Here is a 113,203-nt window from a genome sequence, read left to right on the forward strand (position 1 = left end):
CCGCGCCCCTCCGCCCCCCCCCCGCCCCCGCCCCCCGCCCCCCCCCCCGCCGTCGGCGCCGCGCTCCGGTGCTGCACCCCGTCCTCCACCCCCCCCCCCCCCCCCCCCCCCCGATCCGCCGGCCGGCAATGCTGCGGCCGGCTCGCGGAGGGCCGAACCGTGGGTGCCGCCCCTCGGCGGCACCCAGGTGCGAAGACTTCGGTCTAGCGCGAGCCGCCAGTCTCGCGCCGCAAGGGTCGGCGGCGACGCGCCGGCCAGTTCGCAAAGGCGGGTGATGGCCGCTTCCGCGGCGGGACGGTCAGCCGGCTCAGCGCGTGGCTCAGCCAGGAATTCCGGATGCCGAGGGCTCGCGACCAGAGTCCGGGGCCGGGGAAGCGACGGCCTGGCCGCCGCGAGGCGCTCAACGCGCGAGGGCTCGCACGCCCCTTTCGAATCGACCTGTCGTGATCATGACAGCGCAAGCCTGGACCTCCGGGGCCGTTCGCGCCTAGAGTGCGTCGTGCCCACGGTCCGTGCCGTGGTTCCGCCGTCGCACCGGGTCTTTCCTCCGAAGGATGGCGTCCATGGACGGCAGGTTCACCCGTCGGCAGCTGATCAAGGGCACTCTCGCGGTTTCCCTGGCACCGCCGATCCCGCTCGCGCACCGGTACCGCGTCGACGTTCCGACGCTGCCGTGGCCGGCGGCGAACGACATCGTCGCGAACACCACGATCCCGCAGTTCCCGGACCGGAGTTTCCCGATCACCGGGTACGGCGCCAAGAACGACGGCAAGACCGACAACACCGCGGCGATCAAGAAAGCGATCGACGCGTGCAACGCGGCCGGCGGCGGTCACGTGATCGTGCCCGCCGGTGGCAGTTTCCTCACCGGCGCCGTCTACCTCAAGAGCAACGTCGACCTGCACCTGGAAAAGGGCGCGGTGCTCAAGTTCGGCGGTGACGCTTCGAAGTTCCCGAACGTCCTGACGCGCTACGAAGGAATCGAGTGCGTCAACCACTCACCGATGATCTACGCGTACCGCGAAAAGAACATCGGCCTCACCGGCAGCGGCACGCTCGACGCGGCGGCGACGTCGTCGTGGAACAAGGGCAGCGATCGTGCGTACCTGGAAACGTTGGTGGCCAAGGGAACCCCGCCGGAGAAGCGCGTTGTCCCGGGCTCCGGCCACACCATGCGCTCGACGTTCGTCGAGCCGTACGACTGCGAAAACGTGCTGATCCAAGGCATCACGCTGAAGAACTCGATGTTCTGGCAGCTGCACCCGACGCTGTGCCGCAACGTCACGGTCGACGGCGTGAGCACCGACCCCAGCACCGCGCACTCCAACACCGACGGCTGCGACCCCGAGTCGTGTGACCACGTTGTCATCGCGAACTGCACCCTCGGCGCGCACGACGACAACATCGCGATCAAGTCCGGCCGTGACGCCGACGGGCGCCGCGTGAACGTCCCGTGCCAGAACCTCGTGGTCGTGAACTGCGTGATGAACGGCAACTGGGGCGCGATCACCTGCGGCAGCGAGCAGACCGGCGGGATCCGCAACGTCTACGCGTACCAGCTCACCGTGAAGGGTGAAACGAAGTTCGCGCTCTACGTGAAGTCGAACACGCTGCGTGGCGGGTTCACGGAGAACGTCAACCTCGACAGTGTCTCCGGCACCTTCGCGCGGAACTTCGTGTACGTGACGTCGACGTACAACAGCCAGACCGGCGGCTACGTCCCGTCGTTCGGGCCGTTCACGATCAGCAACTGCTCGAGCACGAAGATCGCGGGCAAGACCTTCGACGTCAGTGGGCTTTCGAACGCCCACGTGCACGGGTTCACCGTGGCGAACTCCACGTTTAACGGGGTGTCCGACGCCTCGAACACGCTGAAGTACGTGGACAACGCCAAGTTCACGAACGTGACGGTGAACGGCAAGCCGATCTGAACCTGCGGGATCGGCGCGGCTGCGGCAGGCTTACTACCAACGAGTAGGAAGCCTGCTGTCAGTCCTTTCCGGAGGTAGCCGTGGACATCCCCGAAGTGCCGTCGAAGGTGGATCCGGACGCGCTGACCACCGTCCTGGACGGCCGCTGGGCCGAGCTGCGCCGCGGGGTGCGCGCGGAGATGGGCGACGCGGAGTTCCGGGACCCGGTGGACCTCGGCATCGAGGACCACCGCGCCCAGGTGCTCGACCAGCTGCGGGCGCTCGCCGGGACCGACCGGCCCGCCTTGGGCTTCGACCCCGCGTACGGCGGCGGTGGCGACGTCGGCGGCTCGGTGACGTCGTTCGAGCTGCTCGGCTACGGCGACCTGTCGCTGATGGTCAAGGCCGGTGTCCAATGGGGACTGTTCGGCGGCGCCGTCCAGCTGCTCGGCACCGAGCGGCACCACGCGGCGCACTTGCGCGCGATCATGGACCTCGGCCTGCTCGGCTGCTTCGCGATGACCGAGCACGGCCACGGCTCCGACGTCCAGCACCTGCGCACCACCGCGACCTTTGTGGACGGCGGGTTCGTTGTCCACACGCCGGACGCCATGGCCACCAAGGAATACATCGGCAACGCGGCCCGCGACGGCCGGATGGCGGTGGTGTTCGCCCAGCTCGTCACCGGCGGCGAATCCCGCGGTGTGCACGCGTTCCTCGTACCGATCCGAGACGCCGATGGTGCGCCGCTGCCAGGAGTGTCCATTGAGGACTGCGGCCCGAAGGCTGGCCTGAACGGCGTCGACAACGGACGGTTGAGCTTCGACAACGTCCGGATCCCGCGTGAAGCCCTGTTGAACCGCTTCGGCGACGTCGCCGAGGACGGAACGTATTCGAGCCCGATCGAGAGCGACAGCCGCCGGTTCTTCACGATGCTGGGCACGCTGATCCGCGGCCGGGTGAGCGTCGGCGGCAGCGCCGGGAGCGCGACGAAACGCGCACTGGCCCTGGCGATCCGCTACGGCGAGCAGCGCCGCCAGTTCATGACGCCGGACGGCGACGAGGTCGTCATCCTCGACTACCTCGGGCACCAGCGGAAGCTGCTGCCGGCGCTGGCGAAGACGTACGCGCTGTCCTTCGCGCAGGGGGAGCTGGTGTCGAAGCTGCATGACATCGACTCGTCGGCGCCCGAGGAGGAGCAGCGCGAGCTGGAGTCGCGCGCGGCCGGGCTGAAGGCGCTCAACACGTGGCACGCGACGGCGACGATCCAGGCGGCGCGCGAGGCGTGCGGCGGCGCGGGGTACCTGGCGGAGAACATCCTGCCGGGCCTGAAGGCCGACACCGACGTCTTCACGACGTTCGAAGGCGACAACACGGTGCTGCTGCAGCTGGTCGCGAAGGGCCTGCTGACCAGCTACAAGCACGATTTCGAGGACCTTTCGCCGCTGGCCACGGCCCGCTTCTTCACCGACCAGGTGGTGAGCGCGATCCTCGAGCGGACGTCCGTGCGGAAGGCGCTCGAGTCGCTCACCGAGGGGTCCGACGCGGACGTCTTCTTCCGCCGCGAGTGGCAGCTGAGGCTGTTCGAAGACCGCGAGGAGCACGTCGTCGAGGGGGTGGCGAAGCGTTTGCGCAAGGCGGCTTCGGACCCGTTCGGGGTGTTCAACGCGGCCCAGGACCACGTGCTGCGCGCGGGCCGCGTCCACGTGGAGCGGCTGGTGCTGGAGGCGTTCGCGGCGGCCATCGAGCGGTGCGAAGACCCGGACGCCCGCACGCTGCTCGACCGCGTCTGCGACCTGTACGCGCTGTCGGCGATCGAAGAGGACCTGGCGTGGTTCCTGGGTCACGGCCGCCTGACGGCGTCGCGCGGAAAGGCCGTCACCGCGGCGGTGAACGGCCTGTGCGCCCAGCTGCGTCCTCACGCACGGGCGCTGGTCGACGCGTTCGCGATCCCGGAGCAGTTCCTCGCGGCGCCGATGCTGGGGTCCTGACCGGTGGGGGGGGGGGGGGGGGGGGCGGGGCCCCCCCCCGGGCGCGCGTGGGGGGGTTGGGGTGGGGGGGGGGGGCGCGCGCACGGGACCGTGGGGGCGGTGCGGGGGCCGGGCGCGGGGGGGGGGCCCGCCGCGGCGCGCGCGGGGCCGGGGGCGGGGGGGGGGGGGGGGGGGGGGGGGGGGGGGGGGGGGGGGGGGGGGGGGGCCCCCCCCCCCCCCCGGGGCCCTACTTGCGGTGCTTGCCTTCGTCGTCGGTGACCTCGAACTGCTCCTTGCGGACCTTTCCGGAGACGGTCTGCTCGTCGGTGACCGTCTCGGTCCGCAGGCGCACCCGCTCGACCGGCACGGTTTCCTTGCGCACCACGGGCTTCTCGGCGTGGAGGACGACGTCCTGCTCGGCCTCGCCGATCTCACCGCCGGCCCGGCCGTCCTTGATCGGCTCCCGTTCGATGCGCACTTCCTCGTGCCGCACCGGGACGGTGACCTGCTGCTCTTCGGTGACGACGTACTTGCGCAGCCGAACGTGCCCGGTCTCGACCTGCTCGGTGCCGACGTTCAGCCGTTCCTCGGAGCGGGTCATCGTGCGATCGTCCTTTTCGGACTTGCCCCGCCCGGCGGCCGCCTTGTCCCGGCCGGCCATGCCCTGGCCCGCGTCGGCCATTCCGGCCTTGCGCTGGCCGGCCATGCCTTTGCCGGTGCCGCCCATGGCCGGGTCGCGGCCCTGAGTGCGATCGCCGGTCCGGTCACCCATCCGCCCGTCCGGCGAGGTCCGCGGCATGGGCAGGCCGTAGTGCTGGTAGAGCTGCGCGCTTTCCTCGGGCGAGAGGTGCCCGTCGGCGTCGATGCGCGGCGCGTCGGAAACGGCGTCCTTGTCGACCCGGACGTGCACGCCGTCCTTGTCGGTGTGGGCGCCGGAGAGCGGGACGAAGCTCTCCTTGGTGCCGAACAGACCGGTCTTGACGGTGATCCATTCGGGCTGGTGCGTGGCGTCGGCGAGGTAGACGTTGCCGACCTTCCCGAGCTTGTTGCCGGCCGGGTCGACCACGGCACTGTCGATGAGCTCCTGGGGCTGCATGGTCTTGGCCATCGCGGTGCGGCTCCTTTCGCGCGTCGGATGTTCGGTTGAGCCCACCGTCGGCCGCGCTGTTGATCACGGCAACCGTCGTGGTGCTCCCGTGGGTGACCCCGGAAAGTGGTGGTTTGGCTGGTCATCCGCGGGCAAGGCGAGGTGGGTTCCACAGGTCGGGCGCGGTGGCCCCGGCGTGACGTGCGGCGTGGGGGATGGCGCGAAGGTGTACATGTGACCGGCGCCACTTCCGGTGCTGTCACAACGTCCCGGCGCGGGTCGTCAAGAGGGTGACACCGACGAAGGGAACGGTCATGGAAGCGCGGTTCAACATGTTCGAGAACGAGGTCACGAGCAAGTTCTTCAAGCGCCTGATCGCGGCGTCCCGCCCGATCGAGGAGTCATCCCTCCCGAAGGCGACGCAGGAGCTGGTGAAGATCCGCGCGAGCCAGATCAACGGCTGCGGAATGTGCCTCGACATGCACACGAAGGACGCGGCGGCGGCGGGCGAGACGGCGGTCCGCCTGGCCATGGTGGCGGCGTGGCGCGAAGCGGTGGTGTTCACGGAGGCGGAGCGCGCGGCATTGGCGCTGGCGGAGGAGGGGACGCGCCTGGCGGACAACCACACGGGAGTGACGGACGAGACGTGGGCGGCGGTCCGGAAGCACTTCGACGACGAGCAGATCGGCGCGCTGGTCTGCCTGGTGGCGGAGATCAACACGTGGAACCGCTTGAACGTGATCGCCCGCAACCCGGCGGGTGAGTACCAGCCGGGAATGTTCGGCTGAGTGGTGCGAGCTGGGGACGTCCAGGGGGAGGTTCCCAGCAGTGCCCGAGCCACCAGGCCAGGGCGCCCGACACCAGACCCCACCCTGCATCCCGATCCGAAGCCAGCACGCGGCCGGTGGTGCCGGGTCAAGACACGCTTTCCCGTCTTGACGCGGCGCCACCGGCCGTAGTCACAATCGCGCTTCGGGATGAAGGACTTGAAGAGCCGGGCAAAGCCCCAGCTACGCGTACATCGCCAGCCAGATGGCAATGTAGTGCGAAATCGCAGCAAGCACGGTACAAGCATGGAAGTACTCGTGATACCCGAAGGTATCCGGCCAGTGATTAGGCCACTTGAACCCGTAAAAAGCCGCCCCCAGCGTATAAAACAGCCCACCCACGCAAAGCAGCACCAACGCCGCGACCCCGGCGTGCGTCAACAGCTCGGGGAAGACGAAAACGGCCACCCAGCCCAAAGCGATGTAGATCGGCACCCCGAGCCACCGCGGCGCGTGCGGCCACAGCATCTTCAGCGCGACGCCGAGAACCGCCCCACCCCACACGATCGACAAGATCACGTAGCCCGTCGGCTTGGACATCGCCAGCAGCGTGAACGGGGTGTACGTGCCCGCGATGAACAGGAAGATCATCGAGTGGTCCGCGCGCTTCATCCACTTGTACGCGCGGGGGCTCCACAGGCGGCGGTGGTACAGCGCGCTCACGCCGAACAACCCCAGCACCGTCAAGCCGTAGACCGACGTCGCGAGGGCCGCCGTCGAGGACACTGTGGACGCCGCCAGGCTGATCAGCGCCGCCGCTGCCGCGAGGGCGCCGAAGAACGTCCAAAAGTGGATGTGCCCGCGCAGCCGGGGGCGGAGGTCCACTACGGGCTCGGGTGGTTCCGTCGTCACGCTCACTCATCCAGGTTACGGGACCGTAGGTTCCCGGACAGCGGTCAAGTCACGCGCCTCACACCGGGTGCGTAGGCTTCATCGACGTGAGTGTGCGCTCCTTCTTGTCCGACGTCGTGTACAGCGCCTACGGCCGGCGCCTCATCCAGCAGGCCGCCGGCCGGCATCCCCGGCACATCGCCATCATGCTCGACGGCAACCGCCGCTGGGCCCGGGAAGCGGGCTTCTCGGACGTAGCGGACGGCCATCGCGCCGGGGCGAAGAAGATCGCGGACTTCCTCAGCTGGTGCCAGGAGGCCGAGGTCGAGGTCGTCACCATGTGGCTGCTCTCGACCGACAACCTCAACCGCGACCCGGACGAGCTCACGCCGCTGCTGAAGATCATCACCGACGTCACCGACGAGCTCGCCGCACCCGGCAAGACCTGGCAGCTGCGCATCGTCGGCGCCCTCGACCTGCTACCCACCGAGGTCGCGAAGCGACTCAGCGAAGCCGCCGCGCGCACCGAAGGGCGGACCGGGATGGAGGTCAACGTCGCGGTCGGTTACGGCGGGCGCCAGGAGATCGCCGATGCAGTCCGCAAGTTGCTCCTGCAACACGCCGACGAGGGCACGACCATTCACGAGCTCGCGAAAATCCTCGACGTCGACCACATCTCCGAGCACCTTTACACCTCGGGGCAGCCGGATCCGGATCTCATCATCCGAACTTCCGGTGAACAACGGCTTTCCGGATTCCTGCTCTGGCAGTCCGCGCATTCGGAATTCTGGTTCACCGAAGCGTATTGGCCGGCATTCCGCCGCGTCGACTTCCTGCGCGCCATACGCGACTACGCCTGGCGCCACCGCCGATTCGGTTCCTGACACGCCGAAGGGCCCCGGAGCGAACTCCGGGGCCCTTCGAAGCCACACTCAGTGGTGGTGGTGCTCCAGCGAGTGCAGGATCAGCGCCGGGGTGGTGGCGATGCCGGCGTAGGCGCCGGCGACCAGGGAGGCCGCGCCGTAGCCCAGGGCGCCGCCGCCCTCGATGAACGTGGCGTAGGCGTCGCCGAACGTCGGGTCCGGGGTGCCGGTCGAGTCCTGCGTCGCAGCGAACGCGGTGCTGCCGACCATCATGAGGCCCGCAGCGGTGGCGGCGACGAAACCAGCCTTCTTCAGCACTTGGCTCACTCCTAGGTAGAACTGTTGGGGTCCGGGCGCCGGATGGACCGACGGTGTGTCCCGCAGTCAAAAAATTACTCGCTTATCGGGCTTCTCGTACGGCTTGTACGCCCATTGTGTGAGCCTGATGCAGGCGCTTTCACTCGGTACGGTTCTCTCTTGGTGGCGCAAAATGCGGCGTTGCTCCGAACGTGGTAAAAGCTCATCCGCTGATCTCGTGAATACGCCGAGTCAGCAATTTTCCCAAGATCATTCCGACGTGGGTGGACCGATCGAGACGTCGGCTACACAGAGTGACCGTCACGGGTCGTCGATTTCGGGCGACCGACAGTGAGGTGACGATCTGGCGAATCACCGGGTTGGCTTCCTGCGCGATCTCGGATTCGTAGGTACCTTCCGAGGTGAGGGCACGCGATCCGTGCGGGTCCTCGCGGGAGGCCCTGGTCGTGACGGTGATCGAGGGGGCGGCGCAGCCGCCCACGAGACGCACGAGGGGGCCGGCACCCGGCCCTCGTGGCCGCGTCGCCTGACAGCTCGTCAGGCGGAGTGGTCCAGCCAGGGAGGTGCCCGGCCCAGCGAGTGCGGGCGTGAGGTGCACACGCCCTCGAGGGAGATGCCGTCGTGACTGCGCAGCGTTTGCCCCGTAAGGCCTCTGGCCGTTCTTCGACCGGTGCCGTTCCTGGCCCGGAGAAAGCCTCGACCTCGCCCGAATCCCAGCAGCACATGTACGTGCTCGACACGTCGGTCCTCCTTTCGGACCCGTGGGCGGTTACCCGCTTCGCCGAGCATGCGGTCGTGCTTCCGCTGGTCGTCATCAGTGAACTGGAGGCGAAGCGCCACCACCCGGAGCTCGGCTGGTTCGCCCGGGAGTCCCTGCGCATGCTCGACGACCTGCGCCGGCAGCACGGCAGGCTCGACGCGCCGCTCCCCATCGGGGACCACGGCGGCACGCTGCAGGTGGAGCTGAACCATTCGGACCCGACGGTGCTCCCGGTCGGGTTCCGCACCGACTCCAACGACCACCGGATCCTCGCCTGCGCGCTCAACCTGGCGGCGGAGTTCCCGGCGGTCACCCTGGTGACGAAGGACATCCCGCTGCGGGTGAAGGCGGGTGCCGTGGGCCTGGAGGCCGACGAGTACCGCGCGCAGGAAGTCACGCCGTCCGGCTGGACGGGCATGGCGGACGTGGACGTCGAGCAGGACGTGCTGGACACGCTGTTCGGCGGCGGCACCGTCGACCCGGTCGAGTACGGCATGGACGAGCTCGCCGAGCTGCCCTGCCACACCGGGCTGCGGCTGCTCGCGGGCAGCTCGAGCGCACTCGGGCGGATCACGGCGGACAAGCGCATCCGGCTGGTGCGCGGCGACCGCGAGGCGTTCGGCCTGCACGGCCGCAGCGCCGAGCAGCGCGTCGCGCTCGACCTGCTGCTCGACTCCGACGTCGGCATCGTCTCCCTCGGCGGCCGCGCCGGCACCGGCAAGTCGGCGCTCGCGCTGTGCGCCGGCCTCGAAGCCGTGATGGAACGCCGTCAGCACCGCAAGGTCGTGGTGTTCCGGCCGGTCTACGCGGTCGGCGGCCAGGACCTCGGCTACCTGCCCGGGTCCGAGAGCGAGAAGATGCAGCCCTGGGCGCAGGCGGTGTTCGACACCCTCGGCGCGCTGGTCAGCCAGGAAGTCCTGGACGAGGTGTTCGACCGCGGCATGCTCGAGGTGCTCCCGCTGACGCACATCCGCGGCCGGTCGCTGCACGACGCGTTCGTGATCGTCGACGAGGCGCAGTCACTGGAGCGCAACGTCCTGCTCACGGTGCTTTCGCGGCTCGGCACGGCGTCGCGCGTGGTCCTCACGCACGACGTCGCCCAGCGCGACAACCTGCGCGTCGGCCGGCACGACGGCGTCTCGGCGGTGATCGAGAAGCTGAAGGGCCACCCGCTGTTCGCGCACGTCACGCTGACGCGCTCGGAGCGCTCGCCGATCGCCGCCCTGGTCACCGAGATGCTGGAGGACCACGGCTAGGAGCAGTCCATGAAGGGCACCCTCATGGCTCTTAAGTCCATGAGGGTGCCCTTCATGGCATTCACCAGCCCGAGGGGAGGGGGCGGCCCTCCGCGAAGCCGGCCGCCGACTGGACGCCCAGCAGCGCGCGCTCGTGGAACTCCTCCAAGGTTCGCGCGCCCGCGTACGTGCACGACGAGCGGACGCCCGAGCCGATCGAGTCCAGCAGGTCCTCGACGCCCGGCCGGGCCGGGTCGAGTGACATCCGCGACGACGAGATGCCCTCCTCGAACAACGCCTTGCGCGCGCGGTCGAAGACGTTGTCCGTGCGCGTCCGCGCGCCGACCGCGCGCTTCGACGCCATGCCGAACGACTCCTTGTAGGGCCGCCCCTGCTCGTCGAACCGCAGGTCGCCGGGGGATTCGTAGGTGCCGGCGAACCACGAGCCGACCATCGCCGCGGACGCGCCCGCGGCCAGTGCCAGCGCGACGTCGCGCGGGTGGCGCACCCCGCCGTCGGCCCAGACGTGCTTGCCCAGCTCGCGCGCCGCGGCCGCGCAGTCGGCGACCGCCGAGAACTGCGGGCGGCCCACGCCGGTCATCATCCGCGTCGTGCACATCGCGCCCGGCCCGACGCCGACCTTGACGACGTCCGCGCCGGCCTGGATCAGGTCGCGCGTGCCCTCGGCGGTGACGACGTTCCCGGCGACCACCGGGACCCGCGGCGACACCGACCGGACGGCCTTGAGCGCGGCGATCATCTTCTCCTGGTGCCCGTGCGCGGTGTCGACGACCAGCACGTCGACGCCCGAGCCGAGCACGGCTTCGGCCTTCGCCGCGACGTCGCCGTTGACGCCGACCGCGGCGGCGACGCGCAGCTTGCCCGCGTCGTCGACGGCCGGGGTGTAGATGTCCGCGCGCAGCGCGCCGACGGCGGTCAGCACGCCCGCGAGGCGGCCGTCGGCGTCCAGGCCCAGCGCGAGGGACGCGCCGTGGCTGTGGAGCCGCTCGAAGACCTCGCGCGGCGGGGTGGTCAGCGGCACCGCGACGGTCGGGGGCTGGGCGACGTCGGCGAGCCGCGCGAAGCGGTCGACACCCGCGCAGGCCGCTTCGTCGACGATGCCGACCGGGCGGCCCTCGCCGTCGACGACCACGACAGCGCCGTGAGCGCGCTTGTGGACCAGGTTGAGGGCGTCGGCCACGGCGTCGCCGCCGGTCAGGACCAGCGGCGTGTCCCACACGGTGTGCCGGCTCTTCACCCAGCCGACGATCTCCGCGACGGCGTGACTGTCCACATCTTGAGGGAGCACCACCAGCCCCCCGCGGCGGGCGACGGTCTCGGCCATCCGGCGGCCGGCGACCGCGGTCATGTTGGCGACGACGATCGGGATGGTCGCGCCGGTGCCGTCCGCGGTGGAGAGGTCTACGTCGAAGCGGGACTCCACGTCCGAACGGTTCGGCAGCAGGAACACGTCGTCGTAGGTCAGGTCGTGAGCGGGCCGGTGGCCGTCGAGGAAACGCACGAGTCCCCAGGCTACGTGGCTCGCCGGGAGACGGCGAACGCGGCCGGGCCCGTGGCAGGATCGGGGCATGAGCCGCCGCGACCGGGACGCCGAGGGACGCGCACGCAACGCACGGCCGCGCGACGGCCTGGGCCGCCCCCTGCCGTACGGCGCCGACGGCGTCGAGCGCCAGCCGGAAGGCATCGCGAGGACCCCGGCGCAAACGCTTGCGGAGGCCCAGCAGCTGCTCGACGACGGCAAGCCGTTCCACGCGCACGAGGTCTTCGAGGACGCGTGGAAGACGACGGACGGGCCCGACCGCGAGCTGTGGCGCGGGCTCGCCCAGCTGGCGGTGGGGCTGACGCACGCGGCACGCGGCAACACGGCGGGGGCGGCGTCGCTGCTGGAACGCGGAGCGGCGAACATCGAGCCGTTCCGGAGTGAGCCGCCGCACGGCATCGACGTCGCGGGGTTGCAGGAGTGGGCGCTCACGCTCGCCGAGGAGGCGAAGCAGCGCGTACGGGTGTTGCCGACCACGCCGCGGCTGACGTGCTGACCGCGGTCAGTGCCGCGGTCATCGCGGCCGTCGCCTCGCTGGTCGGGGTGACACTGGGCGCGCTGCTCGAGCCGTGGAAGCTCAACGCCGCGAGGCGCGCGAAGCTGCGAAACGACCGCGCCGACCGCTGCGGCCGGTTCATCGAGGCCGCGGCCCGGGCGCGGCAGCACCTCATCAGCCTCAACGTCGGTCACCGCCAGCACAAGCTCGCCGGAGCCGACGCCGCTCGCGTCGCGGGCTACGAAGACGACTACTACACGGCGCGCGCGGAGGTGCGGTCCTTGCTCGGGCTCCTGGTGATGAGCGGGCCGGACGAACTGGTCAGCGCGGCCAAGAACGTGCGGAAGAAGGACATGGACCTGCACCACGTGCGCCACGAGGTGGACGAAGGCGCCAAGTTCGACCGGCTCCGGCTGCCGCCGCTCGTGCAGACGGCCGTGGTCGCGCTGGACCGGGCGATCGAGGAGTTCGCCCTCGTCGCCCGGAAGCACACTTCCTAAGCTTCGTCCCAGCCACTCGACGCTGCCTTCTCCGCGCCCAGCGTCGTGCCTTCGCCGTGGCCCGTGTGCACCTTCGTCGCCTCCGGGAGCGTGAACAGCTTCTCGCGGATGGACTTCACGATCGTCGGGTAGTCCGAATAGGACCGTCCCGTCGCGCCCGGGCCGCCGTGGAAGAGCGTGTCGCCGGTGAACAGCACGCCCAGTTCCTCCGCGTACAGGCACACCGCGCCCGGCGCGTGCCCCGGCGTGTGGATGATCCGCAGCGCCGTGCCCGCGATCGTGATCGTCTGGCCGTCCTCCAGCTCGCCGTCCGGCGCGCGGTCCGGGTGGGTCTGGTCCCAGAGGACGCGGTCGTCCGGGTGCAGCAGGATCGGCGCGCCCGTGGCCGCGGCGAGCTCCGGGGCCGCGTTGACGTGGTCGTTGTGCGCGTGGGTGCAGACGATCGCCGCCAGCTTCCGCTCGCCGACGACGTTCTCGATCGCCTTCGCGTCGTGGGCCGCGTCGATCACGATCACTTCCGCGTCGTCGCCCACGATCCAGACGTTGTTGTCGACGTCCCAGCTGCCCCCGTCGAGCTGGAAGGTGCCGGACGTCACGAGGTTCTGCACGATCGCCGTCATGTGCCCGACCCTAACGCGGTCAGCCAGGTCTTCGCGGGCCGGCAGACGAGTTCGCCGCCGACCGCCCGGCACCACGTCTGGTAGTCGTCCGAGTAGAGCCGTTCGCCGACCCAGTGGTAGCCGGGACCGGGTTCGGTGCGCGGCGTGAAGGGGACGAAGTTGGCCGCGTCGTCGACGCTGCCGCTGCCGTCGTAGCGCGCGACCGTCGGGTACGGGTAGACGGGACGGCTGCGCGTGGCGTTCGAGGCGACGACCTTGCCGGGCTGCCGGCCGCTCTCCGCCCAGGCCATCACCGGCGTCAGGATGTCGAACGTGTTCGGCCCGTCGCCACCGCCGCAGTGCGCGACGCCGGGGAACAGGTACAGCCGCGCGAAGCCGTCGACGCGGGTCGTGGCGCGCAGGGCGTCCCAGTACGCGAGCGTCGACTGCGGCGAGATGTGCTGGTCGTTCCAGCCGTGCCAGAGCAGCAGCTTCCCGCCGCCGCGCTGGAACCGCGTCAGGTCGGGGTCCATCGCCGCGAGGTAGCTCGACGACTGGACGGTCTGCCAGAACGACGCCACGGTGAACTTCAGGTCCGCCAGCCGGAAGTCCGGGTTCTGCGCGCCGGGGAACGCGAGGTAGCGCAGGTAGGACAGGGCGAAGTTCGCGCTGGCCGACGGCCCGGTCGGCGTCGCCGGAACGAACAACGACCACTCGAGCTCCGAACCCCACTCGTGCGCGATCGCGGGTTCGAGACGGCGGCCCTGCGCGTCGACGGCGCCGTCGTGCAGCTTGCGGATGACGGCGGCTTCGGCCGGGCTGAGGCAGGTCGCCGCGTCCTGGCCGGTCGCGCAGCCGAGCGTCGCGGGGTCGAAGCGGCACAGCCGGGGGTCGTCGAGCTGGCCGTCACGGAGGCCGTCGAGCGCGTCGCAGGCGTCGAGCACGGCAGTGTGGACGAGCGGGAGCTTGCCGGCGAGCAGGATGGCGTGGCCGTCGGCGTCGAGGTTCGCGACGACGTTCCAGGCGTGGTGGAAGGTGTTCTGCACGGCCATGTCGTTGGCGGGCGCGCCGGCGGCGATGCCGTCGAAGTCGTCCGGGTAGCGCTGGGCCTCCATGAGGGCTTCGCGGCCGCCGTCGGAGCAGCCGGTGAAGTAGGAGTACGCCGGGCCGCGGCCGTAGAAGCGGCTGATGAGCGCCTTCGCGACCTGCGACGTCACGTGCACGCCGCGGTAGGCGAAGTCGATCTGGGCCTGGGGGTTGCCCAGGGCCCACGAGCCGTCGTTCTGGCCTTGGTGGCCCATGTCCGTGGTGGCGCTGGCGAGAGTGCCGTCGACGACCGGCGGGCACGTCGAGGCCTGGCCGTAGTCGATGCGGGCGCTGCCGCACAGCCCACCGCAGCCGGTCTGGACGTAGCGCTGGGTCCAGCCGCCGACCGGCAGCCGCACGACGACGGTGTTCGCGGGCGCGACCGTGCCCTTCACCTCGCAGTACGGGGTTCCGGTGGTCACGACGGTCGCGGACTGGAGGGTGACCTTCGCGTCGGTCACGTCGTCCAGGTCGAGCTTCGGGACGTCTTCGCAGGTCATCGTGGGGTGGATGGCCGGGAGATCCCGGAGTCCGTCCGGCGTCACCGGGCGCGCGTCGGCGACGGCCGGCTGTGCTGCGACGAGAAGTACGGCGGCGATGAGGCAGCGCTGGAAACCCGGCATTGACCGTCTCCTCTGCACGGAGGGAAGTAGCCGGGTGGGGACGCTACGGCGTTGTCGCCGAGATTGTCAACGATTTCTTCGACAGTCGGCGATCCAGAAGGAGCGCGCCGATCGCGAGCGCGGTGAAGAACAGGCCGATGGCGACGCAGTTGAGGGTCACGCGGCCGTAGCCGTGCGCGGCGGCGTCGACGAACGGGTACGGGTAGAAGCCGGTGATCGCGCCGCGCGGCAGCGTGAAGGCGAGCCAGGCCAGGGGGTAGAGCAGCGACCACCAGACCGTGCGCCAGGCGAGGGCGCCGCGCGGGCCGGCGACGAGCCAGCCGAGCACGAACAGGATCGGCGTGACCTTGTGCAGCATGGTGTCGGCGAACAGCGAGAGGCCGTGCAGCTCGTACAGGCCGGCGAGGGCGACCTGGTAGACGATGCCGGTCACGATGATGCCGACCAGCGCGTCGAGCCAGAGGACGGCGAACAGCTTTTTGCGCGCGGTGCCCAGTGCGACCAGCGCCGAGGTGACGGCGACGAGCAGGTTCGAGTCGATGGTGAAGAAGCAGAGCAGGTTCGCGAGCCGGCCGCCGGGATCCGTCGCGGTGGCGATCACCTGGGTGACGAGGCCGGTGAGCGCGACCAGCGTGGTGACCGCGAACCAGGCGCGGGTGAGCTTTTCGCTGCGCATGTCCGGAGGATAGTTCCACTGTGGACCACCCGATCGAGTCGAGCCGGTCACCCGGTGCGCGTCCTATTGTCGGCGGAGATGGACGTCGAACGCGCGCCGGGGCGGCGCGGGCGGATCGCGCTCGGCCCGGCGGAGGAAACCGGCCCGGTCGCGGGCTTCGCGCGCCGGTTGTGGGAGCTGAAGCGCGCGGCGGGCGACCCGTCGTACGACCGGATGCGCGACGAGTTCGGTGCGCTGGCGTCGAAGTCGGCGCTGTCGGCGGCGGCCCGGGGGAAGCACCTGCCGAGCTGGGAGACAACGTGGGAGTTCGTGCGGGTACTGGCGGTCGGGGTGCTGGGCCAGGACGAGACATCGGCGCGCGTGGAGTGGCACGGGTGCTGGGAGAAGGCGCGCGAGCCGGAACCTGAGGTGCGAGAGGGCGGGCGACGCTGGGGACGAGCTCCGGCGGCCGAGGAGGCGGGGCGGCACCGGCGGGCGCCCGCGGCGGAGGCCGAGTCGCGCGGGGTCGGGCGGGGACCCGTGCGCGATTCCTCCCTAGCCCGCGAGGCCGAACCTTCATCCCCGCACCGCCGCTGGGCGGCCTACGGGCTCGCCGGGGCCGTCGCCGTAGTGCTCGTTGTCGCGGTCGGCCTGCTCTTCGGTGGCGTCTTCTCGGCGGAACCCGCCGCCACCAGCCCCGGCGATGTGTCCGAGTTCGTCGCCGACGTCACCGTTCCCGATGGCACCGCCATCCCCGCCGGGAGCCGGTTCGTCAAAACCTGGGAGCTGCGGAACGCCGGATCGGTCGGATGGATCGGGCGGTACCTCGTCCGCTCGGGCTCGTTCGGCAGCCCCGACCCGTGCCGCACGCCCGAGCGCGTGGCGGTGCCCTACACCGCTCCCGGGGAGCACGTGCGGATCTCCGTCGACGTTCAGGCGCCGCCGTCGGCCGGGCACTGTCAGGTCTACTGGAAGATGGCCGACTCCGAAGGCCACCTGCTGCTCCCCGACGCCCGCGCGGTCTTCTTCTCCGTGCGGATCACCCCCTGAATTTGGCTTTCCGCGACCCCTGGCCATTGCGCTGACCTGCGAAGACGATCTTCCTTTGGCTTTCGCCGCGCGGCAGCCGATCAAGGCCTTCCCGTGGGCCGCCGGCTGTCCCTAACGTCGTCGGTGTCCGGATCTCCTGGGCGAATCCATTTCATCTTTTCTTGCAGGGGAAGGAAATCCATGCGTCCGTATCTGAGGGTCGCGGCCGTCACGGGAGCCGCGCTCGTCGCGGGCCTGCTGCCGGCCGGGACGGCGTCGGCCTCGACTTCGGTGGCCGGGACCGTCGCGAGTGATCCGATCATCACGTGCGAATCCGGGTACCACGGCTGGATGCGCCGGGCCGGCAAGGACGCCATCTGCCTGTGGCCGGGCGAGCGCACCTGGGACATCCGCGTCTTCGAATGCGCCGGCGACCTGACGCTCTACTTCAAGAACGGCAAGCACGCCTACTGCGGCGGCTCGATGAAGTTCGGCATCGACATCGCCGAGACGTCCACTGTGGTCAAGACGAAGGTGGGGAACCGATGATGCGCAAGCTGATCGTGCCGATGGTCGCCCTGGCGGCGACGCTGCTGGTGGCGCCGTCCGCGTCCGCCGCGACGAAGGTCTGCGCCGGCGGGCCGCTGATGGGTGGGGCGACGAAGGTCGTCGAGGTGAGCGCCGGGCAGAAGATCGACATCACCGTGCACAACCACGACTACCGCGGGATGCTCGTCCAGATCGTCGAAGACGTCTTCGACAAGGGCCTGTGGAGCGGCGCGATCGCCCCGGGCAAGGAGCACACGGTCTCGCACGGCGTGCTCGGAGACCCGCCCGTCTACCACAAGATCCGGTTCGAGGTGACGTCCAACCTCTCCAACAACTACACGTACGCGATCAAGTCCGACCGCTGCTACTGATGCCGGACGCGCCCCGGTGTGGTGCACCGGGGCGCTCGGTCGTCAGGCCGTGGTGAGAGCGTCCCGGAGGGTGGTGAACGCCTCGTACTCGGCCTTCTGCTCGACCGGCAGCTGGTAGCTGGCGGCGAGGAGCTTCGGCACGGAGGGGAGGATGCTGAGCTTGAAGCTCTGCCCCTCCGTCGTCTTGATCACGAACCGGCCCTGCAGATCACGCTTCTTGACCGACGCCCGGTTCGCGTCCGTGATCGTCAGCGGAGTGCCCGCCGTGACCGTGCCGCTCTTTTCCTCGAGCGGCACGATCACGAGGTCGGTCTGCCCCGGCCGGAAACCCACCGCGAAATTGCTGACGGTGGTGGTGCGGAAAACGATGAAGTTCTTTTGCTTGATTTCCGCGGCGTACACCTTGGTGTAACTCGTCCCGTCGGCGACGGCGGCGTCGAAAGCGGCGTGGATCGCCGCTTTCAGTTCTTCCTTGCTTGCCACTTGTACTCCTCCATGACCGCTCGGGGAGTGAGCGGGTTCTCCGAGGAGCAGCATCGTACTGACGGACGCCTTCGTGATCTGTGGGGAAAATTGCTGACACCGGCGCGAGTTTCCGCGTCGAATAAACCGAACGCCACCGATTCCGGTGAACTGGTCAGCGCAGCGCTTTCACCAGTGCGGGAACGAAGACCGAAGCGTCGACCGTGCCCCAGCCGCTGGCGATGTCGAATCCCTTCGCCGCGGTGAAGCCGGTGACACCGTCCTGGCTGTTGTCACCTTCGGTCACGTCGACGATGCCCGCCTTCGGGCCGGCCGGGCCGAGCTTCGTGTACAGCGCCGGGTTGATCTGGCCGAGCTTGCCGCCCTTGGCCTGCACCGCGAGCGCGAGCACACCGGCGAACAGCGGCGCGGACTGCGACGTCCCGTAGACGCCCTCCATGCTGATGTCCGGGAACGAGCGCATCTTGCTGCCGGTGATCTTCTTGACACCGTCCTGCCAGTTCGGCCGCGCGTAAGTCTTGGAGAGGCCGGCGCCTTCGGAGAAGCCGTTGTCGGCGACGTTCACGACGTCGTCCGCCTTGGTGCGGTTGCCGTTCGGGTCGAGGTGCAGCTGCGTGCCGCCCAGTGTCGTGACGCGCGGGTCGGACGCCGGCCAGCTCGCGACGCGGTACGGGTAGTTGCCCGGGCCGTAGAGGTAGCCGCCGGTCGGGCCGTCGTCGCCGGAGGAGGCGACCATCGTGATCCCGGCCTTGCTCGCGCGGTCCAGCGCCGGGTCGAGCGTCTTGATCGAGTCGAACGACGGGAAGTTCTCTTCGGTGGTGCCGAAGCTCATCGAGATGACGTCGGTCAGCTTGTGCTCGGTCATGTAGTCGACCGCGTGCATCATCTCGGGCAGGCCGGTGAAGCCCTGCGTCTCCGCGACCGGCGTCGCCGCGACGATGATCTTCGCGTTCGGTGCCATGGCGTGCATCATCGTGACGTCGAGGTCGGTTTCGCCGCCCCAGCCCTGGCAGGTGGCGGTGTCGACGCCGGGGTCGGTGCACGCGGGCACCGGGCCGGACGGCTGGATGACCTCGACGTTCGCCGGCGGCAGGCCGTGGTTCTTCGAGTAGGTGTCGAGCACCTGCTTGACCTGGTCGTCGCCGAAGGACACCAGCGTCGCGACGGTGCTGCCCGCGCCGGTGATGCCGGCGTTCCACAGCTTCGTCGCGTTGTACGCGGTGCTCTCCTTCGGCAGCGACGCCATCGCCGCTTCCAGCTTGGCGACGCGCTTCTCCACGGTGTTCGCGCCGACGAACGACTGCGCGGCCGCCGAGAAGTGGTGCTTCGACGGCTGGTGCCCGGCGTCCGGCGTGCTCGGTACCGGCGTCGCGCCGGCGGGTGCGGCGAACGCGGTCACGAGCAGGGTGGTGCTCGCGAGCAAGCCGGACACAGCGCGCAATCTCATGCTTTCTCCCTGGCTGAAGGAAAACTCCGTCAGCCACTCTGCTCAGATGCGGGAGAAGGCAACATCGACTTTCGTCTTTCCTTTTAGGAGGAAAGCACCCCGAAGACGCGCGATGTCGCGATCGAGACTTTCGTAGTCAGCTCCCTTCCGAGCGGTCGCCGTGCAGGAGGCCGCGGACCGTGTCGATCGTGTCCGCGTCCGCCGGCTCCTTGTCCGGGCGGTAGCGGACCACCCGCGCGAACCGCAGCGCCAGGCCGCCCGGGTAGCGCGTGCTCACCTGGGCGCTGTCCAGCTCGATCTCGACCACGACCTCCGGGCGGACGTACACCGTCCAGTCGTCGCGGTGGGTCTCGATCTCCTGGAACGTCCTCGTCTGCCACGCCAGGATCTCGTCGGTCATGCCCTTGAACGTCTTGCCCACCATGATCGGCGGGCCACCGTCCGGGTCGCGGGCGCCCAGGTGCAGGTTCGACAGCGTGCCGGTGCGCCGCCCGTGGCCCCACTCCGCCGCGAGCACCACCAGGTCGATCGTGTGCACCGGCTTGACCTTCAGCCACGCCCGCCCGCGCCGCCCCGCCGCGTACGGCGACGCCAGGTCCTTGACCATCACCCCTTCGTGCCCGGCGTCCATCGCCGCCTCCAGCACTTCGGCCGCGCGCGAAACGCCCACCTTGCCGGGGATCACGTGCGCCCCGGCGACCTTGCGCAGTGCCGCGTTGCGCTCGGACAGCGGCGCGTCCAGCAGGTCGACGCCGTCGAGGTGCAGGCAGTCGAAGAAGTACGGCCGCAGCAGCAGCGCCTTCACCTGCTCCTCGCGCGTGCTGCCGAACCGGCTCATCGTGTCCTGGAACGGCCGGGGCCGCCCGGCGTCGGTCAGCGCCAGGGTTTCGCCGTCCAGCACCACCGACTCGCACGGCAGCGACCGCACCAGCTCCACCAGCTCCTGCACGCTGGCGGTGATCTCGCGCAACGTCCGCGTCCAGACGTGCACCTCGTCACCCTGACGGTGCACCTGGATCCGCGCACCGTCCATCTTGTACTCGACGATCGCCTCGGCGTGCTCGGCGACCGCCTCCTCCAGGGACTCCGCCGGCGACGCCAGCATCGGCTTGACCGGCGTGCCCAGCGTGAGCCGGAACTCCGCGAGCGCCGCCTGCCCGCCGGTCAGCGCCGCGACGCCGGTGACGCCGAGCTTCCCGGAGAGCATGAACGCGCGCCGCACGTCCACGGCCGGCACCTCGGCCGCCGCCGCGATCGCGTCGACCATCACGCCCTCCAGCGCGCCCTGCCGCAGCTCGCCGGTGACCAGCCGGAACAGGAACTGCTGCTCGTCCTGCGTCAACCGCTCGAACAACGCGCGCAGGACCTCTTGCCGCCGGGTCGACGACCCCGCGCCCGCCGCCACCCCGGCCGCCTCGGTCAGCGCGGAATCCACTTCGAGCACCGTCGCGACCGGATCGGGAGCGGACCCGGCGCCGAGCCCGGCCAGGGTGCGCCAGCCCGCACCCAGCCGGTCCTGCGCCGTCTGCCCGGTCAGGTACGCGATCACGACGGGCAGCTCGACGAGCTCGGCGGCGCGCAGCACCGCGGCCAGGAGGGCGATCTTCGCCTTCCTGGATCGCGTCGCCGCCAGCTCGGCGGACGCCCGGACTATCTCGCTGACCAACACCCGGACATCATGACCCGGACCACCGACAATTTCCTGCTGGTCAGATGTCCGGCCTGGTGCAGAGGGGGTCGAGCAGGCCGTCCTTGGCCACGCACGGCGTGTACCCGGCGTCCTGCAGCTCGGCCCGCGCGGTCGGGCTCGCCAGGTAGTCGAGGAACCGCTTCAGCACGCTCCCGTTCGACGGCACGCCCTTGGTGTAGAGGTACTCGACGGTCCAAAAGCGGTACCCGGCATCGACGGTCGTGACGTCGGGGTAGTGGCCGTCGAGCTGCACGACCGTCACTTGCTGGTCGCGGGCGGCTGCTGTTTTGGCCGCCGGGACGTCGGCGTACCCGATCGCGCCCGGCACCGCGCCGACCTCGGTGAGCACCTCGGCGGTCGTGCCGCGCTCGCAGCGCGTGGTGGCGGCGGCCGGGTCGCGCTCCGGCTTGCGGCACGAGTCCGACGTCAGCCGGTCCTCCGCGCCGCCGAGCACCTTCTGCTCGAACGTCTTGCGCGTGCCCGACTCCTGCCCGCGCCCGACGATCCCGATCGGCACCGACGGGCCCGGCCGCAGCTGGTCCCAGTTCCGCACCCGGCCGCTGAAGATGTCCTTGACCTGCTGAGTCGTCAGCTTGTCTACGCCGGCCGCGCGGTTCACGACCAGGCTGTACACGACCACCGCGACGGCCTTCGCCTCCAGATCGGGGCCGGCTTCCCCGGACCGGCCGTCCGAGAGCACCGCCAGCTCGTCCTTGCCCGCCGCGCCGACCGGGGCGAGCGCGCGGACGCCGGTGACGCTCCCGGTCGCGCGGGTGGTGATGGCCGCGTCGTCGCACTGGCCGTGGTACTCGGCGGCGACGCTGTCGATGATGGGCACGAACGCGCTCGACCCCTCGACCGACAGCTTCCCGGTGGCGCACTGCGCGGAGTCGCCCGGCCGGGACCACGAGACGAGCAGCGTGGCCAGCAAGGCACCCGTCAGCAGCACCCCGACCGCCGTCGTGATCACCGGCCAGCCGAACCGGCGCTGCTTGCGGTCGTCCTTGATCCGGCCGGCCGCGAGCCGGGCGTGGTGGTCGATCTCCTTGCTGATCTCGCCTTCGTGGCCGTCGGACTCCCGCAAGACGACGACCAGCTTGAACTTCTCCTTGCGCTTCAAGGAAAGCCGGGCGAACCGCACGCCGTGCCACTCGGGTGCCTCCGGCGGGACTTCGGACGCGGCGAGCCCGGCCAGCCGTTTCGGCAGCAGTGCGCGCACGCGGGACAGCTTCACGCTTTCGACCGGCTGTTGCGGTGTCTCGCGCGTGAAGAACTCGAGGCCGTCGCGGACGTGCTGGCGCAGGCCGTCGTCGGTCGCGTCGGACACCCGCGCGTCCCAGACGATCCGGCTGCCGAAGGTGAACGACAGCGGGATCTCGAAGTCGCCCGGCGCGATGTCGAACCCGCCGGTGTTGTGGATCCGGATCACGACGACGCTCATCCGGTTCAGCAGCCGCGCGGTGCGTTCCAGCTGCGGATCCGCCTGCGCGCTGCCGTTCTCGCCGTCGTGCAGGTCGATCGGGGAGAGCCCGATCTTGGAGTTGTAGAGGACGCGGAACGTCAGCCGGCGCCGCCGGATGAAGTAGCGGTCGATGAACGGCGCGGCGATCGCGACCAGCGCGGCGATGCCGAGGACGAGGCTGCCGGAGTCCGAGCTCAGGATTTCGGCGAGGGACTGCATCGTCGCGCCGACGCCCACCGGACTGCTCCTCTACCCCTGACTCCCCAGGTGAAGCAGCCTAGGCAGCGCTCACCCGGCGTGGGGTTGCGACGAGCGAGTGTTCACCGGTCGTTCATCGGCGGCGATCCAGCTGGCCAGCAGGCCGAGCGCGCGTTCGGTCTCCGAGCCGGGTTCGGCGTGGTAGATCACCATGCCCTGGTCGGGGTCCTGGGGCAGGCGCAGCGTCTCGTAGCGCAGCCGCAGCTCGCCGACGACGGGGTTGCGCAGCACTTTCCAGCCCTGTGCCTTCTCCTGCACCGCGTGCTCGGCCCACAGCTTCCGGAACTGCTCGCTCGCCAGCGACAGCTCGCCGATGAGCTGGGCGAATCGCGCGTCCCCGGGGTGGCGTCCGCTCTCCGCGCGCAGGTTCGCGACGAGCTCACGGCAGACGGCGTCGTACTCCGGGTGCAGCTGCTTCGCGCGCTCGTCGGTGAAGATGAGCTTCGGCATGTTGTGCTCGTCGAGGTCGGCGAAGGCGAACGCGACCGCGCCGCCGAGCGCGTTCCACGCCAGCACGTCCATGTACCGGCCGAAGACGAACGCCGGCGCCTGGATGGCGTCGAGCAGCTGCCGCAGCTCGGGCCGGACCCGCTCCGGCGCGCGCTCGTCCCGGCGCCTCGGGGCGGCGAGGTTGCGCAGGTAGGCCTCCTCGCCGGAGTTGAGTCGCAGCGCGCGGGCCAATGCGTCGAGGACCGCGTCCGAGACGTTCTTCGCGCGGCCCTGCTCCAGCCGCGTGTAGTAGTCGACGCTGATCCCGGACAGCTGCGCCAGCTCCTCGCGGCGCAGGCCCGTGACCCGCCGCTGCGTGAGCCCGGGCGGGAGGCCCAGGTCGGCGGGGTCCAGTGCGGCGCGGCGCGCCTTCAGGAAGGCGCCCAGCTCGGCTGCGTCACTCATGCCTCCAGTATCCCCGCCTCGCGGCTGCCCGCCTGGTACTGGCAGACCCAGGTTGAGCGTGACCTGGTCCGGCCCGTTCGCCCGCCGGAAGGTGGAGGCATGAAACGACGAATTCTGGGCGGCACGGGCATCTCGGTCAGCGAATACGCGTTCGGCGCGATGATGTTGGGCAAGTGGGGCAATCCGGACCACGAAGCGGGCATCCGGATGCTGCACACGGCGCTCGGCGCCGGGGTCAATTTCTGGGATACGGCTGACATGTACAGCGACGGCGAGAACGAGCGGATCGTCGGCAAGGCGCTGAAGGGCCGCCGCGACGAGGTCGTGCTGGCCACCAAGGGCTTCTTCCAGATGGGTGCCGATCCCAACCAGGGTGGTCTTTCGCGGCGCTGGCTCACTCGTGCGCTGGACGACAGCCTGCGGCGGCTCGACACCGACTACGTCGACCTCTACCAGGTCCACCGGCCGGACCCGACGACCGACATCGAGGAAACGCTGTCGGTGCTCACGGACTTCGTCCGCGCCGGGAAGGTCCGCGCGATCGGGACGTCGGACTTCCCGGCCGAGCAGATCGTGGAAGCCCAGTGGGTGGCGGAAAAGCATGGCCTGGCGCGGTTCCGCGCCGAGCAGCCGCCGTACTCGATCTTCAACCGGGCCATCGAGGCGGCCGTGCTGCCGACCGCGCAGAAGTACGGCATGGGCGTGCTGACGTGGAGCCCCCTGGCCAGCGGCTGGCTGTCCGGCAAGTACGTGAAACCGTCCGATGTGGACCTTTCGGAGGGCCGCCGGACGTTGCAGGCGCACAAGTTCGACCCGGCGCTGCCCGCGAACGCCGTCAAGTTCGAGGCGATCGCGCAGCTGAAGAAGATCGCCGACGACCTGGGCCGGCCGCTCACGCACCTGGCGACGGCGTTCGTCCGGGCGCACCCGGGCGTGACGTCGGCGATCATCGGCCCGCGCACGCCCGCCCAGCTCGACGACCTGCTCGCGGGCGCGGACCTGGTGCTCGACGACGAGGTGCTGGACCGGATCGACGAGATCGTCCCGCCGGGCACGGACCTCAACTCGGCCGAGAAGGACTACACCCCGCCGGCGCTGGCGGACGCGCGCCTGCGCCGGCGGTAGCGGTCACTTGCCGCCGCGGGCCATGCGGAGGACGTCGAGTGCTTCGTCGAGCTGCTCTTCGGTGAGCTTGCCGTCCTTCACATAGCCGCGCTCGATGACGACCTCGCGGATCGTCTTGAGCTCCTTCAACGCCTGCTTCGCGACCGCGGCGGCCTCTTCGTAGCCGATGTACTTGTTCAGCGGCGTCACGATCGACGGCGAACCTTCGGCGTAGGTGCGGGTGCGCTCGGTGTTCACGGTGATGCCCGCGAAGACCTTGTCCGCCAGCAGCCGCGAGACGGCGGCGAGCAGCCGGGCCGACTCGAGGACGTTGCGGGCGATCACCGGCAGGTTGACGTTGAGCTGGAAGTTGCCCGCGGCACCCGCGAACGCCACCGCCGCGTCGTTGCCGATCACCTGCGCGACCACCTGCAGCGTCGCCTCCGGGATCACCGGGTTCACCTTGCCCGGCATGATCGACGAGCCCGGCTGCAGGTCCGGCAGCGCCAGCTCGGCCAGGCCGGTGCGCGGGCCGGAGCCCAGCCAGCGCAGGTCGTTCGCGATCTTGTTGAGCGACACGGCGATCGTGCGCAGGTGGCCGGACGTCTCGACGACGCTGTCCTGCGTCGCCTGCGCCTCGAAGTGGTCACGAGCCTCCGTAAGCGGCAGGCCGGTGACGGTCGCGAGCTCGGCCGCGACGCTCGAGCCGAAGCCGTCCGGCGCGTTGAGGCCCGACCCGACGGCGGTGCCGCCGATCGGCAGCTCGCCGAGGCGCGGCAGGCCCGACTTCAGCCGTTCGATGCCGAACCGGACCTGCGACGCCCACGCGCCTGCCTCCTGGCCGAGGGTGATCGGCACGGCGTCCATCAGGTGCGTGCGGCCGGACTTCACGACGTCGGTCCACTCCGCGGCGCGCACCTCGATGGCGCCGGCGAGGTACTCGAGCGCCGGGATGACGTCCTTGAGGACGGCTTCGGTCGCGGCGACGTGGATGGTCGTCGGGAAGGTGTCGTTGGACGACTGCGACGCGTTGACGTGGTCGTTCGGGTGCACGTCCCGGCCGAGGGATTTGCTCGCCAGGGTCGCGATGACCTCGTTGGCGTTCATGTTCGACGAGGTCCCGGACCCGGTCTGGAAGACGTCGATCGGGAAGTGCGCGTCGTGGGCACCCCCGGCGACCTCGTCGGCGGCCTTGGCGATGGCGTCCGCGACGTCGGCGTCGAGCACGCCGAGCTTGAGGTTCACGCGCGCGGCGGCGGCCTTGAGCAGGCCGAGCGCACGGATCTGGGCACGCTCCAGGCCCCGGCCCGAGATGGGGAAGTTCTCGACGGCCCGCTGGGTCTGCGCCCGGTAGAGCGCGCCGGCCGGCACGCGGACCTCGCCCATCGTGTCGTGTTCGATCCGGTATTCCTGGTCAGCCATGACACCGATTCTGGACCTGATCGCGGGTTATCGCGTGGTGGCGTTGCGCACCCTGCGCCGTTCGCCGGCCACCGCGGTCGAAACCACCACGGCGACCAGGCTCGCTGTCCCCAGGCACGCGAAGACCAGTGGCACCGCCGGGTCTTGCCGCCCGGCGAGCTGCGGCGCGACGAGCCGGTCCGGATCTTCGACGACGGTCACCTGACTGCCGACCGGCAGTCGCGTACCGACGCCGGGTTCGAGTGAATCCGTGCTCCCATCCGGGTTCCGCACGTCGTAGGTGTAGGCGAGGCCCGCCTTCAGCCGGTGCGCGGACTCCGCGGACACCAGCACCACGACCGGCTTCCCCCGCGAAAGCAGGATCTCGTCGCCCGTCGCTGTCCAGCCGCCGAGCAGCACGGCGAGTACCGGCAGCAGCCCGAGCAACGCGAGCAGGATGCCCGCCCGGGCCAGCCAGCGGCCGAACCCGACGAGGGCCGCGAAGGCGACGAAGACGAACGGGAGGAAACCCACCGGCTCGGCCGACGGCAGCCCGAGCCGGATGGCCAACGTGAACCAGCCGAAAAGCACCACGAGCGGGACCAACCCGCTGAAGACGGTCCGCCGCACACCCCACGGGGGCCGCCGGTCTTCCGGGCGCCTGTGTCGCACGCCGTCGAGTGAACTCCGATCCGGCTAGGATCGGCTGTGTTCTCGATCACCGCCATCCACCACTGGCTGGAGCGAGCATGACTGAAGCTTCTGGGGACTCCTACGACCTCGTGATCATCGGCGCGGGGCCGACCGGGTTGTTCGCCGCCTACTACGCCGGGTTCCGCGGCCTTTCGATGGCGATCGTCGACTCGCTGCCCGAACCCGGCGGCCAGGTCACGGCGATGTACCCCGAGAAGATGATCTACGACGTCGGCGGCTTCGCCGAGATCCGGGGTCGTGACCTCGTCGACGGCTTGGTGAAGCAGGCCGCGCCGTGGAAGCCGAAGTACCTGCTGGGGCGCAAGGCCGAGAAGCTCGAGACGCTCGAAAACGGCGTCGAGCTGACCCTCGACGGCGGCGAGACCCTGCGCGCGGGCGCCGTCCTCGTCACCGCGGGCATCGGCGAGTTCACCCCGCGTCCGCTGCCCGCCGGCGACGGCTGGCTCGGGCGCGGCATGGTCCACTTCGTCCCCTCGTTCGACGCACACGCGGGGCAGCACGTCGTGATCGTCGGTGGCGGCGACTCGGCGTTCGACTGGGTGCTCGCGCTGCACCCGATCGCGGCGAGCGTGACGCTCGTGCACCGCCGCGCCAAGTTCCGCGCGGCCGACTCCATCGTGCGGCAAGCCCGTGAGCTCGGTGTCCGGATCATCACCGATGCCGAGGTCACCCGGTTCGTCGAGCACGAAAGCGGCGCGCTCGAAGCCGTCGACGTCTCGGTCAAGGGCACCGGCGACGAGCGGCTGCCGGCCAACGCCGTCGTCGCGGCGCTCGGGTTCACCGCCGACCTCGGCCCGATCGAGAGCTGGGGCCTGGAGATCGACCACCGCGCCATCGCGGTCGACTCGACGATGGCGACCGCGCGCGAACGCGTCTACGCCGCCGGCGACGTCGCCGCGTACCCGGGGAAGGTCAAGCTGATCGCGACCGGCTTCGGCGAGGCCGCGACGGCCGTCAACAACATCGCCGTCGCGCTCGACCCGGACGCCCACCTGTTCCCGGGCCACTCGAGCAACGCCGAGTAGGTCAGGCCTTCGTCTTCTCCGCGATCCACGGCGCGTACGCGACGACGGACGTGTAGATCGACGGCGCCGACGCGCACACCGGGTCGTTGTTGCCCGGCCGGCTCGTGACGCCGACGAGCAGCCACTGGTCGCCGTCGCGCACGACCTCCGGGCCGCCGGAGTCGCCGAAGCACGCTCCGGCCTTGCCACCGGGGTTGTCCGTGCACAGCTCGGCCGTGCCGTCGAACACCGACGTGCACTTCGCGCCCTCGACGATGTGCGTGTCGAGCTGCTGCAGCGTCGTCGGGATCTGGCCGCAGTTCACCTTCGGGCAGGTCTGGCCCCAGCCGAGGATCCGGGTGGCCGTGCCCGGCGCCGCGGCCGTCGCCAAAGCGATCGGCGCGGCCTTGGCCGGCGTCGCGAGCCGCAGCAGCGCGATGTCGCCCGCCGGGCTCTGGGTGTTGAAGGCCGGGTTCACGACGATGGCGGCGACCTGGTCGACTTCGCCGCCCTGGCCCACCTCGCTCGTGCCCGCCCGCACGGAGATCCCGGCAGGGGTCTTGTCGAACGCGCAGTGCGCGGCCGTCACCACCCAGGTGGGGGCGATCAGCGCGCCGGCGCAGAACAGCTTGCCGGTCGAGGTGTGCAGCGAAACCGCGAACGGGTACGGCTGATCCGCGTTGCCGCCCCCGACGATGCCGGGTTCGGCCGACGCGGCGGCGGGGACCAGGGCGAACATCAGGACCAGCAGGGCCAGTAGTCGCCTGGGCACGGAACTCCTTCTACGGCAGCGGGGGAACGACGTCGTCGTCGGGCGCGTCCAGGTGGCCGTCGAAGTTGACCGAGGAGTACGCCCGCAGCTTGGTGAGCCGGTGGTAACCGTCGATCATTCTGACGGTCCCGGACTTGGACCGCATCACGATGGACTGCGTCGTCGCGCCGCCCTCGCGGTAGTGGACGCCGCGCAGCAGGTCGCCGTCGGTGACGCCGGTGGCGCAGAAGAAGACGTTGTCGCCGCGCACGAGGTCGTCGTTCAGCAGGACGCGGTCGAGGTCGTGGCCCGCGGCCAGCGCCTTCTCGCGCTCGGCGTCGTCCTTCGGCCACAGCCGGCCCTGCAGCTCGCCGCCGAGGCACTTCATCGCGCAGGCCGCGATGATGCCCTCCGGGGTGCCGCCGATGCCGACCAGCATGTCGACGCCGGTGGTCGGGCGGGCCGCGGCGATCGCGCCCGCGACGTCGCCGTCGGAGATGAACCGGATCCGCGCGCCGGCGTCGCGGACCTCCTTGATCAGCTGCTCGTGGCGCGGGCGGTCGAGGATGCACACGGTGACGTCGCCGACGCTGCTGTTCTTCGCCTTGGCGACGCGCCGGATGTTCTCCGCGATCGGGGCGCCGAGCTCGACCTTGCCCGCCGCCTCCGGCCCGACGGCCAGCTTCTCCATGTAGAACACCGCGGACGGGTCGAACATCGCGCCGCGCTCGGCGACCGCCAGCACGGCGAGGGCGTTCGGCATGCCCTTGGCCATCAGCGTCGTGCCGTCGACCGGGTCGACCGCGACGTCGCAGTCCGGGCCGTCACCGTTGCCGACCTCTTCGCCGTTGAACAGCATGGGCGCTTCGTCCTTCTCGCCCTCGCCGATCACCACGACCCCGCGCATCGACACCGTCGACACGAGCTGGCGCATCGCGTCGACAGCCGCGCCGTCCCCGCCGATCTTGTCGCCGCGGCCGACCCAGCGGCCGGCCGCCATCGCGGCGGCCTCGGTCACCCGGACCAGTTCCATCGCGAGGTTGCGGTCGGGCGCTTCACGACGGCTTTCGGCGGTGGACATCTGAGCCTCCCGGATCGTGGAACTGGCGGGTCAACAGTCTGTCAGATACCCGCTTCGTTTCCAGATACCGTCGGCATGGCAAACGTCACTGATCGTTGCCGGTTTCGTCCTCCACGGACGCCAGAGCAGCTTCGATGCGCTCGCGCGCGCCTTCGAGATGGCGCTCACAGACCTTCGCGAGCTTCTCGCCCTTCTCCCACAGCGCGAGCGACTGCTCGAGGGACAGACCGCCGGTTTCGAGCTCGCGGACGACCTCGACGAGGCGGTCCCTGGCCTGCTCGTAGCCGAGTTCCTCGCTGGCTGCTTCACTCACGCTGGGCGTTCTCCGACCTTCCGGCTTGGGCTGTGCGCGCACACTACCGCGCTGGCCATGGCGTGGTCGTACCCGACGAACGCCAGCGCGAACTCCTGGCCGTCACCCTCCGCGATCGCCTCTTCGAGGTTCTCCTGCGCGCCGGCGACGCGCTTGCGGTGCCCCGCGCCCTCGGCGAACCACCAGCGTGAGCCGACCTGCGTCGAGGTCGCCTCGGACAGCCGGCGCAGCTGCGGCCCCAGCTCGCGGCGGGCGGCGCCGCCGCAACCGGCGAGCAGTGCCGTCCAGCACTCGGCGGCCGCCCGGTCGGTGCGCATCGCCTGGTCCAGCAGCGGACGCGCGCCCAGGCGCCGGGCCGCGTCCATGGTGAGGGGGAGGAACGTGGCCGCCTTCAGCGTCACTCCTGTGCTCCTTCCGCCACCGCGCCGATCGCGCCATCGCCCACGCGCACGCGCAGCTGGGCACCGGCCTCGACTTCGGAGACGGAGCGGAGTACCTGGAGGTTGCCTTCGGGATCGAGGAACTGCACGACCGCGTAGCCGCGGGCGAGCGTCGCGGCCGGGCCGAGCGCGGTCAGCCGGGCCCGCGCGCTCGCGAGCTCGGCCTGGTCCTTGGCGAGCAGCGTCAGCATGGCGCGGCGCGCGCGTTCGCGGTGGACGTCGACGTCGTCCTGGCGCCGCTGGACCGGGCCGAGCGGGTCGGCCAGCGACGGACGGCTGCGCAGCTGGGTCAGCAGGCGCGCCTGCGTGTCGACCCAGCCGTGGAGGGCGCGGCGCCCGCGGTCGCGCATCTGCCGGACCCGCTCGGTCTCCTCGCGGTGGTCCGGCACGATCCGCTTGCTCGCGTCGGTCGGCGTCGAGCAGCGCAGGTCGGCGACGTAGTCGAGCAAGGGGGTGTCGGGCTCGTGCCCGATGGCGCTGACCACCGGCGTCCCGGCGGCCGACACCGCGCGGCACAGCGCCTCGTCGGAGAACGGCAGCAGGTCCTCGACGCTGCCGCCGCCGCGGGCGATGACGATGACGTCGATCTCGGGGTCGGCGTCCAGGATGCGCAGCGCGCGCATGACCTGCGGGACGGCCTGCGAGCCCTGCACGGCGGTGTTGAGGACTTTGAACCGGACGTGCGGCCACCGGGTCTGGGCGTTGACCAGGACGTCCCGCTCGGCCGCCGACGCGCGGCCGGTGATCAGCCCGACGCCCTTCGGCAGGAACGGGATCGGCCGCTTGCGCTGCGCCGAGAAGAGGCCTTCGGCGGTGAGCAGCTTCTTCAGGCGCTCGATCCGGGCCAGCAGCTCACCGATGCCGACCGCGCGGATCTGGTCGGCGCGCAGGCTGAGCGTGCCGCGCCCGAAGAAGAACGACGGCTTCGCGTGCACGACGACGCTCGCGCCTTCGCGCAGCGGCGGTTCCATCTCGCGGATCAGCCAGTTCGGGCAGGTCACCGACATCGAGACGTCCGCCGACGGGTCGCGCAGCGTCAGGAACGCGGTCTGCGTGTTCGGCCGGGAGTTGACCTGCGTGACCTGGCCTTCGACCCAGACGCTGCCGAGCCGGTGGATCCAGTCGCCGATCTTGCGCGCGACCGTGCGGACCGGCCAGGGCGCTTCGGCGGTGCTCGCTTCGGTTTCGGTCACTGGCCGTTCTCTTGACCGTCTTCCTTGGCCTGTTCGGCCTTGCGGGCGTTGGCGATCCGGCGGGAGAGCATCCCGGTGAAGGACGAGCGGTCGGCGTGCGCGCGCTCGTAGTCGAGGATCGTCTCGAGCTGGGGGATCGAGAGCTGGCGCAGGCGGGCCCGCAGCTGCGGGAGGGTGAGCTGGTCGTAGCCGGTCAGCCCGGCCGGGCCGTCGTACCCGCCGGCGCTGGTCCGAGGGGTGTCGCTCTTGGCCTTCTTGTCGATCGCGGGCGTGCCCGGCTTCGGCTTGGAGCCGTCTTCCTGGGCGTCGTTCTCGCCGTCGGCGTGGTCTTCGGCGAGCGCGCGCTCCTCTTCGGCCCAGGGGTCACCCAGTTCCGCTTCGAGTTCGGCCGCTGACGGAATGTGACCGTTGATCTCCGAGCGCGGCTCCGGCACGTCGGCCACCGGTGCGAGGTTCGGCCGCACGGGCGCGACGTCGGGGAGGTCCTCGTCGAAGGTCGCCCAGCTGGGCGCGTCCTCGACGGGGCGGAGGTTCGACAGGGCGTTGTCGCCCTTGATCGCCAGCTCGGTGACGTGCTGCTGGACGCGCATGGACGCCTGCAGCACCTGGCTGACCACGGTCACCGGAAGCCCGGCGAGCTGCCGGGGAAGCTCACGAACCCGCTCGGCGGTGGAGACGGCGAGGCCCGCGGCGACCCGGAGGGGGAGCGGGAATGGCTTCATGCGTCTAGCCTGCCGCATTTACGCCATCCTGCCCAACCGAAAGAGTGGGTTCGGGCGCGTTGCGTGACCCCGCGCACAGCACGGTAGGGGGACGAAGCTCACCCGAAAGGGACTTCGAGTTCGCCACCGGGCTGCCCGTACCCTGGGTGCCATGAGTTCAGCGAGTCCCGGAATCGAGCCCGCGGGTACCCCGACGATCACCGGCACCGCTTCCGGCAAGCGGGTGCTGCTCGCCAAACCCCGTGGTTACTGCGCCGGCGTCGACCGCGCGGTGATCGCCGTCGAGAAGGCCCTGGAGGTCTACGGCGCGCCGGTGTACGTCCGCAAGGAGATCGTGCACAACCGGCACGTGGTCGAGACGCTGCGCGAGCGCGGCGCGATCTTCGTCGACGAGACGTCCGAGGTGCCCGAGGGCGCGCTGGTGGTGTTCTCCGCCCACGGCGTCTCGCCGATGGTGCACGCGGAGGCGGCCGACCGGAACCTGCGCACGATCGACGCGACCTGCCCCCTGGTGACGAAGGTGCACAAGGAGGTCAACCGGTTCGCCAAGGACGACTACGACATCCTGCTGATCGGCCACGAGGGCCACGAAGAGGTCGAGGGCACGGCCGGCGAGGCGCCGGACAAGGTCCAGCTGGTCGACAAGGCGGAGGACGTCGACAAGGTCGAGGTGCGCGACCCGTCGAAGGTGATCTGGCTGTCCCAGACGACGCTGTCGGTCGACGAGACGATGGAGCGCGTCGACCAGCTCCGCGAGCGTTTCCCGGGCTTGGCGGACCCGCCCAGCGACGACATCTGCTATGCGACGACGAACCGCCAGGTCGCGGTCAAGGCGATGGCGGCGGAGTGCGACCTGGTCCTGGTGGTCGGGTCGACGAACTCGTCCAACTCGAAGCGCCTGGTCGAGGTGGCGCTGAAGGCGGGGGCGCGGGCGTCGTACCTGGTCGACTTCGCGCACGAGGTCGACGAGGCGTGGCTCTCCGGCGTGACGACGGTCGGTGTGACTTCGGGTGCGTCGGTCCCGGACGAGCTGGTGATGGAGCTGCTCGCTTGGCTGGCCGAGCGGGGTTACGGCGATGTCGATGAAGTGACCACCGCGAACGAGAAGATCACCTTTGCGCCGCCGAAGGAGCTGCGGAAGGTCTGAGGTTCGGGTCGGAGTCCGGTTCGGCGGCGGGTCGCGGGTGCGGCTCGCCGCCGAACTGCGTTGGGGGCTGAGTCGGCCGAGTTCGGTTTCCAATCACGCGAGTTTCGTTTCTGATCACCCGGGTTCGGTCCTCGATCACGCAGGTTACGTCCGCGGTCGCGCGAGTTCGGTCTTCGATCACGCGGTTGCGTCCGCGGTTACGCGAGTTCCGCTTTCGCGCACGCGAGTTCCGTCCCTGATCACGCGAGTTCGGTCCGCGAGCACGCGAGATCCGGCGGCGGTCACGTGCGCTCGAGTCGCGAAAGGGCGGTCACCTTCCGCGGAAGATGACCGCCTTTTCGGTGGTCGTCAGCGCTCTTCGTCGTCCCAAGGACGGTTGCGGCGGGGCGGGGCACCTCGTCCGCCGGACGGGCGGCGGGGCGGGGGCGTGTCGCGGCCGTCCTCCGTGGGCGGGCGGGGGCGTCGGCGGGGGGCGTCGCCGCGTCGGCGGGGGTCGCTGTCCGCCGGGGGTGGTGTGCGGCGGCCGGCCGGCGGTGGCTTGCGGGCGCCACGGTCGCGTTCGGCCGGGGCGCCGGCGCGCGGGGTCCGGCGGTCGCCCTCGGCTGGCGGGCGCGGGCGGCGGGGCGGTTCGCCGTCCCGGCCGCGGCGGGCGCCCTGGGGCAGCGGCGTCTGGCCGGTGCGGTTCGACCCGGGCGGCCGCGGACGGCCGCCTGCCGACGTCGCGGCGGCGCGCGCCGAAGGCTTCTCGTCGTCCTCGTCCGCCGACCTGCGGGCGGCCGCCTTGCCCTTTTTCGGGGCGTCGGGGTCGCGTTCGCGGACCATCCGGATGATGCCGATCAGCAGCGTGATGCCGGTGGTGATCGCCATGATCGGGAAGCCGTTGATCAGCGGGGTGCCGATGCTCAGCACCTTCGAGAGCATGTCGTCGCCCGCGGACCCCGAGGTCAGCAGGATCACGCCGGGCACGGTCACGGCCAGCACCAGCGGCGGCATGACCATCGGCCCGAACAACCCGCGGCGTCGGACCGCGCAGACCGCGATCACGGCCCCGGCGATGTAGAGGACGGTGAAGATCACCGGAATGGTGCTCTGGCTCGGCTTGCCGATGAGGGCACCCACGACCGCCAGGACGAGGCCGACCAGGACCGCCGCCCACCACGGCAGTCCACGCCTCGAACCGACGACAGGACGCTCATCCCACGGCACGGGGACGTCGTCGGCATCTGGATCGCTCTGGCGATCGCGAATCGCGGTCACAGCACAACACCGTATCTCGTGGTTGTGAAGATCTTGCCAGCACCGCCGCCGACGTGGGTGTATCGCCACCCGGCGGCGTGACCCGAGTGGCCCGCCGGGTGCTGCTGTGATGTGGTCCAGTCCTTTGCCGACGTTTCCGGTTTGTCCCCTTTCGGCGGCGTGGGTGCGCAGGTCTTCGCAGGTGGGAGGCTTGCCGGTCGGTCGCCCCGCAGGTCCGGCCGACCGGCCCGTCGAGGGCGTGGATCCGGCGGAAGCGTCGACCGCGGGCGGTCGCCGGGGCCGACGATGGTGATCAGGCCGACTTTCGCTCGCCGGCCGGCGAGCGTCTCCGGCGACGGAGGGCCCGTGCTTGGCGGGCTGCCGGTCCGGCGGGCACCGACCGCAGGCACCGTCCGGCGGGCACCGTTCGGCGGCGCTGCCGTGCGCACACGCCGCCGCAGCAGCCGGGGCCGACTCGCCTGTGCCTCGCCGAGGAGCCACCCGTCGCAGCCGGACTACCCCTCGGAACCGAACTGCTCTCTGCAGCCGGACTACCTCTCGCAGCCGGACTACTCTCCGCCGGCAGCCCCGCGCCGGGCACTCAGCTGGCCGCCAGCTCGTCCCCCTTCCGCACCTGCGGAACCTGCGCCGGACTGCCCGCCGCGTCCGTCAGCGGTGCCACCGTCGCCCGGAACGTCTCCAATGCCTCCAGCTCCCGCCGTCGCGCCGACAGGAACCGCTGCAAGTGCGTGCTCGACAGGTTCAGTGCGTCCACCGCGCCGCCCGCCGCCCGGTGGGCCGCCGCCGCTCCGGCTCGCACCTGCTCGACGTCGGCCTCCAGCGTCCGGTCGCTCGCCGCGAACAGGGCCGCCGAGGCCAGTACCCCGAACCCCGTCGGCCCGCACAGGAACACCCGGCGGTCGATGAGCCAGCGCAGCAGCTCCGGGTCCGTGTCCAACGCCGCGACCACCGCCGCGTCGGACGGGATGAACATGATCGTCCCGTAGATCGCGTCGGCCCAGCGCTGGTAGCCCTTGCCCGCCAGCTCGGCCGCGCGGGAGCGGACCTGCCGGACGTGCGCGCGCAACGCGTCGATGCGCTCGGCCGGGTCGTCGGTCTCCACCGCCTCGGCCCAGATCGCCATGCTCGCCTTGGCATCCACCGGCACCGTGCGGTCGCCGCCCACCCGCAGGACCATGTCCGGTTTCGCCGAACCGCCGCCGCCCACGTCCGTCTGCAGGGTGAAGTGCAGGTTCTCGCGCAGCCCGAGCGCTCGCGCCGTCTCCACCAGCACCTGTTCGCCCAGCTCGCCGCGGCCGCTGATCGAGGCGAACGCGACCTCGTAGCGGCGCAACGCCAGCTGCTGCTGATCCGACTTCGCCCGCTCGGCCGCCACCTGCCGGGCCGCCGCGTCCGCTCGGCGCATCCCGTCGTTGTAGAGCCGCCACAGCACCGCGACGGCGAACAGCAGCAGGACCGCGAGCACGATCGCCGCGGTGGTCAGCACTGTCGCCATTTCCGTCTCCTCCCTCCGGGCCGCCTGGTTCGGACCGCGCAGACATCATGGCGGACGGCACCGACAAAAACCGCGCCCGATCCGTCGCTCTGGGTAGCTGACCTGCGAACAAATCGAATCCACGCAGGGCGTGTCCGAACCGGCACTCTCGTGTTAGTACACACGTTCGAGTGAGGAGACGGCGAGCCTTCGCCTTTTCGTCGGGGCCGGGTCGTACCTTGGCCACCGTGAGATTCCTGCACACCTCCGACTGGCACATCGGCCGCACGTTCCACGGCGCCGATCTGCTCGCGGAACAGGAAGCGGTGCTCGGGCACCTCGCCGATCTCGTGGCCGGCGAGGCGATCGACGCCGTCCTGGTGGCAGGCGACATCTACGACCGCGCGGTGCCGTCGGCCGAGGCCGTCCGGGTGGCCACCGCGGCGGTCGCGCGGATCCGCGCCGCCGGCGCCCAGCTCATCGTCACACCGGGGAACCACGACTCCGCGCCGCGGCTCGGCGCCTTCGCGGAGTTCGCCGCGGCGGGCGGGCTGCACCTGCGCACCACCGTCGGCGGGCTGGCCGAACCGGTGCTCCTGGACGACGGCCACGGCCCGGTCGCCGTCTACGGAATCCCTTACCTGGAGCCGGAACCGGCGCGCCACGCGCTGGGCGTGCCGGACGCGCGCGGTCACAGCGGCGTGCTCACCGAGGCCATGCGGCGGATCCGCGCGGACCTCGGAACCCGGCCGGGCGTCCGGTCGGTCGTGCTCGCGCACGCGTTCGTCACCGGCGGCGCGCCGACCGACTCCGAACGCACGATCGCGGTCGGCGGGGTCGAGCAGGTGCCCGGCTCGGTCTTCGACGGCGTCGACTACGTCGCGCTCGGCCACCTCCACGGCCCGCAGACGCTCGCCGAGCACCTGCGGTACTCCGGCAGTCCGCTGGCGTACTCGTTTTCCGAGGCGCGGCAACGCAAATCGGTCTGGCTGGTCGACCTGGACGCGAGCGGGCTCGCCGAAGTCCGCCGGCACGAACTGCCGGTGCCGAGGGCGCTGGCCACCCTCCGCGGCCGGCTCGAGGACCTGCTCGCGGACCCGGCGCACGACGAGTTCCTCGAGCACTTCCTGTCGGTCGCGGTCACCGACCCGGTCCGCCCGGTGGACGCGATGCGGCGCCTGCGCGAGCGGTTCACGCACGCCGTGCACCTGGAGTGGGAGCCCGAAGGCGGCTCCAGTGGCGCCCCGCTGCGGTACTCCGAGGCCGTGCGCGGCCGGTCGGACATCGAGATCTCGCGCAGCTTCCTCGACGACTGCCGAGGTGCCCCGCCCACCGAAAGCGAAGAAAAGCTCCTCTTCCACGCCCTCGAAGCGGCCGACCGGGGGGCACTCGCGAAATGAGGCTGCACAGGCTGGAGGTGGAAGCCTTCGGGCCGTATTGCGCACGCGAAGTGGTCGACTTCGACGTGCTCGGCGCCGACGGTCTCTTCCTCCTGCACGGCGAAACCGGCGCCGGCAAGACCACGCTGCTCGACGCGATCGCGTTCGCGCTGTTCGGCGTGGTTCCCGGCGCCCGCAACGAGGCCAAGCGGCTGCGGTGCGACCTGGCGGAGCGCGACCAGGTCACCGAGGTCGCGCTGGAGCTCACCGTGCAGGGCCACCGCCTGAAGATCGTCCGCAACCCGGAGTACCAGCGGCCGAAGCGGCGCGGCGAGGGCACGACCACGCAGCAGGCGCGGGTGTCGCTGAGCTGGGTCGGCACGGCGCCGGCCGGGCTCCCGCCGGAGGGCCTGATCCGGATCGAGGAGGTCGCGCGCACCGTCGAGCGGCTGCTCGGGATGACCGCGGCGCAGTTCTTCCAGGTGGTGCTGCTGCCGCAGGGCGAGTTCGCCCGGTTCCTGCGCTCGGACACCGCCGAGCGCGAGAAGCTGCTCGAACGGCTTTTCGGCACCGAACGCTTCGCCGACGTCGAACGCTGGTTCGCCGACCTGCGAGCCGAGCGGGGCCGGGAACTCGAGCAGCAGCAAGGAAAAGTCCGGGAACTGCTGGCGCGCTACGCGCAGGAGGCACAGCAGGACCCGCCCGAGACCGACGTCGGCGAGTGGGTCGGCACCGTGCTGGCGGCGTCCGCCGAGCGCGCCGGGCAGGTCACGGCCGAAGAAGAACGCACGCGCGCGGCGGCCCAGCGCGCGGACGCCTACCTGCAGGAAGAGCGCTCCGACGCGGAGAAGATCCGCCGGGTCCGCACCGCGCACCTGCGGCTCGTCGAGATCACCGAGCAAGCGCCGCAACGCGCCGAGTGGGCCCGGGAAGTCGCGGCCGCGCGGCGGGCCACCGGGGTGGCGGTGGAGGCCGACCTGCTGGACAGGCGCGCGGCGGAGCTGGCCGAAGCCGAGCAGACCGAGAAGTCACGCGGCGCGGAGCTGCGCGAGTTCGGCACCCGGGCGACCGGCGACCTCAAGGCACGGGCGGCCACCGCGCGGGAAGAGGCCGGCGTGGTCGCGGAGCTCGTCGCCGAGGCCGAGCAGCAGCAGCTCGACGTCATGCGGCGGGACGACCGGAAACTGGCCGCCGTCACGGCCGGGCAGCAGGCCGAAGAGCTGACCACCGAGCTGGCCGCCATCCCCGGCCAGCTGGCCAAACTGAGGGCGGATGCCGTCGAAGCGGCCGAAGCCGAGGCGAAGCTCGACGGAGCGCGCGCCCGGGTGGACGAGCTGAGGGCCTTCGCGCGGGACGCGGCCGAGCTGCCCGAGGCGCGCGCGAAGGTCGAGCGGGGCGAGGCGAAGCTGCGCGAGGTCGTCGACGCGCACCAGGCGGCCCGGCAGCGCCGGCTCGACCTGCGCGAGCGGCGGCTCGACGGGATGGCGGCCGAGCTGGCCGCCGCGCTGCCGGACGGCGCACCGTGCCCGGTCTGTGGGTCGGCCGAGCACCCGGCGCCGGCGAACCGGGACGTCGCACTCGTCGACCCCGCCGAGGAACGTGCCGCCGAGGAAGCCGAGCAGGCGGCCGACGCGGTGCGGCAGCGGGTCGTCGTCGCACTGGAAGAGGCGAAGGCGCGGCTGGCGGGCCTGCTGGAACGGCTGGGCGAGCGCACGGCCGAGTCGATCACGGCCGAGCTGGCCGAAGCCCGCGCGTCGGTCGCTTCGCTGACGCAGCAGGCGGCCGGGAAGGCGAAGCTCGGCGAACAGGTCATCCTCCTGGAACGCGACCTCGAGCTGCGGACCGAACGTCGCCGGCGGGCCGAACAAGCGGCGACCGAGGCCACGACCGACGTCCGGGCGCTGGAAGAACGGCTGGCCGAGCGCGAACGCCGGCTCGTCGCGGGGCGCGGTGAGTTCGCGGACGTCGGTGCCCGGCGGGAGCACCTGGTCGGGCTGGCCGAAGCCCTCGAAGGAGTCTCCGAGGCCCGGACGGCCGTCGCGGGCGCCCGTGAGCGCGTCGCCCAGCAGCGCGCGCTGGTCGATACGGCGGTCAAGGCGAAGGGGTTCACGTCGCTGAAGAAGGCGCGGGCCGCGATGCTGCCGGACGAGCAGATCGAGAAGCTTGAGCAGGGCATCGCCGAGGCCGAGGCCGCCGCGGCGGGGGCTCGGGCGCTGCTGTCCGAGCCGGACCTGTTCGGGATCTCGCCGGACGACGTCGCGGACGTCGGCCGCGCGGCCGACGCGGCTCAGCTGGCGCGGGCGCGTGCCGACTCGGCGTACGCGGCGCTGCGGGTGGCGACCGCGCAGCATGAGGAGCTGACGCGGCTGGCGGGCCTGCTGGGCAAGGCCCTCGCCGGCCTCGCACCGGCCGAAGCGGCGTACGCCGAGCTGCGCGCGCTCGCGGACGTCGTCAACGGGCGGGGCCAGAACAGCCGGAAGATGTCGCTGCGCTCGTACGTGCTGGCGGCGCGGCTCGAAGAGGTGGCGGTCGCCGCCACCCACCGGCTGCGGACGATGAGCCAGGGGCGGTACTCGTTCGTGCACTCGGACGCGGCCGGGGCGCGCGGCACCCGCGGCGGCCTCGGCATCGACGTGCTCGACGACTACTCGGGCACCATCCGCCCGGCGAAGACGCTGTCCGGCGGCGAGTCGTTCCTCGCGTCGCTGGCCCTGGCGCTGGGGCTGGCCGACGTCGTCGCGGGGGAGACCGGCGGCGCCCTGCTGGACACGCTGTTCGTCGACGAGGGATTCGGCACGCTGGACGCCGAGACCCTCGACGTCGTGATGAACATCCTCGACGAGCTCCGCGCGGGCGGCCGGGTGGTCGGCCTGGTGTCCCACGTCGAGGAGCTGCGGCAGCGCATCCCGACGCGGCTGCGGGTCCGGAAGTCCCGCACGGGCTCGACAGTGGAGGTGCGCGCCGGGTGAGACTTCGGACAAGATGAAGGCATGACGGACCAGCCACCGGACGGCCTGCCCCGCTACCGCCTGCTCACCGGCCCGGACGACGCGAAGTTCTGCCACCGGATCAGCGAGGCGCTCGAGCTCGGCTACCGCCTGCACGGCTCGCCGGCCGCGACCTTCGACGGTGCTCAGGTGATCGTCGCGCAGGCCCTGCTCTGGCACGGGGAGCAGGGCTGACGGGCGGGGCTGACCTCAGCTGAGCCCGGAGTGTCGGAGGTACATCCCGGCGTAGGAGCACCACGGCGTCCACTCCCGGGCTCGCTCGGGCAGCGACTCCGGCGAGATGCCCAGCGCTTCGGCACCACGCCGGACGGCAGTGTCCCCGGCCAGCAAGACGTCCGGGGCACCGAGAACGCGCATCAGCACGTAGTCCGCCGTCGCCGCGTCGATGCCCGGGCACGCCAGCAACTCCGCTCGCAGCTCGGCGGCGTCGCGGCCGACGTGCACGTCCAGGCGTCTCTCGGCCAGCGCGGCGATGGCCGCGTGGTCCGGCAGGACCGTCGCGACCCGGGCCGCGGTCGGAAAGAGCCGCGTCACGCCCCACTCGCCCGGCACTTCTTCGCCGAGCGAAGCCGGGACCTGGTCGCCGAGCAGAGCGCGAACCACCAGCTCTTCACCGCCGACGGTGCCCGGGACCCTGATCCCCGGCACCGCGTCGACCACCGGAGCCAGCGCCGGATCGGCACCGAGGACCCGGGCGACCGCCGCGGGATCGGCGTCGAGGTCGAGCAGCCGGCGCACCCGGCTGACCGCGCTGCCGAGGTCGCGCAGGTCGGTGAGCAGCAGCTCGCAGCGCACGTGGCCCGGCTCCGGCGTCAACCGGACGACGCCGGTGCCGTGGGCGAGCCGCAAGGTCCGCGCGTAGGACGTCGAAGTCACTTCCTCGACGCCCTCAACCGCGTGAGCGGCGAAGAAGCGAAGCAGCCCGACAGCGTCGAAAGGCGGCCTGAACGGCAGCCGCAGGCTGAGGCGCGTCCCGCCCGCGTCGCCCTGGCGTCCACGTCGTGAAGCGGCGAAAGCGCGAAGCTGCGACGGCGTCGTCGCGAACACCTCGCGGATCGTCTCGTTGAACTGCCGGACGCTGGAGAAGCCCGCCGCGAACGCGACGTCCGTCAGTGGCAGCCCCGACATCTCGATCAGCAGCCGGGCCGAGTGCGCACGGTGCGCCCGGGCCAGCGCGAGCGGGCCCGCGCCGAGCTCGGCGGTCAGCACCCGGCCGAGCTGGCGTTCCGAGTAGCCGAGCCGTCGCGCGAGGCCCGGGACGCCTTCGCGCTCCACGGCGCCGTCGGAGATCAGGCGCATCGCCCGCGCGGCGAGGTCGGCGCGCACGTTCCAGTCCGGCGAGCCCGGCACGGCGTCGGGCAGGCAGCGGCGGCAGGCGCGGAAGCCGTTGGCCTGCGCGGCCGCCGACGTCGGGAAGAAGCGGACGTTCTGCTCCTTCGGCGTCGACGCCGGGCAGGACGGCCGGCAGTAGATGCCGGTGGTGCGCACCGCCATGATGAACTGGCCGTCGAAGCGCGGGTCGCGGGCGGTGACCACGCGGTAGCAGCGCTCGGCGTCCCGCCAGAGGGCGAGCGTTTCGGTGACCATGCCTTCGAGCATGACAGCAGGTCAGCGCGGTCGCTGGCGGAAATCCGACGCTGCGTTGGGGGTGTGGGCCGCGGTCGGGCGAGCCACGTAGACTGCGGGGTCGTGAGCCTCACCCTCGGTATCGTCGGCCTGCCCAACGTCGGCAAGTCCACCCTGTTCAACGCGCTGACCCGCAACGACGTGCTCGCCGCGAACTACCCGTTCGCGACGATCGAGCCGAACGTCGGCGTCGTGCCGCTGCCGGACCCCCGGCTGGACAAGCTGGCCGAGCTGCACAAGTCGGAGAAGATCGTCCCGGCCGTGGTGTCCTTTGTGGACATCGCGGGCATCGTGAAGGGCGCCTCCGAGGGTGCCGGGCTGGGCAACAAGTTCCTCGCGAACATCCGTGAGGCCAACGCGATCTGCCAGGTCATCCGCGTGTTCGACGACCCCGACGTGATCCACGTCGACGGCCGGATCGACCCGCTGAGCGACATCGAGACGATCAACACCGAGCTGATCCTGGCCGACCTGCAGACCCTCGAGAAGGCCGTCTGGCGGTTGGAGAAGGAAGCGCGGACCAAGAAGGAAGCGAAGCCCGCGCTCGAGGCCGCGCAGAAGGCGAAGGAGATCCTCGACAGCGGACGCACGCTCTTCTCCGCTCAGAAGGACGTCGACCTCGAACTGCTTCGCGAGCACAGTCTCCTGACGACGAAGCCGTTCCTGTACGTCTTCAACGCGGACGAAGGCGTCCTCACCGACGAGGCCCGCCGCGAGGAGCTGACGAAGCTGGTCGCGCCGGCGGACGCGGTGTTCCTCGACGCGAAGGTCGAGGCGGAGCTGCTGGAGCTGGACGACGAAGAGTCGGTCCGCGAGCTGCTCGAGTCGGTCGGCCAGCCGGAGCCGGGCCTGTATTCCCTGGCCCGCGCGGGATTCCACACGCTGGGGCTGCAGACGTACCTGACGGCGGGCCCGAAGGAGTCCCGAGCCTGGACGATCCCCCAGGGCGCGACGGCCCCCCAGGCGGCGGGCGTGATCCACACGGACTTCGAGCGCGGCTTCATCAAGGCGGAGATCGTCTCGTACGACGACCTGATGGCGGCCGGCTCGATGGCGGCGGCCCGCGCGGCGGGCAAGGTCCGCATGGAGGGCAAGGACTACCTCATGGCCGACGGTGACGTGGTGGAGTTCCGCTTCAACGTCTGATCGCGCCGCAGAGGCTTCTCTTGGGGCGGTCCAAGCCCGCAACCCGCGTTCGGTGTTCGGTATTGACCGAACGCCGAACGGCATGCATCATTCAGCTGTGGGATCCCGCCTGGACGAACGCGACGCCGTTGACGCACTCGTTGCCGCTGTGCGCTCGCTGGGACTCGATGTTCGCCTCCAGCGCAGGTCCGGCGACGACTCGTCCCATGACTTCCTCATCGAGTTGCAGGGCGGCAAGGCTGTCACCGTCGAGGTCAAGACGACCTCATTGGTGACTGCCGACAGCGCGTCGGGGCAACTGCGTCGGTGGTTCGACAGCATCAACGCCGATGTGACGCCGTTGGTCGTCGCAGACCGGATTACGGCAGATGGACGGGACAAACTCAATCAGGCCGGGTGGAGCTGGCTGGACCTGCGCGGTCATCTGAGGTTGATCGGTCCCGGTCTGTTCGTCGACGCGGACGTCCCTGCATTGTCGAAGCCGCCGCTTGCTCGTCAAGGAGTCAACGGGCGGGTCGGTGTCGAGCTCGCAACGCTGCTGTTGCTGAACCCGAAGGCGCAGATCGGGGTTCGCGAAGCAGCGGCTGAGCTGGGGCGCGCCGCCAGTTCGGTGTCAGAAGCCTTTGCTGCGCTGCGTGCGGGCGGCCTGGTCACCGCCAATCGCGCCCCCGTCACGCCGGAGTTGTTCTGGGAACTCGCAGAGCAGTGGAAGCCGTTGAGCGTGGATCTTGCGAGTGTTCCGAAGCCGGGTGGCGGCCGAGAAAATTCAGTATTGAGTTTGGGCTTTGACGATGTCGAGTCGACCGTGGGTTGGGCGTTGACCGATACGGTGGCGGCGGTTCACTACGGTGCTCCTGTCTCAGTGCGTGCGGACCACCCGCCGGACTTCTACGTGCCCGATCAAAGCGTGCTGCGCCGCGCAACCCGACTGCTGGGAACAGCTACGGAGCCGTCGGCCAGAGCGGCCAGCATCCGTGTCGCGCCGACGCCTCTCGCATGTGCTCGACGTGTTGACGCAACGGCATGGGCCAACGAGCCGTGGCCCTTGGCCAATCCGTTGTTCGTGGCGCTCGATCTCGCGCGGGATCCGGGACGCGGCCGGGAGATCCTGGACATGTGGACGCCAAGAAAACCGTGGCGCCGTGTCTGGTGAGACTCCGGGTGTCGTTCTCGCCGGTAGTTCGATGACCAGGCTCGTCAGCGCGATACCCGTCATCACCGAACAGACGGGGCGACCGATCGTTCTGGTAGGTGGCCTTGCGGTCATGTGCAGGCTGTCCACCCCTTATCGGGCAACGACCGACCTCGACACCGTCGACCGCCGGGCCGTTGACGAGCGCTCACAGCTCGAACTGCTCGTGTCGACCGGAGCTACCCGGAGCGGCCCGTCCGGCGTTCTGGTTCAGACCCCTCACGGTGCGGTGCAGGTTGACGTCCTGGAAGTCACGGACGCCGAGATCGCCGATCTTCCTGACGATCCGACTGATCGTTTGCATGTCCAATCTCATGCCTGGGCCGCATCGACCGCGTCCGGGCTGGAGCTGAGAGCGGAGGGGCTTGCGCCGTTGACGGTGCGCGTGTCCGAACCGGGCCCGCTCATCGCGATGAAGCTGCAGTCGATCATGAACCGTGGATCGGCGAAGGAGGGTACGGACCTCCTCGACATCGTTCGCATCACTCTGGACCGCAACTGCGGACCTGTCTCCCGAGACCAGCTCGAGGCGGCTGATCCTCAGCTGCGGGCCGATGCGCTGCTCCACACCATGCGGTGGTTCGACCAGTCGGTGGATCGCTCACTGAAGAAGATCGAGGCGGTGCCCGAAAGCGGTGACATTGATGTCGAGGACCTCCAGCTGGTCGGCGAACTGCTCGTTGCCGCGCTCGAGGGATGATGGGCATCACTCCGCTCAACGTCTGATCGCCGGTTCCGTGACTATCGGTCACTAGTTGTTATTTTCATTGGACGCAGGATATGCTGCGTCCAATGAAAGCTTCGCCGAGTCTGCTGCCGCTGCTGCGTTCGCGCATGCAGGGGGAGCTGCTCGCGCTCGTGCTGCTGCACCCGGATCGCGAGTACACCATCACCGAGCTCGCCGAAGCCTGTGGTGTCACGCCCACCGCCGTGCTGCGCGAGGTCGAGCGGCTGGTCGAGGGCGGGATCCTCGAAGCCCGGCGGGTGGGCCGGAGCCGGCTCGTCAAAGCCCGCACGGACACTCCGCTCTACCGGCCCTTGAGCGACCTCATCGCGGTCACCTACGGACCGATGCCACTCCTCGCCGAGGCGCTGTCCGGACTCGCCGGCGTGACCGAGGCCTACATCTACGGGTCCTGGGCGGCGCGCTACAGCGGCGAACCCGGTCCGCCGCCCGGTGACGTCGATGTCCTCGTGGTCGGGTCGCCTGATCCGGACGCGCTCTTCGACCTGGCCGAGCGTGCTTCACGGCGGCTGAGCCGCGAGGTCAACGTGCACCGGATCTCGCCCGAGTCGTGGGCGGCGGACACCGCGGATCCGTTCGTCACCAGCGTTCGTGAACGTCCGCTGGCCCAGCTGAACCTCGACCAGGAGTCTTGATGCCCCAGTGGAACCAAGGCCGTGAACGGATCGACGCGTTCATCACGCGCGGCGCCATCGAGCACGTTCCGGCGTCGCGGGAGGCGGCCGAGGCCGAGCTCGTCAGGGCCCGTACGCACCTCGCGTCGGCGCGGCAGCTGCAGGACACGGATCCGGAAGGCGCCTACACACTGGCGTATGACAGCGCGCGGCGTGCGTTGGCGGCCGTCTTGCAGAACCAGGGTCTGCGCGTGACGAGCCGGGGTGGCCACGTCACCGTCTACGAGGCGGTTCTCGCTCAGCTGGATCCGCCGCTGGGCTCGGTTCTGCGGCCCTTCAACCGGATGCGCGCCCGTCGCAACGAAGTCGCCTACCGATCTTCGGAGGCTCCGACGCTGACGGCGGAAGACGTGGCGGCCGACGTGCCGAAGGTCGAAGCGCTCATCGAGGTGGCCGAGAAGGCGATCCCCAACATGCCACGTTATTGATCGACGACCGCGACGCCGTCGAGCGCTGGTGCCGCTCCGACGAATACGCCGCCGCACTGAAAGTCAGGGCGACGGCGCTCGGTCGGTGGCCGATGTGGCTCAGCCGAGGAGGCCCATCAACGCGATCGCGATCAGCACCACGGCGGGGGCGAGGGCGTTGATCCAGGCGCGCTGGGCGGAGGTGAGGGTGGCGGTGCTGTTCATGGCGCTTCCTAGGGCCGAAATCCGATGCTTCCGCCCTGCTCAGCGCGCTGATCATGTGCTTCGTTAGCGCCTGTGATCGAACTCACCGGCATCCGGGTGACGACGGCCCCGGACCGTGAACCAGAGCACACCTCCGGCCGCTGCCACCATCGATGCGAATGCTGCCGTGCCCACCACGATCGCCTGCGTCATAGCCCGTCTCTCCTAGCAAAGGTCGTTTACCGAGAGACGTCGAACCGGCCGGAAAGTGCACTCAGCGTAACCAGAGTCACAAAGAAGAAAGCACCGAGTCGATCTCGGCCGCCAGCGAGAAGTCCTTCTCCGTCAACCCGCCCGCCGAATGCGTCGAGAGCCGGAACGTCAGCGTCCGCCAGCGGATGTCGATGTCGGGGTGGTGGTCGGCGGCCTCGGCCAGCACCGCGACGCGGTCCACCACCTCGATCGCCTGGGGGAAGCTCGCCAGCTCCGCCTCGCGGGAGATCACCGCTCCGGACCGGGTCCAGCCCGCGCCCAAGCGTTCGTCGGCCTCGGAGTCGCTCAAGATTTCCGTCATGACTCCATCGTCGCGCCTCCTGGACTACGCTGCACGGTTGCCACGGGAGTCCGGTCAGCCGGGCTGAGAGGCGGGGTCACCCGCGACCGTTCGCACCTGACCGGATCATGCCGGCGAAGGGAGGGCTTTCCCTCCTCGTCCGGCGAAGTGCAGGAGGGTAGATGAATAGCAGGGCTGTGCGCGCCGCGACGGCCATCGCCGCTGTCAGCGCCGTCGCCGCTGGGTGCTCGCTGTCGGACGGTGACGGTGGCACGCAGCAGACGCCCACCGTCACCCTCGTGACGCACGACTCCTTCCTGGCGCCGCAGGAGGTGCTCGACGCCTTCCAGAAGCAGTCGGGCATCAAGATTTCCGTGCTCAAGCAGGGCGACGCCGGCTCGCTGACCAACAAGCTCGTGCTGACGAAGGCCAACCCGATCGGCGACGTCGCGTACGGCGTCGACTCGACCTTCGCCTCGCGCGCGCTCAAGGAGGGCGTCTTCGAGCCCTACACCAGCCCGGAGGCCGATCGCGGGCCGCAGCGCTACGCCGTCGACCCCGAGCACCGGCTCTCCGCGGTCGACGTCGGCGACGTCTGCGTCAACGTCGACACGAACTACTTCACCACCAAGGGCATCCCGGCGCCGGAGACCTACGAAGACCTGGCCGACCCGAAGTACAAGGACCTGCTGGTCGCGGAGGACCCGGCGACGGCCTCGCCCGGGCTCGCGTTCCTCCTCGGCACCATCGCGAAGTACGGCGAAACCGGCTGGAAGGACTACTGGACGAAGCTGAAGGCCAACGGGCTCAAGGTGGTCAGCGGCTGGGAAGAGGCCTACACCAAGGACTTCTCCGGCTCGTCCGGCAAGGGGCCGCGGCCGATCGTCGTCTCGTACGCGTCTTCGCCCGCCGCCGAGGTCGGCGACGACGGCAAGCCGCGCACCAAGGCGCTGCTCGACACCTGCTACCGGCAGGTCGAGTACGCGGGCGTGCTGGCGAACGGCAAGCAGGCCGAGAGTGCGCGCAAGGTCGTCGACTTCCTGCTGTCGCAGCAGTTCCAGGCGACCGTCGCGGCCAACATGTACGTCTACCCGGCGCGCCAGGGCGTCGACCTGCCCGCGGGCTGGGCGCAGGTCGCGCCGCTGCCGCAGAAGCCGCAGGCGCTGACGGCCGACCAGGTCCAGGCCGGACGCGAGAAGTGGATCGGCGAATGGCGCACGCTCGTGCAGTCGTAGCGCCACCGCAGACCGCCCGCGGGCTCGGCCTGGCCCTGCTCGGGCTGGCTCCGATCGGGTTCCTGGTGGTGTTCTTCGCCTGGCCGGTGCTGGCGATCATCGGCCGCGGGTTCGCCGCGGGCGGGCTCGACGTCGTCCTCGGCGACGCGCGGACGTGGCAGCTGGCCGGCTTCACCGTGGCGAGCGCGGCCGCGTCGACGCTGGTGGCGGTGCTCGCCGGGCTGCCGGTCGCGTTCCTGCTGGCCCGGGTGAAGCTGCCCGGGGTCGGCCTCGCAAGGACGCTGGTGCTGGTGCCGTTCGTGCTGCCGACCGTCGTCGTCGGGCTGGCGTTCCGGGCGCTGTGGCCGGACGGCGGGGTGCTGCCGATCGTGCTGGCCAACGCGTTCTTCAACGTCGCCGTCGTCGCGCGGACCGTCGCCGGGTTGTGGGCACGGCTGGATTCGCGGACGACTGACGCCGCTCGCGCGCTGGGCGCGTCGCCGTGGCGGGCGTTCCGCTCGGTGACGCTGCCCGCACTGGCGCCGGCGATCGCGTCCGCCGCGGCCGTCGTGTTCCTGTTCTGCGCCACCAGCTTCGGGGTCGTCCTCATCCTCGGCGGCGCGAAGTACCGGACGCTGGAAACCGAGATCTACCTGCGGACCGTCGACCTCCTGGACCTCTCGGGCGCGGCGGCGCTTTCGCTGATCCAGTTCGCGGCCGTGGTCGCCGCGCTGGTGCTCGGCGGGCTGGCGCGGCGGCGCAAGGACGGCGCCCGGATCGGTGCCGCGAACACCCGGCGCCCCCGCGGCGGCGAGTGGCCGGTCGTCGGCGCCGCGGGCGTCGTGCTGGCGCTCCTGCTGACGCCGATCGTCGCGCTGCTCGTCGAATCGGTGTCCACTTCGGACGGCTGGAGCTTCGCCGGTTATCGAGCGTTGACCAGCACCGGCGAGAAGGGTGCGCTGCAGGTCTCCGGCTGGGACGCCGCGGTGAACTCGCTGAAGGTGGCGATCGACGCGACGTTGCTCGCGATGGTCGTCGGCGTGCTCGCGTCCGTCGTGCTGGTGGCGCTGCGCCGGTCACCCGCCAAAGCCGCGCGCGGGCTCGGCGAGACGATGGACGCCGTGCTGATGTTGCCGCTCGGGGTGTCCGCGGTGACCGTCGGGTTCGGCTACCTGGTGACGCTCGACGCGCTGCCCGGCGACCTCCGGACGTCGCCCTACCTCGTGCCGCTGGCCCAGGCGCTGGTGATCATCCCGCTGATCGTGCGGATGGTGCTGCCGGTGCTGCGCTCGGTCGATGTCCGATTGCGGCAGGCCGCGTCGACGCTCGGCGCGAGCCCGCTGCGGGTGTGGCGGGAGATCGACCTGCCGCTGGCGCTGCGCCCGCTGGTCGCGGCGGCCGGGTTCGGGTTCGTCGTGGCGCTCGGCGAATTCGGCGCGACGAGCTTCCTCGCGCGGCCGACGGCGCCGACGCTGCCGGTGGCGATCGCGTCGCTGATGGGACGTCCGGGGGAGCTGAACAACCAGATGGCGTACGCCGCGTGCGCGCTGCTGATGCTCGTGACGGTGCTGGCGGTCGCGCTGATCGACCGGCTCGGGGCCGCGCGCGGCCGGGTGGGAGAGTTCTGATGGCGCTGTCGGTGCGGGACCTGACCGTCCACTACGGATCGTTCGCGGCGGTGCGCGACGCCCGGCTCGACATCGCCGACGGTGAAGTGCTGGCGCTGCTCGGCCCGTCGGGATCGGGGAAGTCGACGCTGCTGCGCGCGATCACCGGCCTCGAGCCATCGGCGCGTGGCTCGGTGAGCTGGGACGGCGACGACCTCGGCGCGGTACCGGTGCACCGGCGCGGGTTCGGGCTGGTGTTCCAGGACGGCCAGCTGTTCGGCCACCGCGACGTCGCCGCGAACATCGCGTTCGGCCTGCGGATGCACGGCGTACCGCGCGCGCAGTGGGCCCCGCGCGTCGCCGAGCTGCTGGAGCTGGTGGGCCTCGCCGGCTTCGAACGACGGCGCGTCACGGAGCTGTCCGGCGGTCAGGCCCAGCGGGTCGCGCTGGCCCGGGCGCTCGCGCCGAAGCCGCGGCTGCTGCTGCTCGACGAGCCACTGTCCGGTTTGGACGCCGGGTTGCGTGAGCAGCTGGCGATCGACCTGGCGGACCTGTTGCGGCGCAGCAAGATCACGGCGCTCTTGGTCACGCATGACCAAGAAGAAGCCTTCACGCTCGCCGATCGCGTGGCGGTGCTCGACGCGGGCGAGGTCCGCCAGGAAGGCGCGGTCCGGCGCGTGTGGCGCAACCCGGCGGACGACGACGTGGCCCGGTTCCTCGGCGTGACGACGTTCGTGGACGCGGAGGTGGCGGGCGGAGTGGCGCACACTTCGCTCGGCGATGTGGCGATGCCCGACACCGACGACGGCCCGGTCCGCCTGGGGTTGCGGCCGCACGCGCTGCGGGTGGCCGCCGAAGGTGTGCCAGGCGAAGTCGTCGCGGCGGTGCACCGCCGCGAGCACGTCCGGCTCGTCGTGAAGCTCGAAGAGTCCACAGTGGACGCGGTCGCGCCGGCGGCGTCGGACCTGCGGGCCGGGGACGCGGTGCACCTCACCCTCGACCCGGACGGCGTCGCGCTGGTCGGCTGACTCAACCGGCCCAGTGCGCGAGGAGGTCCAGCGCGGACTCCGACGGGCTGCCGGGTTCCGCGGTGAAGGTCACCAGCCGCTGGCCCGTGGAGTCCGGCAGCTCGAAGTTCTCGAACCGCAGCGTCAGCTCGCCCGCGACCGGGTGGCGGAAACGCTTGCGCCCGTGCGTGCGCTGCTGCACGACCCGGCCCGACCACAGCGTCCGGAACGGCTCGCTCCGCAGCGTCAGTTCCCCGATCAGGGTGGCGAGCGCCTGGTCGGTCGCGTACCGCGCCGCGACCAGCCGCAGCTGGCCGACGGTGGCGCGGGCGACGTCGTGCCAGTCCGGGAACACTTCGCGGCTCGCCGGGTCGAGCAGGCAGAACCGGGCGAGGTTGCGGGCCGGCGTCGCCGCGAAGTCGAAGAACAGCTGCGCGGACAGCGGGTTCCACGCGAGGACGTCGAGCCGGTGATCGAGGACGAGGGCGGGGACGCGGTCCAGCTTCGCCAGCAGTCCCACGAGCTCGGGGCGGGCCCGGCGGGCCGACGGCGGCCGGGCGGGCCGGGCCGAGGCGAGGTCGTGCAGGTGACCGCGTTCGACGTCGTCGAGCCGCAGGGTCCGGGCCAGCGCGTCGAGGACCTCGGGTGACGGGCCGCGCGCCCGGCCCTGCTCCAGGCGGACGTAGTACTCGACGCTGATCCCGGCGAGCTGCGCGACCTCTTCGCGCCGCAGGCCGGCCACCCGTCGCCGGGGGCCGGTGAGGATTCCGCTGGCGGCCGGCGTCGCGGCTTCGCGGCGCGACTTCAGGAAGCGGCCCAGTTCGCGGTCCATGCGTGTCAGTGTGCGGCTTCTGCGCGCCGCGGACCTGGCCCTGCTGGTACCAGGAACGGCGGACCACCCCACGACAGGGGCTGGGACCGCGTGCCGGCGCGCGGCAGGCTCGGCCGGGACGAAAGGACTTTCCCATGTGCCACAGCACCGAAAGCCGCCCGCCCGCACCGCCGATCCGGGGCGAGGTGACGGCAGACGGACCCCTGACGCTGACCTCGAGCGTCGAGTTCCTGGCCCACCACGCCGTGCCCGCCGCGCCGAACGGCCGCAAGATCGTCCTGCTGCCGGACGTCCGCGGGGTGCACGCCTTCTACCGCGACCTGACCCGCCGGTTCGCCGAAGCCGGGTTCGAGACGGTCGCCGTCGACTACTACGGCCGCACCGCGGGCCTCGGTGCGCGGGACGACGCGTTCGGCTGGGAGAGCCACCTGCCGCACGTGCAGCCGGACGACGTCGCAGAAGACGTCGCCGCCGCACGGGACTTCCTCGGCGACGGACCGGTGTTCACCGTGGGCTTCTGCTTCGGCGCCGGTCAGTCGTGGCGGCTGTCGGCGGCGGACCTCGGCCTTGCCGGGGTGATCGGCTTCTACGGCCTGCCGAAGCTGGTCGAGGACGTCGTCGACGACCTGGAAGCACCGATGTTGCTGCTGCTGGCCGGCGAAGACGTCGCGACGAGCCGTGCCGAGTTCGACGCCTTCACCGGTTCGCTCGACGCGGCCGGGGTGCCTTACGAGCAGCACGTGTACGCGGGCGCGCCGCATTCGTTCTTCGACCGGTCGGCCGCGGAGTGGGGCGAGGACTGCGACGACGCGTGGCGCCGCATCCTCGCCTTCACTCAGCCGTCGCGAGTGGACAGTCGTGCGTAGGCCAGCGACAGCCCGATCACGATGTAGCAAGCCGCCCGCAAGGCGCCTTCGCCCAGCATCTGCCCGCCCATCGGGTCCTGCAGCACCTCCGCCGGGGCCACCGACCAGTTCTGCGTCAGCAGGAACGGGTGCAGCCAGTCCAGCGACGTCAGGAACCCGAGGATGGTGAAGACGATGTCGGCCGCCAGGACCGAGGCCACCACCAGCATCGGGTGCTCGGTCCAGCTGGAGATCGCCAGCGCGACCGCGCCGACCGCCCACAGCTGGAGCACCACCCAGCCCGCCATCAGCAGGATCCGGGCCAGCGCGCCGCCCGGGGACAACGTCGTGCCGGACAACGTGAACAGCGAGTCCGTGCCGTTGATGATCAGCCCGGTCACCACGCCGGTGACGCACATCGCCAGCACCGAGACCACTGACACGGTCGCGACGCCGAACGCCTTGACCGCCAGCAGACGACCCCGGCCGACCGGCGCGATCAGCCAGCCGCGCAACGTGCCGTGGGCCGTCTCGCCGGCGATCGCGTCCGCCCCGGCCATCGCCGAAGCCAGCGGCAGGAGCAGCGCGAGGGACATCACGATCGCGGCGATCGGGAGGACGAACGCGTTGTTGACCGCGGACGCCAGCAGCGCACCGCCGCCGTCGTCCGGGCCGCCACCGGCCGGGGTGTCGTCGACCAGCGTCAGGCCGATGCCGATGATCACCGGGATCAGCGCCAGGAGCCCGAGCACGGCCAGCGTCCGCGGCCGCCGGAAGATCCAGCGCAGCTCCGCGGCCAGCAGGCGGGTCAGCGGCACCGTGTCGTGGCCCGTGCGGGCCGCCGGTGCGTCCAGGACGGCCGTCATTCCGATCCCTCCCCAGTGGATTCCGTCAGCCGGGCGAACAGGTCTTCCAGCCCCGTGCGGGCCCGCGTCGCCTCGTGGACCGCGACCCCCGCGCCCACCAGGACCTGCAGCACCCGCGGCGCTTCCGTCGTCGTGAGGTCGGCCCGGACGCCGTCGGGCGTGAGCCGGGCGCCGATCCGGTTCTCCCGCAGCACTTCCACGGCCTGTTCCGCGTCCGGCGTGCGGACCAGCAGAGCCGCGTTCCCGGACTCCAGCAGCTCGGTCAGCTCGCCCTGCGCGACGACGTTGCCGGCCTGCAGCACGGCGACGTGCGTGCACGTCGCCTCCACCTCGGCCAGCAGGTGCGACGACACGAGCACGGTGACCCCGGCGGCGTGCAGCTCGGCCACGATCCTGCGGATCTCCCTGGTACCCGCAGGATCGAGGCCGTTGGTCGGCTCGTCGAGCACGACCATCTTCCGCGGCACGAGCAACGCCGAAGCGAGTCCGAGCCGCTGCTTCATGCCGAGCGAGTAGCCCTTGTAGCGCCGTCGCGCCGCGACGGTCAGCCCGACGCGCTCGAGCGCCGAATCCACCGCCGACGGGATCCCGGACGACGCCAGCCGCGGCTCGGCCGCGGCGAAGCGCAGCAGGTTGTCGCGCCCGGACAGGAACGGGTGGAAGCCCGGCCCCTCGACCAGCGCGCCGACGTCCGGCAGCGCGTGCGCGGCGGCGTCGGGCATCTTGCGCCCGAGCAGCTCGACCTCGCCCTCGGTCGGCCGGACCAGGCCGAGCAGCATCCGGATGGTGGTCGTCTTGCCCGAGCCGTTCGGCCCGAGCATCCCGACGACCGCGCCCTCCGGGATGTCGAGGTCGACGTGGTCCACCGCGACGGTGCTGCCGTAGACCTTGCGCAGCCCCCGGGTGCGCGCGGCCAGGGGAACCGCCGGGGCGGACGTCTCCGAAGAAACGTCCGCCCCGGACTCCACAGTCGTGCTGGTCACTTGGCGCCCAGCGCTTCGTAGAGGACCTGCTCCGGCACCGCACCGGCGGCGAACCGGCCGTCGTCGGTCAGCACCGCGGTGCCCACCTTCGTGGTGACGAGGTGGCCGCTGCCCCAAGGGCCGCTGACCTTCTTCGCGAACCGGTCGAGCAACGCCTGCGGGTCGGTGGTGCGGCCCTGGCGGTCACCCTGCTGCTGCTTCGGCGCGGCGTTCAGCGCGTCGGCCGGGATCTTGCCGGTGACGACGGTGTCCCAGCCGTCGCCGACGACCTTGACGTCGTCCTTCGCCTGCTCGGCGAGGGCCTTGTCCTTGTCGTCCACGGTCGGCGTCTTTTCCTGCACCTTGGCGCCCTTCGGCGGGGTGAAGGTGAAGAGGTCGGCCGGCTGCTGGGTGAACTCGATCTCGCTGAACGCGACCTCGAGCGCCGGCGTCGACGTGCCGTTGCTCAGCACCGACACCCGCAGTGGCATCCGCGTCTGCGAGTCGACCGCGACGCGGATCTCGCGCAGCAGCGTCCGCTCGCCCGGCTTCGGCGTCAGCACCAGCTCGTAGGCCGGGCGGTCGGCGACCGTCGCGGTGCCGTCGACCGACACCGTGCTGCTCTCGCGGACCTTCGCCAAGAGCTCGGTGCTCGCGGCGACCGGGTCGGGCGTCTTCTCGCTGCCCGCGCCCTTCTGCTTGGCCACGTCGGCCGGGATGGTCACCTTGGTCGCGGTGTTCGTCTTGGAGCTGTAGTCCCAGACGGTCGTGCCGTCGTGGACCACGGTCTCCTGGCTGGCGCCCTGCGTGGCGGCCAGGCGGCTCTTGCCGGCGCCGTCGCTGAAGATGTGCGCCGAGTCGATGTTCAGCGCCGACGCCCCCGGCAGCGCGTTCCCCACCGACGGCAGGCCCAGGTCGTTGCTGATCTTGACCGTGCCGTCGAACGCGCCCGGCTTCGCCTTCATGACCGACTGCACCAGGTCCTCGGCGCTCACCTGCGGCAGCGCCGGCTTGTCGTCGGCGCTGGCCGGCATCGCGATGAACGCGAGCCCGCCCGCACCGAGCGCGGTGCCGACGACCGCGGCGGTGATGCCCTTCGTCTTCGGTTTCATGCGTCTCTCCCTGTGGTGTCCCGGGCTCGAGTGTGCCCGGCTCCCTGGCCACGACGCTTCCCTCTCGAGGCTGAGATACCCCTGAAGGTTCTCCCTCTCCGGCTGAGATCGTGCTGAGAGCTGACACGCGACCTGCGGAAACCGGCCATGATGAACCTCGTGAAACCTCGGGTGCTGGTGGTCGACGACGAACCGGGCGTGCGCAAGGCGCTGCAACGCGGGCTGCGCGCGGAGGACATGGACGTGGTCACCGCCGCGGACGGCCCCACCGGGCTGCAGCTGGCGAGCACGGGGTCCTTCGACGTCATCCTGCTCGACATCATGCTGCCGGGCCTGTCCGGTTATCGCGTGCTGGAGCGGCTGCGCAAGGACGGCGTCATGACGCCCGTGCTGCTCGTCTCGGCCAAGGACGGCGAGGTCGACCAGGCCGACGGCCTCGACCTCGGCGCCGACGGCTACCTCGTCAAGCCGTTCTCCTTCGTCGTGCTGGTCGCGCAGGTCCGGGCGACGCTGCGCCGCGCGGGGCCGGAGGCCGGCCGGGGGACGCTGCGGCTCGGCGCGCTGGCGGTCGACCGCGGGCTGCGGCAGGTGCACTGGAACGGCGAGGAGGTCGGGCTCAGCCCGCGCGAGTTCGCGCTGCTCGAGGTGCTCGTCGGCCGGGCCGGCACGGTCGTCACGAAGGACGAGCTGCTGCGCGCGGTCTGGGGCGAGGAGCAGGCCGTCACGCGCAACCTCGTCGAGGTCTACGTCGGGTACGTGCGGCGCAAGCTCGACGCGGTCGGCGCCGGCGCGCTGCTGCGCACGGTGCGCGGGCACGGCTACCTGGCCTCCGACGCGCAGCTCGACGAGGTCATCACCCCGTGATCTCGTGGTGGCGGGGCCGGTCCCTGCAGGTCCGGATCACCGTACTGGCCGCGATGATCACCCTGGGCTGTTTGCTGGGGCTGGCCGCGCTGGCCGCGTCGAACCTCTCGCCGCTGCTCATCGGCTCGGTCGACCGCGAGCTGTCCGGCGCGCTCGGCCCGGCGGGTGCCGAGGTGAGCGCCGGGCGGCCGCTGGCCGGCGCGGCGCCGGTGACGCTGCGGGTGCTGGACACCGCGGGCGCGCCGGTCGACGGCGGGACACCGGCGGGGCTCACGCCGTCGGACGTCTCGACGCTCAAGGCCGGGCAGCCGGTCCAGCGCGACGGCGCGCGGTACCTCGGCACGGTCGTCAGCGCGCCCGACGGGTCGCAACGGCTGGTCGTGGCCGGCGCGGGCCTGGTCGGGTTCTCCGCCGCGGTGCACTACGGCGGCGTCTGGCTGGTGGTCGTCGCGTCGATCGGGGCGCTGGTGGCGGGGCTGGCGACGTGGTTGGTGGTGCGGCTGTCGCTGCGGCCGGTGGCGCGCATGCGGGGTTCGGTGCGCGCGCTGCCGCCGGGGGCGCGGCTGGCGCTGCCGGACTCGCACGACGAGCTGCGCGCGCTGGCGGAGGAGTTCAACGCGCTGCTCGAGCGGCAGGAGCAGGCCAGCGACCGGCTCCGGCGCTTCACCGGCGACGCGGCGCACGAGCTGCGGTCGCCGGTCGCGTCCATCCGGGTGCAGGCCGAGGTGGCGGTGACGAACCCGGACCCGGAGCTGTCCCAGGAGACGCTGTCGGACATCTTGACCGAGGCCGAGCGGCTGTCGTCGCTGCTGGACGGGCTGTTGTCGCTGGCCCGGTCGGACGCGGGGGAGGTGCCGCCCGCGTCGCCGGTCGAGCTGGTGAGCGAGGTCCGGGCGGCGGTGGCACGGCTCCCGGCGGGGGCGCCGGAGACGCGGGTGAGCAACGCGGTCGCGCAGGCCTGGGCGTCGTCCGCGCACGCCGAGGTGGAGCTGGTGCTGGACAACCTGCTGCGCAATGCGTGCCGGTACGCGCGCGGGGAGATCGTGGTGTCGGTGCTGGCATCGCGGTCGTCGGTCCGGGTGGTGGTCGACGACGACGGCCCGGGCATCGCGCCGGAGCACCGCGAGAAGGTGTTCGACCGGTTCTACCGCATCGCGGACGACCGGGCGCGGTCGTCCGGTGGGACGGGGCTGGGACTGGCGATGGTGGCGGAGACGGTGCGGCGCCGCGGTGGCCGGGTGCAGGTGGGCGAGTCCCCGGACGGCGGAGCGCGGTTCGTCGTCGTCTGGCGCGCGGCCGCTGGCGGTGAGACGTGACCGAAGGGTCGGCTGGCGTGCCTGGAGGGTCGGCTGGCGTGCTTGGAGGGTCGACTCGCGTGCTTGGAGGGTCGGCTCGCGTGATCGGGAGGTCGACACGCGTGATTGGCGGGTCGACACGGCGAGGCCGCGGGAGGCTCGGGGCTTCCGGGTAGATTCCGGGGCTGTGAACGGTGTGATCGTGGGTGCCGCCCTCGTGCGCGACGGCAAGTTGCTCGCCCAGCAGCGGGCCTGGCCGCCCGGCCACGCGGGGCAGTGGGAGCTGCCGGGCGGGCGGGTCGAGGAAGGCGAGTCCGAGGCCTTCGCGCTGGCCCGCGAGTGCAGCGAGGAGCTGGACGTCGTCATCGAGGTCGGCGACCGGGTCGGGCAGGAGGTGCCGCTGCCCGGCGAGAAGGTCCTCCGCATCTACGCCGCGAAGCTCGTTTCGCCCGGCGAAGAGCCGCGCGCGGTGGAGCACCTGGCCGTCCGCTGGCTCGGGCCCGACGACCTCGACGACGTCGACTGGCTGCCCGCCGACCGCCTGCTGCTCCCCGCCTTCCGCGCGCTGCTCTCCTGACGGCCCTTCAACAGGCGCCGATCATCCTCAACGCCGCGTCGAGCCGGTGCGCGCCGCGCTCCCGAGCCCGCTCCGCGCCCGCCTTCCGGACCCGGTCCAGCTCCGCGACGTCTTCCAGCAGGGTTAACGCGCGTTCACGCAGGGGTCGCAGCTCCTCGATGACCGCATCCGCGACGGCGTCCTTCACCGCTCCGTACGACGAGAACTCCTCCGCCAGGTCGGCCGGCGCGCCACCCCGGCACGCGGCCAGGATCTCCAGCAGGTTCGCCATCCCCGGGCGGGTGTCCGGGGCGTGCACCGGCACCGTCCCGCCGTCGGTGACCGCGCGGCGGACCTTGCGGCGGATCTGGTCGGGCTCGTCGAGGACGAACACCACGCCCACGGCGTCGCGCGCCGACTTCGACATCTTGCGCGCCGGGTCGGCGAGGTCCTTGACGCGCGCCCCCGCCGGCGGGAGCACCGCCCGGGGGACCGTGAACACGTCGCCGTACGTTCCGTTGAAGCGCTTGGCCAGCGTCCTCGTCAGCTCGACGTGCTGGCGCTGGTCCTCGCCGACCGGCACCTCGTCCGCGCCCTGCAGCAGGATGTCCGCGGCCATCAGCGCCGGGTAGGTCAGCAGCGACAGCCGCACCCCGGCCTGGCCTTTGGACTTCTCCTTGAACTGGATCATCCGCGCGGCCTCGCCGTAGTTGCAGGTGCACTCCAGGACCCAGGTCAGCGCGCCCAGCTCGCGGGCCAGATCGGACTGGACGAACACCCGCTCCGGGTCGATCCCGGCGGCGATCAGCACGGCGAGCTGCTCGCTCGCCAAGGATCGGAGTTTCGCCGGGTTGTGCGGGGTCGTCATGCCGTGCAGGTCGGCGACGAAGTACAGGTCGTCGGCGCCGCCCTCGCGAGCCCAGCGGCGCACCGCACCGAGGTAGTTGCCGAGGTGGACGTGACCCGAGGGGGTGATGCCGGACAGCTTGCTCATGCTCTTCCTTTCCGAGGGGACCACCCCGGAGAAGGCATGAAAAAGGCCGCCCGTCCGGGGCGGCCGCTGGTGATCAGCGCAGGACTAGACGGCCGCCGGGGGCGGCCACCACTGGGACGTCTGCGCACGCATGGCAGCGACTATAGCCGAGCGGGTCTACCGTCGTAACCATGTTCGTCGTGCTGCTGACCTACACCGCACCGATCGAAGAAGTCGACCTGGCGCTGCCGGACCACGTCGCGTGGCTGGAACGGCAGTACGAGCGGGGCCTCTTCCTCGCCTCCGGGGCGCGGAAGCCGCGGGTCGGCGGCGCGATCATCACGCGCCCGATGGCCCGCGGGAAGCTGGACGCCATCCTGGCGTCCGACCCGTTCTCCGTGAAGCACCTCGCGCAGTACGAGGTCATCGAGTTCTCGCCGACCAAGACCGCTCCTGAGCTGCGGCAACTCAACGAAGCGGTGCCGCACTGAGGTTCCGGGCAGCTAGGCGGCGAGGTCCTGCTTGGCCTTCTTGAGGGCGAGCACCGGGCACTTCTTGCAGCGCGGCTTCGACCGGCAGCACTTCTTCTTGACCTTGCCGGCCTTCATCAGCTTGCGCACGACCTTTCGCGGGTCCTGCGGCTTCTTGCCCACGCGCACGCACCTTCCGAATCGGCGACGTTCACCGGGTTTCCACGTTAGGTCAGCCTAACCGACGTGGGGGCGTGGGGCCGCTCACAATGGGGTGGCAGGTATCCTGGGTGAGGTCCGCGTGTGACCAGAGCCGGTCACGGGATGCCTGACGGGCTTACGCGGCCATCCAACCCTTGAAGTTCAGGAGTTCTCGCGTGCCCGCAGCCAGCGCTACCGTCGAAACCGGCCGGCCGACCGGTAAGACCCGGCCCGACCTGCGCAACGTCGCGATCGTCGCCCACGTCGACCACGGCAAGACGACTCTCGTCGACGCGATGCTGCGTCAGTCCGGCGCCTTCGCCGAGCGGGCCGAGCTCGTCGACCGGGTCATGGACTCGGGCGAGCTGGAGCGCGAAAAGGGCATCACGATCCTCGCGAAGAACACCTCGATCCACCGCCAGACGCCCGACGGCTCGGTGACCATCAACGTCATCGACACCCCCGGCCACGCCGACTTCGGCGGTGAGGTCGAGCGCGGCCTGGCCATGGTCGACGGCGTCGTCCTGCTGGTCGACGCCAGCGAGGGCCCGCTCCCGCAGACCCGCTTCGTGCTGCGCAAGACCCTGGAAGCCGGCCTGCCGGTGATCCTGCTGGTCAACAAGACCGACCGCCCGGACGCCCGGATCGCCGAGGTCGTCGAGGAGACCCACGACCTGCTGCTCGAGCTGGCCAGCGACATCGAGGACGCCGACCACGACGCGATCCTCGACCTCCCGGTCGTCTACGCCTCCGCGCGCGCCGGCAAGGCGAGCCTGGAGCAGCCCGCCGACGGCGAGATCCCCGAGAGCGAGAACCTCGACCCGCTGTTCGACACGCTGCTCCGGCACGTGCCGCCGCCCGCCGCCGACCTCGACGCGCCGCTGCAGGCGCTGGTCACCAACCTCGACGCGTCGAACTTCCTCGGCCGCATCGCGCTGATCCGCATCCACGCCGGCAAGCTCCGCAAGGGCCAGACCGTGGCCTGGATGCGCGAAGACGGCACCGTGCAGAACGTCCGCATCTCCGAGCTGCTGGTCACCGAGGCGCTCACCCGCGTCCCGGCGACCGAGGCCAGCGCGGGCGAGCTCGTCGCCATCGCCGGTATCCCGGAGATCACGATCGGCGACACCCTCGCCGACTCCGAGACGCCGGTGGCGCTGCCCCGGATCACCGTCGACGAGCCCGCGATCTCGATGACCATCGGCGTCAACACCTCGCCGCTGGCCGGGCGCAACGGCGGCGACAAGGTCACCGCGCGGCTGGTCAAGGCCCGCCTCGACCAGGAGCTGATCGGCAACGTCTCGATCCGCGTCCTGCCGACCGAGCGCCCCGACACCTGGGAGGTCCAGGGCCGTGGCGAGCTGGCGCTGGCCATCCTGGTCGAGCAGATGCGCCGCGAGGGCTTCGAGCTGACCGTCGGCAAGCCGCAGGTGGTGCTGCGCACGATCGACGGCAAGCTGCACGAGCCGTTCGAGCGCCTCTACATCGACTCGCCGGAGGAGCACCTCGGCGCGATCACCCAGCTCCTGGCCGCGCGCAAGGGCCGCATGGAGGACATGAGCGGCAACGGCACCGGCCGGATCAAGCTCGAGTACGTGCTCCCGTCGCGCGGCCTGATCAGCTTCCGCACCGACTTCCTCACCGAGACCCGCGGCACCGGCATCGCGAACCACGTGTTCGAGGGCTACTTCCCGTGGGCGGGCGAGATCCGCACCCGCCACAGCGGCTCGCTGGTCGCCGACCGGACCGGCCCGGTCACCGCGTACGCGATGATCCAGCTGGCCGACCGCGGCTCGTTCTTCGTCGAGCCGGGCGCCGACGTGTACGAGGGCATGGTCGTGGGCGAGAACCCGCGCTTCGAGGACCTCGACATCAACATCACCAAGGAGAAGAAGCTGACGAACATGCGTCAGTCCTCCGCCGACGTGATGGAGACGCTGGCCCGCCCGCGCAAGATGGGCCTCGAAGAGGCGCTGGAGTTCTGCTCGGTCGACGAGTGCGTCGAGGTCGCGCCCGAGGTCGTCCGGGTCCGCAAGGTCACCCTGGACATCAACTCCCGCGCGAAAGAGCGTTCGCGCGCGAAGAGCCGCGACAACGGCTGAATCGAAAAATCGCGTAAAAACCTCCCGGCGTACCACGCCGGGAGGTTTTTGCATTGCCACCCGGTCACCCTGGGTGGATAATCGACCGACGCGAAGTCACGAATTCCGGGGCTCTTCTCCTTATATCTTTATAGGGGCATTCGGGGATTCGACGCCTGGTGTTCACCACCGGGTCGATCCCGGCCCGTGTCCCGGGCGTGTTCGTTCCGCCGTTCCGGAACGGTCCGGGAACCCGGACGGTCCTTCGCGCGTCCTTTTTCCATAGCGCCACGGTGTGGCGCCGGGCCCGGCCGATCCGGGTACGGGAATCCCGGTTCCGGCCGCGGACGCGGTCGTGGGAGCATGGCTGACCCGATCGGGGAGAATCTGGGAGGAACGGGGCGTGCGGGTGAAACGCAAGGCGGTGCCGGTGCTGGCGCTCGCGGCCGTGCTGGTCACCGCCTGCTCGAACACCCCGCCACCACCGGTGGTGTCCTCGTCGGTCCCGCCCGCGTCGACCACCGGGAAGACGCCGTCGCAGATCGTCGTCGGGGTCGACGACGTGCTCGGCGGGTACAACCCGCACAACCTGGCCGACTCCTCGCAGGTCACCTCCGCGCTGTCGCAGCTGCTGCTGCCCTCGGTGTTCCGCCAGAAGGACGACGGCAGCACCCAGCTGGACAAGAACCTGATGAAGTCCGCCGAGGTGATCTCGCAGCAGCCGTTCGTGGTCGCCTACGAGATCCGCCCGGACGCGTCCTGGTCCGACGGCGCGCCGATCGCCGCCGAGGACTTCGACTACCTGCGCACCCAGATGCGCGACCAGCCCGGTGTGATCGGCCCGGCCGGCTACCGGCAGATCTCCGACCTGCAGTCCCGCGAAGGCGGCAAGCGCGTCGAGGTCACCTTCGCCAAGCCGTACCCCGGCTGGCAGACGCTGTTCTCGGACCTGCTGCCAGCCCACCTGCTCAAGGACGCGCCCGACGGCTGGCGCGGGGCCCTGGCCTCGAACTTCCCGGCCATCGCCGGCCCGTTCTCGATCAAGAGCCTCGACATCGCCCGCGGCGAGGTCATCCTCGAGCGCAACGAGCGCTACTGGGAGAAGCCCGCGGCGATCGACCGGATCGTGCTGCGCCGCTCGGACCAGAACACGCTGCTGGCCGCGCTGCAGAGCGGCAACGACCAGTTCGCCCTGGCCAGGACGACCGGCGACGAGCTCAAGCGGCTCGGCGACCTCGGCTCGGCCGTGCAGCTGCACACCGTGGCCCGGCCGCTGGTCGCCGACGTGCTGCTGCGCCCGGTCAGCGCCACGCTGCACGACACGCAGGTCCGCGCCGGGATCGCCGCGCTGATCGACCGGGGCAAGCTGACCACCGAAGGCGTCAACGGCGGCCCGTCGTCGCAGCTGCACGCCGATGCCCAGGTCACGGCGCCTTCGGTGAAGGGGTACGCGGCGACCATCCCGCCCGGCCCGCCGACCGCCCCCGACGTCGCGAAGGCCGAAGAGTCGCTGAAGGCGGCCGGCTACGCCAAGACGGCGGGCACCTGGCGCAAGAACGGCAAGGCGCTCTCGCTGGTGATCGCCTCGCCCGGCACCCAGGAGCCGTACGCGACGATCGCCAAGGAGCTCACGGCCCAGCTCGTCGCGCAGGGCGTCGAGGTCAACGCGATCACGCCGCAGCCGCGCGACCTGTTCAGCGGCCTGCTCGCGATGCCGGTCGCGAGCGGGGTCCAGCAGCCGACCGGCGACTCGGCGGGCAGTGTCGGCATCGACATCGCGGTCGTGCCGCAGGCGGTCGGCGGCGACACGGCTTCGGTGCTCGCGTCGACCTTCGGCTGCCGTCCCGAGCAGACGGCGTCGGGGACGGACCCGGCGAAACCCGTCGTTCCGGGCAATTCGGCGGGCTTCTGCGACCCGGCGCTGCAGCCGTCGATCGACGCGGCGCTGTCCGGGGCGACGCCGATCGCCGAGGCTCTGACCACCCTGGAGCCTGAACTTTGGCGCCAGAACGTGGTGATCCCGTTGTTCCAATTGGCTGACACCCTGGCGATCGGTTCGGGCATCTCGGGAGTAACCCCCGGTCCACCGATGGTGGGTCCGTTCGGGTCCGCCGTGAACTGGACTCGCGGCCCGAAGTAATCGCTCGGCTACGCATTCAGTACTACCGGGTGATCTTGGCGCACGCCTTCGAGTGGGACTCAGTGAATCCGTGAGGTAACCGTCGTATTTCTGGATGTCGGCTGGAAGTCACCCTTTGGTCACGATCGACCCTGAACTGGTGACTGTCGGTGCTTTTCCTTTCTAGCGTGCTCCCGCAGTGCGCCAGTTGAGTGTCGCTTGGCGTGTCGTAGGCTCCGGCACCAAACCGGAGCGGTGTGGGTCCTTGTCACAATTCAAGGACTCAGTGCTAGGAGGGCACACTTCATGAGGAGAACCAAAGCAGTCTCCGCCTTGTCGCTCGTCGCAGGCGCCTCGCTGCTGCTGAGCGCCTGCAGCGGTGGCGACTCGGGCTCGGGCAGCACCGACCAGAACGGATCGTCGACGGACGTCAAGTCGATGGCGGTCGGCAAGGCCGAGCAGGGTGACTCGTTCAAGCTCGCGGACGTCCAGGGCTGGGACGGCACGGTCACGGTCGGGATCGACGACGGGTACTCCGGGTACAACAACAACACCCCGGACACCAACAGCTCGTACAACACCTACATCTTGACCACGGTCCTCGAAGACGCCTTCGTCCTCGACGGCAACAACAAGGTGCTGCTCAACAACGACATCCTCGACTCGGTCGACGTGACGTCCAAGGACCCGCAGGTCGTCACGTACAAGATCAAGCCGAACCTCAAGTGGTCCGACGACGCGCCTTTCGACTGCAAGGACTTCTACCTGGCCTGGTTGTCGGGGAGCGGGCAGGCCAAGGGCTCGGACGGCAAGAACCCGTTCAACGCCGCTTCGACCACCGGCTACGACAAGATCAAGACGGCCACCTGCAAGGACAACCTGACCTTCGAGACGGACTACAGCGAGCCGTACCTCGACTACAAGGGCCTGTTCAGCGGCGTCCAGATCCTGCCGGCGCACGTCCTCGAGAAGGCGACCGGCATCGCGGACATCACCAAGCTCGCGCCGACCGGTGACGCGGCCCAGCTGTCCAAGGCCGGCGACTTCTGGACGAACAAGTGGAAGGGCTTCGACAAGTCGATCATGCCGGCCTCGGGCCCGTACATGATCGACGCGTTCGACGCCAACCAGAAGTCCGTCACGCTCGTGAAGAACCCGAAGTGGTCGGGCGGCAAGGGCGGACCGGCCAAGATCGTCGTCCGCGCCATGGAAGACACCAAGGCCATGGCGACCGCGCTGCAGAACGGTGAGATCGACGTCGCGGCGTCGACCCAGCCGGACGCCACCGCGGCGCAGACGATGAAGAGCCTCGCCCCCCAGGGCGTGACCTACGGCTCGGCCCCGCAGCTGACCTACGAGCACCTGGACCTGCAGTTCAACCGCATGTTCAAGGACGACGCGCTGCGCAAGGCGTTCTTCGAGGCGGTCGACCGCAAGCCGATCGTCGAGAAGCTGCTCAAGGAGGTGCAGGCCGACATCACCCCGCTGAACTCGATCGTGTTCTTCCAGGGTGAAGAGGGCTACACCGACCTGTACGGCAGCAAGGTCGGCCTGGGCGCCGAAGCCGCGGCCAAGACCCTGACCGACGCCGGCTGGGCCAAGGGCGCCGACGGCATCTTCGCCAAGGGCACGCAGCGGGCTTCGTTCAAGATCACGCACAACCAGAACACCCGCCGCAGCCAGACCGTCGAGATCATCATCTCGCAGGCCAAGGCGGCCGGCATCGAGGTCAAGGACGAGACCGACGCCAACTTCCTCAAGGGCGGCCGCGTCTCGACCGGTGACTACGACGTCGCGCTGTTCGGCTGGTCGTCGGCTCCGTTCAAGTCGCAGTCGCGGTCGATCTACGTCTGCCCGGACAAGGGTGGCGACCAGAACTACCAGAACCTCTGCGACCCGAAGATCGACGACGCGTTCAACACCGCGGTGAAGGCGACGGACGAGACCGTCAAGACGCAGAGCTACCAGGCTGCGGACAAGGCGATCGCCGACAAGTACGCCACCATCCCGCTCTGGCAGACCCCGTCCATGTGGGCGTTCAAGGGTATCGACCGCGTGTACATGCAGTCGTACAACGGTGCCCTGTGGAACGCCGGCGAGTGGGAGCAGAAGAAGTAGGGTCCGCCCTGCCTTTTCGTTCCCCTCGCTCCAGATGACCTGGGGGTACCGGGGTCCGGCCACGAGCCGGGCCCCGGTACCCACCGGAAGTAGCTGTTGACCGTAGGGTTACCCCCACTACGGTAGACAACCGGGTAGCGGTCCAGCGCACTTCTGAAGACCAGGCCCGGATGAGGAGCAGTTCGTTGAACCTGGTGATCTACATCCTTCGCCGCCTGGCGATATCGATCCCCGTCCTGCTGGTCGGGACCTTTTTGTCGTTCGTCATGGTCGCCGCGACCGGTGACCCGCTCGGCGAGCTCCGGCACAACCCGCAGATGAGCCAGGACGCCATCAACGCCCTGGCCCACAAGATGGGCCTCGACCAGGGCATCGTGCCGCGGTACTTCTCGTGGCTCGGGCACTTCCTCACGGGTGACTGGGGCACGTCCATCGCGCAGGGCAACGCCCTCGCGCCGGTCGCCCCCAAGGTGATAGCCGCGTTCGGCGTCACGTTCAAGCTCGTGGTCGGCGCCGAGATCCTGGCGCTCATCATCGGCATCATGGTCGGCGTGCTCGCCGCGGTGAAGCAGTACTCGATCGTCGACTACATCGCCACCACCCTGGCCTTCCTGCTGTTCTCCATGCCGATCTTCTGCGTGGCGATCGTGCTGAAGAACTACGCGATCGAGATCAACGGGTGGGTGCGCGACCTCGGCCTTTCCGACGTCCTCGGCAATCCATGGCTCCGGACGACGAGTCCGGAACAGCTCAAAACCGACGGCGTCGGTGACTTCATAGCCAGCACCATCGGTGCCTACCTGCTGCCGGTCCTGTCGATCATGGCGATCAGCTTCGCCGCGTACAGCCGGTTCCAGCGGGCCTCGATGCTCGAGGTGCTGAACTCGGACTACGTGCGCACCGCGCGCGCCAAGGGCCTCGGCGGCGGCCGGGTCATCTTCCGGCACGCGTTCCGCAACGCCCTGATCCCGGTGACCACGCTGTTCTCGGTGAACTTCGGCTCCGTCCTCGCCGGGGCGATCATCACCGAAACGGTGTTCAACTGGCACGGTATGGGCACATTGCTGGTGGAAGCCGTCTCGAAGAACGACACTCAGGTGATGATGGGCTGGCTCGTGGTGATCGCCACCAGCGTGATCGTCGCCAACCTGATCGCCGACATGATGTACGGCATCCTGGACCCGAGGATTCGCGTTGGCTGACTTGAACTCCCTTCTCGCGAGCGAGACCGCGTCCAAGGACGGCACGCTCCCGCCGGAAGCCCTGCCCGAACCCCGGAGCCAGGGCAAGCTGGTCCTCCGGAAGTTCCTGCACCACAAGCTGGCCATGCTGTCGACCGCGGTGCTGGTGCTGATCGTCGTGCTCAGCATCATCATGCCGCTCTTCTGGAAGCACAACTACGAGGACAGCTCGTTCCCCTCCTTCGCCAAGCCGAGCGGGGACTTCCCGCTGGGCACCACGCAGGTGGGCAAGGACATGGTGTCGCAGATCCTGCGTGGCACCCAGTTCTCGCTGCTGATCGCCCTCACGGTGTCGATCCTGTCGACGTTCGTCGGCGTCGTCCTCGGCGCCTTGGCGGGCTACCTGCGCCGGTTCACCGACTCGGCGGTCTCGCGGGTGACGGACCTGTTCCTGATCATCCCGCAGATCGCCGCGGCGGCCATCCTGGCGAAGGTCTTCGGCAGCGGCTCCTGGTACATCGTCGCGCTGGTCCTGGCGGCGTTCGGCTGGATGCAGGTCGCCCGGATCACCCGAGCCGAAGCGATGTCGCTTTCCCAGCGCGAGTTCGTCGACGCGGCTCGCGCTTCGGGTGCCGGCACGTTCCGGATCATCTTCAAGCACCTGGTGCCGAACATGGTCGGCAGCATCACGGTCAACGCGACCCTCGCGGTCGCGCAGGCCGTGCTGGCGGAAGCCGCGCTGTCGTTCATCGGCCTCGGTGTCCAGCTGCCGGACACTTCGCTCGGCCGCGTCATCCTGGAGAACTACGCCCAGCTGCAGACGCGGCCGGCACTGTTCTTCGGGCCGTTCGTCGTGCTCGTGCTGATTTCACTGACGATCAACTTCATCGGTGACGGTCTTCGCGACGCCTTCGATCCACGTCAGCGGAGAATGAAGGCCTGAACGCCGACGCGGGGGTGACCGGTTCCGGTCGCCCCCGCGTCCGTTTTCCCGCGAAGATCGCCGGACCTGGGGGTTTCGGATGAATCTCGTGCTCTACGTGCTCCGCAGGCTGGCCATCTCGGTCCCGGTCCTGCTGCTCGGCACGTTCCTCTGCTTCGTCATGGTGGCCAACACGGGCGACCCGCTCGGGGAGCTGCGCAACAAACCCGGGATCAACCCCCAGGCCATCGCCGACACGGAGCACAAGCTGGGTCTGGACCAGAGCGTCTTCGCGCGGTACTTCACCTGGCTCGGCCACTTCCTGAGCGGCGACTGGGGCATCTCCATCGCGCAGGGCAACGCACTGCAGCCGGTCGCCCCGAAGGTGCTGGCGGCCTTCAAGGTGACGCTCGAGCTGGTGCTGGCGGCGTCCGTGCTGGCCCTGATCTTCGGCGTGCTGGTCGGGGTCCTCGCCGCGGTCAAGCAGTACTCGATCTGGGACTACCTCGCGACCACGCTGGCGTTCCTGATGTTCTCGATGCCGATCTTCTGCATCGCCATCGTCCTCAAGGGCTACGCGATCCGCCTCAACGGCTGGGTGCGGCAGCTGGGCCTGGCCGACGTCCTCGGCGACCCGTGGCTGCGCACGACGAGCCCGGAGAGCCTCTCGGCGACCGGCGTCGGTGACGCGCTCGCGAAGTACGTCGGCGCGTTCCTGCTGCCGACACTGTCCATCATGGCCATCACGTTCGCCGCCTACAGCCGGTTCCAGCGGGCGTCGATGCTGGAGGTCCTGGACGCCGACTACGTGCGCACGGCACGCGCCAAGGGCGTCTCGAACGGCCGCGTGATCTGGCGGCACGCGTTCCGCAACGCGCTGATCCCGGTGATGACGCTGTTCTCGGTCAACTTCGGCGCCACGGTGACGGGCGCGATCATCACCGAGACGGTCTTCAACTGGCACGGCATGGGCACGCTGCTGGTCGAGGCGGTCAACAAGAACGATCCCCAGGTGCTGATGGGCTGGCTGGTGCTGATCGCGGCCAGCGTCGTGGTGGCGAACCTGGTGGCCGACCTGATGTACGGCATCCTCGACCCCCGCATCCGCGTCGGCTGAGCCGCCCCGGAAACGACGGAAGGCCGCCACCCGAGCCTGGGTGGCGGCCTTCGTGCGTCAGGGCCTCAGTCGGCGACCGGGGCCAGCTTGCCGGCCTCCCAGGCCGCACGGCGCTCGGCCTGCAGCACCGGGTCCGCGACCGGCGCCGCCGACAGCAGGCGGCGCGTGTAGTCCTGCTGGGGCGAGTGCAGCACCTGGTCGCGCGTGCCGATCTCGACCAGCTTGCCGTGCTGCATCACCGCGACGCGGTCGGCGAGCAGGTCGACCACCGCCAGGTCGTGGCTGATGAACAGGCACGCGAACTGCAGCGACTGCTGCAGGTCGAGGAACAGGTCCAGCACGCGGGCCTGCACCGACACGTCCAGCGCCGACGTCGGCTCGTCCGCGATGAGCAGCGCCGGGTCCAGGGACAGCGCCCGGGCGATCGCCACGCGCTGGCGCTGGCCGCCGGAGAGCTCGTGCGGGTAGCGGTTCATGTAGTGCCCGCCCAGCTCGACCTTGTCGAGCAGCGAACGCACGCGGGCCGACAGCTCCTTGCCGGCCAGCACCTTGTGCAGCACCATCGGCTCGGCGATCGACTCGCCGATCGTCATCTTCGGGTCCAGAGTGGACGCCGGGTCCTGGAACACGATGGAGAAGTACCGGCGAAGCGGGCGAAGCTCCTTCGCCGACATCTTCGTGATGTCCTTGCCGGCGATCGCGACGGTGCCCTGAGTGGCCTGGAGCAGGCCGACGGCGCAGCGGCCGACGGTCGTCTTGCCCGAGCCGGACTCGCCCACCAGGCCGACGATCTCGCCCTTGGCGATGGTCAGCGAGACGTCGTCCACCGCGCGGTTCTTGCCCTGACCGCGACGGCCCGGGTACTCGAGCACCAGGTTCTTGATCTCGAGGGCCGGCGCGGCCTCCTCGATCACGGCCTCGAGCTCGGCGTCGGCCAGCCGGATCTCCTCGGCGATCTTGGCCGCCTCGGTGCTGTCGGAGACGATGCCGGTGTCGTCGAGCAGGCGGCGCCCCTCCGGGCGCTGGCCCAGCACCGGCACCGCGGCCAGCAGCCGCCGGGTGTAGTCCTCCTTCGGCGACGCGAACAGCTCGCGCGAGGGGGCCTCTTCGACGATCTCGCCCTGGTACATCACGATGACGCGGTCGGCCATGTCGGCGACGACGCCCATGTCGTGGGTGATCAGCACGATCGCCGTGTCGAGGGTGTCGCGCAGCTTGCGCAGCAGGCCGAGGATCTCCGCCTGCACGGTGACGTCGAGCGCGGTGGTCGGCTCGTCGGCGATGATCACCTTCGGGTCGCAGGAGATCGCCATCGCGATGACGACGCGCTGGCGCAGACCGCCCGAGAGCTGGTGCGGGTACTGCTTGAACCGCAGCTCCGGGTTCGGGATGCCGACCATGTCGAGCAGTTCGACCGCGCGCTTGTCCGCGGCGGCCTTGGAGATGTCCAGGTGCGAGCGCAGGGCCTCGCGCAGCTGCCAGCCGACCGTGTAGACCGGGTTCAGCGCCGTCATCGGCTCCTGGAAGATCATCGCGACCTGGTTGCCGCGGATCTTCTGCATGTCCTTGTCTTTGAGATCCGCCAGGTTGCGCTCGCCGAGGCGCAGCTCGCCGGCGATCCGGCTGGTCTTGGGCAGCAGGCCCAGCACCGACATCGACGTGACGGACTTGCCGGACCCGGACTCCCCGACCACGGCGACGATCTCGCCGGGCTGCACGTCGAACCCGATGCCCTTGACGGCGTCCACGACGCCGTCCTCGGTCTGGAACGACACGCTCAGGTCGGAGATCGACAGGACCGAACCGGACACGCCGGCGACGTCCGCCGAAGTTGCTTCAGTGCTCACCAAGATGCCCTTCGTGGGGGTACAGACGATCGCGACGCGGCGGTCGCGACTCGCGCGAGGATAACCGAGGGTGTCCCCGACGAAGGTCGGAGCACGGGAATTACGCTCAACCCGTGATCTCCCCGGTACCGCGCAGGCTGCTGCTCGTCCACGCCCATCCCGACGACGAGAGCATCACCACCGGCGCCACGATCGCACGATACGCCGCCGAAGGTGCCGAGGTGACCGTCGTGACCTGCACGCTCGGCGAAGAGGGCGAGATCATGGCCGGCCTGCCCGAGCTGGCGGGGCTGGGCGCCTGGGCGGCCGACCAGCTGGGTGGCTACCGCGTCGCCGAGCTGAAGGCCGCGTGCGCCGCGCTGGGGGTGTCACGACATCGTTATCTGGGCGGGATCGGCCGGTGGCGCGATTCGGGCATGGCGGGCACGCCCTCGGCCGCGCACCCGCGCGCGTTCACCGGGGGCAGCGCCGAGGAGCAGGCCGGGCAGCTGGCGGAGATCCTCGACGAGGTGCGGCCCCAGGTCGTCGTCACCTACGACGCCTTCGGCGGCTACGGCCACCCCGACCACGTCCGCGCCCACGAGATCACCATGGCCGCGGCACCACGCGCGGAGTCGGTGGTGCGGGTGTTCCACACCGTCACGTCGAGTGACGCGATGCGCACCGGGCTGGCCGCGCTGCGGGCCGGCGAGCCCGAGTACCCCGTGCCGCCCGACGACGAGCTGCCGGTGACCCCGGACGAGGAGATCACGACGACGCTCGACGTCGCCGCGTACGTCCCGGCGAAGCTGGCCGCCCTGCGCGCGCACGCGACGCAGCTGGCCGTGGTCGGCGGCGACGTCCCGTACTTCGCGCTGACGAACGAGGTCGCCCAGCCCATCCCGGCGCACGACTCCTTCGTCCTGGCCCACGGCCCGGCCGACGGTGCGGCGGACGACCTGTTCGGCGGGCTGTGACGGTGCCCGAGCCGCTGACCTGGGAGCAGAGGCTGTTCCTGCTGCTGCTCGCCCTCGACGCGGTGCTGCTGGCCGTGCTGGAGCTGTTCTTCCTGCCGCTGCGGATCGGCGTCGTGCCGCTGCCGCTGACGGTGGTCGTCGGCGCCGTCACCACGCCCTGGCTGGTGTCGACGACGGCGAAGCTGGTGCGGCCCGGGCTTTCGTGGGTACCCCTGGTGGTGTGGGTCGTCGTCGTGTTCGGCGTCGGCCTGCTGGGCCCGGGCGGCGACCTGGTGCTGATCCAGGACTGGCGCGCGCTGGTGCTGCTCGGCGCGAGCGCGCTGCCGGGTGCGCTGGTGCTCGGCGGCGGGCTGGGCCGCGCCGCCGCGGGAAGGAGTCCGGGACGTGGCTGAAGCGATCTCCGACCGTCAGGTCGTGGCCGTGCTGCGGCCGTTCGTGCGGGCGTGCGGGCCGATGCTCGACGCGCTGCGCGAGTCCGACCCGTTCGGCCTGCAGGCGCGTGCGGCCGACGACCTGGCCGAGGTCGAGTCCGGGCTGAAGGCGAAGCTGATCCACGGCGTGACGTCGGTGAAGGTGCCGGGCACGGCCGCGTGGGCGCGGATGACGGGCTACGACCGGTCGAGCTGGTGGATGAACCGCGTCGGCCGGTTCACGGCGCTGCTGACGTCGATCCCGGGCCTGGGCGGCGCGCTGGCCGACCGGCTGCCGGTGCAGGACACGCTCGGGGCGGCGTCGCAGGGGCTGCTGCTGTGCGCGATCGCCGGCGAGTACGGCGTGACCGACGTGGGCACGCGGGTGCAGCTGATCGCGGCGGTGCTGTTCGAGCGGGAGATCGACGCCGACCTCGCGGCGGGCAAGCACCCGGAGCACGACGAAGCGGCGGAAGCGGAGGAAGCCGCGAGGCTGACCGAAGAGCTGACGGCGTCGGAGAAGAAGCACGGCAAGGCGACGGTGAAAGCGGCGGCGGGCACGCTGTGGCGGCTCGGGCGCGGGCTCCTCGGGATCACGGAGGAGCTGGAGAAGCGGCCGCGTGGCAATCTCTTCCACCGGGCGCTCGGCCTGCTGCCGGTCGTCGGCGCGGCGGGGGACTACCTGGGGGAGCGGTCGGGGCTGCGCGAAGTCTGGAAGCGGGCACACGTCTGGCTGACCGAGCACCGCGCGTGATCTTCCCGCGCGGCGCCCGGTCCGGCCGTCAGTTCCAGAACTGGAAGACGCTGAACCCGATCTGGGCGCCGTCCACGTAGCCGCCGAAGGCACCGAAGATCGAGTACGAGGCGTTCCACAGGGCCGCGTTCGCCGGGCGGAAGAACCACAGGATCGCGAACAGGATGATCGGCGCCCACGGGCGCACCTTGGCGCCGAGCTCGCGCGCCCGCGGCGGGAGGTACGGCTCGATCGCGCCCCAGCCGTCGAGGCCCGGGATCGGGAGGATGTTCAACAGGAACGTCACGATCTGGAGCAGCGCCAGGTAGGACATCGCGATCACCAGGCCGCCTGCCATCGGGACCAGCGAGACCACGAGGGCCAGCGCCGCGCCGACCGCGAGGTTGCTCAGCGGCCCGGCCAGCGACACCCACGACGACGTCCCGCGCGACCGCAGCGCGCCGCGGTTGATCCAGACCGCGCCGCCCGGGAGCGGGATGCCGCCGATGATGAGGAAGATCAGCGGCAGGATGATCGACAGGACGGGGTCGGTGTACTTCCGCACGTCCAGCGTCAGGTAACCCTTGTGGGCGACGCTGTAGTCACCGCCGCGGTAGGCGACCATCGCGTGGCCGAACTCGTGCAGCGACAGCGACGCCACCCAGCCGGCGGCGACGAAGATCACGACCCCGGCGATGAGCAGCGGGTCGCGGTCGCGGACGAAAACGGTGTTGATGTCACCGAACGCGGCCATCACGCCACCGGCGACGGTGAGCGCGAGGATGCCGAGGAAGACCGGGCTGGGACGCACTGCTGACTTCTGCACGCTTCCAGTCTTCCGTATGCCCGGTGTGAAGTTACCGGCGTGTCCCCTTGCGCGGTCGGGCCCGAACGTCCCCCGAACTCGCTACTCCGCTTGACCTGACCGCACTACACGGGTGTAATCACAGTGATGTCATTCGTTGTCGAGGGGACAGCGAGTGTCGTTTCACCACCGCCAGCCTGGGGAGTGCTAGGGAGCGAGGAGGCGGACGTGCGGTTGGAAGCCGATGGTAAGGAATGGGGGCACGTCATGGGTTGGGGCGAGATCCCGGAGCAGGCTCTGGGAGATCTCACCGAGCTCATCGATGCCACCGAGGAAGAGCAGGATTGGCAGGAACGCGCCCTGTGCGCGCAGACGGACCCGGAGGCGTTCTTCCCGGAGAAGGGCGGCTCCACCCGCGAAGCCAAGCGGATCTGCCTGGGCTGCGAGGTCAAGGACGAGTGCCTTGAGTACGCGCTGGCCAAGGACGAGCGCTTCGGCATCTGGGGCGGTCTGTCCGAGCGGGAGCGCCGGAAGCTGAAGAAACGCGCTGTTTGAGGGGGAACCACCGGTGATGCCACGCATCACCGGTGATTCCACGTGGTGAACACTCGGCGTGGGTTCACCACCGGGTGACGGACCGGGGCCGTAGGGTGGCCGCACCGATCCGCCGCCTGATCTGGAGCGTTCGTTGCCCCGCACCGCCGCGCCGCCCGTCCTGCGCACCGCGCCCGTTCTGGCCATTGTGGTCTGTCACAACGGCGAGAACTGGCTGCCGCTGGCGCTTTCTTCGTTGCGCCGCAGCACTGTCCGGCCCCGGCACGTGCTCGCCGTGGACACCGGTTCCACCGACGCGACCCCGCGGCTGCTCGCCGAGGCCGCCGAAGATCCCGGCCCGGACTCCGTGCCCGTGCTCTCCGGCGTCATCACACTTTCAGGTGATACCGGCTTCGCCGCCGCGGTCGCCGGAGCTGTCGAGCACGCCACCGAGCGGTGGGGCGACCCGGGTTCGTGGCTGTGGCTGCTGCACGACGACTGCGCGCCCGAGCCCGACTGCCTCGACGAACTCCTGCGCGTCGCCACCAAAACCCCGTCGGCGACCGTGCTCGGCTCGCTGGGCCTCGACTGGACCGACCCGCGGCTGATCGTCGAAGCCGGCCTGTCCACCGACGCCTCCGGGCACCGCCAGCAGATCGCCGCGCTCGGCGAAGAGCCGGCCGAGGTGCTCGCCGTGCCCAGCGCCGGCTCCCTCGTCCGCCGCGACGCCTGGGACGATCTCGGCGGCTTCGACCCCGATTTCCCGTTGCTGCGCGAGGATCTCGACTTCGGCTGGCGCGCGAACGCCGCCGGCGGGCTCGTCCTCTCCGTGCCGACCGCGCGGGTGCGGCACGCGCGCGCCGTCACCACCGGGCAGCGCGCGGCGGACGCCGTCGCCACCCCGCTCGCGGCCGCGAACCGCGCGCACGGGCTGCGGGTGTTCCTCGTGAACTGCTCGCCGTTTTCCTTCTGGCTGGGGATGATCCGCCTCCCGCTGCTCTCCCTCCTGCGCGCGCTGGCCTTCGTCCTGCTGCGCCGCACCGGGGAAGCACGCGCCGAGTTCGCCGCCGCGGCGTACCTCCTCAGTGGACGCGGCGGATTGCGCGCCGCACGCGCCCGCCGACGGCGGAATCCGCGGCCTGGCACGGTTCGCGGGCTCTTCACCGGACGCGGGACGCGCTTGCGCAACGCCGTCCGCGCGGGCGTCGTCGGGCTGGTCCGCCGCGGCGTCGAGGAAGACGTCGCCCTCGGCCGGGTGCCGGAAACCGTCGAAACCGAGTCGGCGTGGGTGACGCCCGAGGCGCTCGACGCGCGCGAGACCCGTCCCGTCGGTCCGGACGCGCTGCCCGCCGGCGCCCTGCGCGGCCTCAGCTCGCGTGGGAACGGGCTGCGCAAGCCGGGCACGCTCGTCGCCGTCGCGCTGCCGGAAACCGCGGCGCCCGAACCGGTGTCCGCGACCGAAGACACCGTCGTGGCGGAGCCCGAACCGGAAATCGTCTTCGTCGAGGTGAACCGGCGGCGCGTGCTCGCGGCGACGATCTTCGCGCCGCCGGTGGTGCTGCTCGTCGTGATGACCGCGCTGGGACTGGTGGTCAACCGCGCCCGGCTCGGCCTCGACCTCTTCGGCGGCAAGCTGCTGCCGGTCGGCGGGCTCGGCGAGCTCTGGTCGTCGTACCTGACGCCGTGGCACGCGATCGCCGGCGGCACCGGCGCGCCCGCGTCGGCGACGCTGCCGGTGCTCGGCACGCTCGGCGCGGTGTTCGCGCCGATCGGCGGCCCGGCCGCGCTGGTGGCGATCCTGCTCCTCGGTGACATCCCGCTGGCCGCGCTGAGCGCGTACGCGGCGACGCGGCGGCTGCGCGTGCGCCGCTGGGTCCGCGCGGTCGTCGCCGCGACCTACGCGCTGCTGCCCGCCGCGACCGCCGGGGTGGCGCAGGGCCGGCTCGACGTCGTCGTGGTGCACCTCGTGCTGCCGCTCGTGGCCGCGGGCATCGCCGGGCTGCTGGTCCGGGCGGACACGCGGTGGCTGCACGTGTCGGCGCTCTCGGCGTTCGGGGTGGCGCTGCTGGGCGCGTTCTCCCCGCTGGCGCACGGGCTCGCGCTCGCCGGGCTGCTGATCGGGTTCGTCGTGCTGCCCGCGCCGACCGGGCTGGCGCGGCGGATCGCGTCGGTCGGCATCGTGGTCCTCCTGCCGCTGGTGCTGCTGCTGCCGTGGCCGACGGTCCTGCTGCGGCACCCGGAGCTGCTGGTGCAGGGGCTCGGCGGCGCGGCCGCGGTGGTGTCCGGCACCGATCTGGCCGGGCTCGACCCGGGCGGGCCGGGCGCGTGGCCGATCGGCGTCGCGGTGATCGCGGCGGCCCTGATCGCGATCGTCGTCCGCCCGACGAAGCTCGCGGCGGGCGGGCTCGCGCTGGCCGCGCTGGGGGCCGGCGGCCTGGTGCTGGTGCGGCTGGTGACGGCGACGCCGATGCAGGGTGGATCACCCGCGCACGGCTACGCGGGCGTGCCGCTGCTGATCGTCGGCGCCGGGCTGCTGTGGGTCGTGCTCGGCTCGTGGCAGCGCGGTGGTTCGGCCGGGGTGCCGTCGCCGTGGCTGCCGAAGGTGTTCGCGGTCGCCGGGGTCGTGGTGTTCCTCGCGCTGGCGGCCGGCGCGGTGGTCGTCGGCGGCCAGGGTCCGCTTCGCGCGGGCGAACGGCCTTCGCTCGCGCCCGAGGTTTCGGCGGAGGTGTCGGCGTCCGGCCGGTCGGTCCTGGACCTCGCGACGGACGCGACCCGCCAGATCGGCGGCCGCCTGCCCCACTACGGCGACGACGAACTGGCCCCGACGCCCGGCACCCCGGCCCGGCTGGCGGCGTGGCGGCGCGACCTCGGCCAGGGCGACGCGGCGGCGGTCCAGCGCGCGTTCGCCGCCGCGGCCGCCTCCGGGGTGCAGTTCGTGGTGCTGCCGGCGGGCGTCGACCCGCAGGCGTACGTGCCGCTGGCGAAGGACCTGGTCTCGGTGGCCGCGCCGACGTCCGACGGCCGCGGCGTGCTGCGCCTGCTCCCACCGGCCGGCCAGGTGATCTTGATCTCGCCGGAGCAGGCGAAGGCGGCGGTGACGGGCGGCGGCGCGCCCGGGAACGCGCCGGGCGTGGCACCGGTCCAGGCGGGCCTGCCGGACGTGCGGGTGCGCGTTTCGGACGGGCCGACCGGGCGGCTGCTGGTGCTCGCGGCGGAGCAGGAAGCGGGCTGGAAGGCGTCGGTGGGCGGCAAGAGCGTCCCGATCGTGCCGGCCTGGGGGCACCAGGTGGCGGTGTCGGTGCCGCCGGCTTCGTCCGAGGTGACGGTCGAGTTCCCGGGGACGGAACGGAACCTGCTGCTGCTGGCCCAGCTGGCGGCGGTGCTGTTCACGCTGCTGACGGCGGTCCCGGCCCGGCGCCGCCGCTGAGGAGCGGGAGCCGGGCCTACTCGCCTTCGATGACGTCCGGCTCCACGCCCAGGTACCCGGCGGATGTTTTCGGCGGGTGCAGGTAGGCAGCCTCGCCGGCGGTGTGTCTTGAATGAGTCATTCAGGGCGTGGGAGGTCCTGAATGACTCATTCAAGACGTTGGGCCGGGGCACCGCACCCGTCGGCCGACGGCGGGACGGCCGAGCCGGGCCCTACTCGCCTTCGATGACGTCCGGCTCCACGCCCAGGTACCCGGCCACCTGCTCGACCAGCACGTCGTGCACCAGATCGGCCAGCTCCGACGGATCCTTCGCCCGCGCCTCGAGCGGCCGCCGGTAGAGCACGATCCGCGCCCGCGTCGGCATCCCGGTCCGGTCCACGCCCGCCGGCACCAGCCGCGACAACGGCACCGCGCCGTCGTGCAGCACGCCGTCGGACGGCGCCCGGCCGTTCTCGCGGACCTCGGGCACGTCGTCCACCGCGACGTCGAGCTTCGTCAGCTCGTGGCGCCACCGGGCCTCGATCGGCTCCAGCGCGTCGAGCACCAGCGCGTCGAACCGCTCCGCGCGGCTCGCGGCGGCGGGCAGGGTCGCCGGGTACAGCGTCCCGCGCAGGCCCCGGCCGTGCCGGTCCCGTCGCGAGCGCCGCCGCTGTCGGAAGTCACGAGCCGTCGCCACCCCGGAAGTCTATGCGGTCGGCACGTCCCAGCGCGTGTCGCTCCTACTAGCTTGCGGCGACGCGCTATCGTTTCGGATCGTGCGGAGCGTACGGAAGTGTTCGCGTACCGGCTGTCTCGAGCCGGCTGTGGCCACGCTGACGTATGCCTACAGTGACTCGACCGCCGTCGTCGGCCCCCTCGCCACCGCTTCGGAGCCGCATTCGTACGACCTCTGCGAAGCCCACGCGCTGCGGCTGACCGTCCCCAAGGGCTGGGAAGTCGTCCGGCACGAAGGCGCCTTCGCCGCTCCGGACCCGTCGGCCGACGAGCTGACGGCGCTGGCCGAGGCCGTGCGCGAGGCCGGCCGCCCCGGCAAACCGGCCCCCGCGCCCGAGCCGGAAGGCCCCTCCGGGCGCCGCGGCCACCTGCGCGTCCTCCCCGGTCGCGCCTGAGCGCGTAACCCGCCACCACCGCCGGTAGGCTTTCCGCGCGGCGCAGCGGGCGCCGGGACGACTAATCGCGGGGAGATGGCGTGCCAGACCTTTCGGGCATCGTGAAGGCCTACGACATTCGCGGCGTGGTCGGCGAGCAGCTCGACGCGGCGCTCGTCCGCGACTTCGGCGCCGCGTTCGCCCTGCTCATCAAGCCGGAAGCGCCGGCGGTGGTGATCGGGCACGACATGCGCGACTCGTCCCCGGGCCTGGCCACGGCCTTCGCCGAGGGCGTCACCTCGCAGGGTCTCGACGTCGTGAGCATCGGGCTGGCCAGCACCGACCAGCTCTACTTCGCCTCGGGTTCGCTGAACCTGCCGGGCGCGATGTTCACCGCGAGCCACAACCCGGCCAAGTACAACGGCATCAAGATGTGCCGTGCCGGCGCGTCCCCGGTCGGCCAGGACACCGGGCTCGCCGAGATCCGCGACACCGTCGAGCAGGGCGTGCCCGGGTTCGAGGGCCAGCGCGGCACCGTGTCGGAGCGGGACGTCCTCGCCGACTACGCCGCCTACCTGCGCAACCTCGTCGACCTGTCGGCCAACCGGCCGCTGAAGGTCGTCGTCGACGCCGGGAACGGCATGGGCGGGCACACCGTCCCGACCGTCTTCGCCGGGCTCCCGATCGACGTCGTGCCGATGTACTTCGAGCTCGACGGCAGCTTCCCGAACCACGAGGCCAACCCGCTGGACCCGGCGAACATCGTCGACCTCCAGGCGAAGGTGCGCGAAGTCGGCGCGGACGCGGGCGTGGCCTTCGACGGCGACGCCGACCGTTGCTTCATCGTCGACGAGCGTGGCGAGCCGGTTTCGCCGAGCGCGATCACGGCGCTGGTCGCCGTCCGCGAGCTGGCCAAGGACCCGGGCGGCACGGTCATCCACAACCTGATCACGTCCAAGGGCGTGCCGGAGATCGTCGCCGAGCACGGCGGCAAGCCGGTCCGCACCCGCGTCGGCCACTCGTTCATCAAGGCCGAGATGGCCCGCACCGGCGCCATCTTCGGCGGCGAGCACTCCGCGCACTACTACTTCCGCGACTTCTGGCGCGCCGACACCGGCATGCTGGCGGCGCTGCACGTGCTCGCCGCCCTCGGCGAGCAGGACGGCCCGCTGTCCGACCTGACCAGCGCGTACTCGCGCTACGCGGCCTCCGGCGAGATCAACTCGACGGTGGACGACCAGGTCGCCAAGATGATGGCCGTCAAGGACGCCTTCGGGGTCCGCTCCGGCGTCGAGCTCGACGAGCTGGACGGCCTCACCGTGCAGCTGCCGGGCGGTGCCTGGTTCAACCTGCGCCCCTCGAACACCGAACCGCTGCTCCGGCTGAACGTCGAGGCCGCGAACGCCGAGGCCGTGCAGGGGCTGGTGGACGAAGTACTCGCGATCATCCGCAGCTGACCCGTCCCCGTGGAGGGGCTTCCGCGGCCAACTGTGTCCGGAAGGTGCCCTTCACCACACCTCATCGCGTGGTATGGAGGAACCATGGCCATCACGCTCGACGCCCAGCTCCTCGAGATCCTGGCGTGCCCGTCGCCCGATCACGCCCCGCTGCGCCCCGGGGCACCGGACGACCCCGAGGCCGACGCACTGACGTGCACCGAGTGCGGCCGGGTGTACCCGGTCCGTGACGGGATCCCGGTGCTGCTCCTCGACGAAGCCCGGATTCCCGGCGACAGCGGAAATTCCGATGCCGACAGTGCTTGACGACTCGCTGCTCGACGACCCCGCGCGGCTGGCCGAGGCCGACAGCGCGGGGCTGCTGCGCGCTGCCGCGATGGCCGGTGCCCAGGTGCGCGCGACCGCCGAGCTGGCCGCCGAGCTGGGGCTGGCCGACCGGCTCGACGTGGGCCGTCCGCGCGCCGTCGTGCTGATCGACCGGCCGGGCGTGAGCCGGACGCTGACCCGGCTGCTCGCGGCGCTCCTGGCGCCGTCGTGCCCGGTGCCGGTCGTCGTGGCCGAGGTGGTGCCGAGCTGGATCGGCGCACTCGACGTCGTCTTCGCGCACACCGACGACCCCGGCGACCGCGAGCTCGCCGCGTCGCTGGAACGCGCGGCGCGCTTCGGCGCTTCGGTGGTGCTCTCCGCGCCGTCGGAAGGACCGGTCGCGGCCGCGGTGGCGGGCAAGGGCGTGCTGCTGGCGCCGCGCGTCCCGGTGCCGCCCGAGCTGGCGTTCCCGCGCGGCCTGGCCGCCGGGCTGCTCACCGCGAACGCGCTGGGCCTGCTGGTGGCCGACGTCCAGGTGCTGGCCGACCAGCTCGACCTGGAGGCCGAGAAGGACTACCTGGCGCGGGACTCGTTCGCGAACCCGGCCAAGGCGCTCGCCCTGCGCGTCGCCGACCACGTGCCGCTGCTGTGGGGGCTGGACCCGGTCGCGGTGGCCGTCGGCGAACACGCTGCGCACGCGTTCGCCGCCCATGCGGCTACTGTGTGCGACGTCGAGGACTATCGTCAGGCACTGGCGCGCCCCGCATTGCGGCGGGCAGCGCAATCAAGTGGCGCGGAGCGTGACATCTTCGCCGATCCGGACGATCCATCAGGTGACATCCCGACCCGGGTGCTGCTCCTCTCGGTGCGAACCGGTCCGGCCACGGACGCGGCGCGCTACCAAGTCGAGGATCTGCTGCCCGGTGCGGACGTCATCGCCCCGGCCGAGGAGTTCGAGGCGGACGAAATCGTGCGGGCCGCGGTGCTGGCGCTGCGGTTCGAACTGGCGGCGGTCTATCTCGGGCTGGCGGCGGGCAGCATCGGCGGCGCGGGCCGCTTCGAGCCCGTGACGGCCTGAGAGCCGCCGAGCACCGGCCCCGGGCCGGCGCCGAAGGAGTGGAGTTGAGGTGACAGTGGAGCTGCTGCGCAACGCGGTGCGGCCCTACGCCTGGGGATCGCGGACGGCGATCCCCGAGCTGCTGGGCCGTCCGGTACCCGCGCCGCACCCCGAGGCCGAACTGTGGATGGGTGCCCACCCGGGCGACCCTTCGCACGTCATCGGCCCCGACGGGACCGAGCGGAGCCTGCTCGAGCTGGTCGACGCCGATCCGGTGCGACAGCTCGGCGAGCGGTGCGCGAAGCGCTGGGGCGGGCGGCTGCCGTTCCTGCTGAAGATCCTCGCCGCGGAGGAGCCGCTGTCGATGCAGGCGCACCCGTCGGCGGCGCAGGCCGCGGAGGGGCACGCGCGCGAGGAGCGGCAGGGCATCCCGCGGGACGCGTCGAACCGCAACTACCCGGACCCGACGGCGAAACCGGAGCTCGTCTGCGCGCTGACGGAGTTCCACGCGCTGGCCGGGTTCCGCGAGCCGGAGCGCACGGTCAAGCTGCTGAAGGCGATCGAGACGCCGGGGCTGGCGAAGTACACCGGGCTGCTCGAGGCGCAGCCGGACCCGTCCGGGCTGCGGGCGCTGTTCACGACGTGGATCACGCTGCCGCAGTCGTCGCTCGATTCGCTGCTGCCGGAGGTGCTCGACTCGTGCGTCAAGCACGTCCAGGAGCACGGCGAGTTCGCGGTCGAGTGCCGGACGATCCTCGAGCTCGGTGAAACGCACCCGCGGGACGCGGGCGTGCTGGCGGCGTTGCTGCTGAACCGGCTGACGCTGCGCGCGGGCGAGGCGATCTACCTGCCCGCCGGGAACCTGCACCTGTACCTGCACGGCACGGCCGTGGAGATCCTGGCGAACTCGGACAACATCCTGCGCTGCGGCCTGACGCCGAAGCACGTGGACGTCCCGGAGCTGCTGCGCGTGGTCGACTTCGCGTGCGGCGAGATGCCGGTCCAGTGCGGTGACGGCGGCGACCGTCTCGCGGTGTACCGCACGGACGCACCGGAGTTCGAGCTGTCGCGCGTCGAGTGGGCGCCGGGCGAGGACGACGAGATCTCGGTCGACAGCGTGGGCCCGCAGATCCTGCTGTGCACGGCAGGCGACCTGCTCGTGACGGCCGACGACGGCGAGAAGGTCGAGCTGCGCCGGGGTCAGTCGGTGTGGCTGCCGGCGGCGGACCCGCCGGTGCGCGTGCGTCCGCTGGACGGTGCGCGGGCCCAGCTGTTCCGCGCGACCGCGGGAACCTGCGACGACTGACGCACTTCTGTGTGCGTTCCGTGTGGTGCTCTTCTCCACTATCGCTCGTAGGGGTGGTTGTTACGCCCCATCGTGTCGATTTTCGAGGAGAACGAGCTTGTGACTTCCTATCCCGATGCCGCGACCGGGCTTCCCCAGCCTGCCCCGGTCGCGGCGCCGTCCCGCCCCGGAGCGCTGCTGGCGCTGGTGGGGGTGGCCGTGGTGTCGGCGCTGGCCGCGATCGTCGACGGGGTGCTGTACTTCGTCGGCGGCCGTGACATGGCGCTGGACGTGGCGGCGGAGACGATCGCGGTGATCACCGGCGCTTCGGCGGACTCGGTGAAGGCCGACGGCGGCGCGCTGCTGGAGGCGGCCCTGGACGAGGTGCAGAGCACGCTCCAGGTACGCGGAGCGATGGCGCTGTTCTTCGGCGCGGTGCTGTTGCTGTGGGGGTTGCTGGCCCTGCGCGGCGCGGTTTGGGTCCGGGTGCTGGTGACGTTGGCGGCGCTGGCCAACGCGGCCGTGGCGCTGAGGCTGGCCACGGACATCGAGGGCGGAACGGCGGCGATCCGCGGGATCGCTTGGCTGACGCTGGTGACGGGGCTCGTGGTCGTGGCGCTGACGTGGTTGCCGGCGATCAACCGGTACGCCCGGGCGCGCAAGGGCCGGTAGTAGCTCCCTGGGGGTGGCGCCGGACGGGGTTTTGGTTCGCCCGGCGTCTGTGGGCTGGGGTGGTGCCGTGAGGGGGCGGCATCACCCTGTTTGTCGAGGGGGGTGCGGCCGGGGGCCGGTGAGGGCGAGGGGGGCGCTCACCGGAGGGGCGGCCGGGGCTGCGTGAAGCCCGGATCGGGCCGGTTCTGGCGGGAGGTTCCCCGGCGTCAGACCGGTCCAGGGGTACTTGCCGGAGGGGCGGCCGGGCTGACCTCATCCGGCTCCGCCGGATGAGGTCGATTCGTGCAAGGCGAGGGGTCGCTGGGCGGGGCCGGCCAGGCCGGTGCGGGTTGTCAGGTAGGGGGCGGCGGACAAATCGGCGGGAATGCGGCCCAGCCGCTCGCGGGAGCGGGCTAGGCGAGCGCAGGTCTCGTTCGCCGGAGGGGCGGTCAGGCTATGCCGACTTCTGGCGTGCTCGGCGAACGCAAGTCCCGTTCGCCGGACGGGCGGCCAGGCTATGCCGACTTCAGGCGTGTTCGGCGGACGCAGGTCCCGTTCGCCAGGGGCGGCCAGGCTATGCCGACTTCAGGCGTGCTCGGCGAAGGCAAGCCCCGCCAGCCGCTGGGCATCCGTCGTCAGGCCGGCTCCGTCAACGCCAGCAGCGCCCGCCGCAACGCCGCCGCACTCGCGTCTCTCGAATCGGCCAAACTCGCCGCTTCCGCCGCTGCCTCCGCAGCCGCCTCCTCTTCTCCCGCCGCTTCGCATGCGCGGCTCAGCACTAGCCACGTCAAGCCCGTCGCCGGTTTGCCGCCCATCTCACGAAACTCGTCCAGACACGCCCGGAGCACCGGGATAGCCTGCGCCGCGCGGCCTGCGCCGATCCAGCTCGCCGCTATCGCCCGAGTGCACGACAGCTCGCGAGGCCGTTCGTCCAAGTCCCGGGCCAGGGTGCGGGCCTCCTCGAACGCCGCCGTCGCTCGGTCGCGCGAACCCGTTGCCGCCGCGATCGCGCCCAACGTTCGCAACGACTTCGCCAGCGCCGAACGCGCCACCGTGCCGCGCAGCAGCTCTACCGACTCCGCGATCGCCGTCGCTGCCTCCGCGTCGTCGCCCGTCAGCAGGGATGACCACGCGAACCCGTGCAGTGCCGTGCCGATGCGGCGCGGGTCGCCCGACGACCGGGCCGAGGCCAGTGCCAGCAGGTCGACCTCGCGGGCTTCCGCCACCCGGCCCAGCCTCAGCAGGGCCGCCGACTCCGCTTCCCGGACCAGAAACTGGTCGTCCAAAGTAGACAGCGAGCGCGCGGTCTGCAACGCCTCTTCGGCACGGCCCAGCCCGATCAGGCAGTGCGCCAGGTTCGCCGAAACCCACGCGTGCGTGCGGTGGTCGCCGTGGGCTTCCAGCTCCTTCGCGCACTCGCGGTACGCCGCTGCGGCCTCCTCGTACTGCCCGCGCGCGTGCCGCAGCAGCGCCAGGTTCGCCTCGGCGATCGCCGCCGACGGGCGGTCCTCCGTCGCGGCCAGGACCGTTTCGTACGCCGCGCGCATGTCGGCGTAGTGCCCGTGCAGGTACAGGTACACGCTCAGCTTGTCCAGCAGCAGCAACGCTTTCCGCGCACCCAGCGACCCGATGAGCCGCACGAGGTTCGCGCGCTCGGCCGCGAACCACTCCTCCGGACGCGCCAGCAGCCGCTCGACCAGGGCGTCCGGCAACGGCTGCGGGAACGCCTCGTGGGCCATCGCCGGCATCGGCACCGTGCGCGGCAGGCGGGCCGCCGCCGCGTCGGCGAGCGCGAGCGTCGCCGCGAGCACCGTCGCGGCGCCGCCCGCGACCGGTGGCCCTTCCGCCGCGTACAGCCGGACGAGGTCGTGCATCCGGTAGCGACCCTCGCCGGTCGCGTCCGGTTCGCGCGCCTCCAGCAGGCTGGCTTCGACGAGCTCTTCGACCGCCTCGTCCGCGTCCGGCTCGCCGATGAGCGTCGTGACCGCCCACGCCGGCAGGTCGGCGAGCCGGCACTGCCCGAGCAGCCGGAACGCGCGCCGCGCCGGGGGCCGCAGACCTTCGTGGCTCAGCGCGATGCTGCTCCGGACGGCCAGATCGCTCACGGTCAGCTCGTCGAGCCGCCGGACCTCGTCCTCCAGCCGATCGGCCAGCTCGCCGAGCCGCAGGTGCGGGCGGATGGCGAGCCGGCTGCCCGCGATCCGCAGGGCCAGCGGCAGCCGCGCGCACGCCGCGATGATCCGGCCGGCGTCGGCGCGCTCGCGAGCCACCCGCGCCCCGGCGAGCCGGTTCAGCAGCTCGGTCGCTTCGGCGTCGGACAGCGGACCGAGGGACAGCCGGTGCGCGCCGGCCAGCCCGCTCAGGCGCTGCCGGCTCGTCACAAGCACCGCGCAGCCCGGCGTGCCCGGCAGCAGGGCGCGGACGTGTTCGGGGTCGCCGGCGTCGTCGAGGACCACCAGCACCCGCCGGTCGGTCAGCCGGCCGCGGAACACCGCCGTGCGGGCGCGGACGTCGTCCGGGACCGCGGGGCCGGGCACGCCGAGCGCGCGCAGCAGGTCGGCCAGCACCTCGCCGATTTCGCGCCCGCCCAGCGGGACGTACAGCTGGCCGTCCGGGAACCGCGCCCGCAGCCGGTGGGCCGCGCGCACGGCCAGGGTGCTCTTGCCCGCGCCGGGTTCGCCGCTGAGCACGGCGACCGGGACGCCGGCGCCGCTGCCCAGCACGGCGGTCAGCTCGGCGAGCTCGGCGTCGCGGCCGGTGAAGTCCGCGATGTCCGGTGGCAGCTGGCACACCGGCCAGACCGGCGGCGGCATGCGCGGGACCGGGTCCTCGCCGCGCAGGACGGCGGCGTGCACGCGACGCACCTCGGCGCCCGGTTCGACGCCGAGCTCTTCGATCAGCGTGGTCCGCAGCCGCCGGTAGATCTCCAGGGAGTCGCCCTGCCGCCCGGCCCGGTGCAGCGCGATCATCAGCTGCGCGGCCAGCCGTTCCCGCAGCGGGTGCTCGGTGATCATGGCCTGCAGCTCGCCGGTCACTTCGCCGTGGCGGCCGGCGGTGAGCTCGGCGTCCACGCAGTCCTCGAACACGGCGAGCCGTTCGGACTCCAGGCGTGCGACGTCGGCGTCGAGCGGCGGGACGTGCAGCCCGGCCAGCACCGGCCCCCGCCACTGCGCGAGCGCTTGCCGGTAGTGCCCCGACGCGGCGAGGGCGTCCCCGGCCCGCTGCCCGTCGGCGACGGCCGCCCGGAAGACGAGCAGGTCGAGCTCGGCCCGCTCGACGCACAGCCGGTAGCCGAGCGGCCCGTGCTCGACGCGCAGGCCGTCGATCCTCTCGCGCAGCCGCGAGAGGTAGGTGTGCAGGTTCGAGGCGTAGGACTTCGGCGGCCGCTCCGGCCACAGCGCTTCGACCAGCACGTCGACGTGGACGTGCTGGTTGGCGTTGAGCAGCAGCACGGCCAGCAGGGTGCGCTGCCGATCGCCGCGCAGCGCGACCCAGTGCCCCGGCGGGCTTTCGATCGCGAGCGGACCGAGGACGGCGAAGGACGCCATGTCACCTTCCCCAGGCTGGTGAGCAGGGAGAGTCACGGTAGCGGAGGAGTACGACAGAAACCGGCGGTCGGGGAAGTCCGCCACCGGCTTCCGGGTGAACCGCCGCCCAGCAAGATCATCGAGTCGAGGAAGGAGCTGCCGCCGGGTACCGTCCGTCCTCGGCGCCGACACCGGGAGGCGGACCGCTATCCGAGGGACGGAGGGACGACTTTGACGGGGTACACGCGCTGGAAGGACGTCCGCGCGACGCACGTCGAGCGGGCCGGTGGTGAGGAAGCCGTCGAAGCCGGCAAGCAGGAGCTGCTCGCCAGGCGATCCACTTCGACGACGGCGACATCGCGGCCATCGCCTGAGTGAACTCCCGGCCGGTGGCGACCCGGCACCGCCGCCCCTATTACGCTCCACCCGGACATTAAGGACCAACCAGGGGAGCGGTCGTGTCAGCTGGAGGCGGAACCAAGGCGATCATCGCCGCGCTCGGGGCGAACGCCGGGATCGCGGCCGCGAAGTTCGTCGGCTTCCTCGTCACCGGGTCGTCGTCGATGCTGGCCGAGTCCGTGCACTCGCTGGCCGACACCACGAACCAGGGCCTGCTGCTGCTCGGCCAGAAGACGTCGAAGCGGGCGGCCGACAAGGAGCACCCCTTCGGCTACGGCCGCGACCGGTACTTCTACTCCTTCATCGTCGCCCTGATGCTCTTCAGCCTCGGCTCCGCCTTCGCGATCTACGAAGGCGTCCACAAGGTCGGCCACCCCGAACCGCTCGAGTCGCCGATCGTCGCCGTGATCATCCTGCTCGTCGCCGTCGGCCTGGAGGGCTACAGCTTCTACACCGCCATCGGCGAGTCCCGGAAGATCAAGGGTGACGCCACCTGGTGGGGCTTCATCCGCCAGGCCAAGGAGCCCGAGCTCCCCGTCGTCCTCCTCGAGGACGCCGGCGCGCTGATCGGCCTGGTCCTGGCGCTGCTCGGCGTCGGGCTGTCCGTCATCACCGGCAACCCCGTCTGGGACGGCGTCGGCACCCTCGCGATCGGCGTGCTGCTCGGTGTCATCGCGATCATCCTGATCGTCGAGATGAAGAGCCTGCTCATCGGCGAAGGCGCCACCGAGGCGATGCTCGCGACGATCGTCGACGAGCTCGCCGCGGGCAAGGTCGAGCGGGTCATCCACATCCGCACCCAGTACATGGGCCCGGACGAACTGCTCGTCGCGGCGAAGCTGGCGATGGTCCCCGGCCTCGACACCGCCGAACTGGCCTCGGCCATCGACGACGCCGAGGCCCGCGTCCGCGCCAAGGTGCCCGTCGCGCGGCTGATCTACCTCGAGCCGGACCTCGACCGCAGCCTCGCGAAGTAGGCCCGAGCCGTTCGGCGAGCCGTCACGCGTCTGACCCGATAGGGTGACCTACCGCGATACACGCAGGCCAGCGGCAGGAGGTCAACGGTGCCCGGAACGGGATTGTGGCGCACTAAATCGATCGAACAGTCTATTTCGGACACCGACGAACCGGATACCAAGCTCCGGCGGAACCTGAGCGCGTGGGACCTCACGGTGTTCGGTGTCGCGGTCGTCATCGGCGCCGGCATCTTCACGCTCACCGCGCGCACGGCCGGTGACTACGCGGGCCCGTCGGTCTCGCTGGCGTTCGTCTTCGCCGCGATCGCCTGTGCGCTGGCAGCGCTTTGCTACGCGGAGTTCGCCTCGACCGTGCCGGTCGCGGGCAGCGCGTACACGTTCTCCTACGCCACGTTCGGCGAGTTCATGGCGTGGATCATCGGCTGGGACCTGATCCTCGAGCTCGCCGTCGGCGCGGCCGCGGTGTCGAAGGGCTGGTCGGTCTACCTCGAGACGGTGCTCGGCTACCTCTTCGGCAAGGGCACCAAGACGACGTTCGACATCGGCAGCGTCACCGTCGACTGGGGCGCGCTGTTCGTCGTGGCGGTCCTGACGACGCTGCTGACCGTCGGCACGAAGCTGTCTTCGCGGGTCTCGATGGTGATCACCGGCATCAAGGTCGCCGTCGTGCTGTTCGTGATCATCCTCGGCCTCTTCTACATCAAGGGCGCCAACTACTCGCCGTACATCCCGCCGGGCTCGACCGGCGGTTCGGGCGAGACCGGCGTCGACCAGTCGCTGTTCTCCCTGATCGCGGGCGGTGCGAGCAGCTCGTTCGGCGTCTTCGGCCTGCTGGCCGGTGCCTCGCTGGTGTTCTTCGCGTTCATCGGCTTCGACATCGTCGCGACCACCGCCGAGGAGACGAAGAACCCGCAGAAGGCGGTCCCGCGCGGGATCATGGGCTCGCTGGCGATCGTCACCGTGCTGTACGTCGCGGTCTCGCTGGTGGTCGTCGGCATGACGTCGTACAAGGACCTGGCCACTTCGGCCGGGGACGGCAGCCACAAGACCCTCGCCACGGCGTTCTCCGCGAACGGCGTCGACTGGGCGGCCAACATCATCTCCTTCGGCGCGCTGGCCGGCCTGACCACCGTCGTCATGGTGCTGATGCTGGGCCAGGTCCGGATCATCTACGCGATGTCGCGTGACGGCCTGATGCCGCGCAACCTGGCGAAGACGGGGGAGCACGGCACGCCGAAGCGCGCGACGCTGATCGTCGGCGGCCTGGTCGCGCTCGCGGCCGGCTTCTTCCCGGCGGACAAGCTCGAAGAGATGGTCAACGTCGGCACGCTGTTCGCGTTCGTGCTGGTGTCCGCGGGCGTGCTGATCCTGCGCCGGACGCGCCCCGACCTGCCGCGTGCGTTCAAGGTGCCGCTGGTGCCGCTGATCCCGATCCTGGCGATCATCGCCTGCCTGTGGCTGATGCTGAACCTGACCGTGCTGACGTGGCTGCGGTTCGTCGCCTGGATGATCATCGGCGTGCTGATCTACTTCGGCTACAGCCGGCGGCACTCGCTGCTCGGCAAGCGGCAGGCCGACGGGCTCGACAAGCCCGTCAAGGCTCCGGAGGCCTAGCGTCACCCACCCGTTCGTGAAGCCCCGCCGATCCGCGTTCGCGCAGGTCGGCGGGGCTTTTTCGCGGAACTTCACATCGGACGATCTTGCGTTTCGTGCCTAAAAGGGGACCCGGTGTAGCCGGTCGAGTGACGTGCGATACCTTTCGATCCTTCGCGTGCCACTGACGGGTGAATTACAGCAGCGTGATTCGCACACTCGGTGGCTTTGCGACCCCAGATTTCGCAAGTGCTCTCTCCCCCGCCGGTATCAGGAGTTCTGAATGCGTAGTCGTACTTTCCGCGGCGCCGTCGCGATCATGGCGCTGACCACCGCCGCCCTCATCGGCACTGCCGGCTCGGCGCTGGCCTGCCACAGCGACGACAACCGCCCGCACCCGACGCCGGGCAAGGCGACGCCGTGTGCCGAGGGCACCGACCTCAGCCAGAGCGACGTCGACTTCAAGATCGTCAAGAACCGCCTGAACATCTCGAAGGTGAACGAGGGCGTCACCGTCAAGCGGATCGTCGTCATCGGTGGCGACGACGGCTTCAACGACTACACCCCGGGCGCCAAGGGTCTCGAGAAGGCCGCGCCGTGGAACGACCTGCGCGCGCCGTTCAGCCGCAACGGCCGCCAGGCCGACATCGAGAAGTGGTACCTCTGCGGCACGAAGACCAAGCCGACCGAGACCACCAAGCCGTCGACGAAGCCGACCGAGACCACGAAGCCCAGCGCTCCGGCGACCTCGGAGACCTCGGTCTCGCCGGCCAGCACCACCGCTCCGGCCGTCGTCCCGGCGGGCAACGAGTCCGGCACCGGCGGCGGCCTGGCCAACACCGGTTTCGACAACATGTGGCTCGTGTGGATCGCGGCCCTGCTGATCCTCGGTGGTGGCGGCCTGCTCGCGCTGCTGAAGTTCCGCCGCAAGGCTTCCGAGTAAGCCTGACCTGAAGTGCCATGAGGGGCACCTTCACGGACATCAAGTCCATGAAGGTGCCCCTCATGGCTTTCCGGGGAAGTCCCCGAAGAGCAGACCCTGCTCGCCGATGGCCGGCTTGCCGAGGCCGGCGGCCATCGCGACGGCGTGGTCCCACTCCGCGTCGACTACGTAGTCCTGGTGCTTGAGCACCCCCGGCGCCCAGCGGTGCCGCCCGGTCGGGCCGCGCAGCGGGTCCGGCAGCCAGTGGTCGCCGCCGAGGATGAGGACGCCGTTCGCGTCGGCCTTCGCTTTCAACGGCCCGGTGCCGCCTTCGGGCTGGTAGCCGACGCCGTAGAGCTGCCGGTCGGAGACCTCGTGCCGCCAGGTCGTCACGCCGCCGCCGAAGATGTCGGTGCCCCGGCACAGGGCGCGCCAGCGGCCGTCCAGGTCGGCGAAGAGCGTCTCGAGCGACTCCTGCGGGAGCAACGCGGGGAAGGCGCGCTGGTAACCCCACTGCAGCGGGGAGCCGGCGGTGAGCACGCCGACGCGTTCGAGGTCGGCCGCCGGCAGCTCGGCCGCCAGCCGGGCGGCGGCCATGACCGTGAGCAGGCTGCCGAGGTTGTAGCCGGAGAGCACCACGCGCGTCCCCGGTTCGGTGAGGTGCTCGCGCGCCCGCGCGGCCAGTTCCGGGACGACTTTCAGCGCGTAGCACGGCGGCACGGTCGGGTGCGCCGCCCGCGGCCAGAAGCAGACGAGGTCGGCCAGCGCCCCGAGGTGCCGGCTGCGCTGCGGGGTCCGCGCGGCCGTGTAGACGACACGCAGCAGGCCTGCGGCCAGCGCGCCGAGCGCGACCACGCCGATCGCGGACAGCGGCCCGAACCAGCCCGGGACGAGCCCGAACCCGAACCGCAGCACCAGCAGCGCCGCGCCACCCGCGGACATCGCCGACGCGACCGTGAGAGCGAGGTGGTGCAGGTGCCGCCGTTCCCACGCCGAGCGCGCCCACGCCGCCGCGGCCTGCGCCTCCTGCCGCTCGTCGTGCTCCATCAGCCCGACGATCTCCGGGATGCCCCGCCGCACCCGGCGCAGCGGGACGGCGACCGCGAAGCCCAGCGCGGCGAGCACCGCGGCCAGCGCCAGCCCGGCTCCCCACAGGACCGTGACCAGCAGGTACGTGTCGGGAACGCGCAGGAGTTCCGCGCCGGAAAGCCGGCGCAGCGCCTCGGCGAGGCCGGCGCCGAACCCGCCGCCGAGCAGCCCGGCCAGCGCGAGCACCGGCGCGGCCGCCCAGCCGCCCAGCCACGGCCGCAGCCGGCGCGGCTTGTGCACCCACCCGGACCGGGCCAGCAGCGCGGCCGGGACCAGGAACAGCGCGAACAGCACCGTGACGGCGACCAGGGCCGCGCCGAGCCCTTCGACGACGCCGTTGGTCCCGGGCAGCGGACCCGGGCCGGGCCGCAGCCGCACGGCGGCCACGACGACGAGCAGCGCGGCCAGCGCGATCACGCCGGGGCGGGCGAACCGGCCGGTGTCGACGCCGATCGCGGCCGCGACGACCGTGGCGAGCACCAGCGCCAGCGTGATGATCCACACCACCAGGTCGAAGACGTCGCCGGGCACCCGGAACGGCCCGCCGAGCAGTAGCAGCGCGACCGAGACCAGCGCCGCGACCGTGTGCAGGCAGCGCAGCGCCGGGGTGTCCGGGTCGGCGCGCATCCGCAGCGGGCCCCCGGTGAGGTCGCCGTCGGCGTGCACCGCCCACGTTGCCGAGGAGATCCGGTGCAGCACGAAGATCACGGCCAGCAGGGGCACGACGCCGACCGCGATCCGCGCCGGCACCGAGCGGAGGACGTCGGGGACCACGGGCAGGCAGCCGGACCCAGGGGCGAGGCACTGCGTGGCGAAGAGGTCGAGCGCGATCGTCGCGAGCTGGCCCATCAGCAGCATCGTGAGCAGCAGCGCGCTGACGCGCAGCAGGCCGCGGCACACCGCGCCGAGCACGCGCGGCAGCCGTCGGCCGGGCGGGGCCGGCGGCAGCATCCAGAACGCGACGTTGGCCAGCGAGAACGGGAACAGCAGTGCCCAGGTCGCCTTGGCGGCGCCGCCGGAGGTCATCCCGTGCCACAGGTAGCCTTCGAGGGTCCGCGGGATCGACCGGCCCAGCGCCGGCAGCACGGGCCCGGGTGCCGGCCGCCGCAGGCGGTCGGCCGGGCGGATCACGCGGCCCAGCCCGTCGCCGGCGACGTCGACGGTGGACACCGCGTCGAGCAGCGTCTCGCCGCTGGTGCCGACGAGTCCGGCGACGCGGATTTCGACGACGCGGGTGTCCGGGCCGGGCATGGGCACGGTGAAGGCCTCCTACGCGATCCTGGGGCAGGTCGAGCGGACAACGGTAGTGTTCGGACGTCATCGAGTCTTGGAGGAATCGCCACTATGCCCCCCGAAAGCGTTGCCAAGCGGCACCAGACCCGCGGCGGCATCGAGTTCGCCGTCGCCGACCTCGACGCCGCCGAATTCGGCCGCAAGGAGATCCGCCTCGCCGAGCACGAGATGCCGGGCCTGATGGCGCTGCGGCGCGAATACGCGGAGGTCTACCCGCTGCGCGGCGCGCGCGTCTCCGGTTCGCTGCACATGACCGTGCAGACGGCCGTCCTGATCGAGACGCTGGTCGCGCTGGGTGCCGAGGTGCGCTGGGCGTCCTGCAACATCTTCTCGACGCAGGACCACGCGGCCGCCGCGATCGTCATCGGCCCGCACGGCACGCCCGAGGAGCCCAAGGGCGTCCCGGTCTTCGCATGGAAGGGCGAGTCGCTCGAGGAGTACTGGTGGTGCACCGAGCGGATGCTCACCTGGGACGGCGAGGGTCCCAACATGATCCTCGACGACGGCGGCGACGCCACCATGCTGGTGCACAAGGGCACCGAGTTCGAGAAGGCCGGCGTCGTCCCGAACCCGGACGAGAACACCTCGGACGAGTTCCGCGTGTTCCTCGAGCTGCTGCGCGACTCGGTCGCGGCCGACACCGGCAAGTGGACCAAGATCGGCGAGGGCATCCGCGGCGTCACCGAGGAGACCACGACCGGCGTGCTGCGGCTGTACCAGCTCGCCGCGGCCGGTGAGCTGCTGTTCCCGGCGATCAACGTCAACGACGCGGTGACGAAGTCGAAGTTCGACAACCGCTACGGCATCCGCCACTCGCTGATCGACGGCATCAACCGCGGCACCGACGTGCTGATCGGCGGCAAGGTCGCGGTGGTCTGCGGCTACGGCGACGTCGGCAAGGGCGCGGCGGAGTCCCTGCGCGGCCAGGGCGCGCGCGTGGTCGTCACCGAGATCGACCCGATCTGCGCACTGCAGGCGGCGATGGACGGCTACCAGGTCCGCACGCTGGAGAACGCGCTGCCCGAGGCCGACATCGTCATCACGACGACCGGCAACAAGGACGTCGTGCTGGTCGAGCACATGGCGAAGATGAAGCACCAGGCGATCCTGGGCAACATCGGCCACTTCGACAACGAGCTCGACATGGCGGGGCTCCAGCGTTACCCGGGCATCCGGCGCATCAACATCAAGCCGCAGGTCGACGAGTGGATCTTCCCGAACGGCAACACGATCATCGTGCTGTCCGAGGGCCGCCTGCTCAACCTGGGCAACGCGACCGGGCACCCGTCGTTCGTGATGTCGAACAGCTTCTCGAACCAGGTGATCGCGCAGGTCGAGCTGTTCACCAAGTACGAGGAGTACGACAAGGAGGTCTTCCGGCTGCCCAAGAAGCTGGACGAGAAGGTCGCGAAGATCCACCTGGACGCTCTGGGCGGCGAGTTGACGAAGCTGACCAAGGAGCAGGCCGAGTACATCGACGTGGATGTCGAGGGGCCGTTCAAGGCGGATCACTACCGGTACTGAGGTAGCTGGGTTTCAGCAGGTCAGGGCCGCCCCGAACGTGTTCGGGGCGGCCCTTTTGTTCTGCGCCCTGAACAGTGATAGCACGAATGGGTGACGTGTTATCATTGGGGGGTGAAGCAGTTGATCACGAGGATCGACGACGAGCTGCACGCCCGGCTGAAGGCGCGAGCCGAAGCTGAAGGGCGCAGCATGAACGACCTGGTCACGGAAGCGTTGAGGGGCGTAGTGGCGAAGACCGAAACCCGAGCGGAATGGAAGCGGCGGCTCATCGCCGAAGGCAAGATCGTGCACGTGGAGCCGCCGGCTCACGTGCCGACCCTCGATGAAATCGAGGACCTGTCCCGAGGTTGGGGCACGGCTGTGAGCGAAGCGCTCGACTGGACCCGAGGGGAGTGGTGACCGTGCTGTACGTCGACACCAGCGCGCTGGTCACCGCCTACCTGCCGGACGAACCGGAGCACGACAAGTTCCGCGAGCTGCTCCTCGAAGGCGATGGCCCGATCGTGAGCAGCGACTTCACCCGCATCGAGTTCGCCGGCGCCATGACGGCCGCCAAGCGGACCGGCCGCATCCCTGATCCCGCGGCGGTGCTGGCGCACTTCGATCACCTCGCCTCCCCGGAGGGGGACCTGGTGCTCATCCCGTTCAACCCGGACCGGGTCATCCCCGCGGCGCGACGGCTGGTCACCGAGAACTACCCGGTGCGCACCCTCGACGCGATCCACATCGCGGTCGCGATGCACTCCACGGCCGAACTCACCGGCGGTGAACCGGTCACCTTCGTCACCCGGGACCAGCGTCAGGCCGATGCCGCGAAGGCCAACGGATTCGAGGTGCTGTGACCGTCGAACTCTTCGCCGGGATCGCCGTCCGCGACTTCAACGGCGCCCTCGCCTGGTACGAACGCCTCTTCGGTTCCCCGCCGACCTTCGTTGTGCACGACACCGAAGTCCTCTGGGAAGTCACCCCGCACGGATCCGTCTACGTCGTGCAGCGGCCCGAACGTGCCGGCCTCGCCATGCACACCCTGTTCGTCGAGGACCTCGATGACCGCGTCGCCGGGATCTCCGCCCGGGGCATCGAGCCGGCCGATCGGGAAACCTACGACAACGGCGTCCGCAAGATCATCTACCGCGATCCCGAGGGAAACGAGCTCGGCATCGGCGGCGGACCCGCGTAACCTCGACACGTTCTTGGCTTCACGAACCTCACGGCCCGGTAGGTAGTCCGGGCGGTCCGCAAGGACTCGTTGTCCCGCACGGGAAACCGGTGGCGCCAGGCTGATCCGTCACGCCTGGAGGTTCCCGATGCACGGGGTGTTCACGCTGTACCACGACGGCCGGTTCTGGGTCGGCGTCTACGAAATCCACGAAGACGGCCTGGTCCGGGCCGCTCGTCACATCTTCGGCGCCGAGCCGAACAACGCCGAACTCGCCGCCTTCGCGGCCGGCCACGACTTCGTTCGCCTGGCCGACAAAGCGCGCGAGGCCCCGCCGGTTCCGGAGCAAAAGCGGCGCCCAAAGCAAATGAAGAGCGAGGACGGCATCGGCACCGCCGCCCAGCGCGCGCTGAAGGAGGCGACCGCCGAGCGCGCGGGGGAGAACAAGGCGGCCCGCAAACGTCGTGCGGCCGCCGAAGCGACTCGCCGCCGCGCGCTGGCCAGGGCGAAAGCCCGCGCCAAGCACCGCGGTCGCTAGGCGCGCCGTGACCGGACGAATCCCCAGGCGACGAGCGCCGCCGCCACGATCGTGAGCGTCAGGCCCGCCACCGTCACGGCCTCGCGGAACTGCGCGGTCTGCTGCGCGCTCCAGTGCGTCGTGGCGATGTCGCCGGTGAACAGCGCGGCGAGGATCGTGCCGGTCGCGGCGATGCCGGCGCCGGAGGTGACTTCGGTGGCGGTGTCGGTGAGGGCCGCGCCGATCGTCGTGCGGTTCTCCGGCAGGCCGCGCAGGACGTTGACGCCGGCGACGACGCCGACCACGCGCATCCCGGCCGCCACGAGCACCAGCGCGAGCGCCACCCACAGGTAGCCGAACCGGCTCAGCAGGCCGTACACGGCGAGCCCGGCCACGACCGCCGCGGCGCTGATCCACGCGGCTCGTTCGAGGCCGGCGCGGCGCACGAACGGGCTGACGAACGCGCCACCCGCGACCAGCACCACGACCTGCGGCAGCATCCCGGCGGCGGCGAGCGCGGGCGGCCAGCCCCAGTCGAGCTGCAGCTGCAGCGTCACCAGGTAACCCAGGCCGGCGGTCGCCAGCCCGGCGGCGGCCTTGAACGCCAGGCCGCTGGACACCAGCGGGTGCGCGACGAGCTTCAGGTCCAGCAGCGGATACCGGGCCGACCGCTCGCGGACGACGAACAGGAACGCGGCGACGACGGCCGCGGCGGTGGCGGCCCAGGGCTCCCAGGCGCCGGCTCCCTCGTTCACGAACAGCGTGGGGGCGACGAGCGCGAGCACGACCGCCGCCGTGCCGAGCACCGCGCCGAGGACGTCCACCGGGTCACGGTGGAGGCTGGCCGGGTCGTCCGCGGCGATGCCGAACCACACGCCGGCGAACGCGAGTGCCGCGACCGGCACGTTCACCAGCAGCAGGACCTGCCACGGCGCGATCGCGAGCACGAAGCCGCCCGCGGTCGGGCCGATCGCGAGCCCGACCAGGCCCACGGTCGAGATGAGGGTGGTCGCGCGGACGCGCAGGCCGTCGTCGCCGAACAGCCGGAAGGCCAGCGCCATCGAGCCCGGGGTCGTCATCGCGGCCGCGACGCCCATCGCCACTCGCACGGCGATCAGCTGCTCCGCGGTGCCGACGAACGCGGTCGCGAGGCTCGCGACGCCGAGCAGGACCAGGCCGATGAGCATGATCCGCCGCCGGCCGAACCGGTCGGCCAGCGCGCCGAAGGCCAGCATCAGCCCGCCGAACACGACCGCGTAGGCGCCCGTCACCCACTGCAGGACGGTCGTCGACGCGTGGAGCTCGCGGCCGATCGTGGGCAGCGCGACGTTGAGGATCGAGTTGTCGAGCATCTCGAAGAGGAACACCGCGGACAGCCCGGCCAGGGCGATCCACGCTTCGCGCAGCGACTGCGGGGAGCGCGGTGCCGGGGCGGACGGTCCGGCGGCGAGAATGCCGGTGGTCTGTTCGGAGGACATGCCACTAAGTTAACTGACTAAGTTTAGTGACACAAGGGAGTGTGATCCGATGCCCAGGACCGGCGAGCGTGGCGGGCCGCAGACGCGGGCGAAGATCTCGCAGGCCGCCACCCGGCTGTTCCTCGAGCGCGGGTTCGACGCGGTCACGGTCGCCGAGGTCGCGCGGGAGGCCGGGGTCTCGAGCGTGACCGTCTTCAAGCACTTCCCGCGCAAGGAGGACCTGCTGCTGGACCGCCAGGTCGACGCGGCCGACGTCCTGCGCTCGGCGGTGCGCGACCGCGCTCCGGGCGTCGACGTGCTCGAGTCCCTGCGCGAAGCGACCCTCCGGCTCCTCGACGAGCGTCACGGGCTGTCCGGCGTCGCCGACGGGGCGATCCCGTTCTTCCGGACGGTCGCGGCGTCGCCCGCCCTGATCGCGCGGGTGCGGGAGATCGGCGCGGACCTGCAGCGGCTGCTCGCCGACGAGCTCGCGGGCGACCGGGACTTCGACGACGACGGGCCGCTGTTCGCGGCGTTCTTCATCGCCGGTTACGCCACGGTGCTGGTGCAGACCGCGAGCTGGCTCATCGACGGAGGCGAGCCGGACGTCGTGGCGGCCGACCACCGCGAACGGCTGGAGCGGCTGTTCGTCGCCTTGCGCAGCGGCGTGGTGTGATCAGTTCCACTCGACGGCGACGCCGGCCAGCCCGGGCCCGGCGTCGTTGAAGAACGCGCTGCTCACCCCGCCCATGTCGCACGCCAGCTCCTCCGCCACCACCGGCAGGGCGTCGTCGCGCGCCCGGACCTGGCGGGTGCAGCGGGCCGGCAGCGCGTTGCGGTCGAAGCGCAGCTGGACCAGATAGCTCGCGCACCGGTCGCGGAGCATCCGGTAGTAGCCGGGGGACGCCGAGCCCGAGTCGTCGCGGACCTCGTAGCAGAACACGTGGATGTCGCCCTCGGCGAGCTTGCGGTCGAACAGCAGCTCCGTCGCCATCGTGTCCGCGTCCGGGTTGCGGCGCATCCGGCCGATCCGGCAGCCCTCGTCGGTGATCAGCTCGACGTCGTCGATCCGGCAGCCCGGATCGCCGTTGTAGACCGTCAGGTAGCGGTCCGGGCCGTGCCGGCGCGCCCGCGTCACCAGCCGCGTGCGCAGGCTGACCTGGCGGTGCTCCGCGTCGAACGTGATCGTGTCGTGGACCGACAACAGCTCGAGGTCGGCGTTGTAGTGGTTCGACGACGGGTACGCGCCGAGCTCGGCGAGCAGGTCCTCGACGATCGACCCCATGTCACCGGAACGCAGGTCGTGGAACGACGCCGCGGGCTGGTGGCCGCGGCGGACCAGTCGCGGTCCGATCAGCACCACGAGGGCGTCCGCGGGCAGCTGGAGGACCGATTCGAGGGCCCGGACCGCCGGGAGCGCCTTGGGCACCTCGGGCTGGCGCAGGCCGCGTTGCCAGTAACTCAGCGTGGACTGTCCGATTTGGACCCCGCGCAGCGCGAGGTGCGCGCGCAGCCGCGCGAGCGAGAGGCCGCGGTAGGCGATCGCCAGTCTCAGGGCATGGTGGAACTCGCCGGTGCGGAGCGCCTCGGTCAGCTCTTTCGGCAGTTCGGCGACCGATGCCCGGGTCGTACGGGCGCCATCGATGATCAGTGGGAGGTTCCCGTCTTGTGCCACCGCTCGTCCCTTCACCCGACCAGTGTGTGCGCTGGGCGTGAACACCGCGGAACGTTCACGTTAGCAGCGTAGAGTGCCCGGGCCGACCCCCGTTCAGGGTGGTTGGCCTCGTTGTGGTCACTGTTCCGCGTTCCGGCTGTGACCCGGAACGGTCCGTTCCTCCGGATGGCGTTCTTGCTCCTTGTGACCGGGTTGTTCACCGTTGTGACCACCGCTGGTTCGCCCACTCCTCCGCAGGAGGCCGTCTGTGCTGGTGAAGTCGAGCCGGGTACACGCCACCTTGGCCGTGTGCCTGATGTTGTGCCTGGTCGCGCCGGTCACCGCCGGAGCCGCGCCCGGAGTGCCGTCGACCTTCCAGACCCGAATCACGATGCAGTCCCAGGAACGGAGCCAGTGGTGCTGGGCCGGCTCCGGCGCCACGATCGCGGCCTCCCACGGCGCCGCGGTCAGCCAGACGCGCTTCTGCCAGCTCGCCCACGGCGAGACCGGAAAGGACTGTGCGAACCTCCCCGGCACCCTCGCCGACCCGCAACGCGCCTTCGCCAAGCTCGGGTTCACCTCGCCGGGGCGCTACCTCGACCACCGCATCTCCTACGCCGACGTCCGGACGCAGACCGCCGCGAACCGGCCGGTCGAAACCCGCGTCGGGTACCGCTCCGGCGGTGGCCACACCCACGTCCTCTACGGCTACGACACCAGCGGCGGCTGGGTGTCCTGGGGCGACCCGGGGCCCGCCAAGCGCTACAACTGGTCGACCTACGGCTACTACACGCACAACTCGTCGTTCACCTGGACGCACACGCTCACCGGGATCTCCCGATGAGCAGGCGGGCGCTCGTGCTCGCCGTGCTGACCGGCGCGGCGCTGCTGATGACGGCACCGGTGTCAGGCGCGGCCCAGGCCGCCGGCATCAGCAGCGCCGACGCCGTGGCCGCGCACGCCGCGGCGGCGGACCTCCAGGACACGCTGGTGCGGTTCTTCGCACAGGCGCCGGACGCGAAGGGGCCGGTGACGGTCCGGATCGCACCGGACGCGTACCCGGTCTACGAGCTCTCGCCGGACTTCGTCGTGGGCAAGCCGGGCGCGGCGCCGGGCGACTTCGCGTACTTCGCGGTGCCCGCCCAGGCCTCCGACGGCCGGACCGCGACGCTCTGGTCGGTCCGCGGGGACGACGGCGCCTGGCAGATCGGCAACATCGCCTCGGGCGACGTCGAGGCGGCGTTCGCCCGCACCCTGCCCGCGGGCGCCCAACTCCTGCACGAGCCGCAGGTCGACGCCTGGTACGCGGTCCGCGACGGCCGCGTCACGCCGCTTTCCGGGACGACCGGGGCGGTCACGGTCGCCGACTACCAGCGGACGGTCTCGCAGCGGTACGCCGACAAGCTCCCGGGCTCGGCCTACGCCCGCGAAGGCGAGGCGGGCGGCTACGACGCGACGTCGCAGGTGATGCCCCGCGGCGACGGCGGCCCGGCGCCGTCCGGCCACGACACCGGCTGGGTGCCGCTGCTGATCCTCGTCGGCGTGCTGGCGGTCAGCGGCGCTGGCTACGTGCTGCACCTGAGGCGGATCTCCGCCTGAAGACGAACCGGCGGGCTCGGCGTCGATCCCCTTCCACCGAGCCCGCCGGTCCACCACCGTCACCGTTACTGTGACCTCCGTGGGTCGACTGGTGGTCATCGAAGGGCTCGACGGCGCGGGCAAGCGCACGCTCGCCGACGGGCTGACGGACGCGCTGAGCGCGAAGGGCGCGAGCGTCGCGAAGCTGGCGTTCCCGCGCTACGGCGAGAGCGTGCACGCCGACCTCGTCAAGGAGGCGCTGCACCGCGGGCACGGCGACCTCGCGGACTCGGTGTACGGCATGGCCGTGCTCTACGCGCTCGACCGCAGCGGCGCCGCGGACGACATCCGCGCGCTGCGGGACACGCACGACGTCGTCCTGCTCGACCGCTATGTGGCGTCCAACGCGGCGTACGCGGCCGCACGGCTGCGGCAGGACGCGGCCGGCGAAGTCGTGAAGTGGGTGTGGGAGCTCGAGGTCGGCCGGTTCGGCCTGCCCCGCCCCGACGCGCACCTGCTGCTGCGGGTGGCGCCGGCGGTGGCGGCCGAGCGGGCGGAGCGGCGCGCGGAGGCGGAGACCGACCGCGAGCGCGATGCGTTCGAGACCGACGACGGGCTCCAGCGCCGGTGCGCGGCCGTGTACGACGAGCTGGCTGCGTCGGGCTGGCTGGCGCCGTGGCACGTCCTGGACGGTGTCGCGGGCGTCGACCTCGAAGGGCTCGCGAAGACGCTGCTAACGCAGTAACCGGGCCGGGTCGAACTTCGCGATCGGGTGGGCCGTCGCGCCGTCCACCACCAGGTCCGCGACGATCTCGCCGATCACCGGCGCGAACTTGAAGCCGTGGCCCGAGAACCCGCACGCCAGCACCACCCGCTCCTCCGCCGGGTGCGGCGCCACGACGAAGCTCTCGTCGGCGGTGTCGGTGTACATGCACGTCGCCGCGCGCAGGAACGCTCCCGGGAGCGTCGGGAGATGCCGTTTGACGACGGACGAGATCTCGTGGACCTCCTCGGCCGACACCGTCCGGTCGATGCCGTCCGGGGTGCACGCGCGGCCCCCGGTGTGGAACGCGACCTTGACGCCGTCCGCGGGCGCGTTGTGCGCCGGGAAGCCGTAGAACGTGTAGCCGTCGCCTTCCCAGAGGTAGACCGGGTGCCGCCGGAACGGCTCGATCCCGCCCGATGGCGCGAACCAGTACTGCACCTGCCGCCGGACCGTGAACTCCACGCCGAAGTCGCGCAGCAGCTCGCCGGCCCACGCTCCGGGCGCGAGCACCAGCCGGTCGGCCGTGTAGTAGCTGTGCGACGTCCCGACGCGCACCCCGCCGGCCATCGTGCTCCAGGTGAACACCTTCTCCTCGTGGTGCAGCTCGGCGCCGCACCGCGCGGCGAGCTGCAGGTGCGCGGCGACGCTGCCCTCGGGCGACACCAGCCCGGCGCCCGGCTCGTACAGGGCGACTTCGTCCGCCGACGGCGTCAGGGTCGGGAACCGCCGCCGGATCGCGGAAGCGTCCAGGAGCTCGTGTGGGATGCCGAACGCGCGAGCCGACGCCACGCTGCCGGTGATCGTGCGCGAGCCGGCCGTGCCGACCATGAGCCCGCCGCAGCGGGTGAACAGCCGCCGTCCGCTGTCGCGCTCGAGGCCCGCCCACAGTTCGTGGGCGCGCAGCAGGAGCGGGACGTACTCGGGGCCTTCGAGGTACGCCTGGCGCGTGATCCGCGAACCGCCGTGGCTCGACCCTCGGTTGTGCACCGGCGCGAACTGGTCGATGCCGAGCACCCGCTGCCCGCGCCGCGCCAGCCGGTACGCCGCGGCGCTGCCCATCCCGCCGAGGCCGAGCACGATCACGTCGTAGTGCGTCATCCGACCCTCCCCGGCACGCGCTCGCCGAAGTGCTCGATCTCGACCGGAGTCCCGGATCCGCTGTACTCCACCGGAAGCCAGGCGTACGCGAGGGCCTGACCCAGGGTGTGGCCGTACCCGGCGCTGGTGACGTACCCGGCCGCGTGGCCTTCGACGTACACGGGTTCCTTGCCCTGCAGGACTTTCCCGGTCGTCAGGCGGGTCAGCCGGCGGCTCACGGTCGCCGGGGACCGGCCCGCCAGCGCGTCCCGGCCGAGGAAGTAGCCCTTGTCCCGGCGGACGGCGTCGCCGAGCCCGGCCTCGAAGGGGTCGTGCTCGGTGGTGAAGTCGACGCCCGCGACGGGCATGCCTGCCTCCAAGCGCAGACTGGTGAACGCCTGGTGGCCGGCGACGGCGATGTCCCGTTCGCGCAAGGTGTCCCACAGACGGCGGCCGAGGTCCGCCGTCGTGTGCAGCTCCCAGCCGGGCTCGCCCACAGTGGACAGTCGCACCGCGACGACCGGGACGTCGCCGACGTACGTCTCCTCGGCCGAGTAGTCCGTTGTGGACAGTTCTGACAGCAGTTCACCGGCCAGCGGTCCCCACACGCCGAGGCAGCAGGTGCCCGGCGTCGTCTCGTGGACTTGGACGGTGCCGTCACCGGGCAGGTGCCGCCGCAGCCAGGCGAAGTCGAGGCGCGTGCCGGCGCCGACGTGGAACCGTTCGTCGCCGAGACGGGCCACGGTGAGCCGGCCGCGCAGCCCGCCGTCTTCGCCGAGCAGCAGCGTTCCCGTGACCGTGCCCGGCGGTTTCGCGAGATCGCCGGTCGTCATGGTCTGCAGGAACGGCAGCGCGCCGGGACCGGTGACGGCCAGCCGCGGCACGGACGTCAGGTCGAACATCGCGACGCGCTCGCGGGTCACGAGCGCTTCCGCGCCGGGGTCGGGCGCGTACCGCTCCGGCCGCGCCCAGCCGTCCGCCGGACCGAAGTGCGCGCCCAGCGCGACCTGCCGCTCGTGGAAGGGACCGGTCCGCACCGGCTCCGCGGTGAACCGGGCCGACGGCGCGAACCGGGCGAGGTCGCAGCCGTGCAGCGCGAGCACCGGCTGCCCGTCGACGAGCCAGCGCGCCAGCTCGCGCGCGACCCCGGCGGAGTGTTCCGCGCGGACGGCCTTCGCCACCCAGAAGCCGTCGAGCTCCGGGTGTTCGCCCAGCAGCGGCATCCCGTCGGGGGTGCCGGGTAGCAGGATCGTCGTCGTGGCCTCGGCCACGGCGTCTTGGAGCGCGGGCAGGAGCGCGATCGCCGATTCCCACGCGCCGCCGACGCCGAGCCGGTCGACGTGCTCGCGGACGGTCAGCCCGGTGTCGAGGTCACGCAGCACGGGTTTGCCGGCCTGGACGTGTTCGTCGTTGTGCCCGGCCAGGTCCGGCAGCGGCGACGTCCGCGTGTACCGCAGCTGCCGCGGCGCTTCGGGCAGGGGGAGCCCGTCGGAGCCGTCGCAGAAGACGACGACGTCGGCCCGCACCCGCCCGGTCGCGGTGACGACGCCGGTGACGCGGCCGCCCGCCCGCTCGACCTCCAGGACCTCCTCGGCGCTGAACCGCGCGCCCCGGGCCTTCGCCCGCCGGGCCTGGGCTTCGGCCGCGCGCCGTGCGTGCAGCAGGCCGTCACCGGGGACGTGGAACCCGCCCAGCACGCGGGTTTCGTCGAGGAGCGGGTGCAGGTCGGCGCACTCGCGGGGCGTGCGCAGGAAGCCGCGCACGCCCCACGACGTCGCCCAGCCGTGCCGCCGCCGCAGGTCCGCGAGCCGCTCGGGAGTGGTCGCGAGGTCCAGGCTGCCGACCGGGTTGAAGCACCACTGGCCGTCGAGGCCGCCGTACTTCGCGGCGGTGTACTTCGCGAACTCGGTCAACGTGCGGTCCGCGTCGGTCCGGAACACCAGCCCCGGCCGGTCGTCCGTCTCACCGCCGCCCAGGACGGTGACGTCGGTCCAGCCGCGTTCGGTCAGCTCGTCCGCCAGTGCGCAGCCGAGCAGGCCGCCGCCGGCGACGACCACCCGGGGCCGTGCTGCCATCGTGTCCCTCCGGGCGACGAAGTTGCGTCTTCGGCAACAAAGTGCGTTATGCGAGACGCGGTGTCAAGAGCCCGAAAAGGTGCCCCCTCAGGCGCGGGTGAACTCCATGACCCAGTTGGATTCCCAGGTCCGCCCGCCGTCGGCGGAGAACTCCTGCTCCCAGCGGGCGGTGGTGTCCGTGATGTCCGACCAGAGGTAGTGCGCCCGGATCGGCTGCCCGTTGTGGACGTCGTCGCCGTAGAAGTCGCCGCGGCCGTCGGTGAAGGTGCCGACGACCGGCGGCTGGAGCAGCCCGGTGCGGTCGTTGGCCCAGTAGATCGACCACTCCTTCCGCTCGACGTCGAACAGGCGCAGCGTGAAGCCGCGGAACCCGCGGGCGGGGAAGAGGATCTCCTCGGTGTTGCCGCCGCCGTCGAAGAGCGGGGTGCAGGTGGTGGTGCCGGGGTAGACGTCCCAGTCGTCGCTGCCGGCGAAGAGAGTCGTGAGCCGCCGGCTGACGACGGTCCAGGAGCCGTGGAAGAAGGCGAAATCGGTCATGGCGGTGATCTTGGGCCGCCACCACTGACACCTTCTGTCAGTGGTGGCTGGCAGACTCCGGCGAGTGCGTGCGAGCCGGCTGGTGTCCCTGCTGCTGTTGCTGCAGAACCGCGGCCGGATGAGCGCGTCGAAGCTGGCGGCGGAGCTCGGCGTGACCCCGCGGACCGTGTACCGCGACGTCGAAGCGCTCGCGGCCGCCGGTGTCCCGATCTACGCCGAGACCGGCCCCGACGGCGGCTACCAGCTGATGGACGGCTACCGCACCCGGCTGACCGGGCTGACCGCGGGCGAGGCCGGGTCGCTGTTCCTCACCGGCCTGCCGCAGCCGGCCGCGGAGCTGGGCCTGGGTGCCCAGGTGGCCGCGGCCGAGCTGAAGCTGATGGCCGCGCTGCCGACGCCGTACCGCGACGCGTCGGTGCGGATCCGGCAGCGCTTCCACCTCGACGCGCCCGGCTGGTACCGCGAGGCCGACCCGGTCCCGCAGCTGCTCGCGGCCGCGGAAGCGCTGTGGCAGGACCGGGTCGTCGAAGTCGCCTACCGCCGCTGGTCGCCGACACCCGGCGTCGTGACGCGGCGGCTGCACCCGCTCGGCCTCGTCCTCAAGGCCGGTGTCTGGTACCTCGTCGCGGGGCCGCGCGTGCGCACCTACCGCGTCGGGAACATCGAGGAACTGCGGACGCTCGACGAGCACTTCACCCGGCCGGCCGGGTTCGACCTGGCGGAGTTCTGGCGCGCGAACGTCGAAAGCTACGAAGAGGGTGAAACCGGCGAGACGGCCGTCGTGCGGCTCTCGGCGGCCGGAATCGAGGCCCTGCCGGACATTCTCGGCCCGCGGGCGGCCCGGCTCGTCTCCCGCACTCTCGAACCCGAGGACGACGAGGGCTGGCGCCGCGCCCGCGTGCCGCTGGAGAACGTGCCCCACGCGGCCGCGGGGTTGCTGCGGCTCGGCACGGACGCGCAGGTGCTCGAGCCCCCGGAACTGGTGGCCCACATGGGAAAGACGATCCGCGCGATGGCGCGGCTGTACCCCTAGTCTCGGCTGTGCTAGTCCCGAAAGTAGCCCAGCTGCGCGGAAAGGTCGTCCGCCGCCTCGGTCATCGGCCGCACGATCTGCTTCACCCGCTGCTTCGAAAGCCGGTACGACGGGCCCGAAGCGCTCATCGCCGCGACGACGTCGCCGCCCGGGCCGTGGATCGGCACGGCCACCGCGTGCATGCCGAGCTCGAGCTCCTCGTAGCAGGCCGCGAAACCGTCTTCGAGCACCCGCTCCAGCTCGGTCATCAGCTCGTCCGGCTCGACCGTCGTGCGGGGCGTGTACTGCTCCAGCTTCCGCTTCAGCACGCGCTTGCGCTCGGTTTCGGCCATGTACGCCAAGAGGATCTTGCCGCTGGAGGTCGCGTGCAGCGGGGTGCGCTGGCCCGTCCAGTTCTGCGTCGTGATCGCCGCCGAGCCGCGTGCCTGGCTGATGTTGATCGCGACGCCGTCGTCGGCGATGGCGATGTTCACCGTCTCGCCCAGCTCCTCGGCGAGGGTCAGGCAGCTGGCGCGGCCGAGCTTGGCCAGGTCCATCCGGCCGGTCGCGGCGCCGGCCAGCCGCACGATGCCGAACCCGATCGCGTACTTCCCGCGTTCGCCGAGCTGCTCGACGAGGCCTCTGGACTCCAGGACGCTGAGCAGCCGCGACGCCGTCGACTTGTGGACGCCCAGCTCGCCCGCGATCTCGGTGATGCCGGTTTCGCCGTTGCGGGCGAGCAGTTCCAGCACGCTGATGGCCCGGTCGACCGACTGCACCTGGCTTTGAGTTGCGTTGCCACCAGCCGAGGCACGCTTTCCCGCCGAGGTTGCGTCAGCAGAGTCCTGGTTCCGCATAGCGCAACACTATCCGTTTCGCGGCGTTCCTATCGGCTGAGTGGGCGAATCTCTTGACGCGGACGCGGTCGGAACCGGATTGTTGCGCAAGAAGCGCAGAGTCGCGCGATGCGCAACATTCACGAACCGTCCCGGCATCCCGCCAGTCGTTTCCGGAGGCACTGATGATCCGCGCCTGCGCCGTCACCGACCTGCCCGAGGGCGAAGCCCTCCGCCTCGACGGGCCCGTCCCGATCGCGGTGTTCCACACCGAGGACGGCTTCTTCGCCGTCGACGACACCTGCACCCACCAGGACGCCTCGCTCGCCGACGGCTGGCTCGAAGGCTGCTTCGTCGAGTGCCCGCTGCACGCCGCGCGGTTCGACCTCCGCACCGGCTTGCCCACCTGCCTGCCGGCGAAGGCGCCCGTGCGCACGTACCGCGTGGTCGTCGCGGACGGTGCGGTGCACGTCGACGCGCCCGTCCCGGCCGTCCCCTGAGCCTTTCGCCGCAGGTCCGTGAAGGCCGCGTGCCGGCCTTCACGGACCGTCCAGGGCCACCCGGATGGAGCAGGGACCGGTCGCGATCTTGATCTTTCTGGTGGTCAAACACGCGGGTCGCGCGTCCGGCCGCCGGAACTAGTGCGAATATGTGGACATGAAGGCACGTGTTCTCGTGGTCGACGACGACCCCGCCCTCGCGGAGATGCTCACCATCGTGCTCCGTGGGGAGGGGTTCGACACGGCCGTGGTCGCCGACGGTTCGCGCGCGCTGCCCGCGCTGCGCGAGCTGAAACCCGACCTCGTCCTGCTCGACCTGATGCTGCCCGGGATGAACGGGATCGACGTCTGCAAGGCGATCCGCGCCGAGTCCGGGGTGCCGATCGTCATGCTCACCGCCAAGAGCGACACCGTCGACATCGTGCTCGGCCTCGAGTCCGGTGCGGACGACTACGTCGTGAAGCCGTTCAAGCCGAAGGAGCTGGTCGCGCGGGTCCGGGCGCGGATGCGCCGCACCGAGGCCGAGCCCGCGGAGTCGCTCACCATCGGCGACCTGGCGATCGACGTCCCGGGTCACGAGGTCACGCGCGAGGGCAAGGCCATCCCGCTGACCCCGCTGGAGTTCGACCTGCTGGTGGCGCTGGCCCGCAAGCCGCGCCAGGTGTTCACCCGCGAGGTGCTGCTCGAGCAGGTCTGGGGCTACCGGCACGCGGCGGACACCCGCCTGGTGAACGTGCACGTCCAGCGGCTGCGCTCGAAGGTCGAGAAGGACCCGGAACACCCCGAGGTGGTGTTGACCGTTCGCGGTGTCGGGTACAAGGCCGGCCCGCCGTGATGAGTCGATGAGCACGGAGACCGGTAGACGGCTCCCCGCGTTCGCGCGATCGACGGCACGCCTGGTGCGGCGTGTCGTCGTTTTCGCGCGCCGTCGCGCGGTCGCGTTCAACGAGCTGTGGAAGCACTCGCTGCAGTTCCGCGTCACGATCTCGACGCTCGCGCTGTCCTCGGCCGTGGTCTTCGTGCTCGGCATGGTGCTGCAGAACCAGATCACCGAGCGCCTGCTGGACACCAAGCGCGACGCGGCCTTCGCGCAGACCCGCGCGGCCGCGGACACCGCCGCCGGGGAGCTGGTCGGCCTCGGCGCCGAGCCGGACGAGGCGATGGCCGCCCGCCTCCAGAACGCGTTGAAGAAGATCGCGATCACGCCGACCAGCCAGGACGCGGCCGGCTCGGCGGCAGGCACGTTCGTCCCGGTGCTGGCCAGCGGCGGCCACGACCAGGCCGGCGACGAGCCCACGTTCGCCGGGCCGTTCCAGAACGTGCCGCCGCGGCTGCGCCAGTTCGTCGAAGCCAACGAGATGAGCTGGCTCGAGCACACGGTCGGCGAAACCGACGGCGGGCGCACGACGTACCTGATCGTCGGAACGCCGCTCAACACCGTCTCCAGCCCGCTGCAGCTCTACCTGCTGTTCCCGCTGACGACCGAGCAGAACACCGTCGCGACCGTGCAGAACACGCTGCTGGTCGGCGGGCTCGTGCTGCTGCTCCTGCTCGCGGGGATCACGAACCTGGTGACGCGGCAGGTGGTCCGGCCGGTCCGGCAGGCCGCCGCGGCGGCCGAGCAGTTCGCCGGGGGCGACCTCGACCAGCGGCTCACCGTGCTCGGTGAGGACGACCTGGCGAAGCTCGCGGTGTCCTACAACGGGATGGCCGCGAGCATCCAGCGCCAGATCCGCCAGCTCGAGGATTTCGGCGGGCTGCAGCGCCGGTTCACCTCCGACGTCTCGCACGAGCTGCGCACGCCGCTGACCACCGTCCGGATGGCCGCGGACGTGCTGCACGCGTCGCGCGAGCAGTTCCCGGCCGGGCTCGCGCGCTCGACCGAGCTGCTGGTCGACGAGCTCGACCGGTTCGAGTCGCTGCTCGGCGACCTGCTGGAGATCAGCAGGCTCGACGCCGGTGTCGAGGACCTGTCGGCGGAGTTCATCGACGTCCGCCCGATCGCCACCCGCGCGGTCGAGCAGGTGCGGGTGATCGCCGGCAACGCGGGCAGCTCGGTGGAGCTCGTGCTGCCCGACGAGGAGGTCGTCGCCGAGGTCGACGCCCGGCGCGTCGAGCGGATCCTGCGCAACCTGCTCGGCAACGCCGTCGACCACAGCGAGGGCCGGCCGGTGGTGCTCACCGTCGGGGCCAACGAGACCGCGGTCGCGGTGACCGTCCGGGACCACGGCGTCGGCCTGCGCCCCGGCGAGGCCGACCTGGTGTTCAACCGGTTCTGGCGCGCCGACCCGTCGCGCAACCGGCGCACCGGCGGCACCGGGCTCGGCCTGGCGATCAGCCAGGAGGACGCGCGCCTGCACGGTGGCGAGCTCGACGCGTGGGGCAACCTCGGCGACGGCTCGTGCTTCCGGCTCGTGCTGCCGCGCCGGCAGGACGTACCCGCCGGCGACCCGCCGCTGGTGCTGCCGCCGCCCGACCGCGTCGCCGCCGAGGTGCCCCTCGGGCTGATCGAGATCACGCCGGCGCCCGAGGCGATCTTCGCCGAACGTGAGGAAATCGGTCAGTGAAGCAACGAGTTTTCCGGGGGCGCGGGGCGAAACTGCTGTTCGCGGCGCTGTGCGTGGTGCTGGTCGCCGGCTGCGCGAACGTCCCGCTGGAGTCCCAGCCCGTGGTCGTCTCCGGCGAACGCCAGGGCCAGGGCTCGGGCGACGTCGTGCCGGAGCCGAAGCCGGACAGCGACCCGCTGACCCTCGTGCGCGACTTCATCGGCGCGACCCTCAAGCCGGGCCAGAACAACGCGGCCGCCCGCGCCTACCTGGACGAGCAGGGCCGGGCGAACTGGCACCCGAGCCGCAGCCTGACGATCATCCAGGACACCTTCGGCACGGTCTACGACCCGGCCCCGCAGCCCGACCCGAACACCCTCGTCGTCAACGTGCGCGGGATCGACGTCGGCACGCTCGACCAGAGCAGCGCGTTCGTGCCCGACTACAACCCGGCGGCGCTCAAGGTGAAGGTGCGCAAGCAGGCGAACGGCCAGTGGCGGATCGTCGACCCGCCGCCCGACCTGTACGCGACCGAATCCGACTTCAGCGAGAACTACACCGCGGTGCCGGTGAACTTCTACTCGGAGCAGTCGGCCACCTTCGTCCCGGACCGGCGCTACGTCGTCGCGAAGCCGCAGTCCGGGTTGCCGAGCAGGGTGATGTACCTGCTGGTCAACGGGCCGTCGACGAGCCTGGCCGGGTCGGTGAAGAACCTGCTCGGCGAGCCGGTGGAGATCGACACGAACGTCAAGAGCCTCGACGACGGGACGCTGCTGGTGCCGCTGACCGGGCTGTCCGGGGTCGCCGACGACATCCGGAACCTGATCGCCGCGCAGATCGTCCTGACGCTGCAGTACGTGACGTCGGCGCGGATCCGGATCCTCGCCGACGGCGCCCCGCTGGTCGCGAACCACCCGGACTGGCGGTCGAACGACCTGCCCTCGTACGGCGCGAACCTGTCGCCGAACCTGGCGCTGCTGGGCCTGATGACGGTCGACGGGCGGGTGCGCTCGCTGGGTGACGGCGCCCCGGTCGGGGGCCCGGCGGGCAACGGCGGCTACGACGTCGTGAGCGCGGCCCAGTCGATCGACGGCAAGCGCCTGGCGGTCGTGGAGCGCGACAGCGGCCGGGTCCGGCTCCGGATCGGCGACCTGGGGCACGACCTGCCGCTGGCGGGCCTGGGCGGGACGACGCTGAGCCGCCCGACGTGGCGGCCGGGCACCGGCGAGGTGTGGACGGTGGTCGACCAGGTGTCGGTGGGCCGGTTGGTGGTGAACCAGAACAACCAGTGGACGGCGCTGACGGTCAACGCGACGGACCTCACCCAGCAGGGTTACATCTCGGAGCTGCGGTTCTCCCACGACGGCGCCCGGGTGGCGGCGGTGATCAAGGGGCAGCTGTGGGTGGCTTCGGTGGTCGGCACCGGCGATTCGGTGGCCCTGCGCGAGCCGAGGTTGCTGCAGTCGCACGACCTCAACGACGTGGTCGGCGTGGACTGGGTGGCCCAGGACATGCTGGTGGTGGCGACGCGGTCGCCGTCCCAGCCGGTGGTCCGGGTGACCGTGGACGGGCAGCGGATGGACGCGTTCAACAGCTCCAACCTGACGCCCCAGGTCCACGGCGTGGCGGCGGCGCAGAGCCGGTCGATCGTGGTGGCGGACGCGAACGGGCTGTGGACGGCGTCGGCACTGGGCGAGGTGTGGCGGCCGCAGCCTCACTCGTTGAAGGACGCGGATCCGTTCTACCCGGGCTGAGTTTTCGAAACTGTCGGTGGTGGCGGGGACACTGTCCGTGTGCTGCTGCTCGATTTGCTGATCCCCGCCCGGTGCGCCGGCTGCGGGGCCCGCGGGGCGCCGTGCTGCGCCCGGTGCGCGGGGGTGTGGGGTTCGGTGTCCGAGGTCGTCCGGGTCCCGGTGACGGGCGTGGCGCGGGTGTTCGCGCTGGCCCGGTACCGAGGTGTGGCGCGGCGGTTGCTGATCGCCTACAAGGAACGCGGGCGCCGGGATCTGGCCAATTCGCTGGGGCGGGCCTTGGCGGAGGCGCTGGTCGTGCTGCCGCTCCGGAAGACGCCCGGGCTGTCGGAGGCCCGCGACCGGCCTCCTGCTCGCCCCGCTCATCCTTTCGCTGGGGTCCGGGAGTCCGCGTGGGCTCCGGCGGTCCGGTCGATCTGCCTGGTTCCGGCACCGAGCCGCCGTTCGGCGGCCCGGGTCCGCGGCGGCCCCCACGT

The 113,203-nt window shown here is 71.2% G+C and carries 106 protein-coding genes and 1 riboswitch (1 of these 107 cut by a window edge); of the genes, 65 read left to right on the plus strand and 41 right to left on the minus strand.

The window, feature by feature from the left end:
• Positions 1 to 563: 563 nt before the first annotated feature.
• Together QQ657_RS39905 and QQ657_RS39910 are read left to right on the plus strand one after the other, a co-directional pair.
• A complete protein-coding gene (locus QQ657_RS39905; protein WP_284747542.1) occupies positions 564 to 1,931 on the plus strand; it encodes a glycoside hydrolase family 28 protein in 1,368 nt (455 codons plus the stop codon).
• A gap of 80 nt (positions 1,932 to 2,011) precedes the next feature.
• Positions 2,012 to 3,901: an acyl-CoA dehydrogenase family protein gene (locus QQ657_RS39910; protein WP_284747543.1), complete on the plus strand. Its 1,890-nt coding sequence runs from the start codon at positions 2,012 to 2,014 to the stop codon at positions 3,899 to 3,901.
• Positions 3,902 to 4,127: 226 nt separating this feature from the next.
• On the opposite strand, the gene QQ657_RS39915 is transcribed toward QQ657_RS39910, so the two are convergent.
• Positions 4,128 to 4,988 carry a PRC and DUF2382 domain-containing protein gene (locus tag QQ657_RS39915; protein WP_284747544.1) on the minus strand — a complete coding sequence of 287 codons (861 nt, stop codon included), beginning with the start codon at positions 4,986 to 4,988 and terminating at the stop codon, positions 4,128 to 4,130.
• 293 nt (positions 4,989 to 5,281) lie between these two features.
• Between QQ657_RS39915 and QQ657_RS39920 the strand changes: the two genes are divergently transcribed.
• Entirely contained in the window at positions 5,282 to 5,755 is a 474-nt protein-coding gene (locus QQ657_RS39920; RefSeq protein ID WP_284747545.1) for a carboxymuconolactone decarboxylase family protein, read from the plus strand.
• A 222-nt stretch (positions 5,756 to 5,977) separates the two neighbouring features.
• Here the strand turns inward: QQ657_RS39920 and trhA are convergent, their stop codons facing one another.
• Entirely contained in the window at positions 5,978 to 6,619 is a 642-nt protein-coding gene (gene trhA, locus QQ657_RS39925; RefSeq protein WP_434056829.1) for a PAQR family membrane homeostasis protein TrhA, read from the minus strand.
• Positions 6,620 to 6,732: 113 nt separating this feature from the next.
• Between trhA and QQ657_RS39930 the strand changes: the two genes are divergently transcribed.
• The gene (locus QQ657_RS39930; RefSeq protein WP_284747547.1) at positions 6,733 to 7,509 is read left to right on the plus strand and encodes an isoprenyl transferase; all 777 of its coding nucleotides are present in this window, start codon (positions 6,733 to 6,735) and stop codon (positions 7,507 to 7,509) included.
• Between the two features lie 48 nt (positions 7,510 to 7,557).
• On the opposite strand, the gene QQ657_RS39935 is transcribed toward QQ657_RS39930, so the two are convergent.
• Positions 7,558 to 7,806, minus strand: a complete 249-nt coding sequence (locus tag QQ657_RS39935) for a hypothetical protein (RefSeq protein ID WP_284747548.1) — start codon at positions 7,804 to 7,806, stop codon at positions 7,558 to 7,560.
• Positions 7,807 to 8,529: 723 nt separating this feature from the next.
• On the opposite strand from QQ657_RS39935, the gene phoH2 reads away from it, so the two are divergent.
• Positions 8,530 to 9,822 carry an RNA 5'-3' helicase PhoH2 gene (gene phoH2 / locus QQ657_RS39940; RefSeq protein WP_350310742.1) on the plus strand — a complete coding sequence of 431 codons (1,293 nt, stop codon included), beginning with the start codon at positions 8,530 to 8,532 and terminating at the stop codon, positions 9,820 to 9,822.
• A gap of 61 nt (positions 9,823 to 9,883) precedes the next feature.
• Here the strand turns inward: phoH2 and guaB1 are convergent, their stop codons facing one another.
• Positions 9,884 to 11,323 carry a GMP reductase gene (gene guaB1, locus QQ657_RS39945; RefSeq protein WP_284747550.1) on the minus strand — a complete coding sequence of 480 codons (1,440 nt, stop codon included), beginning with the start codon at positions 11,321 to 11,323 and terminating at the stop codon, positions 9,884 to 9,886.
• A 67-nt stretch (positions 11,324 to 11,390) separates the two neighbouring features.
• On the opposite strand from guaB1, the gene QQ657_RS39950 reads away from it, so the two are divergent.
• Positions 11,391 to 11,858, plus strand: coding sequence for a DUF309 domain-containing protein (locus QQ657_RS39950; RefSeq protein ID WP_284747551.1), 468 nt, complete (start codon positions 11,391 to 11,393; stop codon positions 11,856 to 11,858).
• Positions 11,852 to 12,358, plus strand: coding sequence for a hypothetical protein (locus QQ657_RS39955; protein ID WP_284747552.1), 507 nt, complete (start codon positions 11,852 to 11,854; stop codon positions 12,356 to 12,358). The genes QQ657_RS39950 and QQ657_RS39955 overlap by 7 nt, the downstream gene beginning before the upstream one ends.
• Here the strand turns inward: QQ657_RS39955 and QQ657_RS39960 are convergent.
• From QQ657_RS39960 to QQ657_RS39970, 3 genes are read right to left on the minus strand one after another with little or no spacing between them, the layout of a single operon-like run.
• Positions 12,355 to 12,978 (minus strand): MBL fold metallo-hydrolase, encoded by a 624-nt coding sequence (locus tag QQ657_RS39960; RefSeq protein ID WP_284747553.1) that lies wholly within the window; start codon positions 12,976 to 12,978, stop codon positions 12,355 to 12,357. The two genes, QQ657_RS39955 and QQ657_RS39960, sit on opposite strands and share 4 nt — an antisense overlap.
• Positions 12,975 to 14,666 carry a tannase/feruloyl esterase family alpha/beta hydrolase gene (locus QQ657_RS39965; protein ID WP_284747554.1) on the minus strand — a complete coding sequence of 564 codons (1,692 nt, stop codon included), beginning with the start codon at positions 14,664 to 14,666 and terminating at the stop codon, positions 12,975 to 12,977. The genes QQ657_RS39960 and QQ657_RS39965 overlap by 4 nt, the downstream gene beginning before the upstream one ends.
• Positions 14,667 to 14,709: 43 nt before the next feature.
• Complete coding sequence (locus QQ657_RS39970) at positions 14,710 to 15,342, minus strand: Pr6Pr family membrane protein (RefSeq protein ID WP_284747555.1); 633 nt, start codon at positions 15,340 to 15,342, stop codon at positions 14,710 to 14,712.
• Between the two features lie 78 nt (positions 15,343 to 15,420).
• Here QQ657_RS39970 and QQ657_RS39975 point away from each other — a divergent pair, with 78 nt between their 5' ends.
• The 3 genes from QQ657_RS39975 to QQ657_RS39985 all read left to right on the plus strand — a co-directional run bounded on the left by QQ657_RS39975 (position 15,421) and on the right by QQ657_RS39985 (position 17,270).
• Positions 15,421 to 16,371 (plus strand): NBR1-Ig-like domain-containing protein, encoded by a 951-nt coding sequence (locus QQ657_RS39975; protein ID WP_284747556.1) that lies wholly within the window; start codon positions 15,421 to 15,423, stop codon positions 16,369 to 16,371.
• 180 nt (positions 16,372 to 16,551) lie between these two features.
• Positions 16,552 to 16,899, plus strand: a complete 348-nt coding sequence (locus QQ657_RS39980; protein WP_284747557.1) for a hypothetical protein — start codon at positions 16,552 to 16,554, stop codon at positions 16,897 to 16,899.
• Entirely contained in the window at positions 16,896 to 17,270 is a 375-nt protein-coding gene (locus QQ657_RS39985) for a cupredoxin domain-containing protein (RefSeq protein ID WP_284747558.1), read from the plus strand. Before QQ657_RS39980 ends, QQ657_RS39985 begins: the two co-directional genes overlap by 4 nt.
• Before the next feature lie 42 nt (positions 17,271 to 17,312).
• Here QQ657_RS39985 and QQ657_RS39990 read toward each other — a convergent pair whose 3' ends face one another.
• The 5 genes from QQ657_RS39990 to QQ657_RS40010 form a co-directional block, all read right to left on the minus strand.
• On the minus strand, positions 17,313 to 17,753 hold the full coding sequence (locus QQ657_RS39990) for a hypothetical protein (RefSeq protein WP_284747559.1): 441 nt from the start codon (positions 17,751 to 17,753) through the stop codon (positions 17,313 to 17,315).
• 154 nt (positions 17,754 to 17,907) lie between these two features.
• Positions 17,908 to 19,200, minus strand: coding sequence for a S53 family peptidase (locus QQ657_RS39995; RefSeq protein ID WP_284747560.1), 1,293 nt, complete (start codon positions 19,198 to 19,200; stop codon positions 17,908 to 17,910).
• 136 nt (positions 19,201 to 19,336) lie between these two features.
• Positions 19,337 to 20,869, minus strand: coding sequence for an ATP-dependent DNA ligase (locus QQ657_RS40000; RefSeq protein ID WP_284747561.1), 1,533 nt, complete (start codon positions 20,867 to 20,869; stop codon positions 19,337 to 19,339).
• A gap of 40 nt (positions 20,870 to 20,909) precedes the next feature.
• Positions 20,910 to 22,589 (minus strand): PstS family phosphate ABC transporter substrate-binding protein, encoded by a 1,680-nt coding sequence (locus QQ657_RS40005; RefSeq protein WP_284747562.1) that lies wholly within the window; start codon positions 22,587 to 22,589, stop codon positions 20,910 to 20,912.
• Between the two features lie 51 nt (positions 22,590 to 22,640).
• The gene (locus QQ657_RS40010) at positions 22,641 to 23,504 is read right to left on the minus strand and encodes a helix-turn-helix transcriptional regulator (protein ID WP_284747563.1); all 864 of its coding nucleotides are present in this window, start codon (positions 23,502 to 23,504) and stop codon (positions 22,641 to 22,643) included.
• Positions 23,505 to 23,603: 99 nt separating this feature from the next.
• On the opposite strand from QQ657_RS40010, the gene QQ657_RS40015 reads away from it, so the two are divergent.
• Positions 23,604 to 24,629: an aldo/keto reductase gene (locus QQ657_RS40015; protein ID WP_284747564.1), complete on the plus strand. Its 1,026-nt coding sequence runs from the start codon at positions 23,604 to 23,606 to the stop codon at positions 24,627 to 24,629.
• Positions 24,630 to 24,632: 3 nt separating this feature from the next.
• Here QQ657_RS40015 and QQ657_RS40020 read toward each other — a convergent pair whose 3' ends face one another.
• A complete protein-coding gene (locus QQ657_RS40020; protein WP_284747565.1) occupies positions 24,633 to 26,030 on the minus strand; it encodes a class II fumarate hydratase in 1,398 nt (465 codons plus the stop codon).
• Positions 26,031 to 26,057: 27 nt separating this feature from the next.
• Complete coding sequence (locus QQ657_RS40025; protein ID WP_284747566.1) at positions 26,058 to 26,681, minus strand: hypothetical protein; 624 nt, start codon at positions 26,679 to 26,681, stop codon at positions 26,058 to 26,060.
• A 77-nt stretch (positions 26,682 to 26,758) separates the two neighbouring features.
• Between QQ657_RS40025 and QQ657_RS40030 the strand changes: the two genes are divergently transcribed.
• A complete protein-coding gene (locus QQ657_RS40030; RefSeq protein ID WP_284747567.1) occupies positions 26,759 to 27,748 on the plus strand; it encodes an NAD(P)/FAD-dependent oxidoreductase in 990 nt (329 codons plus the stop codon).
• A 1-nt stretch (position 27,749) separates the two neighbouring features.
• On the opposite strand, the gene QQ657_RS40035 is transcribed toward QQ657_RS40030, so the two are convergent.
• The 6 genes from QQ657_RS40035 to QQ657_RS40060 form a co-directional block, all read right to left on the minus strand.
• Complete coding sequence (locus QQ657_RS40035) at positions 27,750 to 28,499, minus strand: S1 family peptidase (RefSeq protein ID WP_284747568.1); 750 nt, start codon at positions 28,497 to 28,499, stop codon at positions 27,750 to 27,752.
• Between the two features lie 10 nt (positions 28,500 to 28,509).
• Positions 28,510 to 29,559: a class II fructose-bisphosphatase gene (glpX, locus tag QQ657_RS40040; RefSeq protein WP_284747569.1), complete on the minus strand. Its 1,050-nt coding sequence runs from the start codon at positions 29,557 to 29,559 to the stop codon at positions 28,510 to 28,512.
• A gap of 85 nt (positions 29,560 to 29,644) precedes the next feature.
• Positions 29,645 to 29,872: an exodeoxyribonuclease VII small subunit gene (locus tag QQ657_RS40045; protein WP_284747570.1), complete on the minus strand. Its 228-nt coding sequence runs from the start codon at positions 29,870 to 29,872 to the stop codon at positions 29,645 to 29,647.
• Complete coding sequence (locus QQ657_RS40050; protein ID WP_284747646.1) at positions 29,869 to 30,237, minus strand: hypothetical protein; 369 nt, start codon at positions 30,235 to 30,237, stop codon at positions 29,869 to 29,871. The genes QQ657_RS40045 and QQ657_RS40050 overlap by 4 nt, the downstream gene beginning before the upstream one ends.
• Before the next feature lie 32 nt (positions 30,238 to 30,269).
• Positions 30,270 to 31,505, minus strand: coding sequence for an exodeoxyribonuclease VII large subunit (gene xseA / locus QQ657_RS40055; protein ID WP_284747571.1), 1,236 nt, complete (start codon positions 31,503 to 31,505; stop codon positions 30,270 to 30,272).
• Entirely contained in the window at positions 31,502 to 32,227 is a 726-nt protein-coding gene (locus QQ657_RS40060) for a lipid droplet-associated protein (RefSeq protein ID WP_284747572.1), read from the minus strand. The genes xseA and QQ657_RS40060 overlap by 4 nt, the downstream gene beginning before the upstream one ends.
• A gap of 151 nt (positions 32,228 to 32,378) precedes the next feature.
• On the opposite strand from QQ657_RS40060, the gene QQ657_RS40065 reads away from it, so the two are divergent.
• Entirely contained in the window at positions 32,379 to 33,374 is a 996-nt protein-coding gene (locus QQ657_RS40065) for a 4-hydroxy-3-methylbut-2-enyl diphosphate reductase (RefSeq protein ID WP_284747573.1), read from the plus strand.
• A 348-nt stretch (positions 33,375 to 33,722) separates the two neighbouring features.
• Here QQ657_RS40065 and QQ657_RS40070 read toward each other — a convergent pair whose 3' ends face one another.
• A complete protein-coding gene (locus QQ657_RS40070) occupies positions 33,723 to 34,631 on the minus strand; it encodes a DUF6542 domain-containing protein (RefSeq protein ID WP_284747574.1) in 909 nt (302 codons plus the stop codon).
• 580 nt (positions 34,632 to 35,211) lie between these two features.
• Positions 35,212 to 36,126, minus strand: coding sequence for a DNA recombination protein RmuC (locus QQ657_RS40075; protein WP_284747575.1), 915 nt, complete (start codon positions 36,124 to 36,126; stop codon positions 35,212 to 35,214).
• Between the two features lie 227 nt (positions 36,127 to 36,353).
• Here QQ657_RS40075 and QQ657_RS40080 point away from each other — a divergent pair, with 227 nt between their 5' ends.
• From QQ657_RS40080 to QQ657_RS40090, 3 genes are read left to right on the plus strand one after another with little or no spacing between them, the layout of a single operon-like run.
• A complete protein-coding gene (locus QQ657_RS40080; RefSeq protein WP_284747576.1) occupies positions 36,354 to 37,505 on the plus strand; it encodes an exonuclease SbcCD subunit D in 1,152 nt (383 codons plus the stop codon).
• Positions 37,502 to 40,453 (plus strand): AAA family ATPase, encoded by a 2,952-nt coding sequence (locus tag QQ657_RS40085; protein WP_284747577.1) that lies wholly within the window; start codon positions 37,502 to 37,504, stop codon positions 40,451 to 40,453. Before QQ657_RS40080 ends, QQ657_RS40085 begins: the two co-directional genes overlap by 4 nt.
• 21 nt (positions 40,454 to 40,474) lie before the next feature.
• On the plus strand, positions 40,475 to 40,666 hold the full coding sequence (locus QQ657_RS40090; RefSeq protein ID WP_284747578.1) for a DUF1737 domain-containing protein: 192 nt from the start codon (positions 40,475 to 40,477) through the stop codon (positions 40,664 to 40,666).
• A 15-nt stretch (positions 40,667 to 40,681) separates the two neighbouring features.
• Here the strand turns inward: QQ657_RS40090 and QQ657_RS40095 are convergent, their stop codons facing one another.
• On the minus strand, positions 40,682 to 42,079 hold the full coding sequence (locus QQ657_RS40095) for an AlkA N-terminal domain-containing protein (protein ID WP_284747579.1): 1,398 nt from the start codon (positions 42,077 to 42,079) through the stop codon (positions 40,682 to 40,684).
• A gap of 102 nt (positions 42,080 to 42,181) precedes the next feature.
• Here QQ657_RS40095 and ychF point away from each other — a divergent pair, with 102 nt between their 5' ends.
• From ychF to QQ657_RS40120, 5 genes are all read left to right on the plus strand, one after another.
• Positions 42,182 to 43,264, plus strand: a complete 1,083-nt coding sequence (ychF, locus tag QQ657_RS40100) for a redox-regulated ATPase YchF (protein ID WP_284747580.1) — start codon at positions 42,182 to 42,184, stop codon at positions 43,262 to 43,264.
• A gap of 97 nt (positions 43,265 to 43,361) precedes the next feature.
• A complete protein-coding gene (locus QQ657_RS40105) occupies positions 43,362 to 44,417 on the plus strand; it encodes a hypothetical protein (RefSeq protein WP_284747581.1) in 1,056 nt (351 codons plus the stop codon).
• Between the two features lie 31 nt (positions 44,418 to 44,448).
• A complete protein-coding gene (locus QQ657_RS40110) occupies positions 44,449 to 45,156 on the plus strand; it encodes a hypothetical protein (protein ID WP_284747582.1) in 708 nt (235 codons plus the stop codon).
• Positions 45,157 to 45,248: 92 nt separating this feature from the next.
• The gene (locus QQ657_RS40115; RefSeq protein WP_284747583.1) at positions 45,249 to 45,836 is read left to right on the plus strand and encodes a winged helix-turn-helix transcriptional regulator; all 588 of its coding nucleotides are present in this window, start codon (positions 45,249 to 45,251) and stop codon (positions 45,834 to 45,836) included.
• Positions 45,836 to 46,303: a hypothetical protein gene (locus tag QQ657_RS40120; protein ID WP_284747584.1), complete on the plus strand. Its 468-nt coding sequence runs from the start codon at positions 45,836 to 45,838 to the stop codon at positions 46,301 to 46,303. The genes QQ657_RS40115 and QQ657_RS40120 overlap by 1 nt, the downstream gene beginning before the upstream one ends.
• A gap of 472 nt (positions 46,304 to 46,775) precedes the next feature.
• Here the strand turns inward: QQ657_RS40120 and QQ657_RS40125 are convergent, their stop codons facing one another.
• Positions 46,776 to 47,060, minus strand: a complete 285-nt coding sequence (locus QQ657_RS40125; RefSeq protein ID WP_284747585.1) for a 4a-hydroxytetrahydrobiopterin dehydratase — start codon at positions 47,058 to 47,060, stop codon at positions 46,776 to 46,778.
• Between the two features lie 32 nt (positions 47,061 to 47,092).
• Positions 47,093 to 47,200, plus strand: a riboswitch (TPP riboswitch).
• A 21-nt stretch (positions 47,201 to 47,221) separates the two neighbouring features.
• On the opposite strand from QQ657_RS40125, the gene QQ657_RS40130 reads away from it, so the two are divergent.
• The 3 genes from QQ657_RS40130 to QQ657_RS40140 are packed head-to-tail and all read left to right on the plus strand — an operon-like array spanning position 47,222 to position 50,888.
• Positions 47,222 to 48,274, plus strand: a complete 1,053-nt coding sequence (locus QQ657_RS40130; protein WP_284747586.1) for a thiamine ABC transporter substrate-binding protein — start codon at positions 47,222 to 47,224, stop codon at positions 48,272 to 48,274.
• Complete coding sequence (locus QQ657_RS40135; RefSeq protein ID WP_434056827.1) at positions 48,250 to 49,881, plus strand: ABC transporter permease; 1,632 nt, start codon at positions 48,250 to 48,252, stop codon at positions 49,879 to 49,881. The genes QQ657_RS40130 and QQ657_RS40135 overlap by 25 nt, the downstream gene beginning before the upstream one ends.
• Entirely contained in the window at positions 49,881 to 50,888 is a 1,008-nt protein-coding gene (locus QQ657_RS40140) for an ABC transporter ATP-binding protein (RefSeq protein ID WP_284747587.1), read from the plus strand. Before QQ657_RS40135 ends, QQ657_RS40140 begins: the two co-directional genes overlap by 1 nt.
• 1 nt (position 50,889) lies before the next feature.
• On the opposite strand, the gene QQ657_RS40145 is transcribed toward QQ657_RS40140, so the two are convergent.
• Entirely contained in the window at positions 50,890 to 51,699 is an 810-nt protein-coding gene (locus QQ657_RS40145) for a helix-turn-helix transcriptional regulator (RefSeq protein ID WP_284747588.1), read from the minus strand.
• Positions 51,700 to 51,833: 134 nt separating this feature from the next.
• Between QQ657_RS40145 and QQ657_RS40150 the strand changes: the two genes are divergently transcribed.
• On the plus strand, positions 51,834 to 52,565 hold the full coding sequence (locus QQ657_RS40150; protein WP_284747589.1) for a dienelactone hydrolase family protein: 732 nt from the start codon (positions 51,834 to 51,836) through the stop codon (positions 52,563 to 52,565).
• On the opposite strand, the gene QQ657_RS40155 is transcribed toward QQ657_RS40150, so the two are convergent.
• Genes QQ657_RS40155 through QQ657_RS40165 form a run of 3 tightly spaced genes read right to left on the minus strand, consistent with a single transcriptional unit; the run spans position 52,535 to position 55,484 of the window.
• On the minus strand, positions 52,535 to 53,410 hold the full coding sequence (locus QQ657_RS40155; RefSeq protein WP_284747590.1) for an ABC transporter permease: 876 nt from the start codon (positions 53,408 to 53,410) through the stop codon (positions 52,535 to 52,537). The two genes, QQ657_RS40150 and QQ657_RS40155, sit on opposite strands and share 31 nt — an antisense overlap.
• On the minus strand, positions 53,407 to 54,393 hold the full coding sequence (locus QQ657_RS40160; RefSeq protein WP_284747591.1) for an ABC transporter ATP-binding protein: 987 nt from the start codon (positions 54,391 to 54,393) through the stop codon (positions 53,407 to 53,409). Before QQ657_RS40160 ends, QQ657_RS40155 begins: the two co-directional genes overlap by 4 nt.
• Positions 54,390 to 55,484: a LolA family protein gene (locus QQ657_RS40165; protein WP_284747592.1), complete on the minus strand. Its 1,095-nt coding sequence runs from the start codon at positions 55,482 to 55,484 to the stop codon at positions 54,390 to 54,392. The genes QQ657_RS40160 and QQ657_RS40165 overlap by 4 nt, the downstream gene beginning before the upstream one ends.
• Positions 55,485 to 55,631: 147 nt before the next feature.
• Here QQ657_RS40165 and QQ657_RS40170 point away from each other — a divergent pair, with 147 nt between their 5' ends.
• The 3 genes from QQ657_RS40170 (at position 55,632) to QQ657_RS40180 (ending at position 58,220) form a co-directional block, all read left to right on the plus strand.
• Positions 55,632 to 56,348: a response regulator transcription factor gene (locus tag QQ657_RS40170; protein WP_284747593.1), complete on the plus strand. Its 717-nt coding sequence runs from the start codon at positions 55,632 to 55,634 to the stop codon at positions 56,346 to 56,348.
• Entirely contained in the window at positions 56,345 to 57,664 is a 1,320-nt protein-coding gene (locus QQ657_RS40175) for a sensor histidine kinase (protein ID WP_284747594.1), read from the plus strand. Before QQ657_RS40170 ends, QQ657_RS40175 begins: the two co-directional genes overlap by 4 nt.
• A 166-nt stretch (positions 57,665 to 57,830) precedes the next feature.
• Entirely contained in the window at positions 57,831 to 58,220 is a 390-nt protein-coding gene (locus QQ657_RS40180; RefSeq protein WP_284747595.1) for a (deoxy)nucleoside triphosphate pyrophosphohydrolase, read from the plus strand.
• 7 nt (positions 58,221 to 58,227) lie between these two features.
• Here QQ657_RS40180 and trpS read toward each other — a convergent pair whose 3' ends face one another.
• Entirely contained in the window at positions 58,228 to 59,193 is a 966-nt protein-coding gene (gene trpS, locus QQ657_RS40185; protein WP_284747596.1) for a tryptophan--tRNA ligase, read from the minus strand.
• Between the two features lie 170 nt (positions 59,194 to 59,363).
• On the opposite strand from trpS, the gene QQ657_RS40190 reads away from it, so the two are divergent.
• Complete coding sequence (locus tag QQ657_RS40190) at positions 59,364 to 59,663, plus strand: YciI family protein (RefSeq protein ID WP_284747597.1); 300 nt, start codon at positions 59,364 to 59,366, stop codon at positions 59,661 to 59,663.
• Positions 59,664 to 59,675: 12 nt separating this feature from the next.
• On the opposite strand, the gene QQ657_RS40195 is transcribed toward QQ657_RS40190, so the two are convergent.
• Positions 59,676 to 59,825: a hypothetical protein gene (locus QQ657_RS40195; RefSeq protein WP_284747598.1), complete on the minus strand. Its 150-nt coding sequence runs from the start codon at positions 59,823 to 59,825 to the stop codon at positions 59,676 to 59,678.
• A 194-nt stretch (positions 59,826 to 60,019) separates the two neighbouring features.
• On the opposite strand from QQ657_RS40195, the gene typA reads away from it, so the two are divergent.
• The 6 genes from typA (at position 60,020) to QQ657_RS40225 (ending at position 69,381) form a co-directional block, all read left to right on the plus strand.
• Positions 60,020 to 61,945, plus strand: coding sequence for a translational GTPase TypA (gene typA / locus QQ657_RS40200; protein WP_284747599.1), 1,926 nt, complete (start codon positions 60,020 to 60,022; stop codon positions 61,943 to 61,945).
• A 382-nt stretch (positions 61,946 to 62,327) separates the two neighbouring features.
• Positions 62,328 to 64,064 carry an ABC transporter family substrate-binding protein gene (locus QQ657_RS40205; protein ID WP_284747600.1) on the plus strand — a complete coding sequence of 579 codons (1,737 nt, stop codon included), beginning with the start codon at positions 62,328 to 62,330 and terminating at the stop codon, positions 64,062 to 64,064.
• 285 nt (positions 64,065 to 64,349) lie between these two features.
• On the plus strand, positions 64,350 to 66,161 hold the full coding sequence (locus QQ657_RS40210; protein ID WP_284747601.1) for an ABC transporter family substrate-binding protein: 1,812 nt from the start codon (positions 64,350 to 64,352) through the stop codon (positions 66,159 to 66,161).
• Positions 66,162 to 66,346: 185 nt separating this feature from the next.
• Positions 66,347 to 67,363 carry an ABC transporter permease gene (locus QQ657_RS40215; RefSeq protein WP_284747602.1) on the plus strand — a complete coding sequence of 339 codons (1,017 nt, stop codon included), beginning with the start codon at positions 66,347 to 66,349 and terminating at the stop codon, positions 67,361 to 67,363.
• Complete coding sequence (locus tag QQ657_RS40220) at positions 67,356 to 68,285, plus strand: ABC transporter permease (RefSeq protein WP_434056828.1); 930 nt, start codon at positions 67,356 to 67,358, stop codon at positions 68,283 to 68,285. The genes QQ657_RS40215 and QQ657_RS40220 overlap by 8 nt, the downstream gene beginning before the upstream one ends.
• A gap of 79 nt (positions 68,286 to 68,364) precedes the next feature.
• Complete coding sequence (locus QQ657_RS40225) at positions 68,365 to 69,381, plus strand: ABC transporter permease (RefSeq protein ID WP_284747603.1); 1,017 nt, start codon at positions 68,365 to 68,367, stop codon at positions 69,379 to 69,381.
• 65 nt (positions 69,382 to 69,446) lie between these two features.
• Here QQ657_RS40225 and QQ657_RS40230 read toward each other — a convergent pair whose 3' ends face one another.
• Entirely contained in the window at positions 69,447 to 71,228 is a 1,782-nt protein-coding gene (locus tag QQ657_RS40230; protein ID WP_284747604.1) for an ABC transporter ATP-binding protein, read from the minus strand.
• 113 nt (positions 71,229 to 71,341) lie between these two features.
• On the opposite strand from QQ657_RS40230, the gene mshB reads away from it, so the two are divergent.
• From mshB to QQ657_RS40245, 3 genes are read left to right on the plus strand one after another with little or no spacing between them, the layout of a single operon-like run.
• Complete coding sequence (mshB, locus tag QQ657_RS40235) at positions 71,342 to 72,184, plus strand: N-acetyl-1-D-myo-inositol-2-amino-2-deoxy-alpha-D-glucopyranoside deacetylase (RefSeq protein WP_284747605.1); 843 nt, start codon at positions 71,342 to 71,344, stop codon at positions 72,182 to 72,184.
• Positions 72,181 to 72,576, plus strand: coding sequence for a hypothetical protein (locus tag QQ657_RS40240; protein WP_284747606.1), 396 nt, complete (start codon positions 72,181 to 72,183; stop codon positions 72,574 to 72,576). Before mshB ends, QQ657_RS40240 begins: the two co-directional genes overlap by 4 nt.
• Positions 72,569 to 73,348, plus strand: coding sequence for a hypothetical protein (locus tag QQ657_RS40245; protein ID WP_284747607.1), 780 nt, complete (start codon positions 72,569 to 72,571; stop codon positions 73,346 to 73,348). The genes QQ657_RS40240 and QQ657_RS40245 overlap by 8 nt, the downstream gene beginning before the upstream one ends.
• A gap of 28 nt (positions 73,349 to 73,376) precedes the next feature.
• Here QQ657_RS40245 and QQ657_RS40250 read toward each other — a convergent pair whose 3' ends face one another.
• Positions 73,377 to 74,138 (minus strand): site-2 protease family protein, encoded by a 762-nt coding sequence (locus QQ657_RS40250; RefSeq protein ID WP_284747649.1) that lies wholly within the window; start codon positions 74,136 to 74,138, stop codon positions 73,377 to 73,379.
• Between the two features lie 261 nt (positions 74,139 to 74,399).
• Here QQ657_RS40250 and QQ657_RS40255 point away from each other — a divergent pair, with 261 nt between their 5' ends.
• Together QQ657_RS40255 and QQ657_RS40260 are read left to right on the plus strand one after the other, a co-directional pair.
• A complete protein-coding gene (locus QQ657_RS40255; protein ID WP_230862597.1) occupies positions 74,400 to 74,687 on the plus strand; it encodes a WhiB family transcriptional regulator in 288 nt (95 codons plus the stop codon).
• A 133-nt stretch (positions 74,688 to 74,820) separates the two neighbouring features.
• Positions 74,821 to 78,093, plus strand: coding sequence for a glycosyltransferase family 2 protein (locus QQ657_RS40260; protein ID WP_284747608.1), 3,273 nt, complete (start codon positions 74,821 to 74,823; stop codon positions 78,091 to 78,093).
• A 212-nt stretch (positions 78,094 to 78,305) separates the two neighbouring features.
• Here the strand turns inward: QQ657_RS40260 and QQ657_RS40265 are convergent, their stop codons facing one another.
• The gene (locus QQ657_RS40265) at positions 78,306 to 78,770 is read right to left on the minus strand and encodes a metallopeptidase family protein (RefSeq protein WP_284747609.1); all 465 of its coding nucleotides are present in this window, start codon (positions 78,768 to 78,770) and stop codon (positions 78,306 to 78,308) included.
• 79 nt (positions 78,771 to 78,849) lie between these two features.
• On the opposite strand from QQ657_RS40265, the gene QQ657_RS40270 reads away from it, so the two are divergent.
• The 6 genes from QQ657_RS40270 to QQ657_RS40295 all read left to right on the plus strand — a co-directional run bounded on the left by QQ657_RS40270 (position 78,850) and on the right by QQ657_RS40295 (position 83,959).
• On the plus strand, positions 78,850 to 79,203 hold the full coding sequence (locus QQ657_RS40270) for a DUF3499 domain-containing protein (protein ID WP_026468546.1): 354 nt from the start codon (positions 78,850 to 78,852) through the stop codon (positions 79,201 to 79,203).
• Positions 79,204 to 79,283: 80 nt separating this feature from the next.
• Complete coding sequence (locus QQ657_RS40275) at positions 79,284 to 80,639, plus strand: phosphomannomutase/phosphoglucomutase (protein WP_284747610.1); 1,356 nt, start codon at positions 79,284 to 79,286, stop codon at positions 80,637 to 80,639.
• An 84-nt stretch (positions 80,640 to 80,723) separates the two neighbouring features.
• The gene (locus QQ657_RS40280) at positions 80,724 to 80,945 is read left to right on the plus strand and encodes a Trm112 family protein (RefSeq protein WP_284747611.1); all 222 of its coding nucleotides are present in this window, start codon (positions 80,724 to 80,726) and stop codon (positions 80,943 to 80,945) included.
• Positions 80,929 to 82,023 carry a hypothetical protein gene (locus tag QQ657_RS40285; RefSeq protein ID WP_284747612.1) on the plus strand — a complete coding sequence of 365 codons (1,095 nt, stop codon included), beginning with the start codon at positions 80,929 to 80,931 and terminating at the stop codon, positions 82,021 to 82,023. Before QQ657_RS40280 ends, QQ657_RS40285 begins: the two co-directional genes overlap by 17 nt.
• Before the next feature lie 55 nt (positions 82,024 to 82,078).
• Positions 82,079 to 83,308 (plus strand): mannose-6-phosphate isomerase, class I, encoded by a 1,230-nt coding sequence (gene manA, locus QQ657_RS40290; RefSeq protein WP_284747650.1) that lies wholly within the window; start codon positions 82,079 to 82,081, stop codon positions 83,306 to 83,308.
• A 99-nt stretch (positions 83,309 to 83,407) separates the two neighbouring features.
• Entirely contained in the window at positions 83,408 to 83,959 is a 552-nt protein-coding gene (locus QQ657_RS40295; protein ID WP_284747613.1) for a hypothetical protein, read from the plus strand.
• Between the two features lie 614 nt (positions 83,960 to 84,573).
• Here QQ657_RS40295 and QQ657_RS40300 read toward each other — a convergent pair.
• On the minus strand, positions 84,574 to 87,486 hold the full coding sequence (locus QQ657_RS40300; protein ID WP_284747614.1) for an AfsR/SARP family transcriptional regulator: 2,913 nt from the start codon (positions 87,484 to 87,486) through the stop codon (positions 84,574 to 84,576).
• A 210-nt stretch (positions 87,487 to 87,696) separates the two neighbouring features.
• Between QQ657_RS40300 and QQ657_RS40305 the strand changes: the two genes are divergently transcribed.
• The 4 genes from QQ657_RS40305 to QQ657_RS40320 all read left to right on the plus strand — a co-directional run bounded on the left by QQ657_RS40305 (position 87,697) and on the right by QQ657_RS40320 (position 91,377).
• Entirely contained in the window at positions 87,697 to 87,843 is a 147-nt protein-coding gene (locus QQ657_RS40305) for a hypothetical protein (RefSeq protein WP_284747615.1), read from the plus strand.
• An 80-nt stretch (positions 87,844 to 87,923) separates the two neighbouring features.
• Positions 87,924 to 88,841 carry a cation diffusion facilitator family transporter gene (locus QQ657_RS40310; RefSeq protein WP_284747616.1) on the plus strand — a complete coding sequence of 306 codons (918 nt, stop codon included), beginning with the start codon at positions 87,924 to 87,926 and terminating at the stop codon, positions 88,839 to 88,841.
• An 87-nt stretch (positions 88,842 to 88,928) separates the two neighbouring features.
• Positions 88,929 to 90,455, plus strand: coding sequence for an amino acid permease (locus QQ657_RS40315; RefSeq protein ID WP_284747617.1), 1,527 nt, complete (start codon positions 88,929 to 88,931; stop codon positions 90,453 to 90,455).
• Between the two features lie 262 nt (positions 90,456 to 90,717).
• The gene (locus tag QQ657_RS40320; protein ID WP_284747618.1) at positions 90,718 to 91,377 is read left to right on the plus strand and encodes an LPXTG cell wall anchor domain-containing protein; all 660 of its coding nucleotides are present in this window, start codon (positions 90,718 to 90,720) and stop codon (positions 91,375 to 91,377) included.
• Between the two features lie 60 nt (positions 91,378 to 91,437).
• On the opposite strand, the gene QQ657_RS40325 is transcribed toward QQ657_RS40320, so the two are convergent.
• Entirely contained in the window at positions 91,438 to 93,696 is a 2,259-nt protein-coding gene (locus QQ657_RS40325) for a hypothetical protein (protein WP_284747651.1), read from the minus strand.
• A 93-nt stretch (positions 93,697 to 93,789) separates the two neighbouring features.
• Between QQ657_RS40325 and ahcY the strand changes: the two genes are divergently transcribed.
• The 5 genes from ahcY to QQ657_RS40350 all read left to right on the plus strand — a co-directional run bounded on the left by ahcY (position 93,790) and on the right by QQ657_RS40350 (position 96,959).
• Positions 93,790 to 95,262, plus strand: a complete 1,473-nt coding sequence (gene ahcY, locus QQ657_RS40330; protein ID WP_284747619.1) for an adenosylhomocysteinase — start codon at positions 93,790 to 93,792, stop codon at positions 95,260 to 95,262.
• Positions 95,263 to 95,373: 111 nt separating this feature from the next.
• On the plus strand, positions 95,374 to 95,661 hold the full coding sequence (locus QQ657_RS40335) for a FitA-like ribbon-helix-helix domain-containing protein (protein WP_284747620.1): 288 nt from the start codon (positions 95,374 to 95,376) through the stop codon (positions 95,659 to 95,661).
• Complete coding sequence (locus QQ657_RS40340) at positions 95,655 to 96,104, plus strand: type II toxin-antitoxin system VapC family toxin (protein ID WP_350310743.1); 450 nt, start codon at positions 95,655 to 95,657, stop codon at positions 96,102 to 96,104. The genes QQ657_RS40335 and QQ657_RS40340 overlap by 7 nt, the downstream gene beginning before the upstream one ends.
• A complete protein-coding gene (locus tag QQ657_RS40345) occupies positions 96,101 to 96,442 on the plus strand; it encodes a VOC family protein (RefSeq protein WP_284747622.1) in 342 nt (113 codons plus the stop codon). The genes QQ657_RS40340 and QQ657_RS40345 overlap by 4 nt, the downstream gene beginning before the upstream one ends.
• A gap of 127 nt (positions 96,443 to 96,569) precedes the next feature.
• Positions 96,570 to 96,959 (plus strand): YjdF family protein, encoded by a 390-nt coding sequence (locus QQ657_RS40350; protein WP_284747623.1) that lies wholly within the window; start codon positions 96,570 to 96,572, stop codon positions 96,957 to 96,959.
• Here the strand turns inward: QQ657_RS40350 and QQ657_RS40355 are convergent.
• Positions 96,956 to 98,416: an MFS transporter gene (locus QQ657_RS40355; protein ID WP_284747624.1), complete on the minus strand. Its 1,461-nt coding sequence runs from the start codon at positions 98,414 to 98,416 to the stop codon at positions 96,956 to 96,958. The genes QQ657_RS40350 and QQ657_RS40355 overlap by 4 nt on opposite strands.
• Before the next feature lie 49 nt (positions 98,417 to 98,465).
• On the opposite strand from QQ657_RS40355, the gene QQ657_RS40360 reads away from it, so the two are divergent.
• Positions 98,466 to 99,071: a TetR/AcrR family transcriptional regulator gene (locus QQ657_RS40360; RefSeq protein ID WP_284747625.1), complete on the plus strand. Its 606-nt coding sequence runs from the start codon at positions 98,466 to 98,468 to the stop codon at positions 99,069 to 99,071.
• On the opposite strand, the gene QQ657_RS40365 is transcribed toward QQ657_RS40360, so the two are convergent.
• Positions 99,072 to 100,070, minus strand: a complete 999-nt coding sequence (locus QQ657_RS40365) for a hypothetical protein (protein WP_284747626.1) — start codon at positions 100,068 to 100,070, stop codon at positions 99,072 to 99,074. It abuts the gene before it with no gap.
• Positions 100,071 to 100,317: 247 nt separating this feature from the next.
• Between QQ657_RS40365 and QQ657_RS40370 the strand changes: the two genes are divergently transcribed.
• The 3 genes from QQ657_RS40370 (at position 100,318) to QQ657_RS40380 (ending at position 102,372) form a co-directional block, all read left to right on the plus strand.
• Complete coding sequence (locus QQ657_RS40370) at positions 100,318 to 100,893, plus strand: papain-like cysteine protease family protein (protein ID WP_284747627.1); 576 nt, start codon at positions 100,318 to 100,320, stop codon at positions 100,891 to 100,893.
• Entirely contained in the window at positions 100,890 to 101,648 is a 759-nt protein-coding gene (locus QQ657_RS40375; protein ID WP_284747628.1) for a hypothetical protein, read from the plus strand. The genes QQ657_RS40370 and QQ657_RS40375 overlap by 4 nt, the downstream gene beginning before the upstream one ends.
• Before the next feature lie 70 nt (positions 101,649 to 101,718).
• Complete coding sequence (locus tag QQ657_RS40380; protein WP_284747629.1) at positions 101,719 to 102,372, plus strand: dTMP kinase; 654 nt, start codon at positions 101,719 to 101,721, stop codon at positions 102,370 to 102,372.
• Here QQ657_RS40380 and solA read toward each other — a convergent pair.
• From solA to QQ657_RS40395, 3 genes are all read right to left on the minus strand, one after another.
• Positions 102,361 to 103,491 (minus strand): N-methyl-L-tryptophan oxidase, encoded by a 1,131-nt coding sequence (gene solA, locus QQ657_RS40385; protein ID WP_284747630.1) that lies wholly within the window; start codon positions 103,489 to 103,491, stop codon positions 102,361 to 102,363. The two genes, QQ657_RS40380 and solA, sit on opposite strands and share 12 nt — an antisense overlap.
• On the minus strand, positions 103,488 to 105,545 hold the full coding sequence (locus QQ657_RS40390) for an FAD-dependent oxidoreductase (RefSeq protein ID WP_284747631.1): 2,058 nt from the start codon (positions 105,543 to 105,545) through the stop codon (positions 103,488 to 103,490). The genes solA and QQ657_RS40390 overlap by 4 nt, the downstream gene beginning before the upstream one ends.
• Before the next feature lie 87 nt (positions 105,546 to 105,632).
• Complete coding sequence (locus QQ657_RS40395; protein WP_284747632.1) at positions 105,633 to 106,082, minus strand: hypothetical protein; 450 nt, start codon at positions 106,080 to 106,082, stop codon at positions 105,633 to 105,635.
• Between the two features lie 64 nt (positions 106,083 to 106,146).
• Here QQ657_RS40395 and QQ657_RS40400 point away from each other — a divergent pair, with 64 nt between their 5' ends.
• On the plus strand, positions 106,147 to 107,115 hold the full coding sequence (locus QQ657_RS40400) for a helix-turn-helix transcriptional regulator (RefSeq protein ID WP_284747633.1): 969 nt from the start codon (positions 106,147 to 106,149) through the stop codon (positions 107,113 to 107,115).
• A gap of 11 nt (positions 107,116 to 107,126) precedes the next feature.
• Here QQ657_RS40400 and QQ657_RS40405 read toward each other — a convergent pair whose 3' ends face one another.
• Positions 107,127 to 107,951, minus strand: coding sequence for an IclR family transcriptional regulator (locus QQ657_RS40405; protein ID WP_284747634.1), 825 nt, complete (start codon positions 107,949 to 107,951; stop codon positions 107,127 to 107,129).
• A gap of 164 nt (positions 107,952 to 108,115) precedes the next feature.
• Here QQ657_RS40405 and QQ657_RS40410 point away from each other — a divergent pair, with 164 nt between their 5' ends.
• The 5 genes from QQ657_RS40410 to QQ657_RS40430 form a co-directional block, all read left to right on the plus strand.
• Positions 108,116 to 108,430, plus strand: coding sequence for a bifunctional 3-phenylpropionate/cinnamic acid dioxygenase ferredoxin subunit (locus QQ657_RS40410; RefSeq protein WP_284747635.1), 315 nt, complete (start codon positions 108,116 to 108,118; stop codon positions 108,428 to 108,430).
• A gap of 157 nt (positions 108,431 to 108,587) precedes the next feature.
• On the plus strand, positions 108,588 to 109,265 hold the full coding sequence (gene mtrA, locus QQ657_RS40415) for an MtrAB system response regulator MtrA (protein WP_005150760.1): 678 nt from the start codon (positions 108,588 to 108,590) through the stop codon (positions 109,263 to 109,265).
• A gap of 7 nt (positions 109,266 to 109,272) precedes the next feature.
• The gene (gene mtrB, locus QQ657_RS40420; protein ID WP_284747636.1) at positions 109,273 to 110,997 is read left to right on the plus strand and encodes an MtrAB system histidine kinase MtrB; all 1,725 of its coding nucleotides are present in this window, start codon (positions 109,273 to 109,275) and stop codon (positions 110,995 to 110,997) included.
• Complete coding sequence (locus QQ657_RS40425; protein WP_284747637.1) at positions 110,994 to 112,730, plus strand: LpqB family beta-propeller domain-containing protein; 1,737 nt, start codon at positions 110,994 to 110,996, stop codon at positions 112,728 to 112,730. Before mtrB ends, QQ657_RS40425 begins: the two co-directional genes overlap by 4 nt.
• A gap of 39 nt (positions 112,731 to 112,769) precedes the next feature.
• A protein-coding gene (locus QQ657_RS40430; RefSeq protein WP_284747638.1) for a ComF family protein crosses the window boundary here: on the plus strand, positions 112,770 to 113,203 show its 5' portion. Its footprint extends 304 nt past the window's final position; 434 of the gene's 738 nt are visible here — the first part of the coding sequence; it begins with the start codon at positions 112,770 to 112,772; its stop codon lies beyond the right edge, outside the window.

This window comes from Amycolatopsis ponsaeliensis (assembly GCF_030182635.1).
GTDB lineage: Bacteria > Actinomycetota > Actinomycetes > Mycobacteriales > Pseudonocardiaceae > Amycolatopsis > Amycolatopsis ponsaeliensis.

What these genes read in the sequence shown, in the direction of transcription:
- QQ657_RS39905 (WP_284747542.1), top strand. Translation starts at nt 564, where the DNA reads ATGGACGGCAGGTTCACCCGTCGGCAGCTGATCAAGGGCACTCTCGCG.
- QQ657_RS39915 (WP_284747544.1), bottom strand. Translation starts at nt 4,988, where the DNA reads ATGGCCAAGACCATGCAGCCCCAGGAGCTCATCGACAGTGCCGTGGTC.
- QQ657_RS39920 (WP_284747545.1), top strand. Translation starts at nt 5,282, where the DNA reads ATGGAAGCGCGGTTCAACATGTTCGAGAACGAGGTCACGAGCAAGTTC.
- phoH2 (WP_350310742.1), top strand. Translation starts at nt 8,530, where the DNA reads ATGTACGTGCTCGACACGTCGGTCCTCCTTTCGGACCCGTGGGCGGTT.
- QQ657_RS39950 (WP_284747551.1), top strand. Translation starts at nt 11,391, where the DNA reads ATGAGCCGCCGCGACCGGGACGCCGAGGGACGCGCACGCAACGCACGG.
- QQ657_RS39960 (WP_284747553.1), bottom strand. Translation starts at nt 12,978, where the DNA reads ATGACGGCGATCGTGCAGAACCTCGTGACGTCCGGCACCTTCCAGCTC.
- QQ657_RS39965 (WP_284747554.1), bottom strand. Translation starts at nt 14,666, where the DNA reads ATGCCGGGTTTCCAGCGCTGCCTCATCGCCGCCGTACTTCTCGTCGCA.
- QQ657_RS39970 (WP_284747555.1), bottom strand. Translation starts at nt 15,342, where the DNA reads ATGCGCAGCGAAAAGCTCACCCGCGCCTGGTTCGCGGTCACCACGCTG.
- QQ657_RS39975 (WP_284747556.1), top strand. Translation starts at nt 15,421, where the DNA reads ATGGACGTCGAACGCGCGCCGGGGCGGCGCGGGCGGATCGCGCTCGGC.
- QQ657_RS39980 (WP_284747557.1), top strand. Translation starts at nt 16,552, where the DNA reads ATGCGTCCGTATCTGAGGGTCGCGGCCGTCACGGGAGCCGCGCTCGTC.
- QQ657_RS39985 (WP_284747558.1), top strand. Translation starts at nt 16,896, where the DNA reads ATGATGCGCAAGCTGATCGTGCCGATGGTCGCCCTGGCGGCGACGCTG.
- QQ657_RS39995 (WP_284747560.1), bottom strand. Translation starts at nt 19,200, where the DNA reads ATGAGATTGCGCGCTGTGTCCGGCTTGCTCGCGAGCACCACCCTGCTC.
- QQ657_RS40010 (WP_284747563.1), bottom strand. Translation starts at nt 23,504, where the DNA reads ATGAGTGACGCAGCCGAGCTGGGCGCCTTCCTGAAGGCGCGCCGCGCC.
- QQ657_RS40015 (WP_284747564.1), top strand. Translation starts at nt 23,604, where the DNA reads ATGAAACGACGAATTCTGGGCGGCACGGGCATCTCGGTCAGCGAATAC.
- QQ657_RS40020 (WP_284747565.1), bottom strand. Translation starts at nt 26,030, where the DNA reads ATGGCTGACCAGGAATACCGGATCGAACACGACACGATGGGCGAGGTC.
- QQ657_RS40030 (WP_284747567.1), top strand. Translation starts at nt 26,759, where the DNA reads ATGACTGAAGCTTCTGGGGACTCCTACGACCTCGTGATCATCGGCGCG.
- glpX (WP_284747569.1), bottom strand. Translation starts at nt 29,559, where the DNA reads ATGTCCACCGCCGAAAGCCGTCGTGAAGCGCCCGACCGCAACCTCGCG.
- QQ657_RS40050 (WP_284747646.1), bottom strand. Translation starts at nt 30,237, where the DNA reads ATGGACGCGGCCCGGCGCCTGGGCGCGCGTCCGCTGCTGGACCAGGCG.
- QQ657_RS40060 (WP_284747572.1), bottom strand. Translation starts at nt 32,227, where the DNA reads ATGAAGCCATTCCCGCTCCCCCTCCGGGTCGCCGCGGGCCTCGCCGTC.
- QQ657_RS40065 (WP_284747573.1), top strand. Translation starts at nt 32,379, where the DNA reads ATGAGTTCAGCGAGTCCCGGAATCGAGCCCGCGGGTACCCCGACGATC.
- QQ657_RS40075 (WP_284747575.1), bottom strand. Translation starts at nt 36,126, where the DNA reads ATGGCGACAGTGCTGACCACCGCGGCGATCGTGCTCGCGGTCCTGCTG.
- QQ657_RS40085 (WP_284747577.1), top strand. Translation starts at nt 37,502, where the DNA reads ATGAGGCTGCACAGGCTGGAGGTGGAAGCCTTCGGGCCGTATTGCGCA.
- QQ657_RS40090 (WP_284747578.1), top strand. Translation starts at nt 40,475, where the DNA reads ATGACGGACCAGCCACCGGACGGCCTGCCCCGCTACCGCCTGCTCACC.
- QQ657_RS40095 (WP_284747579.1), bottom strand. Translation starts at nt 42,079, where the DNA reads ATGGTCACCGAAACGCTCGCCCTCTGGCGGGACGCCGAGCGCTGCTAC.
- QQ657_RS40110 (WP_284747582.1), top strand. Translation starts at nt 44,449, where the DNA reads ATGACCAGGCTCGTCAGCGCGATACCCGTCATCACCGAACAGACGGGG.
- QQ657_RS40115 (WP_284747583.1), top strand. Translation starts at nt 45,249, where the DNA reads ATGAAAGCTTCGCCGAGTCTGCTGCCGCTGCTGCGTTCGCGCATGCAG.
- QQ657_RS40120 (WP_284747584.1), top strand. Translation starts at nt 45,836, where the DNA reads ATGCCCCAGTGGAACCAAGGCCGTGAACGGATCGACGCGTTCATCACG.
- QQ657_RS40125 (WP_284747585.1), bottom strand. Translation starts at nt 47,060, where the DNA reads ATGACGGAAATCTTGAGCGACTCCGAGGCCGACGAACGCTTGGGCGCG.
- QQ657_RS40130 (WP_284747586.1), top strand. Translation starts at nt 47,222, where the DNA reads ATGAATAGCAGGGCTGTGCGCGCCGCGACGGCCATCGCCGCTGTCAGC.
- QQ657_RS40135 (WP_434056827.1), top strand. Translation starts at nt 48,250, where the DNA reads ATGGCGCACGCTCGTGCAGTCGTAGCGCCACCGCAGACCGCCCGCGGG.
- QQ657_RS40140 (WP_284747587.1), top strand. Translation starts at nt 49,881, where the DNA reads ATGGCGCTGTCGGTGCGGGACCTGACCGTCCACTACGGATCGTTCGCG.
- QQ657_RS40145 (WP_284747588.1), bottom strand. Translation starts at nt 51,699, where the DNA reads ATGGACCGCGAACTGGGCCGCTTCCTGAAGTCGCGCCGCGAAGCCGCG.
- QQ657_RS40150 (WP_284747589.1), top strand. Translation starts at nt 51,834, where the DNA reads ATGTGCCACAGCACCGAAAGCCGCCCGCCCGCACCGCCGATCCGGGGC.
- QQ657_RS40155 (WP_284747590.1), bottom strand. Translation starts at nt 53,410, where the DNA reads ATGACGGCCGTCCTGGACGCACCGGCGGCCCGCACGGGCCACGACACG.
- QQ657_RS40165 (WP_284747592.1), bottom strand. Translation starts at nt 55,484, where the DNA reads ATGAAACCGAAGACGAAGGGCATCACCGCCGCGGTCGTCGGCACCGCG.
- QQ657_RS40170 (WP_284747593.1), top strand. Translation starts at nt 55,632, where the DNA reads ATGATGAACCTCGTGAAACCTCGGGTGCTGGTGGTCGACGACGAACCG.
- trpS (WP_284747596.1), bottom strand. Translation starts at nt 59,193, where the DNA reads ATGAGCAAGCTGTCCGGCATCACCCCCTCGGGTCACGTCCACCTCGGC.
- QQ657_RS40190 (WP_284747597.1), top strand. Translation starts at nt 59,364, where the DNA reads ATGTTCGTCGTGCTGCTGACCTACACCGCACCGATCGAAGAAGTCGAC.
- QQ657_RS40210 (WP_284747601.1), top strand. Translation starts at nt 64,350, where the DNA reads ATGAGGAGAACCAAAGCAGTCTCCGCCTTGTCGCTCGTCGCAGGCGCC.
- QQ657_RS40225 (WP_284747603.1), top strand. Translation starts at nt 68,365, where the DNA reads ATGAATCTCGTGCTCTACGTGCTCCGCAGGCTGGCCATCTCGGTCCCG.
- QQ657_RS40255 (WP_230862597.1), top strand. Translation starts at nt 74,400, where the DNA reads ATGGGTTGGGGCGAGATCCCGGAGCAGGCTCTGGGAGATCTCACCGAG.
- QQ657_RS40280 (WP_284747611.1), top strand. Translation starts at nt 80,724, where the DNA reads ATGGCCATCACGCTCGACGCCCAGCTCCTCGAGATCCTGGCGTGCCCG.
- QQ657_RS40285 (WP_284747612.1), top strand. Translation starts at nt 80,929, where the DNA reads ATGCCGACAGTGCTTGACGACTCGCTGCTCGACGACCCCGCGCGGCTG.
- QQ657_RS40300 (WP_284747614.1), bottom strand. Translation starts at nt 87,486, where the DNA reads ATGGCGTCCTTCGCCGTCCTCGGTCCGCTCGCGATCGAAAGCCCGCCG.
- QQ657_RS40320 (WP_284747618.1), top strand. Translation starts at nt 90,718, where the DNA reads ATGCGTAGTCGTACTTTCCGCGGCGCCGTCGCGATCATGGCGCTGACC.
- QQ657_RS40325 (WP_284747651.1), bottom strand. Translation starts at nt 93,696, where the DNA reads ATGCCCGGCCCGGACACCCGCGTCGTCGAAATCCGCGTCGCCGGACTC.
- ahcY (WP_284747619.1), top strand. Translation starts at nt 93,790, where the DNA reads ATGCCCCCCGAAAGCGTTGCCAAGCGGCACCAGACCCGCGGCGGCATC.
- QQ657_RS40350 (WP_284747623.1), top strand. Translation starts at nt 96,570, where the DNA reads ATGCACGGGGTGTTCACGCTGTACCACGACGGCCGGTTCTGGGTCGGC.
- QQ657_RS40355 (WP_284747624.1), bottom strand. Translation starts at nt 98,416, where the DNA reads ATGTCCTCCGAACAGACCACCGGCATTCTCGCCGCCGGACCGTCCGCC.
- QQ657_RS40360 (WP_284747625.1), top strand. Translation starts at nt 98,466, where the DNA reads ATGCCCAGGACCGGCGAGCGTGGCGGGCCGCAGACGCGGGCGAAGATC.
- QQ657_RS40375 (WP_284747628.1), top strand. Translation starts at nt 100,890, where the DNA reads ATGAGCAGGCGGGCGCTCGTGCTCGCCGTGCTGACCGGCGCGGCGCTG.
- solA (WP_284747630.1), bottom strand. Translation starts at nt 103,491, where the DNA reads ATGACGCACTACGACGTGATCGTGCTCGGCCTCGGCGGGATGGGCAGC.
- QQ657_RS40390 (WP_284747631.1), bottom strand. Translation starts at nt 105,545, where the DNA reads ATGGCAGCACGGCCCCGGGTGGTCGTCGCCGGCGGCGGCCTGCTCGGC.
- QQ657_RS40395 (WP_284747632.1), bottom strand. Translation starts at nt 106,082, where the DNA reads ATGACCGATTTCGCCTTCTTCCACGGCTCCTGGACCGTCGTCAGCCGG.
- QQ657_RS40405 (WP_284747634.1), bottom strand. Translation starts at nt 107,951, where the DNA reads ATGCGGAACCAGGACTCTGCTGACGCAACCTCGGCGGGAAAGCGTGCC.
- QQ657_RS40410 (WP_284747635.1), top strand. Translation starts at nt 108,116, where the DNA reads ATGATCCGCGCCTGCGCCGTCACCGACCTGCCCGAGGGCGAAGCCCTC.
- mtrA (WP_005150760.1), top strand. Translation starts at nt 108,588, where the DNA reads ATGAAGGCACGTGTTCTCGTGGTCGACGACGACCCCGCCCTCGCGGAG.
- mtrB (WP_284747636.1), top strand. Translation starts at nt 109,273, where the DNA reads ATGAGCACGGAGACCGGTAGACGGCTCCCCGCGTTCGCGCGATCGACG.